The following is a 115343-nucleotide window of genomic DNA, read 5'->3' as shown; positions in this document are numbered from 1 at the left end:
CAGGTCAAATGCACGGACCACAATTGAACGAAACGATTGAATTATTGGGACGCGAAAAAACGAAAAAACATTTAGAAGAAGTGTTAAACACTCTAGTTTAAAGCAAGAGTTGTTCAGTACCATATGTTTAAAGACAATGATAAGAAAGAGTAGCTGAACAAACGCCTACAGAGAGTCTGTGATGCTGGAAGCAGATGACGTGAATTCAGTGAAGTGCCTCTTGGAGTCGTGCTGTTGAATAAAGTAGACCGCACCGGTTAACAACCGTTATACTGTCAAAGATCGCCTGCTTAAGCAGCCGATGAAAAAAAGTGGAACCACGCCCAAAGCGTCTTTTATTGTGAAAACAACAAAAGACGCTTATTTTTTTCAGGATGCTGAGAGAACTGTTCAGCAATGGAGCAAAAACAGGAAATTTCTTTTGGGATTCTTTTCATTCCAAAAAGAATTTTATCTTTTTTGCACAATTGCTAGTCCTCGAAGCGCTACTACCAGTAAGCGAAGAAATCCTGACTAATTTCCAGCAGCAATATAATAACTTAAACCAATGAAAAGAAAAGGTGGTTAAAATGCGTACTATTAAAGAGAGTATACAAACGATAAAACAAAATGATCCTTCAGTTCGCAGTACTTTAGAAGTTATCTTAACGTACCCTGGGTTTCATATACTCGGTTTTCATCGAATAGCTCACTTTTTTTATCAACATCAATGGTTTCTAATAGCAAAAATGATTTCTGCTGCTGGTCGCTTTTTTACTGGCATTGAAATTCATCCAGGTGCTGTCATTGGGAAAAGATTGTTTATTGATCATGGCATGGGATTGGTTATAGGAGAGACGACGAAAATTGGCGATGATGTCGTTCTTTTCCATGGAGTAACGCTAGGCGGTACAGGAAAAGATAGAGGGAAACGACACCCGACAATTGGGGATAATGTACTGATATCAGCTCATGCGCAAGTTTTAGGCCCTATTGCCATCGGGAACAACTCTAAAATCGGAGCTAGTGCAGTAGTGTTGAAGGATGTCCCTGATAATGCTACAGCTGTCGGAATACCAGCCGTAGTCGTCAAGCTGAACGGACAGCGAGTTTATCAAGAAAAAAACTAAGAAAAACAATATACCAGAAAGGGGTAAATCTATGCTGAAAATTTATAATACATTGACCCGACAGAAAGAAGAGTTTATTCCTTTAGAAGAAGGAAAGGTCAAAATGTATGTGTGCGGACCAACTGTATACAATTACATCCACATTGGAAATGCGCGCAGCACAGTTGCCTTCGATACTGTTCGTCGATACCTTGAATACAAAGGTTTTGACGTGAATTATGTATCTAACTTTACAGACGTTGACGATAAAATTATTCGTACAGCTAAAGAACTAAACATCACTGCTCCAGAAGTAGCGCAACGCTTTATTGATGCTTATTATGAAGATACAACCGCTTTAGGCGTTGCAAAAGCAACAAAAAACCCGCGAGTAATGGACAGTATGCCGGATATCGTTGAATTTATTCAAGCACTTATTGAAAAAGATTATGCTTATGAATCTATGGGAGATGTTTATTTCCGTACACGCAAATTCAAAGACTATGGAAAATTGAGTGATATGTCGATTGATGACTTAGAAGTTGGAGCGAGCAATCGATTAGAAGACGAAGAGAATAAAAAGAAAGAGGATCCATTAGATTTTGCGCTATGGAAAGCTGCTAAAGCAGATGAAATCAGTTGGGAATCGCCTTGGGGCAAAGGACGTCCAGGGTGGCATATCGAATGCTCGGTAATGGCGACTAAATACCTCGGAAATACAATAGATATCCATGCCGGAGGACAAGATTTAGCTTTCCCTCACCATGAAAATGAGATTGCTCAAAGTGAAGCCAAAACAGGGCATCCGTTTGCACATTACTGGATGCATAATGGATTTGTGACAATGGACAATGAAAAAATGAGCAAGTCTCTAGGGAACTTTGTTTTAGTGCACGATATTATCAAACAAGTAGACCCGCAGATTTTACGTTTCTTTATGGCAACGACTCAGTACCGTCGTCCGATAAGCTACAGCATGACAACGATCGAAGAAGCTAAGAATAATTTAGCTAAATTACGCAACGCTTACGAAAATGTTGGTCATCGTTTGAAAGATGCTGTAGAATCAATAGGAACAGATGCTGAGAAGCTTGCTCAGTTGGAGCAGTTCAAACAAGATTTCATTCTTGAAATGGACGATGACTTCAATGCAGCTAACGGAATCACAGTAGTTTACGAGTTGGCGAAAACGATGAATATCTATAGCGAACAAGAAGAAGTTTCTAAAGTCGTCCTCGAAGCTATGCGCGATTTGATGAGTGAATTGCTGCAAGTATTTGGGATCACATTTGAAGAAGAGACGTTACTAGATGAAAAAATCGAGCAATTGATCGTTGAGCGGAATGAAGCTCGTGCGGCTAAAAATTTCCAGCGCAGTGATGAAATACGAGACCTATTAAAGGCAGAAGGTATTATTTTAGACGATACACCGCAAGGAACCAGATGGAAAAGAGGATAATATGACTGAAAAGAATTGGGCATTGCTCAACGGGTTAGCTTTAGCTTACGTTGGAGATGCCATTTATGAAACGTATATACGAGATTACCTGGTAAACCAAGGACAAACGAGACCCAATCAATTGCACCGAATGGCAACGCATTTTGTTTCAGCAAAAGCACAAGCTTTTTTGATGCATGAAATGATCTCGGCAGAATTGTTGTCTGAGGAAGAAGAGACCATGTTTAAACGAGGCAGAAATGCGAAGAGCCATACATCAGCTAAGAATGCAGATATCACAACCTACCGTATTTCGACAGGATTTGAATCTTTGATGGGGTTCTTGCATTTATCAGGCAGAAAAGAACGCATGGAAGAACTAATCAACTGGTGTATCCAGAAAGTGGAGGAGACGAACGATGCCAAGAAATGATAAACGATCGCCTAAGAGAGAACAAAGAAAACCAAATAATCAACGCCCTCAACACAAACGTCCTCAACCAAGAGAAGAGGCAGAAGCGATAGAAAACGAAGAAGAACGCGATTTCGTCATGGGAAGAATCCCTGCAATCGAGGTATTGAAGTCTGAAAGAGACATCAATAAAGTCTTCTTGCAAGAAGGTCTGTCTGGTACTAAATTAGATGAGATCCAAGGTTTGGCGAAAAAACGCAAGTTGCAGATTTCTATCGTACCTAAATCAAAGCTGGATCAACTAGTTGAAGGCCAAAACCACCAAGGTGTAGTTATTGGAACTGCAGCTTATCCGTATGCATCAATGGATGATTTATTTGAAGCAGCTGCTAAGAAAAATGAAGATCCGTTCTTTATTTTACTGGATGGTGTGGAAGATCCGCATAATCTTGGGTCCATCATGCGTACGGCAGATGCAAGTGGAGCTCACGGAATCATTATTCCTAAACGTCGTGCTGTAGGTTTGACAGCTACCGTAGCCAAATCTTCTACAGGAGCAATCGAGCATGTACCTGTTGTTCGAGTTACTAACTTGGTCCAAACGATCAAAGACTTAAAAGAACGTGGTATCTGGTTTTACGGAACAGATATGGAAGGTCAAGATTACCGTCGTTGGGATGCAACGTTGCCTGTAGGGCTTGTGATCGGAAATGAAGGAAAAGGTGTTTCAAGACTAGTAAAAGAACAAATGGATGGAACTATTACGATTCCGATGACTGGACACGTTCAAAGTCTGAATGCCAGTGTGGCAGCCAGCTTATTGATGTATGAAGTTTATCGCGGTCGAAATCCACTATAATTGATTTGAATAGTATGGGATAACACAACCAGAAATGAAGGGAGGTCGAGACCATGAAAAAAGAAGTACTGCTTGTTGATGGATACAATATGATCGGCGCTTGGCCTATGTTGGAAAAACTAAAGAACCAAGATGAGATGGAAGAGGCAAGAGATCTTCTGCTTCATGAATTGTCGAATTATGCCAAATATGAAGACATTGAAGTACGTGTGGTCTTCGACGCCCAACTGGTTCCGGGTATCCAAAAAAGTTATAAAAAATTTCACTTGGATGTTATTTTCACTAAAGAAGGTGAAACGGCAGATAGTTATATCGAACGTGTTGTTGGGGAAGAAAACTTACTGATCACTCAAATTACCGTCGCTACAAGCGATTTGGCTGAACAATGGATCGTTTTTCAAAGAGGGGCTTTGCGCAAATCAGCTAATGAATTGTATAAAGATCTGCAACACTCAAAGAAATCTATTGAAAATGATGCAAAAGATTTACACGGTCAAAAGTATCGACGAAATTCTCCTTGGAATCATCGTCAATTAGATGCGTTGGAAAGATTTCGAGATGATTTAGCTAAAAAATGACTACACCACTATTTGAGAATTCAGAAAAAGAGCAGACTGAATGAAAGGCCAAAAGAATAAAACATAGGCTGGAGGAAAATAAGTGAGTGGTACCAAGGAATTCTTTGAGCAGTTAAAAGATGAAGATCTGATTACAGTAATAAAAAGCGGCGATTATTATCCTTTTGAGATTCTATTTCAACGTTATACTCCCTTGGTAAAGAGTGTCATCAAGGATTATTATATCTTGGGTTATGAAAGAGATGATTTTGTCCAAGAAGCAAGAATCGTCTTCAATAAAACCATTCTTTTTTATGATAAAACAAGAGGACATACTTTCGGAAACTATTTCAAATTAAACTTAAAGAATCATTTGTTTAGTCTGATACGAAAAGACATGGCTAAAAAGAGAAGGATAGAAAAAATCTCTGAGTCTTTAGAGAGCTTGTTAGAAAACGGCTTCTCTCCGCAGTACATACAAAATTACACAAGTAGTATGAGTTTTCAAGAAGCTTTGGAAGTCAAAGAGAGTATTCCGCAATATTTTAAATCATTATCTGATTTCGAACATCAAGTTTTCATTCGGTATCTTCGAAATGTATCGCGAGAAGACATCGCAAAAGAGTTTAATTGTGAAACCGTAAAAGTAATTAATGCGTTAGATAGATGCAAAAGGAAAATGAAGCTGTACTGCAACTAAAATTGAAAGCGTTTACTAAAAAGTCTGCTCTTTTTAGCATTTTTAAATACATGATACTATGAAAAAACTACCTCACTGTAACTTAGTGTGGTAGTTTTTTTGTTTGATTATTTATGTTCTTTTTAAACGATCGAGTCATCCCAATCTTCGTCTTCCCAGTCACTATCCCATTCCGTTTCAATATCCATAGGAGATCCTCCAATTAAATCATTGTAAAATACTGTTCTGGCAGCAGTCGTATATGGAGTAATCCATAAAAATCCGATACCTAAAGTAAGGAAACCAATCAAATACCAACCGATAAAGCTTACATCAAGAGCAAACAATCGCCCTTTATGGCCATCCATCAGTTCACGACTCTCCGTAATGCAGTTAATTGCTGAGATTCGTTCATTGTTGGGATTATCTCTATAATCTTTATATATCAAGTAAGATTGAGAATAAGAATATGATTTAACGATACCTGGAATAATAAATAACAGTGTCCATAAGAATATAAAAAAGCTGGAAACAAGATAAATAATAAATATCCCTAAGAAATATTTTTTTGAAAACACTTGAAATGCATCTTTTAACGGCCGAATCTTATAACTAGGATCACGAAAGGCTGTTATGAAGGCAAATGACATTCCTGTAGTAATAAGTGTAGTGAATAGATTTCCGATTATACTTTCGCCGTCGTTGTCAGTACCTCCATCATTGGTGGTATCTTCAAATGTATCATATGTATCAGAATAATCTTCTTCATATAGTTCTTCGGTTATATAAGAATTACTTGTGCTTGCAGAAAAAGTTGCTATACCAATTACCAAGAGAACCAGACTGGCTATTCCTAGCAGTGCTGGAATAAGGCTCATCAAAATAGCATCTTTCCAACGTCCTTCTAACATCGTACGAGCATCCTGCTTCAGTTCAGAACTTGTTTTAAACTCATTCATTTTTGTGTAACTCCTTTTTATTCTATGTCATTTCATGATTAATATAACATACAGAATCACATAAAAACAGCTAATTATAACAGCTTTTATATTAAGGGAATCAACTTTAACGTTTTGGTAAATTGCTTATTTGGCTTGTTTTCACTTGGTTTTCAAAATACTCGAATCCATTATTGGGTAGACATTTTGTAACGTGTTAAAGTAAAGGCACTCTAAGAGGTGACGGAGATAATATTCTGATATCTTTTTCGAAAGAAGTGGATGGCAGAAGAGAGCAAGTTGCTCAATAGCTTTTAAAGGGGATATAATAGATAATGTGGCTAGATTAAAGGTCGGTATAAAGGAAATGGCAAAAAATTAGGAGGTAATATTAAATGACAGAAATGTCAGTAAAAGAAGAATTGTTGAAACGACTAGAGGAAAAAAATAATCGTATGATTGAAATCCGTCGTTATTTGCATGCTTATCCGGAATTGTCTTTTAAAGAAGATAAAACGGCTAAATACATTCAAGATTTTTATGAAGGTAAAGATTGCGATGTCCGAGCAAACGTTGGCGGTAATGGGGTTGTCGTAACGATCGATAGCGGAAAACCAGGCAAAACGATCGGAATTCGTGCGGATTTTGATGCCCTTCCGATCGATGAAGAAACAGACTTGCCGTTTGCTTCTCAAAACCCAGGAGTCATGCATGCATGTGGCCATGATGGACATACAGCTTACATGCTGATCCTTGGAGAAACATTGATTGAAATGAAAGATAAGTTGGAAGGCAAAGTCGTTATCCTTCACCAACACGCAGAAGAAGTCCCACCAGGCGGAGCTATCAGCATGATTGCAGATGGAGCATTAGCCGGAGTGGACAATGTATTTGGTATCCATGTCATGTCTGAAATGGAATTCGGTAAGATTTTCTACCGTCCAGGTAATGTTCAAACAGGTCGCTCTTACTTCAAAGTTACCATTAATGGTGTGGGGGGACATGGCTCTTCTCCTCACAAGGCAAAAGATGCAATCGTTGCAGCGAGTCATTTTGTTGTAGCTTTGCAAAGTGTGGTCAGTCGTGCGTTGAGTCCATTTGATGTAGGTTCGATCACGATCGGAAACTTTGATGGAAAAGGTTCCTTCAATGTCATCAAAGACAAAGTAACTCTTGAAGGCGATGTGCGTTCGATGTCTGATGAAGCGCAAGAAACGATTGAAAGAGAAATTCGTGCAAAATTAGACGGAGTCAGTGCAATGTTCGGTGTCACTTATGATTTAGACTACAAAAATGATTACCCAGTTCTTTACAATGATCCGGAAACAACTGAATTTGGTGTCAACGTGTTGCAAAATACGGACATCCCAGAATTAACAGGTGTAGAAATGTGCGAACCGCAACCACCCTCAGAAGACTTTGCTTACTATGCAAAAGAACGTCCAAGCATGTTCTTCTATGTGGGAGCAACTCCTGAAAACAAAAAAGCTTATCCTCACCACAATCCGAAATTTGATGTCAATGAAAAATCACTAATGATCTCTGCTAAAGCTATGGGCGCAATAGTTGTTGATTATTTAAAAGGAAATAACCAGTAATGGTATGTTTTTAAGCATTATTGGTCCATTTCTTAGTTGTAGCAGCGACCATATCTTACGTAACGGCATTGGTGGAAAAGTAAGATATGTGTATTAAGTTGCTAGTCAATGAGTACAGTACATTCGACAATAACTAAATAAATAACAAAACAAGCGACAGGAATCGAAATCCCAGTCGCTTGTTTTGTTGTAAAAATAGATTTAAAAAGTCTTTCCTAATTCCTTAGCTTTTTCAATTCCAGCAGCCACGATGCTGTCTGCGTTTTCTGGATCATGGTCCATACCTTCTACAAATAATTCAGAACAATCTTCAATTCCTAAAAAGCCGAAAATCGTTTTGATATATTGGCTTGCAGGATCTTGTCCGTGAAAGACACCACCATTTGCTTGAATATGTAATATTTTTTTGTTTTTGATCAACCCTTCGGAACCTGTTTCAGTATAGCGGAATGTTTTTCCTGCAACCGTCACGGTATCGATCCAAGATTTCAGACGAGAAGGCACATGCAAATTCCATAAAGGATTTGCAATGACAAGTTTATCGATCTCAAGAAAACCGTCTGTATACTGATCAAATAAAGTGATTTTTTCTTGCTGGTTTTGCGTTAACTGGTCAAAGAAAGTACCTTTTCCTAATTCTGCCCAAGCGGTCAATAAGTCACGATCAATTTCTGGAAGAGCTACTTGGTATAAATTCAACTCTTCAATACTGTCATCAGGATTAGTCTTTTTGTATTCTTCTAAAAAAGCATCTAACACTTTCATTGATCGTGAAACTGAACTATCAAACGGGTGAGCGCGTACTACTAAAACTTTTGCCATTTCTTTCCCTACTTTCGTTTTTTGTAAATAAACTGTATCATGATTAAAGCGCTTTAACAATAAACCTTGGAAAAATTTACAAAGGAAAGCTAAACGCTTGCATAAAATATTTTAGTTGTGTACAATTGAATTGTGCACAACCAATTAGGAGGAAATGAAATGGAAGGAAATCATTTTTTATTAGAAGAACAGCTTTGTTTTTCAACGTACACTTTATCTAAACAGTTCACCAAATTTTATCGACCGATTTTGGAACCGTATTCGCTGACTTATCCTCAATACGTAACTTTATTGATCTTATGGGAAAGCAACAACCAAAGTGTACAAGAATTAGGTAGCCGATTAGGATTAGATAGTGGAACGTTGACGCCTATGCTCAAGCGGATGGAAACAGCTGGATACGTTACTCGAAATCGTCATCCGGAAGACGATAGAAAAGTAGTGATCGCTGTGACTGAAAAAGCGATGAGCATCAAGAGTGAAGTAATAGAAAAAGTTTCTGCCTGTTTACAGCTTCTCCAATTGGAAGAAAAAGATTATTTTGATTTGATCGAACGCATCAATGCTCTGACCAAAACTTTAGGAGGAATCAATCATGACTGAATCAAGAAAAATTTATACAACAAAAGCAATCAATACAGGCGGACGTAACGGAGAAAGCCGTTTACCAGATGGATCATTTTCAGTTAGAGTTTCTACACCTAAAAAACTAGGAGGTCCAGGACAAGGAAGCAACCCTGAACAATTATTTGCATTAGGATACAGTGCTTGTTTCAACTCTGCTTTAGAAGCAAAAATGAAAGAAGCAAAAGTAGAAGCTAAATCAGAAGTTACTGCAGAAGTCATTTTAAGTACAGACCCATCAGACGGCGGAGTAAAATTATCTGTAGTCCTAGAAGTAGCAATTGAAGGAAAAACGTTAGAAGAAACAACAGAACTAGCTCAAAAAGCTCATGCATTCTGTCCATATTCAAAAGCTGTTCAAAACAACATTGATGTTGAAGTGAAAGCTGTAGAATTTGTTGGTTAATTTGACAAAAAAACTCTCGCCAGATCTGGCGAGAGTTTTTTGTTTACAAAATGAAAATCAAAGCTCCAATCATGAGTATTAAAGATATCAGGATGCTCATTGAAGACAAGAAGCCTGAAAGAGAAGCTTTATTTCCATAAACCACCATATTGATGGTAGAAACGGTACCTATTGGAGCAAGAGCCAATAAGACCAACGATATTCGAACAAGTTGCGGCAAAGGCAATAAGAAGTAAAAAATCAACGCAAGCAAGATACCTAATAAGTAACGTGTAAACAATAATTTAGCCACTTTTGTCAAATCAACTCGTGGAATTTTAAAGTCTAAGTAAAGACCAATCATAAACATAGACAAAAAGGCATTCCCACTGGAAAAAAGTTTGACGACCGAAAGAACATTTTCTGGAATCACAAATTGGAAAAGAGCCAATATAATCATAACGATATAAGTAGAAAAAGAAGGAGAATGAAATAAACGAAAGACCACTTCTTTAGCCCCGCGAGAGCTTCGATTTTGTCCCATCATTTTATCAGCCAATAAAGGCGTCCCGCCAAATAACATCAACGCATTACCTGTATCGAAACTGCCGATAAAAGGAATAGCAGCTGGGAAAAAACCTTGAACGAAAGGAATTGTAAAGTTACCAATATTGTACCCAGCTTGACTGAACATCATTAAAGCTTGATCGGAAGTGTTTCTCTTTCGCCAGATCATTCCGCCGATTGACACCAACAAAATGTTTGACAATAAACCTAATGAAATCATGATAATCAATATACTGTCGATCTTAACGGCATTAAAGCCAACAATAATCGTGGCCGGCAAAGTTAAGTTTAGAATGATTTTTGAAATGGTATACCCATCTCTTTCTTCTAATAAACCGCCTGCTTTAAATAAATAACCTACTAGAATGACCAATAAAAAGCTGATTGCTTGTGTCAATACTGCCCCCAATAAAAAAACACTCCTTTTTCTAGGCTTAAATCCTATCTTTTCCTTATCTTACCTCACTTAATGATTAATTCCAATCTAAGAAAACATCATGAAATAAGCTTGGATTAAATAAACAATGTTGTACTTTTTTTTGACTGTTCAAAAAAGTACTTGAAAAAAATAATTATGCGCATAAAAGGGTTAATTATACGAAAGTGAATAAATAACACGGATTTTAAAAATTAAGGTTACTTTTGTTATATTTTGATTGAATTTTGATGATAAGCAGTTTGCGACATTTTTTCTGATTTACTGTCTCGAAACCGAGATAAAAGGATTATTATTCTTACTTTTATGTGAAAAAAATTCAATCTCTATAAAAAAATGAAAGCACTTTCTTTTGCCGAGGCAAATTCCTATAAAAAAAAATAAAGCGATGTTATGGTCCCTTCGAGGAGACCCCTCTATTTTTTAATATTAGTTGATATAGCTTATAGCTTAAGGTTTGGTATTAGTTTGCAGAATAAAAGAGGAGGAAGAATAGATGAGTAAAAGGTCAATTGATTATAAAAAGAAGATGGATAATAAGAAGAAGTTACATAGTAAACAGGTAAGGAAAATTTTAATGTCATCAGCGGTAGCATCGACATTAGTTTTCCAACCTTTCATTCCAGCCATTCAAAATGGACAATTGATATGGTTTACAGAAAATTCAGCATCAGCTGCTACTTTGGCAGAAGTTGGGCTATTGACAAATGAAGTTTTAACCGTTAATCAGGATACTGTTAATCCTTATAATTTTTCAGTGACTTTAACTGGAACAGGTGCGGCAGACGTGGAATTAGTTAATCCTCAAACAGTTGCTGTATTTAGTGCACCAGATTTAGCAGAAGATCTAACTGTGATTGATGGAACAGCCCAAGTTTCAGTTGAGCTACTACCTATTAATTTGAATGATTTACCTGGAGTGACTAATTTATTAGGAGGGCTAACAGGAACTGTTACTGGGCTCCTTGACGTTGTATTAGGGGATCTTGTTGGTGGTATTTTGGATGGTATAGGCGCTGTAGGCGGATTAGGTGATGTCACAGCTGCATTAGACGCGCTAAATAATTTAGACGCTGCTGTTGTTGATGTGTTAGAGTACAACACTACTGTTGCTGCTAGTGTTAACGAAGTGAACGGGACTATAACTGTTGATTTTTCAGAGGGTTTGGGGAACCACATTGAAACAGCAGTAAACGATGTAGTGTTGCAATTGTTAAATAATGTAGTCGATGCTGTAAATAATCTTACTTTACTAGGTATACCTATTGGCGCTGTTGCTTTAGCACCAGTATTAAATGTACTTACAGATGTAATCGACCCCATTTTGAATGGAACAAGTGATTTACTAAGCGGATTGGTTACGGCGCAAGTTCTTGGACAAACGACTATTTCTTTAAATGCTTCTGTAGATGAAAATACTACTGCTAGTGGAACAATACCAGTTTCTGGGGCTGTTGTTGGAACATCGGTAATTGATGCCCAGTTATTAGGATCAATTGCAGCTAATGGATCAACTGAAGGATCAATAGTTTTACCGGCTGTAGACACAAAAGCACCAGCAGCGCCAATAGTTACTCCAGTAGGAGAAGGTGCGAATGAAGTTACAGGTTCTGCGGAGCCGGATTCGACAGTTAATGTTACATTTCCAGGTGGAGTTTCAGGTACAACAACAGCAAATGGGGATGGGATCTTTACAATAGCGGTACCTGAAGGAATCGATTTAGTAGCAGGAAACCAAATCCGTGTGACTGCAACAGATGCAGCAGGCAATACTTCTGATGCAACCGTAGTCACGGTAGAAGACTTAATAGTCCCAACAACGCCAACAGTAAATCCTGTAGGTGATAGTGATACGGAGGTAACAGGAACAGCAGAAGCTGGCTCAACAGTCGAAGTGACATTTCCAGGCGGAACTACAGGTACAACAACAGCAGGTGCTGATGGAGCATTTGCAGTAGCCGTACCTGAAGAAATCGAATTAGCAGCAGGAAATCAAATAACTGTAACAGCAACGGACGCAGCGGAGAATGAGTCTGACCGCGCTACTGTAACTGTAACAGATGAGACAGCCCCAGATGCACCGGTAATCAGTTTATTAGACAATACAGCTACTGAGGTAACAGGGACTGCAGAGCCAGGTTCAACAGTAACTGTAATGTTTCCAAATGGAGAAACAGATGATACAACAGCTGACGGTGAAGGGAACTTTTCAGTAGCCATACCAGCAGAGGTAGAATTGGTAGTTGGAGATACAGTATCAGCTATAGCAACAGATACAGCTGGAAATAATTCTGATCTAGGAACTATAGCAGTAACGGAAGTAGACGAAACAGCCCCAGATGCACCAACTGTAAATGAGGTAGGTGAAAATGATACTGAAGTAATCGGAACAGCGGAAGCTGGATCAGAAATTACGGTCACTCTGCCAGGTGGCGAAACAGCAACAGGTACAACAAGTGAAGAAGGCAACTTTGTAGTGAGACTGCCGGAAGGAACAGAATTAGTAGCAGGAACTGATTTGGAGGTAACTGCGACAGATGCAACAGGTAATGAGTCTGATCCAACAATTGTTACTGTAGGGGACGAAACAGCGCCAGCAGCACCAACAGTAAATGAAGTAGGCGATAATGCTACTGAAGTAACCGGAGAAGCAGAAGCGGGTTCATCAATTACGATCACTTTGCCAGATGGTGAAGCAACAACAGGAACAACGGATGGAGAAGGCAACTTTTCAGTGACGTTGCCAGAAGGAATAGAACTATCTGCAGGAGATGAATTGGAAGTCATCGCAACAGATGCAGCAGGTAATCCTTCTGACGCAACAACAGTTACGGTAACAGATACAACAGCGCCAGAAGTCCCAACAGTTGTTGAAGTAGGCGATGATGCTACAGAAGTGACCGGAACAGCAGAACCAGGATCAGCTATCACTGTCACTTTTCCAGGTGGCGTGACAGCAACAGGAACAACAGATGAAGACGGCAACTTTTCAGTGACGTTGCCAGAAGGAACAGAAGTAACTGCGGGAGATGAATTGGAAGTCATTGCAAGAGATGAAGCAGGCAATACTTCTGAGTTAGTCACTGTAATTGTAGTCGACACAACAGCACCAGCTACCCCAACAGTTACACCAGTTGATAGTACTTCAACTGAAGTAACAGGAACAGCAGAACCAAGCTCTATTATCACGATCACTTTGCCGGATGGAAGAGAAGTAACTGGTATAGCCTCTGAAACGGGTGCATTTGCAGTGAATCTGCCTGAAGATTTAGTTTTAGAAGGTGGAGAAAGATTATTAGTCACAGCTACTGATGCAGCTGATAATGAATCAGCACCACGAGTAGTAACGGTAGCTGACGTTACAGCACCAGTTATTTCACCTATCGCTGATGCAACTGTGATTGAAGGTTTACCAATTGATGCAATTGAAGTTGAAGTGAGCGAAACAAGTACTATAGATCCAGCAGGATTGCCAGAAGGATTAACTTATGATGCTGAAACTGATTCTATTACAGGTACGCCTTTAGTAGATGATTGGGGTGAAACAGAAGAAGAACGTGAATTCATTGTTTCAGTTACAGCTACTGATGAAGCAGGAAATACAGCAGTCCCAGAAGATTTTGTGTTAACTGTTCAACGTGACACGGATGGAGACAGTATTCCTGACGTAGAAGATACAGATGACGACAATGACGGTGTCAGCGATGAGGACGAGATTGATGCAGGAACGGATCCGAAAGACGAAATAGATGTCCCAGAAGATATTGATCCAGATATCACAGCCCCTGTCATTACAGAAATCAACGATATCTTAGCTGTTGAGGGGGAAGAAATCGACGATATCGAAGTGGAAACCGATGATCCAGACAGTGTTATCACAGTTGATGGATTGCCGAATGGTTTAACTTTCGATGAAGATGCCAATACGATTTCTGGTGCTCCGACGATTGAAGACTGGGGAACTACAGAGGAAGAGCGAAAAGTTGAAGTCAGCGTAACGGCTATGGATCATTCTGGAAATGAGTCTGAAGCTGAAGTATTTACCATTACGATTCAACGTGACACGGATGGAGACGGTACTCCGGATGTAGAAGATGAAGATGATGACAACGATGGATTCACTGACGAAGAAGAAATTGAAGCAGGAACTGATCCAAAAGATGATACGGATAGACCAGATGTCGCAGCACCAGCTACTCCAATCATTGATGAAGTAACAAGCGAAGACACGACAGTCGACGGAACTGCAGAACCTGGTTCAGAAGTTACGGTTACTTTACCAAATGGTGAGACAGTGAGCGGAGTAACAGATGAGAACGGAAATTTCTCCGTGGCATTACCTGAAGATCTTGATTTAACAGGTGGAGAAGTGCTAGAAATCGTTGCAAGAGACGAAGCCGGTAATGTTTCTGATCCAGAGTTTATTAGAGTAATTGACAGAACTGCACCGATCATTTTAGAAATTGAGGACCAAAGAATTGTAGAAGGTACCGAAATTGAAAATGTGAATATTGTAGTAGAAAATCCAGGTGGAGAAAACCAAGAACCAGATTTAGCTGGTCAAGCTTTTGCGAATTTTGCGATTCAACCATTCGCTACTCCATTAGATGGCGTATTTGTTCAAAACTTGCCTGAAGGAACTACATTTGACGCAGAAGAAAATGTCATTAGCGGAATTCCAGTCATCAGCGACTGGGGCGCTACGGAAGAAGAACGTGATTTAGAAGTAACAGTCATTGCTCGAGACGAAGCTGGAAATGAAGCGACAGAAGTGTTCACGATCACTGTTTTACGTGATACTGATGGAGATGGAATTCCGGATATAGACGATGAAGATGATGACAACGATGGCGCAACAGATGAAGAAGAAAGCGATGCAGGTACAGATCCAAAAGATGATACAGATGTACCAGAAGATGAAGCTGATACAACAGCACCAGAAGCTCCAACTGTACAACCTGTGACAGATGAATCAGCAGAAGTGATTGGTGAAGCAGAACCAAATACTGACGTAACGATCACGTTGCCAAATGGAGAAACAGTAACGGGCAGAACGGATGAAGATGGAGACTTTGTGATCGCACTTCCTGAAGATCTGGAGTTGAATGTTGGGGATAAATTGACAGTCGTTGTAACGGATGAGGCAGGCAACTCGTCTGAACCGCTAGTCGTTGTGGTAACTGACGAAGCAACTTCTGAAACACCGACAGACCGAGAAAATCCAGATGAAGATGGCGAAGCACCTGGAGATGACAGCAATGTCGGAAACGTTCAAGGAAATGGCTCATCAACTGGCAGCGGTCAAAGTGATAACACTGCAGTCGGGAAAGAACAAGAGTCACTTCCGCAAACAGGTGAATCACAAAGTATGTTAGCTGTTATGAGTGGTTCGGTTATGGCAGCTATTAGTACAATGATGCTGGCATGGAACAAAAGAAAAAAAGGATTCACAAAAAGAAAATAAAGACGTGAAGTAAAACTAAGTGGTCACTATATGGGGCTCATCAAAAAGCGTACTTGAATAGTAGGCGGCAAACTTCTCGAAAACCTAAGTGTTTTAGCCTCCAGCTCATAAACTGGTGGCTTTTTTTATAAATGTACGTTTCGCAAATCTCAAAATCGTTACACAGTTAGTGAGGAGAAATTATGGAAAAAAAGATAAAAGACAAACATAGGCGTTGGCCAAACATACTATGGGGAAGTCTGTTGATTATCGGAGTATTGCTGATACTTAGTACACCGATTAAAAACTGGCTGGTTTCTATGGGTTCTGATCGATTGTTGAGTGAATCTGTAGATGCTAGTAGTATAAAAGAAAACCATCAAAAAGATGCATCCTTTGATTTTGAAGAAGTGGAAATGTTAAACATGGAAACTGTAGCTCTGGCACAATTCAACAGCGATCAAATAACAGTACTAGGCGGTATTAGTATACCCACCGTGGGATTGAATCTGGCGATCGGAAAAGGGACCTCTCCTTATACCTTGGCACTTACAGCAGGAACCATGAAAGAAGATCAAGAAATGGGCAAGGGAAATTATGCTTTAGCTGGCCACTACATGAAAGACCCTGATTTGTTGTTTAGACCATTGTATGAGGTAGAAATAGGCGATACTGTTTATCTGACTGATTTGAGCTACATTTATGAATACCAAGTCATTGAACAACGAGAAATTGAAGCTACAGAAGTCAGTGTGATAGACGATGTTCCAAACAAAACGTTATTGACGTTGATCACGTGTTATGATGATGGCGTTACTCGATTATGGACTAGTGCTGAATTTGTTCAAAAAGTTTCAGTAGATGATGCCTCTCCTGAAATGTTAGAAGCTTTTGATTCTGATTTGAGTATTCGGTCACGTGGATCGCTAAAGCAACAATAGAATAAAAAAGATAGTTTATATAACACCGTCTTTCAAAAGAACCTCAACTTTTTTTAGTTGAGGTTCTTTTGTGTCTAAAGGAATGTAAGGGCAAACATTGAAAGGACAGGCTTTTGTATTGAAAATAAAGCTTGCAAATAGAATACAAAAAGAGCATACTATTTGTTAGTTACCTAACAGTTCGGTGCCGAACTATTAGATGGAGGAATCATAAAGACAACCAAGAAATTTTAAGAGGAGGTAAAAAGTGAGGGAATTTCAGGATTACGTTTGTTTCTCACTGCAAGCAGCCAATCACCAAGTCAAAAAGTCTATCTCTGCCAAAATGACGGAAATCTCAGATGATCAAAACAATATGATGCAATCCAGAATCATTGGTTTCATTCACAGTAGACAAGACAAAGATGTCTTTCAAAAAGATATTGAAGAATTGCTGAAAATTCGTCGTTCAACAGCGACGGGTATGTTGAATACACTTGAAAAAAAGGGACTCCTAGAGCGCCAGCCAGTGAGTCACGATGCCCGTTTGAAAAAACTGGTCATTACTCCTAAAGGAATCGAATTTTCAAAAAAGGCAGTAGAATGCATTCAAAGTATAGAATGTAAGGTGCGTTCAGGACTGACTGAAGAGGAATTGGAAACTTTTTTTAATGTATTAAGCAAAATCAGAAAAAACATGGAAGATGTTGAATAGAATGTAAGGGAGTTTATATATGATACAGTTGTTAAAATATTTAAAAACGAAAGACTGGGGAATCGTTTTTATGGTTCTCCTATTTATTATTGCTCAAGTCTTTTTAGATTTGAAATTACCAGACTACATGTCTGAAATTACGGTTATGGTCCAAACACCTGGCAGCGAAACTAGTGAGATCATCCAAACCGGCGGATATATGATGCTGTGTGCCTTAGGAAGTTTAGTGGCAGCGATTATCGTCAGCTTCCTGTCTACAAGATTAGCAGCTTCTTTTGCTAAGGAATTGAGAGAAAAACAATTTGATAAAGTGGAGAGTTTCTCGATGCAAGAGATAAATGGTTTTTCCACTTCCAGTTTGATCACTCGTTCAACAAATGACATCACTCAAGTGCAAATGTTTATTGCGATGGGGATGCAAATATTATTCAAAGCTCCTATCATGGCGGTTTGGGCGTTAACAAAAATTTCCAATAAAAACTGGCAATGGACAGCAGCTACCGGAATCACTGTAGTTGCTTTATTAGCTGTGATTATTACGGTTATTTCTTTGGCATTGCCTAGATTCAAACGTATCCAATCATTGACCGATAATTTAACTTCTGTTACAAGAGAGAACTTAACAGGTATCCGTGTAGTTCGTGCATATAACGCTGAAGACCACGAAGAAAGTAAATTCGAGACAGCTAATACCGCTTTGAATCAAAATTACTTATTCACTACGCGTATGATGGCGTTTATGGCTCCTAGTATGGTAGCTGCAATGAATGGATTGAGTCTGGCGATTTATTGGATCGGAGCTTATTTGATCAATGAGTCTGTTGATATGATGCAACGTATCACCCTTTTCAGTGACATGGTCGTGTTCTCTTCGTATGCGATACAAGTCGTTATGTCATTCGTTATGCTGACATTCGTTTTCGTAATTTTACCGAGAGCGCAAGTTTCAGCAAATCGTATCAAAGAAGTCTTAAATACAGATTCTACTATTAATGATGGAACAGTAACAGAAGGTAAAGACCACTTGGAAGGTGAAGTTGAATTCCGTAATGTCGGTTTCAAATATCCGGATGCTGCTGATTATGTGATCAAAGACATCAGCTTCAAAGCGCGCAAAGGAGAAACAGTAGCATTTATCGGATCAACAGGAAGTGGTAAGAGTACGATCGTCAATCTTGTACCGCGGTTCTATGATCCAACAGAAGGTGAAATTCTTATAGATGGTGTGAATGTGAAAGACTATACCCAAGAGGCTTTGCGCAATAAAATCGGGTATGTTCCTCAAAAAGCTGTCTTGTTCAGTGGAACGATTGCTTCGAATATTGCATTTGGAGATAATGGAAAAGAAGCTATTTCTAAAGACGCTGTAAAACATGCGATCAGTGTAGCTAAAGGAACGGACTTCGTTGAGAAAACAGAAGATCAATATGAAGGACACGTGGCTCAAGGAGGGAACAATTTCTCCGGAGGTCAAAAACAACGTATGGCGATCGCCAGAGCGATTGCTCGCGATCCGGAAATTTTTGTCTTTGATGATTCTTTCTCTGCATTAGACTACAAAACAGACCGCGAATTGCGTTCGCAATTGAAAGAAGAAGCAAGCGGAGTAACCAACCTGATTGTTGGTCAACGAATCGGAACGATCAAAGATGCTGATACGATCATCGTACTGGACGAAGGACGGATCGTTGGAAAAGGCACACATGCAGAATTGTTAGAAACCTGTGAAGTGTACCGCGAAATTGCTTATTCTCAATTATCAGAGGAGGAATTAGCTAATGAGTAAACACGCTGGAGAAGTATCAGGTATGAAACCGAAGAACATGAAACAAACTTATAAAGACTTATTGGCTTACATCAATGTATATCTTCCTATTGTGATAGTAGCGCTTCTTTTAGCTATGGGGGCGGCGGTGATTTCTCTGATCGGTCCACGCAAATTAAGCGAAATCACTGATTTGATCACAGCAGGATTGACCGGTCAATTGGATATTGCAGCAATCGAAAAAATCGCTTTTCTATTAGTGACATTATACGTGATCAGTTACATTGCCAATTATATCCAAGGATTTATTATGGCGACAATCACGCAACGTGTCTCTAAAAAGCTTAGAAGAGACATTTCTGAAAAAATCAATCGTCTGCCGTTGCGTTATTTTGACTCCAACAGTGTCGGAGACGTACTGAGTCGAGTAACCAATGATGTCGATATGATCAGCCAAACCATGAACCAGAGTATCAGTACTCTAGTAACCGCAACAACTATGTTCTTGGGTTCATTATTTATGATGTTCATTACAAATGTTCCAATGACCTTTGCTGCAATAGCTTCAACATTGATTGGGTTTGGATTGATGATACTGATCGTCAGACATTCTCAACAATACTTCGGAGCACAGCAAAAAGCTTTAGGAGCAGTCAATGGGCATGTAGAAGAAATCTATTCTGGCCATAATGTCGTAAAAGCCTATAATGCTGAAAGAGCAGCCAAAGAAACATTTGATCAAATCAATGATGACTTGTACCAAAGTGCTTGGAAATCTCAATTTTTCTCTGGAATCATGATGCCGTTGATGAACTTTATCGGGAACTTCGGTTATGTAGTCGTCAGCATTTTAGGAGCTGTCTTGGCCTTAAACGGAGACATTACTTTTGGAGTAATCGTAGCGTTTATGATGTATATTCGCTTATTCACTCAACCGTTATCTCAATTTGCACAAGCAGCAACGAGTCTTCAATCAACAGCTGCAGCGAGTGAACGCGTATTCGATTTCTTGCATGAAGACGAATTGATGGACGAAAAAGGTAAAACAAGTAAACTGGAAAACATCCGTGGAGATGTTGAATTTGAACACGTTCATTTCGGATATACACCTGAAAAAACAATCATCAATGATTTCTCTGTTCATATCAAACCTGGACAAAAGGTCGCGATTGTTGGACCAACTGGTGCCGGAAAGACAACCATCGTCAATTTATTGATGCGTTTCTATGAAATCAATAGCGGTTCGATCAAAATCGATGGTGTCCCAACAACGAATCTGACGCGTGAAGATGTTCATGAGCAGTTTTGTATGGTGCTTCAAGACACGTGGATTTTCCAAGGAACAGTGCGCGAAAACATTGTTTATAACGTAAAAGGCGTAACAAACGAGCAAGTTGAAGCGGCATGTAAAGCAGTAGGGATCGATCACTTTATCCGTACTTTGCCTCATGGATACGATACAGTATTGGATGATCAAACAAGCTTGTCTGCTGGACAAAAACAATTGATCACGATCGCTCGTGCTTTAGTCAAAGATGCACCATTATTGATTTTGGATGAAGCAACGAGTTCAGTAGATACTCGTACAGAAGCCTTGATTCAACAAGCGATGGACCGTTTGATGGTTGGGCGTACGTCATTTGTGATCGCTCACCGTTTGTCTACGATCAAGAACTCTGATGTGATTTTGGTGATGGATAATGGAGACATCATCGAAAAAGGGAATCACGTAGAATTGTTGGCCGCTGGCGGTTTCTATGCGAACTTGTACAATAGCCAATTTGAAGAAGCTTAATATACACAAATGAAATAGCTTTTATATGTTAAAAAAAGTAAGCAATACTATCTATAGTTGTAGATAGTATTGCTTTTTTGTAGAATGAATGAAAATATAGAAAGTAAGAATCGAAGAAAATTGAGTAACAATACTCTCTTAATTTAGAAACTATATCTTTATCGAATACTAAGTGGTAATGTAAAAATATATCAAAAGGTGGTGGAAGCATGTTAGAAATTGATAAAATCAATGAGTTGACAAGCACAGAAATGATTATATATCAATATATACTCCAAAACATGGATAAAGTTTATTTTATGAGAGTAAGAGATTTAGCAGAAGCAGTTCATGTCTCGAATGCGTCTATTACTCGATTTATTCGTAAATGTGGTTATAATTCATTCGCAGAATTTCGATTTAAGTTAAAAGAAGAACAAAAAGTTCAAAAGAAAAGTGAATTAAATAATTTAACTAACAGTATTTATGAATTTTTAGATAACACTGAAAACCAATCTTTTCAACAAAAATTTGACTATTTTGTTGAGTTGTTTATGGAAGGACGTACATTAGTATTCATTGGTATTGGTTCGTCAGCTATCAATGCGGAATATGGAGCAAGGATCTTATCCAATGTTGGAGTTCCGGCTTTTTCTATAAAAGATCCCTACTATCCCTTTGATTCTTTAATGGGAACTGAGTCTAATTTAGCCTTTGTGATTATGTCAGTAACAGGGGAAGTCTCAATAATAAATGATATAGTAACAAAAATTCGCAAAAATGGGCAAAGTCTCATACTAAGCATTACTGGTTCAGACTCGAATAGTTTGGCTAAGCTGTCTAATATGAGTATTTCTTACGGATTTGAAAAAGAAGTTACTGGAGATAATTATATTGTTACATCATCTGTGCCAGCCATTTTTATTTTAGAAATGATAGCAAGAAGAATACACGAATTAAAACAAGAATAAAAACAACTCTGCAACGTTTTTATTGCAAGAGCGAAAAAAAATTCTTTTAAGCGAAAATCCGAACAGAGTTAAAGGAAACGCTTTCTTTTGGAGATATGTCTATTTATAATAGGCTTACGACAAAAGAAAGGGGTTTTACATATGGATAAATTATTAGACGGTCTACAAGAAAAATTAGGTCCTATAGCGTTAAAATTAAATGAAAATAAATACTTAGGGGCAGTACGTGATGGTTTTATGGGAGCAATGTCACTCTTGATTTTGGGTTCTTTATTCTTGCTCTTCGCGAACTTGCCTATCCCAGGATATGCTGATCTTATGGCAAATACTTTCGGGAATGATTGGGCAGTATTTTTTAATGTACCATATGATGTAACAATGAATATCATGACATTATTTGTAATCATTGGATTATCACGTTCACTAGCTAAAAGTAATGGAATTGATGATTTAGGAGCTGTTCTCTGGGCATTAATCGGGTTCTTGATTCTAACCCCAGTATCATCGTTTGAAGTAAATAGTGCCGTTTCGTCTTTTCTTCCAATGAATAATTTTAGTGCAAGTGGGTTATTCTTAGGGATGTTGTCTGCCATATTAGCTGTTGAGATTATGGCATTTGTATTGAAGAGAGGTTGGAGAATTAAATTACCTGAATCAGTACCAAGTAATGTGGCTAAATCATTTGATGCATTGATTCCGGGACTATTTATTATCTTGATTTTTATGGGAATCCGTATGATTTTTGAAGCTACATTATATGAAACTGCTCAAGCCTTTATTTTCCAAATTATCCAAACACCTTTAACCTCCTTTGGTACTAGTTTACCGGCAACAGTATTGGTTATCATTATTGAAACAGTGTTATTCTCTTTCGGTTTGCATGGACCTAATATCATCGGAGGAGTAATGCAGCCTTTATGGCTATCTACTATGGCAGAGAACTTAGCTGCTTTCCAAGCTGGACTAGACTTGCCGAATATTGTTACATACCAATTTTATGGTAATTTTATTAAAGTTGGGGGAGCAGGCGGAACAATTGGGTTAGCATTATTGTGCTTATTCGTAGCTAAATCACAACAATTTAAAACGTTAGGAAAATTAGCTATTGGACCTTCAATTTTTAATATCAATGAACCGTTGATTTTTGGACTACCAATTGTGTTAAATCCAGTTTTCATCATACCTTTTGTTATTACTCCAGTTGTATTAACTATTTTAACTTATATTGTGATGACAACTGGTCTTGTCCCACCTACCAATGGGGTTAATGTGCCTTGGACAACGCCACCTGTTTTTTCAGGATTTTTAGTTTCGGGATGGCGTGGAGCTTTGTGGCAAGTAATGGAAATAGGGATTTCAACAGCTATTTATTTCCCATTCTTTAGAATGGAAGATCAAAAAGCATTTGCTTTAGAAAAAGGACAATCAGAAGAAGTTTATTCAAGTTCGATCTAAACAAAAGAAGATTGTTTGTTTCTACAACAAAGGCCTCTAAGATACTATTCACTAATTGAATAGTATCTTAGAGGCCTTTTACTGATTATCTAGTTCTTGAAAAGAATGAATTTTTGCATCTGGCCTGTCAACTTGTTAAACTGTAGCTGAAAAAATCTATTAGAAGGAAGGCAGATTAAGATGCTGAAAGATGTGTATCCGTATTTGATTTTTGATCGTCAATCAGAAGAAGCAATGAATTTTTATGCGGAAGTATTACAAGCTACTGTCCTAGATCTTACGCGATACAAAGAGATGCCGAGTATGGAAGATCAGCAACCTGTCCCAGATGATGTAAAAGAATTAGTGCTGAATGGAACGATTCAATTGCCTAACGGAACTTATATCATGTTCTCAGATAATTACCCTGGATCCTCTTATATTATCGGGAACAATGTTACGGTGACTTTGGTGTATACAGACCCTAAAGACACACAGAAGGTTTTTGATGCGTTAAAAGAAAACGGTCAGATTGAAATGGAATTGCAGAAAACGTTTTGGAGTCCACTGTACGGTAATGTAACCGACAAATATGGAATTCAGTGGCAACTGTCAACTGAGGCTGAAGAAAGTTAAGCGCGGTTTTCTAGATAAAAACAAGCAAAGACACAGTGCATATCTAATGTCTCTGCTTGTTTTTAGGTTTGCAAATTATTTTTTGTGTTTTAACAACTTCAAAGCTATCAAAGCTGTACTGGCAACTGCAACAGTAGCCAACACAGGGTTTTTAGTAGCTTTGACATAATAACTCTTCTTCCGCAGCCATCCTTTGTTGGTGCCACGTTCATGTAGGCCGTATCCAGCGTGATATAGACTACTTTCTTCTTTTGGCTTAGACGGACGAGAATCGTATTGAGAAGGGTGCATCACTTTTTCAACAAATTTGTCCGTAAAACGAGGCAACATATGAGAAAGAACGGTCAGGAACTTCGATTGTCCGCCAACATAAACATCTCTGGTCGGTTTTTCAGCTGCAAATAAAATAGCTTCTGCAACAGCATCTGGAGGGTAGACCATACCGATATGAGTTGGTTGATGTTCCAGATAGCTATGTGCATGTTCATTGTATGGAGTATCAATTTTTCCAGGCTGAATCAAAGTAACAGAAATCGGAACATGATCTTTTTCAAATTCCATACGGATACTTTCTGTCCAACCATGTACAGCAAACTTAGATGAAGCATAAATCGATTGAATCAATGAAGCTTTGTTCCCAAAAATCGATCCGATATTGATGATCGCACTCGGTTGACCGGTTTCTTTGAAGTGTTTAGCTGCAGCTTTTGTTCCATAGACGACACCCCAAAAATTGGTTTCAAACATTTGTTTCATATCAGGAGTACTGATTTCTGTACCATGTCCGTAAATAGAAACACCGGCATTATTGACCCACGTATCAAAATGACCAAATTCTGCAATAGCCTTTTCAGCGATTCTATAGACGTCTTCTTCTTTGGAAACGTCAGCCACCACATACATAGCAGATTGACCTTTAGATTTCAGTTCATCAACCAATTTCTTCAAGGCTTCTTCGTTTCTTGCGGCTGCTACTACTTTTGCACCTTTAGCAGCTGCCATTCTAGCGGTAACTAATCCGATTCCGCTCGACGCTCCTGTGATAACAATGACTTGATCAGCTAATTTCTTCAAAGGCAACTTCATATTATTGACGGGCATTTTTTCTTTTGACATAAATGAATATCCTCCTTATTTTATAGTTTGTGGTCCACAAGCAGTAAAAAAGAATTTATCCCTAATGACAATTGCTACAACATTTCTTTCTTTACTATTCATTTTAAAGAAAGGAGAGTACGATATGCAAAAAAAAGGCTTGTTAAATACAAAAAACCACCCAAACTAGACTAGTTTGGGTGGTTGAGTTTTTAAGTTTAAATTATGCTTTAGTAATGTTTACTGCTTGAAGTCCGCGGTTACCTTCTTCAATATCAAAAGTAACTGTTTCGCCTTCTTCTAAAGTTTTGAAACCGTCAGTTTGGATAGCTGAGAAGTGTGCGAATAAATCTTCTTCGCCTTCGCGTTCGATAAAACCGAAACCTTTGTCTGCATTAAACCATTTAACTGTACCTTTATTCATAATAAAATTCCTCCATTGTTTTGTGCTTTGAGCACGTTGTATTTGCAATATTTCATTTAAAAAAGAAGAGGGAATTTAGTCATAAAATGAATAAAACTACCAATTAATTTTGTTAATAAAACTACTACAATTAATACTATACCCTTTATTTCAAGATAAGTAAAGCCTCATGCTAGATATCTTTTCAACTCTCTTAAAAATGAGTGAACAAAAAGACACATTTGTTATAGATTTTTATGCCAGGAATTGCTGTCTGTCGTTAAAGAAACTGCGGTAAGCCAAGAACGATGCAATGTAAGAAGACAAGCTGGTTGTTGCTACAACCATAAAAGTCACCATAATTTGGTACATGATAGCTGTGGTAGGGACAGTACCGGCAAAAATCAATCCTGACATCATGCCAGGAAGTGTTACGATCCCGATCGTTTTGGCAGAATCCAGAGAAGGCTGCATACCGGACTTGATTGTTTCGCGCAAAATGGAGCGCGAAGCTTGGTTCGGCGTAGCGCCAAGCGACAGCTTTTCTAATATTTGTTGGCGCTGATCTCTAAACAAGGTATTCAAATTGCGGTAGCACAAACCAATAGTCGTCATAGCTGTTCCGCAAATCATTCCTGAGATAGGAACGATTTGAGAAGGGGTAAATTTGATAGAACCTGATAAGACGAGTACCGTTAAAGTTAAAATAACAGTAGAGAAAATAGCGATGATGGAAATCTTTAAGGAATTCGGAATCTGATTGCTCCGTTTATGAGCGTTCCAGGCAGCATTGAAAGACATCACGAAGACTAAACTAATCGTCACCAAAGGGCTGTCTATTCCAAATAAGTAAGTTAAAATATACCCCACAGCCACTAGTTGAATAACTGCTCGAGTTATACTGTAAAAAATTTCTTTAGCGGTCCCCAAGCGTTCTTTATAAGAAATAAAGACTCCAACAAGCACCAATGCAAAACTAAAGGCGATAGTTGCTGGACTAATCTGCAAATTCATTCTACAATTCCTCCTTTTGAACGATTTTTCCACCAACGATACGAATACGCTTATTCGCCAAAGCAGCTTCTGCTTCATTATGGCTGATCATCAAAATTGTCATTTCCGTCGTTGAACGCATTTCTTGAAGCCATTGCCAGATGATTCGACGGTTTTCTTCATCTAAAGCACTGGTCACTTCATCCAACAATAAAATTTTCGGCTGAAACAAGACATTACGAATCAAAGCTACCCGTTGTTTTTCTCCGCCTGATAGAGCATTGATTGGTTTATCCAAGTAGTCTTCAGGTAATCCGACCATACTTAAATAATTCACTGCTTTTTGCTGATCAAATTCCAGCTGACGAATCTCATAAGGGAAACTCAAGTTGTCTCTCACCGTATCTCCAAATAAAACAGGGGATTGGAAACAGTAAGACACTTCTTTTCGGTATTCGACAGGATCATACTGTTCAATAGGGCGACCATTGTAAAGCAGTTCGCCGTTCGTTTTAGACTGGATCGTTGCAATGATTTTTAATAAAGTGCTTTTCCCGCTGCCTGATGGCCCGGTAATAGATAAAAAATCTCCATGTTCTACTGTAAAATGAATGTCTTCTAAAATTTTATTGCCTTCAGTCTCAAAAGACAGCTGTTTGATTTCTAATAAAGCCATGATTATCGGTCTCCTTTTAATGTACTGGCCCTCTTATCCTATCATGTTTTTTAAACAGATAGAAAGAAATCTAAGAGAAAGTAGGTTGGACGAAGAAAGAGTTTCATTGAATCCGGTTTCTTTTCTCGTTGACACTTTTTTATATAAGCGGTAGACTATTTAAGTATTTACGATAAAGCGTTTGCAATAAAAAAAGGGGACAATAAACATGAAGAAAATGGGCGTATCGATCTACCCGGAAAAAAGCACTTATGAACAAGACAAAGATTATTTAGACTTAGCACATAAATATGGATACAAACGTATTTTTACTAGTTTGCTGGAAATTACAGGTGATTCAAAAGAAGTTGTAGCTAAATTTAAAAAAATCATCGAGTACGGCAATTCATTGGGCATGGAGACTGTTGTAGATATCAACCCAGGTCTATTTGAACAATTAAATGTCAGTTATGATGATTTATCTTTCTTCCATGAACTAGGCGCAACAGCCGTTCGATTGGATTTAGGTTTTACGGGTGCTGAAGAAGCGCGCATGACCAAAAATCCTTATGGTCTTCAAATTGAAGTCAACATGAGCAGCGGAACGAAATATATCGACAATATCATGAGTTACCAACCTAACAAAGAAAATCTGACCGCTTCACAAAATTTCTACCCCCAAAGATACTCCGGCTTAGCTCAAGACCACTTTGAGCAAACAACTGCTCAATACACGCACTACAGATTGAATACAGCGGCTTTTGTTACTTCACAAGCAGGGAAATTGGGACCATGGCCTGTTCAAATGGGATTATGTACATTAGAACAGCACAGACACCTATCTATTCAGACTCAAGTCACGCATTACCGTTTAATGGATACGATGGATGATTTGTTGATTGGGAATGGATACGCTTCTGAAGCTGAATTAAAAGCTATGGCAAGTGCATTCTCAAATGCGCATCCTCAATTGGAAATCGTGTTTGAACCGCATGCAACGGAATTGGAACGGAAAGTGATTTTAGAAGAAGTACACCAATACCGTGGTGACCGGTCAGAATACATGATTCGTTCTTCTATGACTCGAGTGAAATATAAAGCAGAGGATTTCCCAGTGCATTCTACTGCAGAAACGAAAAAAGGAGACGTAGTGATCTGTAACAACAACTTTGGCCAATATAAAGGGGAAACCCAAATAGCGCTGAAAGCTATGGAAGATGATGAATCACGCAATATCGTCGCCAAATTAACTCCAGAGTCTATTTTCTTATTAGACTATCTAGCACCGTGGTCAAGCTTCCAATTTATTGAAGCAAAGTAAAAGAATATAAAAAATGAGTTTCTTAAACCAATTTGTGTTGGTTTAAGAAGCTCATTTTTTTTGGAAACAGTATTGAAACCCTGTTATAACAGAATTAGTCATAGCTATAGCTATTTTTAGTGTGTAGTGATTATATTTGTAGAGAAGAGTTTACTTCAATAATAGATATAGGAGCGGGAAAAGTGCAAATTAGCCAAACGTTAAAAGCAAAAAGAAAAGAACGATCACTGATTCAAATACAAGTTGCAGAAAAAATATACGTTTCTCAAAAATCGATTTTTAATTGAGAGACAGGAAAACGTAACCTGATATAGACAGTTTGATTCAATTGGCGCAACCTATATGTTATTTTCTTTAAGTTAAAATTTATAATAGTAACTTTAAAACAGAGACCAGTTCTCTGCTTTTTTTGTTTTTAAGAGGGTTCAGGCAGACATGCTTATTTCTCACATATAGTAAGTCTTTCTAGATAAGGATTTTTTATACCTCGAAAAAAATATCTCGAGTTCGTAAAGTTCTGCTTGCATTTAACTTACTTACATGACATAATGTAAGTAAGTTAACAAAAAGTAAGTGAATAATTGGTGGGTTTTCCACAATTCATTACATAAAATGGAGGAAACGCATTGGCAACAGAAAGCTTTTTTACACGAATAAAGAATACTTTATTCAGTAACCAACAACAAACGATAGAAGAGGAGAACAAAATTATGAAAATCGGTATTATATCAGGAAGTGTACGTGAGGGGAACAATGCAGCGGCAGTATCGCAATGGATCTTAGATTTTGCTAATAATAGAAACGACGAGGGTGTAGATTACGAATTAGTTTCTTTAGCAGATTATGATTTGCCGTTGTTAGGAGCTAAACTTCCTGCTGATCGTCAAGAAGCTGCAGGAGCTGCTATTCAAGCTTGGTCAGAAAAAATAGCTTCATTTGATGGATATGTATTTGTTACTCCAGAGTACAATCATGCAGTAGGCGGCGCATTAAAAAATGCGATTGACTTCTTGAAACCAGAAGTAGCTAATAAAGCAGCAGCATTAGTTGGATACGGTAGTTTAGGTGGAGCTCGTGCACACGAAAATCTACGCGTTATTTTAGGTGAATTGAGTGTAGCAACAGTTCGCACAACGACAAACTTCTCGTTGATGACAGACTTTGAAAACATGAGTGTCTTCAAACCAAATGATTACAACAAAATAAATGCTGAAGGCATGTTCAATGATTTACTGTTATGGACTAAAGGATTGCATACAATTAGATAAATCATTCTTAAAACAATTAAAGAACAAAAACTGAGCTGTGTGCAGATTCAATTCTGACATAGCTCAGTTTTTTAACAGTTATTTTGCTCAATTATGAACAAAACCTCATAAATGGGAAACTTGGAAATAGAAATTGGAATAATGTAAAAACAAAAAGAATTCTTATTATTTCGAGCATTCGCGACTGCATAAACATAATAAAGTACATATTGGTACAGTTGTAAAAGGTATAGTTGAAAGAGGGAACATTTTCATAATATAAATTATAAATGAGAAAACGATTCAAATATGGTATTAACCGATACTTTGTGATAAATTTAACTTGTAAGAAGTAGTGAAATACTGATCAAGAGAAATCTTTGTTGGGTATTAAAAGAAGAGAGGTTGGGTTTGATGGAAGAAAGAGTAAAATATACAGGTAAAGATTATTTGAATAAAGTTTTGGGAGGCACGGCATCAGGTATTGTTATTGGGTTAATTGCTAATGCAATATTAGGTTCAATTTTTACCGCACTTATTCCTTATGGTTCAATTTTTGCCTTATTAGCAAATGTAGTTAAAATTATGCAATTTATTACACCGGCAATTATCGGCGTTCTTGTAGCCATGCAATTTAAAATGAATGGAATGGAAAGTGTCATCATCGGAGCAGCAACCTTTTTAGGTTCTGGAGCTTACCAAGTGACGGAAACTGGTGTCCAATTAGTGGGGATCGGAGATTTGATCAACGTGATGCTCATCTCAGCAATTGCTGTCTTTGTGACTCGCTTGCTTCAAGGCAAGTTAGGATCGTTGACACTGATTTTAATGCCAATCATCGTAGGAGCCGGAGTAGGGACTTTAGGTCTGGTAATGCTGCCTTATGTAGGGATGATCACTTCTTCAATTGGTGATTTAATCAACAGCTTTACGACTCTTCAACCGTTATTGATGGCTGTATTGATATCAGTAGCTTTCGCTATCTTGATTATTTCTCCTATTTCAACAGTTGCGATTGGAATTGCGATTGGAGTAGCTGGATTAGGTGCAGGTGCAGCAGCAGTCGGAGTGACAGCTTGTACAGCGATTTTGATTATTGGTTCTTTAAGAATCAATCAATCTGGAACAACCTTAGCTATCTTACTGGGAGCTATGAAAATGATGATTCCCAACTTGATCAAATACCCTAAAATCATGATTCCGATCGTATTGAATGCTATCGTATCAGGTGTGGGAGTTTACTTCTTAACCATTCATGGGACTCCTCAAACTGCTGGATTCGGAATCGTCGGATTAGTTGGACCGATTCAAGCGTATAACATGGGAACAGGCTTGATGAGCGTATTAGCAGCTTACTTTATCATTCCATTTGTCGGAGGCTTTATTATCGACTTTATATGTGCTAAATTGCTGCATGTGTATGAAGATGAAATTTTCAAATTTATTCCAGCTTCAAATTAAAAACAATAAACTAATGAGTAAAAACGGAGGAAATTCAATATGAAAATTGCTATTGCAGGTTCAGGAGCTTTAGGATGCGGGTTCGGGTATATGATGCAAAAAGGCGGTAATGAAGTAACGCTGCTTGATTTTTGGGAAGACCACATTCAAGCGATTCAAGAAAATGGGCTTTCTATCACGGTCAATGGGAAAGAAGACAAGATTACTATTCCAGTAGGTAAACCGGATGAATTCAACGAAACATTTGATACAGTTTTTATCTTCACCAAATCTATGGGGCTAAGATATATGTTGGAAGCAATCAAACACTTATTAGATGAAGATACGAAAGTAGTTTGTTTATTGAATGGACTGGGACATGCCAACACGATCTCTGAATATGTTCCTAAAAAGAACATCATCATGGGGACAACGGTATGGACAGGAGGATTAGACGCTCCGGGAAAAACTCATTTTATGGGTGAAGGTCCTGTAGAAGTTCAAAACTCAGATGAGAATGAAGAAGCAGCCGCTCGCCAAGTCGTGAAAATGATGGCTGATTGCGGATTAAACGGAGTGTACAGTTCAAACGTCCACTTTACCACTTGGAGAAAAGCTTGTGTCAATGGAACAATGAACGCATTATGTTCTTTATTAGACTGCAATATCAAAGAATTGTTTGAAACCGCTGAAATCGATCAAATGAACCACAACATCGTGTCAGAATTTTCTCGAGTAGCTGAAACTGAAGGGGTCCAATTGAATGTCGAAGAAACGGTCAACTATTTAAAAACTGTTGCAGAAAAAGTAGGAGGGCACTACCCTTCAATGCATCAAGATCTTAAAAATAAACGCCCGACAGAAATCGATTTTTTAAATGGTGTTGTAGCAAAAGAGTCCGAAAGAAATGGTTTTGAAGCTCCTTACAGCAAGAAAATCACTCAATTGATCCATGCTAAAGAAGATATATTAGGCATCAAACGGTAAATGAAGAGATATCAGGTTGGTTAAGGATAAAACCTTTACCAACCTGAATTTTTTTGCTTCTCAGAAGAAAGTCAGTATAATGGGATGGAAACGTTTTATTTTTAGGAGGAAAAGAATGGATACATTAACATTTTACGACATGACATTGACTTGGATAGACGGAGGAATCACGTCTATGGATGGAGGAGCTATGTTTGGTGTAGTGCCAAAGCCTTTATGGTCAAAAAAATACCCGCACAACGAGAAAAACCAAATCGAATTACCCACCGATGCGATCTTAGTCCAATACCAAGACAAAAACTATTTGATAGACGCTGGAGTAGGACAAGGAAAATTAAGTGAAAAACAACGTCGAAACTTTGGTGTAACAGAAGAAACAAAAGTAGATGAAAGTTTGAAGGAATTAGATTTAACGGTAAATGATATCGATGTGGTGTTGATGACGCATATGCATTTTGATCATGCTGGCGGATTGACCCGCTTCGAGAATGGGGAACTAGTCTCTACTTTTCCAAATGCCGTTATTTATGTGAACGACATTGAATGGGATGAATTGCGCCATCCAAATATTCGTTCGAAAAGTACGTATTGGAAAGGAAACTGGGAACCGATTCAAGAGCAAGTTGTTACCTATCATGATCGGTTAGAAGTCGTACCAGGAATAGAAATGATCCATACAGGCGGTCACAGCGATGGACATGCGATTATAAAATTGACCCAACAAGATAAAACATTACTGCATATGGCTGATATCATGCCGACACATGCGCATCAAAATCCTTTGTGGGTATTGGCGTATGATGATTATCCGATGACATCTGTTTTCAGCAAAGAAAAATGGATGAAAGAAGCATACAAAAATCAGTACAAATTTATTTTTTACCATGATGCTTATTATCGGATGATGCAATGGGATGAAACTGGAAAAGAAATCATTGATTCTTTAAAGCGCAGCAAACCAGCGTATATTACATTCCCTGAATAATAAAAAGTGATTCAAGCTCTCCCTTCTAAGAGAACTTGAATCATTTTTTATATATCAATATAAAATATCATTGGCGACAGTTTGATAAAACAAGGCTTTGATTTTATCTGGATCGCTTTCTCTGCCGAGCGCCCACATCAATTTGCAGACTACTGATTCGGTTGTCATATCATAAGCTTCTAATACACTGACTTTATTTTTAAGTTTGTTGCCCACTTTGTAGATTTCCATGTCGCTTCCTTCATTAGGCACTTGTGTGGTCATCACAATGATCTTCCCGCGTTTCGTCCATTTCTTGATGACATCATAAAAACCATATTCTGGAAATGATGGAATACCTCCAACACCATAACTTTCAATGATAATAGCGTCTTTCTTAGATAACATAAAATCCAAAATTTCTGCCTCGGCACCAGGAGTTAATTTAAATAAGCCTACTTTGGGATTGATTATTGGGTAGAAGTCAGGCTGAGCAGCTGCAGGTTGTTGAATATATTGAATCAAATGACTGTCTTGGATAATAGCGATATAGGGGTAATTGATGCTGGAAAAAGCTTTGAAACTTTTGGAATGAGTCTTTCTAGCTCGTGTTCCCAAAATGACTTTCCCATTAAATACGATCTGCACCCCGCTGGCTTTATCGGATGATGCATATAAAAAACTGTCATACAAATTGGTTTTCGAATCGCTGATCTCCATATTGATTGGTTTTTGAGAGCCAGTGATCACAATGGGTTTAGGCGAGTTTTGAATCATATAAGATAACGCAGCAGCTGTGTAAGCCATTGTATCTGTTCCATGTGTAACAACGAAACCGTCGTACTGATCGTAATTGTCTCGGATAGTTTCTGTTAATAAAGTCCAAATGTCAGGAGACATATTGGTGCTGTCTATATTACAAACTTCTAAAGTGCTCACTTCGCAAAACTTGGAAATATTTGGTATATAATGCAAAATATCTGAGGAAGCCATTTGCGGTTCTAATCCATCTGCTGTCAATGCAGAAGCTATTGTTCCGCCGGTTCCAATCATCAAAATCCGTTTCATTTTTTAGACTCCTTACACTGATTTGCTCAAAGATACTTTATTATACCGCAAGTTTCGGCTTTGAAAAAGAAACGTAAAAAATAAAAGGATTTTTTTGTTGTAATCCAAGAGGAATATTGCTACAATCATTTACAGCAAAGTCCTTTAATTTGATCCTGTGAGATCGAGAAGGGTAACAAATCGAATATATTTGATACCAGAGGTCCTTTTGCGAATAAAAAATTCACATAGGGGCATTTTTTTGTGCCCTGGAGAGGAAGTATGGTCATGGCTGTAGAGCACAAGAAGTTATTATTGGATATTGAGGAAAAACCCCCAGTAGCCAAAGGTTTATTGTTAAGTCTTCAACATATTTTTGCGATGTTTGGAGCCACTATTTTAGTCCCATTGATTTTAGGAATGCCAGTATCTGTAGCTTTGTTAGCAAGCGGGGTCGGTACGTTGATTTATCAAGTAGCAACTAAATCAAAGGTGCCTGTCTATCTAGGTTCTTCATTTGCCTATATTACTGCAATGGCAGTTGCTATCCAGCAAATGGGCGGGGATATAAGCGCTGCTCAAACAGGAGTCGTGTTAGTCGGATTATTGTATGTTATTGTTGCAGCGTTTGTAAAATTATTAGGAACTAAGTGGATCGATAAAATCTTACCGCCAATCGTCATCGGACCAATGATCATGGTGATCGGTTTAGGCTTAGCAGGATCTGCAGTCACCAATGCCGGTTTCGTAGCAGGTGGAGACTTAAGACACATTATTGTAGCTATCAGTACGTTTTTGATCACAGCTTTCGTCAATACGAAAGGAAAAGGTTTGTTTAAAATCATTCCTTTCTTGATTGGGATCATTGGAGGATACATGATAGCATTAGCTTTAGGACTGGTTGACTTCACACCTGTTTTAGAAGCAAAGTGGGTTGAAATGCCTGGATTGATCTTACCATTTGCTACGCCTTGGTTTGGAAATTATAAATTCTATCTTGGACCAGAAACACTAGCGATCTTACCAGTAGCTTTAGTCACTATTTCTGAACACATTGGAGATCACACTGTTTTAGGTAAAATTACCCATAGAGAGTTTTTAAAAGATCCGGGATTGTCCAGAACGTTGATTGGGGATGGATTCGCAACAGCTGTTTCAGCTTTTATCGGTGGTCCGGCGAATACGACGTATGGAGAAAATACCGGTGTTATTGGGATGACCAGAATAGCTTCAGTCTCTGTTATCCGCAATGCTGCTTTGATAGCGATCGGTTTAAGTTTCTTTGGGAAATTCACAGCTTTGATCTCTACAATTCCAAATGCAGTACTTGGAGGCATGTCGATCTTATTGTACGGCGTTATTGCAAGTAACGGACTAAAAGTTCTTATTGAAGAGCAAGTAGATTTTGGGAAAGTACGCAACCTGATCATTGCCAGCAGTATGATGGTTTTAGGGCTTGGCGGAGCAGTGTTGGAAATCGGAACCGTGATTTCTTTTTCAGGAACAGCTCTAAGTGCTATAGCAGGAATCCTTCTGAATTTGATCTTACCTCAAGAAAGCGAATATGTTCCAGAAGAAAGCTTGGAAACTAAAGCGTCTGAAAATATCAGCAGTGTACAAAAGTTAAAGAACACAACCGTATAAAAAACGAAATAATCCCCGCTTAAGGAGTTGTCCTTTAAGCGGGGATTATTTTTTGAATCAAGTTTCTACTATATTAAGAGTTTATTTAGAAGAATCATCATTGTCTTCTGGTGACGGAGGTACAACTGTATCGTGTGTTCCAGGACGATTGCCTCTTGTTAAATGGTCTGATTCCGCATTCCCTGTTGCTTCATCGGACGCTGATGATCCCATTGAACCGATATCTGTAGCAGGATCTACTGTTTCATCTGGTAATAGATTTTCTTCTGTATCAGCCAAGTAATTAGTATCAATAGAAGTATCGACTTCATCTTGGTAATCATAATCTTGGGAACTGTCACCCGAAAAATCGCCTTCTGATAAAGAAGGGGTTCTAGCGTTGCCTGGATTTTCGTTTGGAACATAGTGATAGCTGCGGCGTCTAGTATCCATATCATCTTCATTGTCTAAAATGGGAGGATAGCTTGTAGGTTCCTCGTCAGTCGGTTCAGACACATAATGTTCTTCATCAGCCAAAGGAGGCGTACTGTTAGAAAAATCTGTCGCACCCGCTTCCTCAGAGAAATCATCTACTAAAAGGACGATTTTTCCTTCGTCAATATCATCTTTATATGGTTCTAATACTTCTTCGTCCGCTTCGTATCCAACATCATCGCTGGAAAAAACATCTTTGATTTTATCCCAAGTTGATTCGTCTTTTTCAGCATGATCCGTGTTGATCTGAGTTTCTGCAGCGGCAGAAAAACGATCATGTGCCTCTTGATTCGCAATCAACGTCAGCAAAGTCCGATCATAACCTTGACGCACTAATTTCTCTATAGCTTCGTTAGCTTCATCGATCGTTGAATAACTTCCTTGAACAAATTTTCCCATGATTCTTTCCTCCTTGAATTTTCTGTTGAATAACTTTCCTTTTTTACTGTGACTTCAGTGTAAAGAGATTTGGAAAAAACAGCAAAAGATATGCGTTGGAAAGAAAAATAAAATTAACAAAGACTATAAATTATACGCTGTTTGCTGTTTTCTGACAAAGAGTGTTCATAATGAGGAAGGTAAAAACGTACTAAGACTTGTAGGGGGTAAAGAGTCATGCTATTATAAGAAATAAATTGCAATTTTGGGGGGAATAACTATTACATGGACAGTGATAGTATAAGGTACATTATCTTTTTAGGGCTACTCATAGCAGCATCTGGATTCTTTTCTGCTTCTGAGACAGCTTACACGTCGTTGAACCGTATGCGTTTGAAAGAGCTAGCAGAAGATGGAGACAAGAAAGCTACGTTAGCATTGTCTTTAGCAGACAACTACGATACCCTTTTATCTACTATTTTAGTAGGGAATAATATCGTAAATATTTTAGCTTCGTCTTTAGCAACTGTATTATTCGTTAAGTATTTTCCAGTAACTGGTGTTACGATCTCAACGATCGTGATGACGATCTTGGTGTTGATTTTCGGTGAGATTTCGCCAAAAAGTATTGCTAAAGAAAGACCGGAAGCATTTGCTGTAAATGTTGCTCCTTTTTTAAGGATCGTGATGGTAGTTCTGACTCCAGTCAACTTTTTCTTTAAATCGTGGAAAAAACTGTTAAATAAACTTTTCACCTTTGAGGCCAGTGAAAGTATCAGTGAAAAAGAACTGCTTTTTTTGGTAGATGAGGCTCAAAACAGTGGTGGGATCGAAAATCATGAACATCAGTTGATTCGATCAGCCATTACATTCAATGAGTTGGAAGTGCAAGACATCTTAACACCTCGTGTAGATGTTGTTGGGACAGATGTGAACAGCAGCCTGGAAGAAATAGAAACTTTGTTTTTGACAGAAGGTTACTCCAGAATAGTGTTGTATGACGACTCTATTGATAAAGTCGTCGGTGTATTACATCAAAAGGATTTTTATGCTTTTGTCAAAAAAAATGCTGATACCGAAACAAACCAGTCGATTCAATCTATTGTAAAAGATGTCATTTGGACACCGGCAAATATGAAAATTTCTAAATTGTTGAAACAATTACAGTTGGAAAAAGCTCATTTGGCAATCATCAGTGATGAATATGGCGGAACGATCGGAATAGTGACATTGGAAGATATCTTAGAAGAGTTGGTAGGCGAAATTTGGGACGAGCATGATGAAGTTACCGAAGAAGTGGTGAAGATAGATGAGTCTACTTACCGCATTGCAGCTTCTGCCAATTTAGATAAAGTGTTAAGTTTATTTGGTATTGAAGAAGAGTTTATTTCAAATACCGTGAGCGGTTTTGTAATGGAGCAAATGGGCAAGTTGCCTGATGAAGGCGATTCTTTCGTCTATCATAACCTTAAAATAACGGTCACTAAAGTACGGTTCAGAAGGATCCTTGAAACATTTGTCGAATTGATTCCTGAAACAAATGAAGAAGACTTGCTTTCTATGCCGGAATTGAGTGACCCGACCCTTTAATATCGACAAAATTTTGAAGTGCGAATTAGAACCCTGTAAGCTTGCAAAATCATTGTTTTGCTGAGTTTACAGGGTATTTTAAACAAAACGTCAACGGGTGCTTAAACAGATACGTCTTTCTTGTAGAAAGTGCAACAGAGCTTGACATCAAAGGGAAGTAATGGTAAATTGTGAGCGATACCCTACGTTTTTAAGAAAGAATAGGTGAAAAGATTTGAGTCCAAAAAAAACAGCTTTGGCTTGCTCTATTTGTGGTTCTAGAAACTACTCAGCTCGTGCAAGCGAAACAACTCGTGAAGAACGTTTAGAAGTTAAAAAATTCTGTAAATACTGTAATAAGCATACATTGCATCGTGAAACGAAATAATCAAGTGATTTAAACATAGTTTGGAGGGAATAAGGTGGGGAAAGTAAAAAACTTTTTTGGCGGTGTTCGTCAAGAAGTTCGCCAAGTGACTTGGCCAACAGGAAAAGAATTGAGAAAATACACAGTTACTGTCTTTGGAGTAGTCGTCCTATTTGCTATTTTCTTCTTTGTAGTTGATTTTGCCATCACATCATTATTAGATTTATTTATTTAAATTAGATGGAGCGGTCAAGATATAGCTAGCCTTAATACTTGACTAATGGTATAATGAGCACAATAAAGCATCACGCAGAGCCTTCCTTATATGATGGAGAAGGTTTTTTTGTGTGTTTAAAAGAAATTAAACAGGTATAATGAACTTGCCCCTAAAACCCATACAAGGAGTGTTAATAATGGAAGAATTAGAAACTGAAAAACAGTGGTATGTACTGCATACGTATTCTGGCTATGAAAACAAAGTAAAACAAAACATTGAATCTCGTGCAAACAGCATGAATATGGAAGACTACATTTATCGTGTGGTAGTTCCTGAAGAAGAAGAGCATGAAGTAAAAAATGGTAAAGAAAAAGTAAAAATGAAAAAAGTTTTCCCTGGATATGTATTAGTAGAAATGATCATGTCAGACGACTCTTGGTATGTTGTTCGTAACACTCCTGGTGTGACTGGGTTTGTTGGTTCACACGGAGCAGGAAGCAAACCAGCTCCATTATTGCCTGAAGAAGTGAAATCTATCTTACGCAGCTTGGGAATGAGCACTCGTCACCAAGAATTGGACTTCGAAATCGGTGAAACAGTAACAATCATCGAAGGAGCTTTCAATGGTATGACAGGTAAAGTTACGGAAATCGAAGAAGAGAAAGGCAAACTGAAAGTAAACGTAGAAATGTTCGGACGCGAAACAAGCACGGAACTAGAATTCGACCAAGTAGACAAACTATAGAGAGTGAGCAAGGCGTTTTGCTTAACTTATAGGCGTATAAGCAGCCTTGTGCAGCTCGTTTAAAAGAAGAGAGTGGAGCGGAGCGTTAAGGATTCCGTAGAGTTCGTTTTTTACCTTTTCATTGGGCGTTTTTCCCAATAAAAAGGTAAAAACGAACTCATAGGAAGTCTGCTCTGAGCAGCTTGTTTCAGTAGCAAACCGCAAAGCACGTGATCAGTTATGTAAAAAATAACTGATCACGTGCTTTTTTGTACTAAATAATGTTTTTGAGTTTCTTTATATAGAGTGAGGTAGTATTTGCGTTCCCTTTTTGAAAGATTTTATTTGAAAAACGTCACGCAAACCAAATCATCTTCAGCCGATCAAATTACTATTTGCTTAAAGCAAACGAAAAAGAGTTTTCTTCCAGAATGCCGCTTTCGCTGAAGCTGCGTTCTGTAAACGTTACTTGGTTCTGTTGATCGACTAAAATCACTGTTGTTCCAACTGTTCCATAATCCTTCGTCCGAATAAACACTGCCGATGCGGCTTCTTCAAACTCAATAGGAAGACCTGTGTACGGCAGATTCTCTTTCTTAGCCGTTTCTGTATCAGCAAATAAATCAAATAGTTGTTCTGTGATGTCGTTCTGACTGCCTTGTAATTGATTTAGTCCGGTCGTAACTTTTTTGACTTTAGGCCATGGTGTATCTAAAGTAGCATTGCTCAAGCCGTGGATGCCAGAAGAAACAGGTGACAAGCTGCCATCAAAGTTATTGTAATGAAGAAAATGATCTTCAAGTATATTTCCGAAGATGAGGTTGTATCCATCATATTGATCTTTAGTTTCTACTAAATAGGCAGCGTACTCTTCAACTGTTTGGTTACCAGTTAAAAAGTCTCTCACAAGAGTCCCGCGAGATGTGGAAAATGTTTTTGTTGATTCAGTATCATTCGGAGGACCAAAGGACGCTTGTCGACAGTTCGTCAGCGCAGCGAATTTCCCTTGTTTGGTGATGCCGAGCCAAGTTCCTTTTTGCATCTCATCTTGACCGGCTAATAGATCAGGATAATTTGGCCAAAAGTGTGCAGATTTAGTGGGTCTAAGATAAGCTTCGTCTCTGTTGGCGGCAAATAGAAACTTATAGGTATCATTTTGTTGGAGTTGGAATCCGATATTGCACATAGTATCCCCCTTAGCAAAAATAGTTGGTATAAACAGTATACCTTAATAGAAAAAGAGTTGACTAAAAACAGGCTTACTTTTCGTAAGCAAATTTGCCATAAAACTTTATGCTATACTAGACAAAATAAATCCAAGGGGTGAAGCGGAATGAGAGACATCATATTGATTTTATCTGAGATCATGAATCAGATACACGATATTTTAATGGTCAGAGTAGGAATAAACATGACTGATAAACAACTGCATTTCTGGGTTATAGGGTTTATTGGTTTGGCCACTTTTTTAGTTGTATTTGTTTTAGTAAAATTGATTCAATTGTTGAAGTTTCATACAACGATCTTGTCGTTTATTTTTACATTTGTAATGATGACGGTATTTGTATTTGCCATTGAGATCCAGCAAGCTGTCTCGAACAGCGGAAACATGGAATTTGCGGATGCAATAGCGGGATTATGGGGATTTATAGTTTTTTTTGCTGTTTATGCTATGGTTGCTGGTATCTTATATGGTGTGTATCGAGTGAAAAAGCCTGAACGCAAAAAAGAAAAGCTGAAAAAAGACCGCTCAACCCCAATAGTTGAAAAGAATACAGCTTATTCGCAAACTGGAATGAGTCCAAAGCAAGAAGTTAATATAGTAGAAGTGAGAAATGAAAATCCTGTTCGCACTCGAACAGAAGCTAGAAAACAAAAAGAGTCTAACCGACAAAAGTAAAGAGCAGCGATGCTTGCTGCAGGGTTTTGACAAAAAGTCTGGAAAACCGGTTGACAAGCAGTTGTAAGTGTTCTATAATTCCATGGTACGTCTAGGCGTATGTACTAATGTGGGAGGGGAAATATTAACCCCATTCAACCACACCCGGACTAAATCAAGGAGGTATGTCTCGTGGCTAAAAAAGTTGTTAACGTAGTAAAATTACAAATTCCTGCAGGTAAAGCAAGTCCTGCTCCACCCGTAGGACCAGCTCTAGGTCAAGCACAAGTAAACATCATGGGATTCTGTAAAGAATTCAATGCACGCACAGCTGATCAAGCAGGTATGATTATCCCAGTTGTAATCTCTGTATATGAAGATCGTTCATTTACATTTGTTACAAAAACACCACCAGCTGCTATTTTATTGAAAAAAGCTGCAGGTGTTGAATCAGGTTCTGGTGAACCAAATACCAAAAAAGTTGCTACTGTTTCTCGTGACCAAGTTAGAGAAATCGCTGAAACAAAAATGGAAGACTTAAACGCTGCAAACGTTGAATCTGCAATGCGTATGGTCGAAGGTACTGCACGAAGCATGGGATTTGTCGTAAAAGACTAATCTGATTCAAAGCTTCTCAGTATCTCTTCGAGGAGCTTCGCTCCTCGAAGGATAAGTGGGAGGTTTAACCGTTATAACCACAATCAAGGAGGAAAATAAACATGGCTAAAAAGAGTAAAAAATTCTTAGCTGCTTTGGAAAAAGTAGACGCTACAAAAGCTTACTCAGTTGAAGAAGCTGTAGCTTTAGTAAAAGAACTTGACTACGCTAATTTCGATGCAACTATTGAAGTTGCTTACCGTCTTGGAGTTGACCCTAAAAAAGCTGACCAACAAATTCGTGGGGCAGTTGTTCTTCCAAACGGAACTGGTAAATCACAAAAAGTTTTAGTTTTTGCTAAAGGCGAAAAAGCTGCTGAAGCAGAAGCTGCAGGAGCAGATTACGTAGGTGAATCTGATCTTGTTCAAAAAATCAATGGTGGATGGATGGACTTCGACGTTGTCGTAGCAACTCCAGACATGATGGGTGAAGTTGGACGTCTTGGACGTGTCTTAGGACCTAAAGGATTAATGCCTAACCCTAAAACAGGAACTGTTACTATGGACGTAGCTAAAGCTATCAATGAAATCAAAGCTGGTAAAGTAACTTACCGTGTGGACAAACAAAGTAATTTGCATGCTCCAATCGGAAAAGTTTCATTTGACGCTGACAAATTGATCGAAAACTTTAGAACTATCCAAGATACAGTGTTGAAAGCTAAACCTGCAACTGCTAAAGGGGTTTACATCAAAAATGTTACAATCACTTCAACATTTGGTCCTGGGGTAAAAGTTAACCCTCAATCATTCTAACAAACAAAAAACTTCTTGACCTAGGCGATAAGAATTGGTAAAATCGTCTAGGTTAAGAATAAATTGAATTATTACCGAAGACAGTAGGTGGCTTTTGCCTTAATTTCCTACCGAGGATGATATGTCGTGAATACACACTACACAATCTCTATGTCTACGGTGACATGGGATTTTTTATTTGTATAGGGCTTTTTTTAAAAGCCTTAATGGAAAATTCCCGCCAATTGATCAGGAGGTGAAATGTTAATGAGTGAAGCAGCAATCGCTAAAAAACAAGAATTAGTAGATTTAGCTACAACAAAATTCAAGGATGCTGCCGCAGTAGTAGTAGTTGACTACCGTGGATTAACAGTTGAACAAGTTACTGAATTACGTAAACAATTACGTGACTCTGGAATCGAAATGCGTGTTATCAAAAACTCTATTTTATCTCGTGCAGCTAATGCGGCTGGACTTGAAGGAATGGACGACGTATTTAAGGGACCTACAGCTATCGCTTTCAGTAATGAAGATGTTGTTGCACCAGCAAAAATTATTGCTAATTTTGCTAAAGAAGCAGAAGCTTTAGAAATCAAAGGTGGAGTTATCAGTGGTAAAGTTTCTTCAGTAGAAGAAATCAACACACTTGCAACACTACCAGACCACAACGGTTTACTTTCTATGTTGCTATCTGTACTTCAAGCACCAATCCGCAATACTGCACTTGCAGTCAAAGCTGTTGCAGAACAAAAAGAAGAAGTTGCTTAAACCAAAGCGCTACTCTTTTAACGAACAAACATGCAAGCTGATAAAAAACTAAAACATTATAAATGGAGGAACTAACAATGGCATTAAACATTGAACAAATCGTTGCTGATTTGAAAGAATCAACAATTTTAGAATTAAACGACTTAGTAAAAGCAATTGAAGAAGAATTTGGCGTAACTGCTGCTGCTCCTGTAGCTGCTGCTGGTGGAGCTGGAGAAGCTGCTGCTGCAGAACAAACTGAATTTACAGTTGAATTAACATCTGCTGGATCTGCTAAAATCAAAGTTATCAAAGCTGTTCGTGAAGCTACTGGCTTAGGCTTGAAAGAAGCTAAAGCATTAGTTGACGAAGCTCCAAAAGCAATCAAAGAAGGCGTATCTAAAGAAGACGCTGAAGCATTGAAAGAAGCTATCGAAGCTGCTGGTGGATCTGTAGAAGTTAAATAATTATTTTTTAAAATAATTATTACCCTTTACAATCAATAAAAAGGCACGAGTCATTGCGACTCTTGCCTTTTTTATTTGCCCACTTTTGAGTATAATTAAATAAGAGAGTACAGCAAACCGCTTAGAAGACCGTGGAGTTCATCTATTCCCGTTTACTTGGGTGTTTTTCCCAAGAAAAAGGGAATAGTGAAATCATAGGGCTTCTGGTTTGCGGAACTCGTCTAAGAAGAGAGTGCAGCAAAGCGTTTAGAAGACCGTGGAGTTCATCTATTCCCGTTTACTTGGGTGTTTTTCCTAAGAAAAAGGGAATAGTGAAATCATAGGGCTTCTGGTTTGCGGAACTCGTCTAAATAAGAGAGTGTAGCATGGCGTTCAGCTTACTGGATATAAGAAGGATTTGACCAGTTAGCTGCTTTTCCTAACAGGTCGAATACGACTTATAGCTATGTAAGCTGCCATGTGCAGCTCGTTTAGGAAAAGAGCGGAGCAAACAGCCCAACTAACTTAATGAATAGGTTTTTTTATATTTCTACCGCTAATTAAAATAGATAGAACGTATAAGTAAGGAGTGAACAACCATGTCAGATCATTATTATACAAGCAATCCGCATGCGAAAAGCGAGGTCGTTTCTTGGGAGTATACACTAAGAGGAAATGAATTCCATTTTACAACAGACTCAGGAGTGTTTTCTAAAGCGACAGTTGATTTCGGGTCACGCTTGTTGATTGAAACAGTCGACTTTAATGAATTGCCAGAAGGAGATTTATTAGATGTAGGTTGCGGATATGGACCGATGGGGTTAGCTTTAGCGAAAGAAGATCCAAAGCGCATCGTTGAAATGGTAGACGTAAATGAAAGAGCAATTGGATTAGCGCAACAAAACGCTCAAAAAAACAATATTTCTAATGTTCTTATTCATACCTCTAATATTTACGAAGAAGTAAAAGGGACAGAATTGGCAGCTGTTTTTAGCAATCCGCCAATTCGCGCTGGAAAAAAAGTGGTGCACGAAATTCTGACCGGTTCATTTGAAAAGTTGAAAGTCGGTGGCATGTTAATGGTTGTCATCCAAAAAAAACAAGGTGCTCCGAGTGCGATGAACAAGATGGAAAAAACTTTTGGCAATGCTGAAGTGGTCACGAAAGATAAAGGGTATTGGATTATTAAAAGCGTGAAAGAATAAAAACATCTGTCCTTTGAGTGGAGATTTTATACTGCAAGAAGGATGGCTGTTTTTTTAGTGTGCAAACGGTGACGATTGTACACTAATTAGACAAAATATAGAATGAAAATAGGGTTGACTATTTAGGTAAATAAGAGTAAAATCAATAGATGCAGTAGTATCTAAAAAAATAGGCTGTTGATTTGAAATATTGTCCAAATCAATGGGTTATGTATGCAAAACAAAAGAAAAGGTGCTTTTTTGAAAAAAGTTACGGATCTTTTGGTTTTTTTTTGCCTAAAAACAGGGTGGGAATCGTCTTTTTTAGTAAATTTTGCATTTGTAACACAAATGTAATATAAGACGGCATATAAGAAGATACGAATAATCTTTTTTAAGGGGTGAACAGGTTGGCAGGCCACTTAGTAAATTACGGTAAACACCGTACACGTAGAAGTTATGCACGTATCAATGAAGTTTTAGAACTGCCGAATCTGATTGAAATTCAATCAGACTCATATCAATGGTTCTTAGATGAAGGATTACGTGAAATGTTTAAAGACATTTCACCGATCGAAGACTTCGCAGGAAACTTATCACTAGAGTTCTTGGATTACACATTACAAGAACCAAAATACACTGTTTCAGAAGCTCGTGCTCATGACGCAAATTATTCCGCACCTATATATGTAAAATTACGATTGATCAACAAAGAAACTGGGGAAGTAAAAGACCAAGAAGTATTCTTTGGTGATTTCCCATTAATGACTGAAATGGGTACGTTCATTATCAATGGAGCTGAACGTGTTATCGTTTCTCAATTGGTTCGCTCACCAGGTGTTTATTTCAACTTGAAAGTTGATAAAAACGGCCGTGAAAGTTTCGGTTCTACATTGATCCCTAACCGTGGGGCATGGTTGGAATTTGAAACTGATGCTAAAAACATTACGTATGTACGTATTGACCGTACGCGTAAGATTCCGTTGAGTGTACTTGTTCGTGCGTTAGGATTCGGTTCTGATGATCAAATCTTAGACATTTTTGGTTCAAACGAATCATTGAACTTAACGTTAGAAAAAGATATTCATAAAAATGCGAGCGACTCTCGTACTGAAGAAGCCCTTAAAGATGTTTATGAGCGACTACGTCCAGGTGAGCCGAAAACAGCTGACAGCTCAAGAAGCTTACTAACAGCTCGTTTCTTTGATCCAAAACGTTATGACTTGGCAGCAGTAGGTCGTTACAAAGTAAATAAAAAATTAAGTTTGAAAACTCGTTTGTTCAACCAAACAGTAGCAGAAACATTGATTGATTCTGAAACAGGAGAAATCATTGTAGAAGCAGGTACGTTATTAGACCGCGACCAAATGAACAAATTGGAAGAGCACTTAGATAATGGATTGAACAATGTTACTTTCTATCCAAGTGAAGATGGTGTAGTTCCAGAACCTATCACATTGCAAATCGTAAAAGTTTATTCTAAAGAAGATTCTGAACGTGTTGTAAACGTGATTGGTAACGGAAATGTTTCAGAGGACCACAAACATGTTACTCCTGCGGATATTCTTGCTGCAATGAGCTACTTCTTCAACTTGCAAGAAGGCATCGGCAACGTAGACGATATTGACCACTTAGGTAACCGTCGTATTCGTTCAGTAGGTGAATTGCTGCAAAATCAATACCGTATTGGTTTGTCTCGTATGGAACGTGTGGTTCGTGAACGTATGTCTATCCAAGATATGTCTACTGTTACACCACAACAATTAATCAATATTCGTCCAGTTGTAGCATCAATCAAAGAATTCTTTGGTTCTTCTCAATTGTCTCAATTCATGGACCAAACAAACCCATTAGGAGAATTGACGCACAAACGTCGTTTATCTGCCTTAGGGCCCGGCGGTTTGACAAGAGATCGTGCTGGATACGAAGTTCGTGACGTTCACTATTCTCATTATGGCCGTATGTGTCCTATCGAGACTCCTGAAGGTCCTAACATCGGATTGATCAACAGTTTATCTAGTTTTGCTAAGGTAAACAAATTCGGTTTCATCGAAACACCGTACCGTCGTGTTGATCGTGAAACTGGAAAAGTAACAGAGCACATTGATTATTTAACAGCTGACGAAGAAGATAATTACGTTATCGCCCAAGCCAATGCTTTGTTAAATGAAGATGGTACATTTACGAATGATATCGTTCTGGCTCGTTACAAAGACGAAAACTTGGAGATGTCTGTGTCTCGCGTAGACTATATGGACGTTTCTCCTAAACAAGTAGTTGCTGTTGCGACAGCTTGTATTCCTTTCTTGGAAAACGATGACTCCAACCGTGCCTTGATGGGTGCCAACATGCAGCGTCAAGCTGTACCGTTGATCAAACCAGATGCTCCTCTAGTAGGAACTGGTATGGAACACGTAACAGCAAGAGACTCTGGAGCAGCTATGATTTGTAAAAACGACGGGATCGTTGAGTATGTAGATGCTGATCAAATCCGCGTTCGTCGCGACAATGGCGCTTTAGACAAATATTCTATTATCAAATTCCAACGTTCTAACTCAGGTACTTCTTATAACCAAAATCCGATCGTTGCTAAAGGCGACCGTGTAGATAAAGGTGAAATTTTAGCAGATGGTCCATCAATGGATCAAGGCGAAATGGCACTTGGTCAAAACCCGGTAGTTGCTTTCATGACTTACGATGGATACAACTTTGAGGATGCTATCATTATGAGTGAGCGTTTAGTAAAAGACGACGTTTATACTTCGATCCATATTGAAGAATATGAATCAGAAGCTCGTGATACAAAACTTGGACCTGAAGAAATTACTCGTGAACTTCCAAACGTCGGTGATGACGCTTTGAGAAACTTGAACGAAATGGGTATTATCCGTATCGGTGCTGAAGTAAAAGATGGCGACTTATTAGTAGGTAAAGTGACTCCTAAAGGGGTAACTGAATTATCTGCTGAAGAACGCTTGCTGCATGCGATTTTTGGAGAAAAAGCCCGTGAAGTTAGAGATACTTCATTACGCGTACCTCATGGTGGCGGCGGAATCGTTCATGACGTTAAGATCTTTACTCGTGAAGCCGGCGATGAATTATCACCAGGTGTAAATATGTTAGTTCGTGTTTATATCGTTCAAAAACGTAAAATCAACGTTGGGGATAAAATGGCTGGGCGTCATGGTAACAAAGGGGTAGTTTCTCTGATCTTACCTGAAGAAGATATGCCGTTCTTACCAGATGGTACACCAGTTGATATCATGTTGAATCCACTAGGGGTTCCTTCTCGTATGAACATTGGACAAGTATTCGAAACACATATGGGTATGGCTGCTCGTCGTTTAGGTATTCGTATCGCAACTCCAGTATTTGATGGAGTTCGTGAAGAAGACTTGTGGGCTACTGTTAAAGAAGCCGGTATGGCAGCAGATGCTAAGACAGTATTGTATGATGGACGTACAGGTGAACCATTTGATAACCGCGTAACCGTTGGGGTTATGTACATGATCAAATTGGCTCACATGGTTGACGACAAATTACATGCTCGTTCTACTGGACCATACTCTCTTGTTACACAACAACCATTGGGTGGTAAAGCTCAATTCGGTGGACAACGTTTTGGTGAGATGGAAGTTTGGGCTCTTGAAGCTTATGGAGCTGCTTATACTTTACAAGAAATCTTAACGTACAAATCCGATGATGTTGTTGGACGTGTGAAAACTTATGAAGCAATCGTTAAAGGCGAACCGATTCCGACTCCTGGTGTTCCTGAATCTTTCCGTGTATTAGTTAAAGAGTTGCAATCTCTTGGATTAGACATGAAAGTATTGAACGCAAAAGATGAAGAAATTGAATTACGCGATATGGACGATGACGATGATATCGGTACTGTTGATGCATTGAGCAAATATGCTGAAGAACAAGAAAGAGTTAGACAAGAACAAGAAACTGAATAAATGCTGAAAAGAGTTGGTTTCAAAGCCGAGACCAACTCTGCATCTTATTCATTAAGTACGAAACAATCCGAGCAGTTAGGGCAGCTCAACAAATAAAGGGAGGTTGGCCCCTTGATAGACGTTAATAATTTTGAAAGTATGCAAATAGGTTTGGCTTCTTCTGATAAAATCCGCAGTTGGTCTTATGGTGAAGTTAAAAAACCGGAAACAATCAATTACCGGACGCTGAAACCTGAACGTGATGGTTTATTCTGCGAGCGCATCTTCGGCCCATCTAAAGACTGGGAATGTGCCTGTGGTAAATACAAACGTATCCGTTATAAAGGAATCGTTTGTGACCGTTGTGGTGTTGAAGTTACTCGTTCAAAAGTACGTCGTGAACGTATGGGACACATCGAATTAGCAGCACCAGTAACACATATTTGGTACTTTAAAGGTATCCCAAGCAGAATGGGTCTTGTTTTAGACATGAGTCCTCGTGCTCTAGAAGAAATCATTTATTTTGCTTCTTATGTTGTTATTGAAGCGGGTAATACACCGCTTGAAAAGAAACAATTGCTGACTGAAAGAGAATATCGTGAAAAACGTGCTCAATACGGTAATGAATTCAAAGCCGGTATGGGTGCTGAAGCAATCAAACAATTGTTAGATGATGTAAAGCTAGAAAAAGAAGTTGCTGAATTAAAAGAAGAATTAAATACTGCGACTGGACAAAAGAGAACTCGTGCTATCCGTCGTCTGGATATTATGGAAGCTTTCAGTTTATCTGGTAACGATCCTACGTGGATGGTAATGGACGTTGTTCCAGTTATTCCGCCAGAAATTCGCCCAATGGTTCAATTAGAAGGTGGACGCTTTGCAACAAGTGACTTGAATGACTTGTACCGCCGAGTAATCAACCGTAACAACCGTTTGAAACGTTTATTAGACTTAAACGCGCCAAACATCATTGTTCAAAATGAGAAACGTATGCTTCAAGAAGCAGTAGATGCGTTGATCGATAATGGTCGTCGTGGCCGTCCAGTAACTGGACCAGGTAACCGTCCATTGAAATCACTTTCTCACATGTTGAAAGGGAAACAAGGTCGTTTCCGTCAAAACTTGCTGGGTAAACGTGTTGACTATTCAGGTCGTTCAGTTATCGTTGTTGGTCCAACATTAAAAATGTACCAATGTGGATTGCCGAAAGAAATGGCTGTTGAATTATTCAAACCTTTCGTTATGAGAGAATTAGTTGAACGCGGAATCGCAAACAACATCAAAAATGCTAAACGTAAAATCGAACGTCAAGATGAAGACATTTGGGATGTATTGGAAGAAGTTATTCGTGAACATCCAGTTCTATTGAACCGCGCACCGACACTTCATAGATTAGGTATTCAAGCATTTGAACCAATCTTGGTCGAAGGTAAAGCGATTCGTCTGCATCCATTAGTATGTGAAGCTTATAACGCCGATTTTGATGGGGACCAAATGGCTGTCCATGTTCCATTAAGCGACGCTGCTCAAGCTGAAGCACGTATTTTGATGTTAGGTGCACAAAACATCTTGAACCCTAAAGATGGTAAGCCAGTTGTTACTCCTTCTCAAGATATGGTTTTAGGTAACTACTACTTGACGATGGAAGAAGAAGGTCGTGAAGGCGAAGGAATGGTGTTCAGCAGTATCGAAGAAGCTGAAATAGCATATCAACAAGGATATGTTCACTTGCACTCTAGAGTGGGTATCCAAGTTTCAGATATTAAAAACAAACCATTTACCGAATGGCAACGCGATAAAGTATTGATTACCACTGTTGGTAAATTGATTTTTAACCAAATCATGCCTGTAGAATTCCCTTACTTGAACGAACCAACACAAGTAAACTTAGAAGTGCAAACACCAGATAAATACTTCGTTGAATATGGAACAGACATTCCAGCATTTATCGCTGAACAAGAGTTAGTTAAACCGTTCAAGAAGAAAAATCTTGGAAACATCATTGCTGAAGTATTCAAACGATTCAAAGTCGCTGAAACTTCAAAAATGTTGGACAGAATGAAAAACTTGGGATACAAACATTCAACAAAATCTGGTATTACAGTAGGTATCGCCGATATCGCTGTATTAAAAGAAAAAGAAGAAATTTTAGATGACGCTCACAAACAAGTTGAGAAAGTTACTAAACAGTTCCGTCGTGGTTTGATCACTGACGAAGAACGCTACACTAAAGTTATTGATATCTGGAATGCTGCTAAAGACACTATCCAACAAAAATTAATGGAAGTGTTGGACGACAGAAACCCTATCTTTATGATGAGTGACTCTGGAGCCCGTGGTAACATCTCCAACTTTACTCAGTTAGCTGGTATGCGTGGATTGATGGCTGCTCCGAACGGACAAATCATGGAATTACCGATCACTTCAAACTTCCGTGAAGGTCTAAGCGTTATGGAAATGTTTATCTCTACCCATGGGGCTCGTAAAGGTATGACCGATACAGCCTTGAAGACAGCCGACTCTGGTTACTTGACTCGTCGTTTAGTTGACGTTGCTCAAGATGTTATTATTCGTGAAACTGATTGTCATACTGACCGTGGTTTAGTTGTTCGCGCTATTGTGAACGGCAACGAAGTTATCGAACCTCTTGAAGAACGTTTGATTGGTCGTTACACGAACAAATCTGTTATTCACCCTGAAACTGGTGAAGTGATTGTTGGTAGAAACGAATTGATCACAGAACCATTATCAAAAGTTATTTTAGATGCTGGTATCAAAGAAGTAACGATCCGTTCTGCATTTACGTGTAACACTCCTCACGGGGTATGTAAATTCTGTTATGGACGCAACTTGGCTACTGGTAGCGAAGTTGAAGTTGGAGAAGCAGTTGGAACAATCGCCGCTCAATCAATCGGTGAGCCGGGTACTCAGTTAACAATGCGTACTTTCCATACTGGTGGGGTTGCCGGAGACGATATTACTCAAGGTCTTCCTCGTATCCAAGAGATCTTCGAAGCTCGTCATCCAAAAGGACGTGCTACTATTACTGAAGTTACCGGTGAAGTTGTCTCTATTGAAGACAAACAAGCTGAGCGTATTAAAGAAGTAACGATCAAAGGTGCAACAGATACACGTACCTACACTGTTCCTTACACTTCTCGTATGCAAATAGCTGAAGGGGATATCGTTCAACGCGGACAAGCCTTGATTCAAGGTTCTATTGATCCGAAAGAATTGATCGACATTAGTGATGTGTTGACGGTCGAAAACTATATGTTAGCCGAAGTTCAAAAAGTATACCGTATGCAAGGGGTAGAAATTGGGGACAAACATATCGAAGTTATGGTTCGTCAAATGTTGCGTAAAGTTCGAGTTCTTGACCCAGGTGATACTGATTTATTGCCAGGTGCTAAGATCGATATCGCTGAATTTACTGAGAAAAACAAAGCAGTCTTAACGACTGGCGGTCTGCCAGCTACAAGTCGTCCTGTATTGCTTGGAATAACAAAAGCATCACTTGAAACAAATAGTTTCTTGTCTGCTGCATCATTCCAAGAAACAACTCGCGTCTTGACAGATGCTGCTATCCGCGGTAAACGTGACCCATTATTAGGATTGAAAGAAAATGTTATCATCGGTAAGATTATTCCAGCTGGTACAGGAATGCGCAAATACCGTAAGATGGATCCTAAAGGAATTGGCGTTGTAAGCGAAAATGTTTACAGTATCAATGATTTAGAAACAGAAACTCCTACAGAATTTTAATGGATCATAAAAAGCCAAGCGACTAGACTTTATGTCTAGCTGCTTGGCTTTTTTGCTTTATATCAAAAAGTTATAGGGACTTGAATCGATGTATTTTTGTAATAGTTTAAAAAAATGTACTATTCGCAGGAATTATATTTGTTAAAAAAGAGAAAGATCAAGTGATTGACTGGCTTCGATGGAAAGTCTCGCGGTAATACTCTTCAATCAGAACAGCGGTTTCTTCAATGGAGCGATTTTCAACATCAATCGTCAAAATTTCTAAGCGGTCGAATAAGTCAACAGCAGCAGCTAATTCTTGTTTGATTCGAGCTTCATCGGCATATAAACTATTTTTTTGCAGACCTAAAGAGGCTAAGCGAGCTTGTCGAACTTTTGATAAAGTGCTGGATGTTGTAGTCAGCCCGATGATTTTTTCGGATGGAACTTTAAACAGTTCTTCAGGGATTTGAGCTTCTGGAATAATCGGTATATTGACGACTTTATATCCAAGGTTTGCTAAGTATAGACTTAAAGGCGTTTTAGAAGTTCTGGAGACGCCTAATAAAATAATATCGGCTTTTAGAATACCCCGAGGTTCTTTACCATCGTCGTAACGAACAGCGAATTCCATAGCCGAAACTCTATTGAAGTAACTTGCATTTAATTTATGCAACGCACCTGGCTGTTGAATCGAACTGGTTTCGAAATGTTCCTCCATCGATTTCGTCAAAGGAGACATCAAATCAACATGATATAAAGCTGATTTTTCTGAGAAACGCTCAACATACTTGATCAGTTCTTTATTGACTAAGGTCGTAACAATCAATGCACGTTCTTTTTCAGCATCAATTAAAATGTCTTCTATTTGATCTATTTCAGTTATAAAGGGGAAGCGCTTTAATTCAGCAGTATCTAAATTAGGAAACTGAGCTAAAACTGCTGAAGTAAGAGTTTTAGCTGTTCCGCCAACGGAATCAGAAATAATGTAAATGGGTTTGGTAGAGTTTTCCATGATTTATATCTCCTTTAAATCTTTAGTAGCATCATTACCTGTGTGAATGAAATGATGCAGAATACGTGTTTTAGTCACTTTACCTACTACACGGTTAGAATCTGCTGACTCTAAAACTGGTAAAGAATCCACCTGATGTTGCATCAGTAAATTACCTGCTTCTAAAATGGTCCATTCAGGTGTGATCGTGAAAATATTCGGCATCCGAGTCATAATCATTGCCACAGGAGTTTTTTCTGCTTGGGCATTGCCAATCATAAAACGTAAAAAATCTTTTCTTGAAATCACACCTAATAATTCTTGATTCTCATTTTTAACATACAACGACCCTACATCATACATGAACAGATTGGTTGCTGCATCGTATATTGAAAGATCTGGGGTGACCATTATAGGTGGTAACATGACTTCTTTTACAGAAACTTCGTACATTTTTTCGAAAAGCAACGGTTTAAGACTTTGTCCACTGTAAAAATATCCAACTTTTGGACGGGCATCGAGTATTCCTGTCATCGTTAATACGGAAAAATCGCTTCTCAAAGTAGCTCTGCTCAAACCCAGGTGTTGTGCAATTTTATCTCCGCTGACTGGTTCGTTTTCTTTTACGATTTCAATGATTTTTAATTGTCTTTCAGTTAGTTTCATCAGTATGTCCCTCATTTATTAAGATGATTTTATTATATATAACACACTATTCAAAATCAATACTTGAAATAAAGTACTTGACTACGTAATGTGTTACACTATATAATCTTTTTAAGTTATATGTGATACACTAATAGGGGGTTATGAGGATGTACTTACAAACTGAAGCAACTAAATGGGTTTATTTATTTTCTGAAGGCAGCAAAGAAATGACCGGACTTCTTGGTGGAAAAGGAGCTAACTTAGCAGAGATGTCTCGTTTAGGGATGCCTGTACCTAATGGCTTCATTATCACAACAGAAGCATGCTTAGATTACTTAGAAAAAAAAGCGCTGAGTTTTTCGTTGAAAGAACAGATAGAACAACAAATAGACATGCTTGAGAGGGTTACGCAGAAAAAGCTGGACGATCCAAAACGACCGCTATTAGTTTCTATCCGGAGCGGTGCACGTTTTTCTATGCCTGGCATGATGGATACGATTTTAAATTTAGGTATGAATGATCAAGTTGTAGAAGTAGTAGCTGGTGTGACGAATAATGCGGGATTTGCTTACGACTGCTATAGAAGACTGATTCAAATGTATGGGGATGTAGTCAAAGGAGTCGATAAAAACTATTTTGAAACAGTCTTAACCCATTATAAGAACCAAAAAAATTATCTGATGGACACGGAATTGATGGATGAGGATTGGAAAGAAATTACTCGCCAGTTCAAAGAAGTTTACTATAGTCATTTAGGAGAGGGATTTCCACAAGATCCTAAGGAGCAATTATATGGAGCGGTAGAGGCTGTTTTTCATTCTTGGAATAATCCAAGAGCCAAAATATATCGCAAAATGAATGGAATCTCAGATGACTTGGGTACTGCAGTAACAGTACAAGAAATGGTTTTCGGAAATACAGGTATGAAAAGCGGTACAGGTGTAGCCTTTACTCGTAACCCTTCTACTGGCGAAGCTGGATTGTTTGGAGAATTTCTAATGAATGCTCAAGGAGAAGACGTGGTAGCTGGAATTAGAACTCCAAAAGAGATCTCTGAATTGAAACAGATCATGCCTGAGACATATGACCAATTCACAGAGATAGCAGAAAAGTTGGAAAAGCATTATGAAGATATGCAAGATATTGAATTTACGATTGAGAACGGCAAATTATTCATTCTGCAAACACGAAATGGCAAGCGCACCTCTAAAGCAGCTGTAGAAATCGTGTTAGATCTAGTGGAAGAAGGAGTTATCTCTAAAGAAGAAGGGCTGATGCGTTTAACGCCATCAATGATGGATCAGTTGTTACATCCCACATTTGTAGCGAGTGAGTTGGCGAAATATAGTCCGTTAGTCCAAGGATTGCCGGCTAGTCCAGGATCTGCTAGCGGGAAAGTATATTTTACCGCTGAAGCTGCAAAAGAGGCTAATGCTGCTGGGGATAAGACGATTTTGCTTCGAAATGAAACATCACCTGAAGACATTGAAGGAATGGCTATAAGTGAAGCAATCGTTACAGCTAGAGGCGGAATGACCTCTCATGCAGCTGTAGTGGCTCGAGGTATGGGAGCTTGTTGTGTAGTAGGATGCGACCAACTCGTGATCGATGAGCAGCAAAGAAAAGCTTATACCAATGGGCAAGAAATACTAGAAGGCACATTGATCTCTGTTAACGGATCGACTGGTAAGGTGTATTTAGGAGAAATTGCAAAAGAAAACCACGGAGGCGGCTCTAGCACATTGAGCAAAATTGTACAATGGTGTAAAGAATTAAGCGATGTTCGGGTTAAGGCCAACGCAGAAACAGGTAAAGAAATCGCAGCTTCTTTAGAATTAGGAGGTGAAGGGATGGGATTAGTCCGTACGGAGCACATGTTCTTCGGCGAAAAACGAATCTTAGAGATGAGGAAAATGATTTTAGAAGACGACAAACAGGCTAAAATCAAGGCTTTAACTAACCTGAAAGAATTTCAAAAGGAAGATTTTAAAACCATTTTTTCTCTAGCGAATGGTAAATCGGCTATCATTCGTTTATTGGATCCGCCTTTGCATGAATTTTTACCAAATGAAATAGAGATACCAACCGTGGCAGAAGTGTTAGGCATTTCAGTAGAAGATCTGCAATATAGAATAGAAGGATTAGCTGAGAATAATCCCATGCTTGGTCATCGAGGATGTCGTTTAGCAGTGACTGATCCAGAAATCTATGAGATGCAAGTAGAAGCCATTATGGAGGCAGCGATCGAAGTTGGAGAAGAAAAAGGAATTGAAGTAGTACCGGAGATCATGATTCCTTTGGTATCTATCGAAAAAGAACTGGCACTCATAAAAGAGGCTCTTGTTCGAAAAAGTGAAACAATATTTGAAAAAATGCGTAAAAGAGTTTCTTATCAAATCGGAACGATGATCGAAACACCACGAGCTTGCTTAATTGCAGATAAAATAGCGGAGCAAGTAGATTTTATCAGTTTTGGAACAAACGATCTGACTCAATTGACTTATGGATTTTCTAGAGATGATATTGGGAAGTTTGTTCAAGATTACGAACAAAAAAATATCATGCCAAGTGATCCATTCCAACATATTGATGTAGATGGTGTAGGAGTGCTCTTACATGAAGCTATTCAAAAAATCAAAGCAACAAGCAAAAAAGTTTCTATCGGTATTTGTGGTGAAGTAGGTGGGGATTCAGAATCGATCCAATTTTTATTGAAGGAAGGGGTCGATTATGTTTCTTGTTCGCCTTATAGAATCCCTGCAGCACTACTGACAATTGCTCAACAACGAATCAAAGGAATATAGTGATGATAGGTTAATCAATAAAGTCTGCAGAAGGATTTCACTGCAGACTTTATTGATGTTTAGGGCCGTGAATTTTATTAGTTTAAGAAGAGTAAATAAAATCAGTTGAGATTTTTATTAGATATAGTAATAATAGAGAAGAAAGCATATGTAACGAACGTTGTTTTCGTGTTACGGAACGTATAGAAAAACTTCAATCAGGAGGCGGATTTATTTGACAGAAAAACAAATATTACCAAATATTCAGACTAAATTATTTATTGACGGAAACTGGGTTGATGGATCGAGAGAGAAACGTGCAGTGATCAACCCTGCTACAGGAGAAGAATTAGTGCGAGTTTCTCAAGGCGGGAAAGAAGAAGTACACCAAGCTATAGAAGCAGCGAAAAAAGCTTTTCCGATCTGGTCAGGAAGGGAATTGAAGGAACGAGTAGCCATCATGCACAAAATGGCAGATTTGGTAGAAGAAAATACAGATCGTTTGGCGTTGATCATGACGTTGGAACAAGGAAAGCCGTTTAAAGAAGCAAAAGGCGAAATCAAAACCAATGTAGACAATCTGCATTGGAATGCTGAAGAAGCTCGACGCGTTTATGGGGAAACGATACCTGCGCCGAACAACCATAAATATGAAGTGAAAAAGCAACCTATTGGAGTAGTTGGAGCCATCACACCATGGAACTTCCCATCCAATATGATCGTGCGTAAAATTTCTCCAGCAATCGCTGCTGGATGTACCATCGTATTGAAGCCGGCTGGAAATACTCCATTATCGGCAATTGCTTTGTTTGAACTATTTGAAAAAGCTGGACTGCCAAAAGGTGTAGTCAATTTAGTGATGGGACGTGCAAGCGACATCGGAGAAGTTTTTGCAGAAAGTAAAGATGTACGTAAATTAACGTTTACCGGTTCTACTGAAGTCGGTCAAATGCTGTATGAACAGTCGGGCAAGACACTGAAAAAAATGTCTCTGGAATTAGGCGGACATGCTCCTTTTATCGTCTTCAAGGATGCTCCTATCCAGCAAACAGTTGATACACTTGTAGCCATGAAGTTCAGAAATAATGGGCAAGCTTGTACTGCACCTAATCGGATTTTTGTTGAAGAGGCAATAAAAAAAGAATTTACTGAAAAATTAGTAGAAGCTGTTGGCAAAATAACTGTCGGAAATGGATTGGAAGATGTCATGGTTGGACCTCTTATCAATGATGATGCCAGAGAAACCATTGATGCACAAATTGCAGATGCAAAAGAAAAGGGTGCTGAGGTGTTGATCGGTGGTGGACGATTAAATGAAGGAGAATACGAAAAAGGTTTCTTCTATCAACCAACTGTATTGGACAAAGTGACAACAGAAATGGATATATTCTATAATGAGACATTTGGTCCAGTGATTCCTTTAATTGGCTTTACGAACGAAGAAGAAGTCATTGAGCAGGCAAACGATTCAGTATTTGGATTAGCTTCTTATGTATTTACAAAAGATATGCGTATTGCTGAAAAAGTCAGCACAGCATTGGAATACGGGATGGTAGGTGTAAATAATACTGGGGTATCTCAGTCTGAAGCTCCTTTCGGCGGTGTGAAATACTCAGGATTAGGTCGCGAAAACGGCAGATATGGAGTAGAAGAGTTTATGGAAGTGAAATTCGTTCATACTACTTATTTTATGGAAGACTAAAGTTGGGCAGTGTATTTAAACAAAGAGAGGGATAACCTCTCTTTGTTTTTTGTCTATTGGATGAACAAAAACAAATGCAGCCACTCATAGAAAGCCGGACCTACTAAGTAAGCAAGAAAAGCACCAGTGAAAATAAAAGGAGCAAAAGGGATGGCTTGCTGCGGATTAGTTTTTTTAACAAGCAGTAACGGAACCTGCACTGCAAAAACCAGCAGACAAGCTAACAACAGGGCTAACACACAGGTCTGGTATCCTAAAAGAAAACCCAAAATGCCGTAACATTTCACGTCGCCTCCGCCAATACTGTTTGGAAGACGTTGATAGAAAAGATAGAACAAAAGAAAGAACATGATACCGGTTGCCGAATAGAATAAAATGTCTTCCATGCCATTAAGAAGATGTGCACCAAAAACGGCAACTGCAAACCATAGCATGATTCGGTCGGGCAGAATTTGATAAGTAAGATCAGAAACAGAAAAAACGATTCCGAACGTGAGCAAGATAACTAAAGTAGCTAAGTCAAATATATGATGGTCAGCATACAAATATATAAGACAAAATGAAGCGGCTGACACCAGTTCAATAGTAGGGTAAAGAAGAGAAATGTGCTGATGGCAGTGACGGCATTTACCCTTTTGATGCAAAATAGAGAAGACCGGGATCAATTCCTTACCAGCTAATACATGATGACAATTAGGGCAAGCTGAACGGTTAAAAAGCAATGGCTGGTTCAAAGGGACACGTAAGCCGACTACCGTTAAAAAAGAGCCCCATACAAATCCGTAAACGCATAAAATCAATAGATAGACTACTTGCATATGTATCTCCTGCCTTCGTTTTTTGTCACTATTACTATACGAATAAAGCGGACAAAACTGTTTTAAAATTTTAAGAAAAAAAAGAAGAAAAAACTTTTAGGGTTTGTTGACAAAAAAAAATAGACGTGGTATTATTCATAAGGTGCTTTTGTACGCAGATTCCTGTAAACCAGTCGTTCTGACTGTTGCAAAGGCGTATATCCATATTGTCCAGAAGTTGCGTCACGCAGCGTATATTTTTTTAGAAATAAAAGAAACGCCTGGATGTGTGGGATTAGATTTTAATAACCGGAAGGGAGGAAACAAAAAATGCCAACAATTAACCAATTGGTCCGCAAACCTCGTAAATCAAAAATTGAAAAGTCTGAGTCTCCTGCTTTAAACAAAGGGTATAACAGTAAACAGAAAAAACAAACTACTGTATTCTCTCCACAAAAACGTGGTGTATGTACTCGTGTAGGAACTATGACTCCTAAAAAACCTAACTCTGCTTTACGTAAATATGCTCGTGTTCGTTTATCTAACTTGATCGAAGTTACAGCATACATTCCAGGTGAAGGTCACAACTTACAAGAACATAGTGTGGTACTTCTTCGTGGAGGCCGTGTTAAAGACTTGCCAGGGGTACGTTACCACATCGTTCGTGGTGCTTTAGATACAGCTGGTGTTACTGATCGTAAACAAGGTCGTTCTAAATACGGTACTAAAAAACCTAAATAAATCTCGTGTTAAAAAACACAAAAAACTAAACATATTTGAAAGGAGGAATTTGAATGCCTCGTAAAGGTCCTATCGCAAAACGTGAAGTGTTGCCAGATCCAATTTACAATTCAAAATTGGTTACTCGTTTGATCAACCGTTTAATGGTTGATGGAAAACGTGGTAAAGCTGCAACTATTCTTTATAACGCATTTGATACAATCAAAGAATCTACTGGAAATGATCCAATGGAAGTCTTTGAAGAAGCAATGAAAAATATTATGCCAGTTCTTGAAGTTAAAGCTCGCCGTGTTGGGGGTTCTAACTACCAAGTGCCTATCGAAGTTCGTCCAGAACGTCGTTCAGCGCTTGCACTACGTTGGTTAGTAAGCTATTCTCGTCTACGTGGAGAAGATACTATGGATCTTCGTTTAGCACGTGAGATCATGGATGCTGCAAACAACACTGGTTCAGCAGTTAAGAAACGCGAAGATACACATAAAATGGCAGAAGCAAATAAAGCATTTGCTCATTACCGTTGGTAAGATTCTGCTTTCTGTTTTTCAAAGCTGCTCTATAGCGGCTTTGAGAAATAAACAGATTTAAAAATTAACAAAAAAAGAGGTGTATATTCAAGATGGCAAAAAGAGAATTTTCTCTAGAAAAAACTCGTAATATCGGAATCATGGCCCATATCGATGCTGGTAAAACAACAACGACTGAGCGTATCCTTTATTACACTGGCCGTATCCACAAAATTGGTGAAACCCATGAGGGAGCTTCACAAATGGACTGGATGGAACAGGAACAAGAACGCGGAATCACGATCACTTCTGCTGCAACAACTGCTGCTTGGGATGGTCACCGTGTTAACATCATTGATACACCAGGTCACGTGGACTTCACTGTTGAAGTTGAACGTTCATTACGTGTATTAGATGGTGCTGTTGCTTTACTTGATGCTCAATCAGGTGTTGAGCCTCAAACTGAAACAGTTTGGCGTCAAGCAACAACTTACGGTGTTCCACGTATTGTTTTTGTAAACAAAATGGATAAAACAGGTGCAGACTTCTTGTACTCTGTAAACACTATCCACGACCGTTTGCAAGCCAATGCACATCCTATTCAGTTACCAATCGGAGCTGAAGACGACTTCACTGGTATTATCGATTTAGTTGAAATGAAAGCCTTCAATTATACAAATGATTTGGGTACTGACGTTGAAGAAATCGAAATTCCTGAAGACAAAAAAGAACTTGCTGACGAGTGGCGCACTAACTTGTTAGAAGCGCTTGCTGAAACAGATGAAGAGTTCATGATGAAATATCTTGAAGGTGAAGAATTCTCTGTAGAAGAGATTAAATCAGCTATCCGTACTGCAACAGTTAAAGTAGAATTCTACCCTGTTCTTTGTGGTACTGCATTTAAAAACAAAGGGGTTCAATTATTATTGAACGCTGTTGTTGATTACTTGCCATCACCACTTGATGTTCCTCCAATTCAAGGGCATTCAGTGGATAACCCAGATGAAATCATTGAACATCATGCTGATGACAGCGAACCATTTGCTGCTCTTGCATTTAAAGTTGCAACTGACCCTTATGTTGGTCGTTTAACATTCTTCCGTGTGTACTCTGGTACTTTACAATCAGGTTCATATGTTATGAATGCAACTAAAGGAAAACGTGAACGTGTAGGTCGTATCTTGCAAATGCATGCGAACTCTCGTAGCGAGATTCCTGAAGTATTCTCAGGTGATATTGCTGCTGCAGTTGGATTGAAAGATACAACTACAGGTGATACTTTATCTGATGAAAAAGAACAAGTAATTTTAGAATCAATGGACTTCCCAGAACCAGTTATCCAAGTTGCTATTGAGCCAAACTCAAAAGCTGACCAAGATAAAATGGGTGTCGCTCTTCAAAAATTAGCTGAAGAAGATCCAACTTTCCGTGCTGAAACTGACCACGAAACTGGCGAAGTTATTATCGCTGGTATGGGTGAGTTGCACTTAGATATCATCGTTGACCGTATGAAACGTGAATTTAACGTTGCTGCAACTGTAGGAGCGCCTCAAGTTTCTTACCGTGAAACATTTACTAAAGCTACTGAAGCTGAAGGTAAATTCGTACGTCAATCAGGTGGTAAAGGTCAATACGGACACGTATGGATTGAATTTGGTCCTAACGAAGAAGGTAAAGGATTTGAATTCGAAGACGCTATTGTTGGTGGATCTGTTCCTCGTGAATATATCCCTGCAGTTAAAGCTGGTTTAGAGGCTTCTCTAGACAACGGTGTTCTTGCTGGATATCCTTTAGTAGACGTTAAAGCTAAATTATATGATGGATCTTACCATGATGTTGACTCGAATGAGACTGCATTTAAGGTAGCTGCTTCAATGGCATTGAAAAATGCTGCGAAGAAAGCTGGTCCTGTAATTTTAGAGCCTATGATGGAAGTGGATGTTACTATTCCTGAAGAATATCTAGGAGATATCATGGGACACATCAGCGCTCGTCGTGGACGTATTGAAGGTTCGGAAGTACGTGGAAACACTACTATCGTTAGAGGTATTGTTCCTCTTGCAGAAATGTTCGGATACGCAACAGCGTTACGTTCATCTACACAAGGTCGCGGTACTTTTACAATGCAATTTGACCACTACGAAGCTGTACCAAAATCAATTTCTGAAGAAATCATCAAGAAAAATGGTTCTGCAGCTGAATAATATATTATCTAGCTGAAAACTGTTAAGTATTGCTTTTCTCTACTAAAATCGTTATAATTTTTACTAAAGAATTGGGTTAGTTTGCCATTTGCTCATGTCTATGGCTTGGGCAAATGCAGGCAACTGAATTCGATTAAAATAGCAACTCAATATGAGGAGGAAATTAATAAAATGGCAAAAGAAAAATTCGAACGTACAAAACCCCATGTTAATATTGGTACAATTGGACACGTTGACCACGGTAAAACTACGTTAACTGCTGCAATTACAACTGTATTAGCTAAAAGAGGGTTTGCAAGTACTGCAACTGACTATGCTTCAATCGATGGAGCTCCAGAAGAACGCGAACGTGGAATCACTATTTCTACTTCTCACGTTGAATATGAAACAGACGCTCGTCACTACGCTCACGTTGACTGCCCAGGTCACGCGGACTACGTTAAAAACATGATCACTGGTGCTGCTCAAATGGACGGAGCTATCTTGGTAGTTTCTGCTGCTGACGGCCCAATGCCACAAACTCGTGAGCACATTCTATTGTCTCGCCAAGTTGGTGTTCCATACATCGTTGTTTTCTTAAACAAAGTTGACATGGTTGATGACGAAGAATTACTAGAATTAGTAGAAATGGAAGTTCGTGACTTATTATCAGAATACGAATTCCCTGGTGATGACACTCCTGTTATCGCTGGTTCAGCTCTTAAAGCTCTTGAAGGCGAAGCTGAATACGAAGACAAAATCATGGACTTAATGGCTGCTGTTGATTCTTACATTCCAAACCCAGAACGTGATACTGAAAAACCATTCATGATGCCAGTTGAGGATGTATTCTCAATTACTGGACGTGGTACTGTTGCTACAGGCCGTGTTGAAGCTGGTGTTGTTAAAGTTGGGGATGAAGTTGAAATCATCGGTCTTCATGACACAGTTAAATCAACTGTTACTGGAGTTGAAATGTTCCGTAAATTGTTAGACTACGCTGAAGCTGGAGACAACATCGGTGCTTTGCTACGTGGGGTTTCTCGTGAAGATATCCAACGTGGTCAAGTATTGGCTAAACCAGGTTCAATTACTCCACATACTAAATTTACAGGCGAAGTTTATATCTTATCTAAAGAAGAAGGTGGACGTCACACTCCATTCTTCGGTAACTACCGCCCACAATTTTACTTCCGTACAACTGACGTAACTGGTGTTATCGAGTTACCAGAAGGTACTGAAATGGTTATGCCTGGAGACAACGTTACAATCAGCGTTGAATTGATCGCACCTATCGCTTTAGACCAAGGTACTAAATTCACTATCCGTGAAGGTGGACGTACTGTTGGAGCTGGCGTTGTTGCTTCAATCGAAGCTTAATCAACTAAAGACAACTTTCTTACGCAAGTAAGATTCAAAAGAAGCTCTCCTTTAATTAGGAGAGCTTCTTTTTTTGTGTTTTTTAAGTGTGAATCGTTTTTTGGTCAAGGTTTTGGATCTGGAGTGTTGAAATGAGGGATGAATCAGCCGTGAAGTGAGAGGAGAAGGGACTGATGGCCGAAAAGTTAAGAAAGTTGGTCATCAGAACAGAAGTTACTCTGCTCATGGGCAAGACAGCTGTTCACTTCGGTCATGGTGAAGTAAAGTTGAACGCTCATGGCCAAAAACAGCAAGAAAAGAAAATTACCCAAGAGCATCCTCATAACTGAACAAATTGAGCGGGAATCTACTATATAAAGAAGGAGAAGGACTTTTTAAAATGTTAATTGCTTTATCAGTGTATAGGTAGTTGGTTCAGGTTTTGGATTTTTCGAGTGTCGCGTAGTGAATCGGCCATGAAGCGAAATCTGAGAACGCTGATGGCCGAAAATAAATTTGCCTCGGCCATTAGAATAAAAAGTGTTCAGCTCATGGCCGATGTAGCAGTTCGCTTCGACCATGGCGTAGAAATTTTGATCCTTCATGGCCGGAAATTTACGAAACTGCCTCCAATATTCTATGAAAAATAACTAAATCTAAAAGTAATCTCTTTTTTCTTTTATTTATTGTGTTACACTAAGTAACAAATTTATTAAGGGGGATTCAAATGGGGAAAGAAGTTTCGATCGACTGGGAAAATTTAGGATTCAATTACATCAAAACGGATTTACGCTACCTATCTCATTGGAAAGATGGCAACTGGGATAAAGGTTTATTGACTGAAGACAATCAATTACATATCAGTGAAGGATCAACAGCGCTGCATTATGGACAATCTTGTTTCGAAGGGTTAAAAGCTTATCGAACAAAAGATGGGGACATCAATTTGTTCAGACCGGAAGAAAATGCCAAACGTATGCAAAGAAGCTGTCGCCGTTTGCTGATGCCAGAAGTGCCGACTGATGTATTCGTAGATGCAGTCAAACAAGTAGTGAAAGCTAATGAGCATTATTTGCCGCCATACGGAACTGGGGGGACATTATACATTCGACCATTTTTGATAGGGGTTGGCGATAATATTGGTGTGAAACCTGCTTCAGAATATATTTTCTCTGTATTTTGTATGCCGGTTGGTCCATATTTCAAAGGTGGACTAACACCGACAAACTTTTTGGTTTCGGATTATGATCGAGCAGCCGGCAGAGGTACCGGAGCTGCAAAAGTCGGAGGCAATTATGCAGGAAGTCTTCTGCCAGGAGCAGAGGCGCATAAAAGAGCATTCAGTGACGCTATTTATTTAGACCCGATTACTCATACTAAAATAGAAGAAGTAGGGGCGGCGAATTTCTTTGGCATCACAAAAGACGATAAATTCATCACACCTGATTCGCCATCTATCTTGCCGAGTATCACTAAGTACTCTTTACTGTATCTGGCAGAACATCGTTTAGGACTTACTGTAGAGCAAGGAGATGTCTATATCGATCGGTTAGATCAATTTAAAGAAGCGGGTGCTTGCGGAACAGCTGCCGTCATCTCTCCAATCGGCGGTATTCAATATGGAGATACGTTCCATGTGTTCTATAGCGATACAGAAGTAGGGCCGGTGACGAAAAAATTATATGATGAATTGATCGGTATCCAGTTTGGTGATATCGAAGCTCCAGAGGGTTGGATCGTCAAAGTGTGACAACATATGTCCAAATCTATAAAGCTATTAGTAAATAAAAATTAGTATCGGTAGACAAACTTTTTTAAATAAGCTACTATCTTAACATTGCTGACAAATAAGATAGTAGTTTTTTATTAGGTGTAAGAAAAAACTTTTCAGAAAACTTAAAAAACCACTGGAATGTGCTTGATTAAGTATTGCATTTCGGTTATACTATTTAAGGTGCTGATTTAAAAGAGAGAAGCACAGACCCCGATTTCATTTCGGAATCGATGGCTAAGAAACGGGAGGTTGCGATACACCCGGCCGCTTTGCCACGGCGAGTGTGTCGGAAAATTTTCGTGGAGCAATGTCTACCTTATAAGAATAGGCGAAGGAGGGAAAATTATGGCAAAACAAAAAATCCGTATCCGTTTGAAAGCATACGAACACCGTATCTTGGATCAATCAGCGGACAAAATTGTAGAAACAGCAAAGAGAACTGGTGCTAGTGTGTCTGGTCCGATTCCATTACCAACTGAGAGAAGTCTATATACTGTGATTCGTGCGACTCACAAATACAAAGATTCTCGTGAACAATTTGAAATGCGTACACACAAACGTGTGATCGACATTGTTAACCCAACACCTAAAACTGTTGATGCATTAACAAAACTTGATCTACCATCAGGCGTAGATATCGAAATTAAATTATAATACAAACTAAAAATAATGGAGGTGTACTCATGACCAAAGGAATCTTAGGAAAAAAAGTAGGTATGACACAAGTGTTTACTGAAGCTGGGGAATTAATTCCTGTAACAGTAATCGAAGCTACTCCAAACGTTGTTTTACAACTTAAAACAATGGAAAACGATGGCTACGAAGCAGTTCAACTTGGTTACCAAGATAAACGCGAAGTATTGTCAAACAAACCTGCTAAAGGTCATGTAGCAAAAGCAAATGCTACTCCTAAGCGCTTCATACGTGAATTCGACGATGTTGAGCTAGGGGAATACGAAGTAGGAAAAGAAGTAACTGTAGAAGTATTTGAAGCCGGAGACATCGTTGATGTAACGGGGACAACAAAAGGTAAAGGATTCCAAGGTGTTATTAAACGCCATGGCCAATCTCGTGGACCAATGTCTCACGGATCTCGTTACCACCGTCGTCCTGGTTCTATGGGTCCCGTTGATCCTAACCGTGTATTCAAACGTAAATTATTACCAGGTCGTATGGGTGGAAACCGTGTAACAATTCAAAACCTTGAAATTGTACGTGTTGACGCTGAGAAAAATGTTATCTTAATTAAAGGTAATGTACCTGGAGCTAAAAAATCCTTAATCCAAATCAGAACTGCTCTTAAAGCAGTTAAATAAAGATCGAAGAAAGGAGGAGCAAAGGAATGGCAAAATTAGTCTTATTTAAACAAGACGGTTCTCAAAATGGCGAAGTTACATTAAACGATGCTATTTTCGGAATTGAACCAAATGAAAATGTTGTTTTTGATGCAATCATCATGCAACGTGCTTCATTAAGACAAGGAACACATAAAGTTAAAAACCGTAGTGCAGTAAGAGGCGGTGGCCGTAAACCATGGAGACAAAAAGGTACTGGACGTGCTCGTCAAGGATCTATCCGTTCACCACAATGGCGTGGCGGTGGTGTTGTCTTTGGACCTACACCTCGTTCTTACAGCTACAAACTTCCTAAAAAAGTTCGTCGTTTAGCAATCAAATCTGTTCTTTCTTCTAAAGTAGCAGACGAAAACGTAATCGTTGTAGATGCATTGAACTTCGATGCACCAAAAACGAAAGAATTTGCACAAGTGTTAAACAATTTAAACGTTGATACAAAAGTATTAGTAGTTGTAGAAGACGGAAATGATTTTACAGCATTATCAGCTCGTAACCTTACAGGAGTAACAGTAGTATCTCCAAGTAACGTTTCAGTTTTAGATGTTGTATCTCATGAAAAATTGATTTTTACACAAACTGCTCTAACTAAAGTAGAGGAGGCTCTTCAATAATGGAAGCACGCGAAGTAATCTTGCGTCCAATGATCACTGAAAAAGCTATGCTTGCTGAAGACAGCAAAAAATACACTTTTGAAGTTGACGTTCGCGCAAACAAAACTCACATCAAACAAGCAATTGAAGAAATCTTTGGCGTAAAAGTTAAAAACGTGAATGTTATGAACGTACGTGGAAAATTGAAACGTATGGGTAAATATTCTGGATACACTAAAAAACGTCGTAAAGCTGTAGTAACTTTAACTGCAGACTCAAAAGATATCGAATTTTTCGAAGCTGAATAATTCAACATACTATCAAATAGGAGGGAAATCACGTGGCGATTAAAAAGTACAAACCTACCACTAACGGCCGCCGTAATATGACAGGTTCTGACTTTTCAGAGATTACATCAACAACACCTGAAAAGACTTTATTAGAACCTAACAAAAAAAAGGCTGGTCGTAACAACGCTGGTAAAATCACTGTACGTCACCAAGGTGGCGGGCACAAACGCAGCTACCGTGTTATCGACTTCAAACGTAATAAAGACGATGTTGTCGGTATCGTAAAAACTGTTGAGTATGATCCAAACCGTTCTGCTAATATTGCATTAGTACACTATACAGATGGGATCAAAACTTACATTCTTGCACCAAAAGGAATTGAAGTAGGACAACATATTCTTTCAGGAGAAAATGCTGATATTAAAGTAGGTAATACTTTACCTCTATCAAGTATTCCAGTTGGTACTGTTATCCACAATATTGAGTTGAAACCAGGCAGAGGTGGACAATTAGTTCGTTCTGCAGGAACAAGCGCTCAAGTTTTGGGTAAAGAAGGTAAATACGTATTAGTTCGTTTAGGATCAGGCGAAGTTCGTCAAATCTTATCTACTTGCCGTGCTACAATCGGTGAAGTTGGTAACGAACAACACGAATTGATCAACATTGGTAAAGCTGGACGTTCACGTTGGATGGGTAAACGCCCAACTGTTCGTGGATCTGTAATGAACCCTAACGATCACCCACACGGTGGTGGTGAAGGTAAAGCTCCAATCGGACATGCTGGTCCATTAACTCCATGGGGTAAACCTGCATTAGGATTGAAAACACGTAACAAAAAAGCTAGATCTAACAAACGAATCGTACGTCGTCGTAAAACAAAATAATCTAGGCGAATTGGAAAACCAATTTGCTGCATAACTGGAAGGAGGTTCAACTATGGGTCGTAGTCTTAAAAAAGGACCTTTCGTCGATGAACACTTAATGAAAAAGGTAGAAGCAATGAGTGCTAGCGAGAAGAAATCAGTTATCAAAACTTGGTCTCGTCGTTCAACAATTTTCCCGAACTTTATTGGACACACAATTGCAGTATACGATGGACGGAAGCATGTTCCTGTTTATGTACAAGAAGACATGGTCGGACACAAATTAGGTGAATTTGCACCAACAAGAACTTACCGTGGTCATACTGCGGATGACAAGAAAACGAATCGTTAATATTTGAGGGGAGGATTACTCATGTCAGAACAAATTACAGCAGCTAAATCAACTGCTAAAAGTGTTCGCATTGCCGCTCGTAAGGTTCGTTTAGTTGTCGATCTTATTAGAGGTAAAAGTGTAGGAGAAGCAATTTCAATCTTGAAATTTACTCCGCGCGGCGCTTCACCAGTAGTTGAAAAAGTATTAAAATCTGCTATTGCTAATGCAGAACATAACTATGATTTAAACATTGAAAACTTGGTAGTAAGCGAAGCTTTTGTAGACGAAGGACCAACGATGAAACGTTTCCGTCCACGTGCTAAAGGATCAGCTTCACCAATCATGAAACGTACAAGCCACATTACTATTGTGGTATCAGAAAAAAAGGAGGGCTAATCTGTGGGTCAAAAAATTAATCCAAAAGGCTTGCGTGTAGGTATCATCCGCGACTGGGATTCTAAATGGTATGCAGAAAAAGAATTCGGAGCTTACTTGCATGAAGATATCGCTATCCGCGAATACATCTTCAAAAACCTTAGCGATGCATCAATTTCATTAGTAGAAATTGAACGTGCTGCTAATCGTGTAAATATCTCAATTCACACTGCTAAACCAGGAATGGTTATCGGTAAAGGTGGATCTGAAGTAGATGCTTTACGTAAGAAATTAAACGAATTATCAGGCAAACGTGTTCACATCAACATCGTGGAAATCAAAAAACCTGATTTAGATGCGAAATTAGTTGGAGAAGGAATCGCACGTCAACTAGAAAGTCGTGTAGCCTTCCGCCGTGCTCAAAAACAAGCTATCCAACGCACAATGCGTGCTGGAGCTAAAGGTATCAAAACTCAAGTTTCTGGTCGTTTGAACGGTGCAGATATGGCTCGTAGCGAGACACATTCTGAAGGAACTGTTCCATTGCACACATTGCGTGCAGACATCGATTACGCTTGGGAAGAAGCTGACACTACTTACGGTAAACTAGGCGTTAAAGTTTGGATCTACCGTGGAGAAGTATTACCAGCTAAAAAGAATGCAGAGAAAGGAGGGAAATAACATGTTAGTACCTAAACGTGTAAAATTCCGTCGTGAATTTAGAGGAAAAATGCGTGGAGAAGCTAAAGGCGGTAAAGAAATCGCTTATGGCCAATTCGGATTACAAGCTACAGAATCACACTGGATCACAAACCGTCAAATTGAAGCTGCTCGTATTGCTATGACTCGTTACATGAAACGTGGCGGGAAAGTATGGATTAAAATTTTCCCTCACAAATCATACACATCTAAAGCTATCGGAGTTCGTATGGGTTCTGGTAAAGGTGCTCCTGAAGGATGGGTTTCACCAGTTAAACGTGGAAAAATCATGTTTGAAGTTGGCGGCGTATCTGAAGAAGTAGCTCGTGAAGCTTTACGTTTAGCATCACACAAATTACCAGTCAAAACGAAATTCGTAAAACGTGAAGAAATTGGTGGTGAATCTAATGAAGGCTAATGAACTTAAAGAATTATCCACTTCAGAAATGATTGAAAAAGAAAAAGAATTCAAAGAAGAATTATTCAATCTAAGATTCCAATTGGCTACTGGCCAGTTAGAGAATACTTCAAGATTGAGCGAAGTTCGCAAATCTATCGCGCGCATTAAAACTGCGTTGCGTCAAGCTGAATTACAAAAATAGTTGATCGATAAAGGAGGTCGCTAACGAATGACTGAAGAACGTAATCAACGTAAAGTTTATCAAGGACGCGTAGTTTCTGACAAAATGGACAAAACTATCGTAGTTCAAATTGATACTCAAAAACGTCATCCAGTATACGGTAAACGTATGAAATACTCTAAAAAATATAAAGCACATGATGAAAACAACAGTGCAAAATTAGGCGATATCGTTAAAATCATGGAAACTCGTCCACTATCAGCAACTAAACATTTCCGTTTGGTTGAAATCGTAGAAGAGTCAATCATTATTTAATTAAAATCTCTAATTGAAAAAAATGAAGTTTCTAATTCCGAAAGGAGGATACGAAAGTGATCCAATCAGAAAGTCGTTTAAAAGTAGCTGACAACTCTGGAGCACGTGAAGTACTTACTATTAAAGTACTAGGTGGTTCTGGCCGTAAGACTGCTAACATTGGTGATGTAATTGTTTGTACTGTTAAACATGCAACACCAGGTGGCGTTGTCAAAAAAGGTGAAGTTGTAAAAGCTGTTATTGTACGTACAAAAACAGGAGCTCGTCGTGCAGACGGTTCTTATATCAAATTTGATGAAAATGCTTGTGTTATCATCCGTGATGACAAGAGCCCAAGAGGAACTCGTATCTTTGGACCTGTTGCTCGTGAATTACGCGACAGCAACTACATGAAGATCGTTTCATTGGCTCCAGAAGTTCTTTAATACCCAACCATCCACGAAGGAGGTGCGAGAAAAATATGTTTATTAAAACAGGAGATAAAGTTAAAGTTATCACTGGTAAAGATAAAGGAAAAGAAGGCGTAGTTACTGCTGTATTTCCTAAGAAAAATCGTGTTACCGTTGAAGGTGTAAACATTATGAAAAAACACCAAAAACCATCATCATTTGAACCAAATGGCGGGATCTTAGAAATCGAAGCTCCAGTTCATGTGTCAAATGTTATGTTGATCGATGCTTCAACAGGTGAACCAACTCGCGTTGGCTACAAAGTTGAAGATGGTAAAAAAGTACGTATTTCTAAAAAATCCGGTGAAGTTTTAAACTAATATATTAAGGAAGGAGGGACTAACTTCATGAACCGCCTTAAAGAAAAATATCAAAAAGAGATTACACCATCTATGATGGAAAAATTTAACTACACATCAATCATGCAAACTCCAAAAGTTGACAAGATCGTTATCAACATGGGTGTAGGTGATGCTGTATCTAACACTAAAAACTTAGACAAAGCTGTTAATGAATTGACAGTAATTTCTGGTCAAAAACCAGTAATCACAAAAGCAAAAAAATCAATCGCTGGCTTCCGTTTACGTGAAGGTATGCCGATTGGTACTAAAGTAACATTACGTGGAGACAGAATGTACGATTTCTTAGACAAATTGGTTTCTGTTTCACTTCCTCGTGTACGTGACTTCCGCGGTGTGAGCAATAAAGCTTTCGACGGACGTGGTAACTACACGCTAGGAGTTAAAGAACAACTTATCTTCCCTGAGGTTGAGTACGATATGGTTGATAAAGTTCGCGGAATGGATATTGTTATTGTAACTACTGCTAACACTGACGAAGAATCTCGTGAATTATTAACACAACTTGGAATGCCATTCCAAAAATAATATAGGAGGCGAAGATAGTGGCTAAAAAATCAATGATTGCTAAAAGTAAACGCCCTGCTAAATTCTCAACTCAAGCATACACTCGTTGTGAACGTTGTGGTCGTCCACATTCAGTTTACCGCAAATTCAAACTTTGCCGTATTTGCTTACGCGAACTAGCCTATAAAGGTGAAATTCCTGGTATGAAGAAAGCAAGCTGGTAAAACGAAACTCGCAAAAAGGAGGCTAAAAAATCATGGTCATGACTGATCCAATTGCAGATTTTCTAACTCGTGTTCGTAACGCTAACTCAGCTAGACACGAATCGTTAGAAGTACCTGCTTCAAAATCTAAAAAAGATATTGCTAACATTTTAAAACGTGAAGGTTTTGTAAAAAATGTTGAATTTGTTGAAGACGACAAACAAGGCGTTATCCGTGTTTTCTTAAAATATGGACAAAACAACGAACGTGTTATTACTGGATTGAAACGTATCTCTAAACCAGGTTTGCGTGTTTACGCTAAAGCTGGCGATGTACCTAAAGTTCTTAACGGACTTGGTATCGCGATCGTATCAACTTCAGAAGGCGTCGTTACAGACAAAGAAGCAAGAGCAAAAAATATCGGTGGCGAAATACTCGCTTACGTTTGGTAATAGTTAAGATTAAATAAGGAGGTGCCCTGCTATGAGCCGTATTGGAAATAAAGTTATTACTATTCCTGCTGGAGTAGAAGTTACTCAAAACGATGGTGTGGTAACTGTTAAAGGTCCTAAAGGAGAACTAAACTTCTCTAAAAGCCCAGTTATCACAATGACTGTCTCTGACAACGAAATTTCTTTCGACCGTCCAGATGACAGCAAATCTCACCGTACAATCCACGGAACTACACGTGCCATCGTTAACAACATGGTTGTTGGAGTTACTGAAGGATTTGAAAAAACTTTAGATTTGATTGGGGTTGGATACCGTGCTCAATTACAAGGTAATAAACTTGTATTGAACGTTGGTCTTTCTCATCCAGTTGAATTTGAAGCTAGAGAAGGCGTAACTGTTGAAGTTCCTTCAAACACTAAGATTATTGTTAAAGGAATCAACAAAGAACACGTTGGAGAACTAGCAGCTAACATTCGCGCAGTTCGTCCTCCTGAGCCTTACAAAGGTAAAGGTATTCGTTACACTGACGAAATCGTTCGTCGTAAAGAAGGTAAGACAGGTAAATAACCTGGCAGCCTAAATCGTTACAAATAAAATAAAGAGGTGACAATTGTGATTTCAAAACCAGACAAAAACAAAGTCCGTCTAAAAAGACATGGACGCGTACGTGCTAAAATTTCTGGTACTGCTGAGTGCCCACGTTTGAATGTTTTCCGTTCAAATAAGAATATCTACGCTCAAGTAATTGACGACGTAGCGGGTGTCACGCTCGCAAGTGCATCTACATTAGATAAAGAAGTTTCAGGCGAATCAAAAACAGAACAAGCATCAGCTGTCGGAGCATTAATTGCTAGCCGCGCTGTTGAAAAAGGTATTAAAGAAGTAGTCTTTGACCGTGGTGGATACCTATACCATGGCCGTGTTCAAGCTTTAGCTGAAGCTGCTCGCGAAAATGGACTAGACTTTTAAGAAAAGGAGGAAAACCACACATGGTATACATCGATCCAAATACAATGGAATTAGAAGATCGTGTTGTTACAATCAACCGTGTAACTAAAGTAGTTAAAGGTGGACGTCGTTTACGTTTTGCTGCATTAGTTGTTGTCGGAGACAAAAATGGACACGTAGGATTTGGTACTGGTAAAGCTCAAGAAGTACCTGAAGCTATCCGTAAAGCAATTGAAAGTGCTAAGAAAAACCTTATTGAAGTGCCAAGATCTGGTTCAACAGTACCTCATGAAGTTATTGGCCGTTACAGCGGTGGAAATGTTTTAATCAAACCTGCAATTGAAGGTTCTGGAGTTTCTGCTGGTGGTCCAGTTCGTGCCGTAATGGAATTAGCTGGTATTGCTGACGTAACAAGTAAATCATTAGGTTCAAGCACTCCAATCAATATGGTACGTGCAACAATCGAAGGATTGACTCAATTAAAACGCGTTGAAGAAGTTGCAAAACTTCGCGGTAAATCTGTAGAAGAAATTATCGGATAAAAGGAGGACAATAAGAAATGGCTAATTTAGAAATTACTTTAAAACGTAGCGTTATCGGACGTCCTCAAAACCAACGTGATACAGTTAAAGCTTTAGGTCTTAAAAGAACTAACAGCACTGTAGTTAAACCTGCTAATGAAGCAATCAAAGGTATGGTTAACACAATTTCACATTTAGTGGACGTTAAAGAAGTTTAATTAATGTAAACTTTCGTAAGATTCAAATTGAAGGAGGTGCCCAAATAATGAAACTTCATGAATTACAACCTGCAGAGGGTTCTCGTAAAGTACGCAACCGTGTAGGACGCGGAACTTCTTCTGGTAACGGTAAAACTTCAGGTCGTGGTCAAAAAGGACAAAAAGCACGTTCAGGTGGTGGCGTTCGTTTAGGATTTGAAGGTGGACAAACACCTTTATTCCGTACATTGCCAAAACGTGGATTCACGAATATCAACCGCAAAGAATATGCTGTTGTTAATCTTGATACACTAAACCGCTTTGAAGACGGAACTGAAGTATCACCAGCTTTACTAGTAGAAACAGGAGTCATCAAAGACGAAAAATCAGGAATTAAAGTGCTAGGTAACGGAACAATTGAACGCAAATTGACTGTTAAAGCAAATAAATTCTCCCAAGCAGCTAAAGAAGCAATCGAAGCTGCTGGCGGTTCAGTTGAGGTGATTTAATGTTAAAGGTCCTAAAAGATGCATTTAAAGATAAGGACATTAGAGGAAGAATCTTCTTCACTCTAGGAATCTTAATTCTCTTTCGTTTAGGAACCCATATTACGGTTCCTGGCGTGAATGCAAGCGCGTTGGGAGATTTATCTACATCTGGACTATTTAGCTTATTGAATACCTTTGGTGGTGGAGCACTTAGCAGCTATTCTATATTTGCGCTTGGTGTTTCTCCGTATATCACCGCCTCTATCGTTGTCCAATTGCTGCAAATGGATATCATTCCTAAATTTGCAGAATGGGCCGATCAAGGGGAAGTTGGACGACGCAAGCTGAACCAAGTAACTCGTTACTTGACGATCTTTTTAGCGTTTGTTCAAGCGGTTGGTATATCCTATGGATTCAATGCCCTAACAAACTTGGGGTTGGTTAATAATCCAAGTGTAACAACATATCTGTCAATTGCACTTATTCTTACTGCAGGAACAATGATGGTTTTATGGTTGGCTGAGCTCATTACTGTTAATGGTTTTGGGAACGGCACTTCAATGATCATCTTCTCAGGTATCATTGCCCGTGTTCCTTCAGACCTTTACAATTTTTACAACACTCAAATTCGAAATGCGGGTTCTGAAATGACAGAAGCAATCCTATTCTCTGTTTTAATTGCTGTTGGGTTTATCCTTTTAGTAATTGCAGTGATTTATATGGAAAATGCTAGACGTAAAATTTCAGTTCAGTACTCTAAACGTGTTTCGTCTAATGACCAAAGCGCCCATATACCATTAAAAGTAAATTCAGCTGGAGTTATTCCAGTTATCTTTGCGAGTTCCTTTATCATGACTCCTCAAACCATTTTAGGTTTCTTTAGTCAAAGTTCTGGAAATGAGACTTGGTATCAAGTGCTTAATCAAATTTTCAATTTGGAAGAACCAATAGGAGCTGTGATCTATACGGTCTTGATCGTTGTGTTCACATACTTCTACGCCTTCATCCAAGTTAATCCGGAGAAAGTTTCTGAAAACTTGCAAAAGCAGGGTGGTTATATCGCAAGCGTACGTCCCGGAAAAGCAACTCAAGATTATTTATCGAAAGTTCTTGTCCGTTTAAGTACATTAGGTGCACTGTATCTTGGCTTTATTGCTTTGGTACCGATCCTAGCATCTAACTTGTGGAATTTACCTTCTTCAGTAGCTCTTGGAGGAACCAGCTTACTTATCGTAGTAGGTGTGGCTCTTGAATCAATGAGACAACTGGAAGGACAAACTGCCAAAAGAAGTTATCGCGGCTTTATCCAATAAGAAGAACGTGTTGAGGATTTTCCTCAGCACTAATTCTTACATTTAAGGAGGAAAAATGATGAATCTCATTTTAATGGGGCTTCCTGGTGCAGGAAAAGGGACGCAAGCAGAACAAATTGTAGATGCTTATCAAATACCTCATATTTCAACAGGAGATATGTTCCGGGCTGCAGTTGAAAACCAAACCGAATTAGGATTAAAAGCAAAAACCTTTATGGATTCTGGAAACTTAGTCCCAGATGAAGTAACTAATGGAATCGTCAATGAACGTTTGGCTGAATCCGACACTGAAAGAGGATTTCTTTTAGATGGTTTCCCTCGTACATTGAATCAAGCGGAAGCGTTAGAAGAAATCACCAACAACTTAAACAAACCAATCGATGCTGTTTTTTACATTGAAGTGAACAAAGACATTTTAATGCAAAGACTTACTGGTCGTTTTATGTGCAGTAATTGTGGAGCAACATATCACAAACTGAATAAACCGACACAAGTTGAAGGTACGTGTGATCGTTGCGGAGGGCATGAGTTCTATCAAAGAGAAGATGACAAACCTGAAACAGTCGAGAATCGTATAAACGTAAACGTTGAATTAACAGAACCTCTTTTGAACTTCTACAAAGAGCGTGGGGTTTTGTACACCGTAAACGGCGAAGATGATGTGAAAGATGTTTTTGCTGCAATTAAAGCAGTCATTGATCAAAGCAAATAATCTTTACCATTTATTACAAAATCCATCCTTTCTTTTATTTGTTTTCTTAAGCAAATAAACTTCACATTTGTTCGAAAAGTCAATAAATGATTTTTCAGAAACTTGTAGAAGAATTTGGGTTATGCTATAATATTAAAGGTATTGACTTTAAAATGCTTTTTTGTTGTGTTATAATCTATAAGTTAAGATGAAAACAAGTGGGGGCAAGATCGCGCTCACTGTTTATCGCGTGTTAGAAGCGAAAAAACTAAAGGAGGTACTAGGCGTGGCGAAAGACGATGTCATAGAAATTGAAGGAACAGTCGTTGAAACTTTGCCAAATGCAAGTTTTAAAGTTGAACTTGAAAATGGCCATATTGTATTGGCGCATGTTTCCGGTAAGATTCGTATGAATTACATTCGTATATTACCAGGAGATAAAGTTACAGTTGAGTTATCTCCATATGATTTATCACGTGGACGTATAACTTACCGCTTTAAATAATTGCACTCCGTCACTAAAATAGGAGGGTTAGTTCATGAAAGTAAGACCATCAGTTAAAAAAATGTGTGATAAATGTAAAGTTATCCGCCGTAATGGTCGGGTAATGGTCATTTGTGAAAATCCAAAACATAAACAACGTCAAGGATAATATAAAACTATAGGAGGTGTAATTGTAATGGCTCGTATTGCAGGTGTAGATATTCCACGTGACAAACGTGTAGTAATTTCTCTAACTTATATATATGGAATCGGTAAAAAAACAGCTAGCGATATTTTAGAAGCAGCTGGTGTATCAGAAGATGTTCGCGTACGCGATCTAACCAATGATCAATTAGACGCTATCCGTGTGGAAGTGGACAAATTGAAATTAGAGGGAGATCTTCGTCGTGAAGTAAGCCAAAATATCAAACGTTTAATTGATATTGGTTCATACCGAGGCATGCGTCACCGTCGTGGATTACCAGTTCGTGGACAAAACACGAAAAATAATGCACGTACTCGTAAAGGCCCAGCTAAGGCAATTGCAGGTAAGAAAAAATAATTAAGAAGTAAGGAGGTAAACCTTAATGGCAAGAAAAGTTCAACGTAAGCGTCGTGTGAAAAAGAATATTGAAACTGGAGTAGCTCATATCCGTTCAACATTCAACAATACTATTGTAATGATTACTGATACTCATGGTAACGCAATTTCATGGTCATCAGCTGGATCACTAGGTTTCCGCGGATCAAAAAAATCAACTCCATTTGCAGCTCAATTAGCAGCTGAAGCAGCAGCTAAAGTAAGCATGGAAAATGGAATGAAAACAGTCGAAGTTGCAGTTAAAGGTCCTGGTTCAGGTCGTGAAGCAGCAATTCGTTCGTTGCAAGCAACAGGTTTAGAAGTTACAGCAATTCGTGACGTAACTCCTGTTCCTCATAATGGATGCCGCCCTCCAAAACGCCGTCGTGTTTAATTGAGAGCCGCTTCATTTTTTGTAGGTTTGCACTCGATAACATGAACTTAACGTTTTGAAAGGGGTAAATAGCAGAATGATCGAAATTGAAAAGCCAAGAATTGAAACGATTGAGATCAGCGATGATGCCAAGTTTGGTAAATTCGTTGTAGAACCACTTGAGCGCGGGTATGGAACTACGTTAGGAAATTCCTTGCGTCGTATATTATTGTCTTCTCTTCCGGGAGCAGCTGTAACAAATATTCAAATTGACAGTGTTTTACATGAATTTTCTACTATTGATGGTGTTGTTGAGGATGTTACAGCAATCATCTTAAATATTAAAAAGTTGGCACTCAAATTATACTCTGAAGAGGACAAGACGATTGAAATCGATGTGAAAGGCCCAGCAGTGGTAACGGCAGCAGACATCATTTTCGATAGTGATGTTGAAATCTTAAACCCTGACTTGTATATCTGTACTGTATCTGAAGGCGGACATTTCCATGTTCGTATGACAGCTAAAAAAGGTAGAGGTTATGCAAGAGCTGAACACAATAAAAAAGACGATATGCCAATTGGTGTTTTGCCAGTCGATTCAATTTACACCCCAGTTAGTCGTGTGAACTACCAAGTCGAAAATACTCGTGTTGGTCAAAAGGATACTTTTGATAAACTGACACTTGATGTATGGACAGACGGTTCAATTAGCCCTGAAGAAGCAGTTAGTTTAGCTGCACGTATTCTTACAGAGCATTTGAATATCTTCGTAAATCTAACGGATGAAACACGTAAAGTGGAAATCATGGTGGAAAAAGAAGAGACTCAAAAAGAGAAAAAACTTGAAATGACAATAGAAGAACTTGATTTGTCTGTACGTTCATACAACTGTTTGAAACGTGCTGGAATTAATACCGTACAGGAATTAACTGACAAATCAGAAGCTGAAATGATTAAGGTACGTAATCTTGGACGTAAATCACTTGAAGAAGTTAAATTCAAATTGAATGAACTAGATTTAAGCTTACGCCACGATGACTAGTCGTACTGTATCAAGGGAGGATAATATACAATGGGTTACCGTAAATTAGGACGTACAAGCTCTCAACGTAAAGCTATGTTACGTGACTTAACTTCTGACTTAATCATCAACGAACGTATTGTAACTACTGAAGCTCGCGCTAAAGAAGTTCGCAAAACTACTGAGAAAATGATTACTTTAGGAAAACGCGGAGATTTGCATGCTCGTCGTCAAGCAGCTGCTTTCGTTCGTAACGAAGTTGCTTCTGTTAAAGAAGAAGAAGATGCAATCGTCGTACAATCAGCTTTACAAAAATTATTCGGGGACATTGCACCACGTTATACTGAACGTCAAGGTGGATACACTCGTATTTTAAAAACTGAAAACCGTCGCGGTGATGGTGCTCCAATGGTTGTTATTGAATTAGTTTAATTCAACTATTGAGTACTTCAGATTTAGCCATTTGTCAAAAACGTTCGCGTTTAGACAGATGGTTAAATAATATGGTAATAAATGACGTTCACTTTTTAGATGTATGAAACGGAGTGTTATGATGATGGAAGATCCGTCTTTCTAGTCTAGCTCTAAACTTCTCTTAGAGAATCAGTTCTCTAAGAGGGGTACATTCATCAATAAAAGTGATTTTTTTTATTTTAAAGCAGCTGGAAAATAGGGTTAGCCTTATTTTTCAGTTACTTTAAAATAAAAAGACTAAATGAACGAATTTCTCAGATACTCTATAAAATGAATAGGTCTGTATAGTATAATGTAACGTAGAATAGCGTAATGGGCTATGAGAGATGACAGACTGCCGTTAAGCTGGGATAAAAGCGGGATAAAAGCACGACTAGTCTCTATAGATGCATCTTCACCACAAATGAGTTTTAGAACTGATTTGCAGCCTAAAAGAATACGCGGGGAGTTAGCCATGAATAAAATCATTACATTAAATAATCTAGTATATACTTATAACGAAACTGACCTAAGACCTGCTTTGAATGGGGTTTCTTTAGAGATCGAAGAAGGCGAATGGATAGCGATCATTGGTCCTAACGGTTCTGGAAAATCAACGTTGGCGAAAACGATCAACGGTCTGATTGCTCCTGACAGCGGAAAAGTCTTTATAGATCAGTTGCCGCTGACGGAAGAAAACATCTGGAGCATCCGTGAAAAAGTGGGAATGGTGTTCCAGAACCCTGACAACCAGTTTGTTGGATCTACCGTTCAAGACGATGTCGCTTTCGGGTTGGAAAACCAAGCGGTCCCAAGAGATGAAATGATCCAGCGAGTAGAATCCGCATTAGCCCAAGTGAAAATGCTGGATTTCAAAGAGAGAGAACCGGCTCGTCTTTCTGGCGGACAAAAGCAGCGTGTAGCCATTGCCGGAGTTGTAGCGATTGCTCCTAAGATCATCCTTTTAGATGAAGCAACAAGCATGCTGGATCCAAAAGGACGCCAAGAAGTTATTGAGACTGTCCAACGCATCAAAGAAAAAGAAAATTTGACCGTAATTTCGATCACTCATGACATCGATGAAGCAGCTAATGCTAGTCGGATCTTAGTGATGCAAGCTGGTAAATTAGTGAAAGAAGGAACTCCGCAAGAGATTTTCTCTAACGGGGACCAGCTGATCGATATGGGGTTGGACATTCCTTTTCCTGAAAAGCTGAAAGCGGCTTTAGAAGAAAGAGGCATTACAGTTCCCGAAACGTATTTAACTGAAGAAGGGATGGTGGAATGGTTATGGACATTACTTTCGAAAAAGTAGGGTACACATACCAAAAAGGCTCACCATTCGAAAGCCGTGCTTTATACGATATCGACTTTGATATCAAACAAGGCAGCTACACAGCACTCGTTGGGCATACAGGAAGCGGAAAGTCGACGATCCTTCGTCACTTGAACGCCTTGAACAAACCCACTGAGGGCAAAGTAATCATCGGCGATCGGGAAATCATTTCAACGACAAACAATAAAAATTTAAAAGGTATCCGTAAAAAAGTCGGAATCGTGTTCCAATTCCCTGAAGCTCAATTGTTCGAAGAAACGATCGCAAAAGACATTGCTTTCGGTCCGAAGAACTTTGGCGCTACAGAAGAAGAGGGAGTCGAAATCGCGAAGCGCATGTTGCCGTTAGTCGGTCTAGACGAAACCTACATGGAACGTTCTCCATTTGATCTGTCAGGCGGACAAATGCGCCGTGTGGCAATTGCTGGTGTATTGGCGATGGAACCGGAAGTACTGGTCTTAGACGAACCAACAGCTGGATTAGATCCTAAAGGACGTACCGAGATGATGGAGATGTTCTACAGCTTGTATAAAGAGCAGGGCATCACGATCGTTCTGGTAACTCATCAAATGGAAGACGTAGCGAATTATGCCAACCATATGATCATCCTTGAAAATGGGACTGTCGTTAAAGAAGGTGCTCCGCGTGAGATCTTCAAAGACGAAGCTTGGCTGGAAAGCAAACAATTGGATGTTCCGGCAACAGTATCATTTGCTAGTCGTTTAGAAGAACGGATGGGTCTTCAATTAGGCGAGATTCCGTTGACGACAGAAGAATTAGCAGACAAATTGGTCGCTGAGCTGAATAGACAAACTGCTGCTGGTTTAAATCCAGTTGAAGGCGGTGATGCCAAATGATGGAGAAATTAATCTTTGGACGTTACATTCCAGGTAATTCTTGGATTCACCGTTTAGACCCAAGAGCGAAACTATTGAGTACAATTTTCTTTATTTTTGTTATTTTCTTAGCAAATAACTGGCAAACCTATCTGACCTTATTCATATTTGTCTTAACAGCTGTATTATTGTCAGAAATCAAAATGAGTTTCTTCATTAATGGAATAAAACCAATGATTTGGCTGATCTTATTTACTGTTGTTCTCCAAGTTTTGTTTACTGGAGGAGGAGAAGTTTACTTCCAGTGGGGCATCTTGATGGTGACCTCTCAAGGGTTGATGAACGGGATATTCATTTTCTGCCGTTTCGTGTTGATCATCTTCATGTCGACACTCTTGACGCTGACGACAATGCCATTATCGCTGACAGATGCATTAGAGTATCTTATGCGTCCTTTGACAGCTTTGAAGGTTCCTGTTTATGAGATTGCATTGATGCTCTCTATTGCGCTTCGTTTCGTTCCTACATTGATGGATGAGACAGAGAAGATCATGAATGCGCAGCGAGCACGTGGAGTAGATTTCGGAGAAGGAAATGTCTTCCAACAAATGAAATCTATTGTACCATTGCTGATTCCGCTGTTTGTGAGTTCATTCAACCGGGCTGAAGAGCTGGCGACCGCTATGGAAGCTAGAGGATACAGCGGCGGAGAAGGACGTACCAAGTTCCGTAAATTGGACTGGAGTGGGTCTGATACGCTTGTAATGATTGTATTCGTATTGATGACTGGCGCATTGGTCTTATTAAGAACTTAAGTCGTTTGAATTTAAAGATGCCTCATCACAGTCACTTCCAACGAAGCGTTGTGTGAGGCGTCTTTTTCTTTTAAAGATCAGTAAAAAACAACAGATGACAGGCTGCGTTTTGAAGCAGAAATCAAAATATAAAATGAAACAAGGGCAAAGTAAGGAGACAACTAATGAAAAGCTATCGTTATAAAGTCACATTGCAGTACGATGGAAGCCAGTTCGTCGGCTTCCAGGTTCAACCTAATGGAAGAACAGTCCAAGGAGAGATCGAGGCAGCGCTCGAAATCATGACAAAAGGACAAAAAATCAGATTACGCAGTGCTGGCCGTACGGATTCAGGAGTCCATGCCAAAGCACAAGTCATCCATTTTGATTATCCATTCCATTTGCCGCCTGAAAACATGAAGCGCGCATTGAACAGTTTGACGACAGATGAAATCGCTGTTTACCATGTGGAAGTTGTAGACGAAAATTTTCATGCGCAATACTCTTCTGCTGGGAAAAAATACCAGTATCGAGTAGACATCAATGAAGTCATGACTCCGTTTAAACGGCTCTATGTGTTGCACCATCCTTATAGAATCGATATGGAGGCACTAGAAACGGCTTTGGCTGATATTGTAGGGGAAAAAGACTTTACGAGCTTTTGTTCCAGTAACAGCGGCAAAGATGACAAGGTCCGTACCGTTTATGAGGCAAAAGTTGAACACGATGCACTGAATGGCGAAATCATTTTTACTTTTAGAGGGAACGGTTTTTTATACAACATGGTCCGGATATTGGTAGGCACACTTTTGCAAATTGCTAACGGCTTGCGCCCTGCAACGGACATGAAACGAATCATAGAAGCTAAAGACCGCAATCAAGCTGGTCCAACTGCCGCTGCGCATGGATTGTATTTGATGCAGACATACTATGATAAACGAGAAGCGACTAAAGGAACTGTCTTTGAACAGACCGAAGAAACAACACAAAACTAAAAAATGTCGAGAAGGAGAATGAATATGAAATTATTAACATTATTTTTTTCATTATTTTTACTGGCGGGATGCAGCACAGAACAATCAGACACTAGCGAAATGGAGACTTCTACAGAAGTAGTCAGCAATGAAAGTACGGAGGCAGAAAGTACTGAAACAGAAAGCATACTAGAAGAAGAAAGCGAAACAGAAGAAAGTGCACTTGAAGAAGAAGCTGACGAGGCAGATGAAGAAAGTGTAGCAGAAGAAGAAATAGACCAAGCTGAAGTGATTGATAACAACACAATGGATTACCCTGAAATAGCAACGATCCAACAGGAAATTGAACTAACAGATTTGACTGGTCATGTGATTTCAGATAATCCCGGTACTCGAATCTTGATCTTTACTAAGGATGGCAAGCAAGTCTATAAAAGTATTTTTGTAAAGGAAAAAAGCTACTTGAAACTCATTGATCTGGAGCAAAACAACTTGCTGCTCAATGAAACAGTGCCGGCTTCTTAGAAGACAAGCTGCTGCTGATATAGGCAATCGTTAAATGTGAACTAAAAGTAGCGATGTGAAAAAAAAATGTTGATTCGCCGGATTTTATTTGGTGTTTTATTGACAAAGGATTGAAAAAAAGGTAAGATATTATATGGTATTGTTTGCCCCATGATGAGCCCCGGAAACTTATTATGCATTCAAACAAACAGAAGAATATGGAGGAAATTAACGTGCGTACAACTTATATGGCTAAACCAAGCGAAGTAGAACGTAACTGGTATGTAATAGATGCTACTGATATTCCATTAGGACGTCTATCTACCGTAGTTGCAACTTTCTTACGCGGAAAAAATAAACCAACTTTTACTCCTCATGTAGATACAGGGGACTTTGTAATTGTAATCAATGCTGATAAAGTCAAATTAACTGGTAAAAAAGCAACTGACAAAATCTATTCTCGTAACATCGATGGAAACCCAGGTGGATTGAAACAAATCTCTGCTGGTGACCTACGTGCTAAAGACTCTCGTAAATTAATTGAATTGTCTGTAAAAGGAATGCTTCCTAAAAATACTTTAGGCCGCAAACAAGGCATGAAATTACACGTTTATGGTGGTTCAGAACACACACACCAAGCACAACAACCAAAAACATTAGACATCACAAACTTAATTTAAGGAGGGAATTTCATTGGCACAAGTACAATATAGCGCAACAGGACGTCGTAAAAACTCAACTGCACGTGTACGCCTAGTACCAGGTACAGGTAAAATCACGTTCAATAACAAAGATATTGCAGAATATCTTCCATACGAAAGCTTACACGTTATCGTAAAACAACCTTTAGAAGTAACTGAAACTACAGGAAGCTACGATATCTTGATCAACGTTAATGGTGGTGGATACGCTGGACAAGCTGGAGCAGCTCGTCACGGTATCGCACGCGCGTTGTTAGAAGTTGACCCTTCTTTCCGTTCTCCATTAAAATCAGCAGGTCTATTAACACGTGACCCACGTATGAAAGAACGTAAAAAACCAGGTCTTAAGAAAGCTCGTAAAGCTAGCCAGTTTTCAAAACGTTAAGACTATTATATATGTTATCAAAAGAGAATTGCCTATATGGCAGTTCTCTTTTTTTGTACAGCAAACTGGCGCTCTCAATTTGCTGCAGCCGTAAGAGCGAAGCGATGTACGGATGTAGTACAAGACGAACGGAGAGAGTGTTGCTCAAAACGTTAATTTCCGTTATCTATACATCAAAAAGGAATTGCCTATATGGCAGTTCCTTTTTTTTGTGTGCGTACAAAAGTTGATGGTCTTAGTTTGCTGCAGTCGCAAGAACTGCTGAAGTTTTGGTGATATCCGCTCTACCTTAGTTCTGTTTTGGACAAACTCAAACACCTGTAATTTATCTACTTTATTAATATAGAAATGTAAAACAATGGTTTTTCCTGATTTTTAGTCTTTTACCACTGGATTGTTTTCGTAACTAACCCAGTCACTGTAGCCTCCTGGATATAACCTCGGCTTCAATCCAGCTTCTTCCATAAACAACATATTTACTGTTCCAGTTATCCCGGAACCGCAGTGAACGATAATATCTTCATATTTCTCCAGAGATTTGAACTTTTCGTTTATCTTTTGGTTGTCTGCTATAGTGCCTTCATCAACCAAATCCATCCAAGGATAGTTTAAAGCACTGGGAATGTGCCCAGGCAATTTATCTAATGGCTCGACTTGTCCAGAGTACCGTTCATATGCTCTGGAATCGATTATAGCTGTTTGTTCTAAGCCGACAGCAGCCTTTACTTCAGAAAATCCTGCAATCATGGATTCATTTAAATTCAAACTTAAAGCCCCAGAAGATTGCGGCTCCGCAATAACTGTAGTCATTTCTAACCCATTATCGACCCAATGTTTTATACCGCCTTCTAATAAGAATACCTTATCTTTACCAGCGTATTTTAACAACCACCACAATCTGCCTGCCATTGCTAGATCCCCATTATCATAAATGATTACTGTAGAAGAATCAGAAATACCCAGCTGCTTCATGTCATTAATAAACACTTCCATATCTGGTAAAGGATGCCGACCACCATGCTCGCTGACTTTTCCAGTCATGGTATCTTCTAAAGAGACGAATTGAGCTCTTTTGAGATGTCCTTTTTTATATTGGTTATATCCGGCTTTCGGATCATTTAATTCTGCGCGGGCATCAAGTATGATTAAGTTATTATTTGAATAATTCTCTAGTAACCATGTTTGTGTAACGAAATTTTTCATAAAATCCTCCTGAATGAACAATGTATTTAGAAAAATAAAAATAATAGATATGCTAAGATATTTTAATAATTAAAGCCATAGAGAAAAGACGTTTAGAGAGTGAAAAATGTTTTGTTGCTTCATGTTTTATTATGTATGATTCAATGAAGAATATAAAATTACATATTGAGATATTAAAAAAATAATTTAATTGGATATTTTGATGGGGTTTAGTTGATATCAAAAAGAGAATAGTTTCATCCTATTTTTTATGCCTAAAAATGATTGAGTATACTTTTAAAATAAGAATACTTAGGAAAAACAATTTCCCCAAATGTACTGGCGGATCTTTTAAGGTAATCAGTCATGAAAAATAATTGCATTATTATGTTAATTATCTTTGTTATTTCATTCGCTGAGAGTGTTTATTTTCACATCAATAGGGTGGTAGATAAAGTGGATTAAAAAAAAAGATGTTAAAGCTGATCAAAAGAAACAAGCAGCGACTGATATCAGTCGCTGCTTATTTTGAAATATTGTTACCTAAACTAGAACAGCCAAAAAATCAAAGCAATTGCTAAAATGATTTGGAAGCAGCCGATCAGTAAGCCATATAACATGGTACGAGGCCCTTCTTTCAAGATATCAGAGAACTTGACCTGAAGACCAATTGCAGCTAAAGCTGTAATCTCAAATTGATTACTGATAACTTCGGAACTGTGGATCATGAAAGAAGGTAAGGGTAGAAAACTTCTAAGCAAGAATAAAATGAAGAATCCTACAATAAACCAAGGAATAGTCAATAGGTTTGTATTTTTTTTCAAATAAGCAGATGTTGGTTCAACTGCTGATTTAGAAAATAGCGGTTCTTCCTCTTTAGTGTTTAGTTTACTGAAAGATAAGGCTACTCCGATGATAAGGAGTACTCTCATAAGTTTGAATACTATAGACAGATTAGTGACGTCCATACTCACCAATTTAGCTGAAGCAACGACTTGTCCTATGGATTGGATCGTACCTCCAATCAAAGCTGATGTTTGAACGACTTCGTTGTGGTACAGAACAGAAGCGAGAATAGGCAGTGAGACCATCAATATGGTTCCTGTTACATTAACTATAGTGATGGACATGGCTTTATCTTTCTTATCGGCACCAATTATCGGAGAGACAGTACCAATAGCAGAAGAGCCGCAGACTGCATTGCCGGCCCCCATCAACAAAGACATCTTTTTATTGAACTTCATAGTTCGACCGATCCAATAAGCAAATAAAATCGTCAAAACCATTTGAAGAATAACAAAAATAAATCCAGTAAAACCAACTTGCTTGATGATTTGAAAATCTAAGATTATTCCATTTAACACGATCGACCACTCTAAGAGGGATTTTTCAGAAAATTTAGTTCCTCTTTTAAAATAAGGCTTGTTTAAAAAAGTATTTCCTAACAAAATTCCTAAAAAAATTGCGATCAGTGCTGCTCCTAAATTTGGCAGAAGGGCAGATAGATACTGGCTGATTAATGATATCAAAACACTGATTAGTAGACCGGGCAAAATAGAATAGTTTTTTTTAAATTTTGCGAGCATATTAGACCTCCTCCAAATATTTATAGTATTATGATATACCGAATCTTGTATAAAATAAAATAATCATTTATTATATATTTATAAGAAATTATTATTAAGGAGTGGCGTTAGATGTTAGATTATCGTTATCAAACGTTCCTTACTTTGACAGAAGAAATGAATTACACGACCACAGCTAAAAGATTGCACATCACCCAGCCGGCTGTCACCCAACATATTCAGTCTTTGCAGCAGGAGTTAGGAGTTGAACTGATTCATTATGAAAAGAGACGATTATCATTAACGGCTAAGGGAAAGCAGCTGCAAAAAGACCTTTATTTGCTCCAAAGAGAGATCGCTAAGGTGCAGGAGCAGTTAACTTCTACTGCAGAACACACTACCCTTACATTTGGGGCTTCCTTGACGATTGGGGAATACATGATGCCTGGACTCATTGAGTCGTATTTAAATCAATATCCAGCACATGATATCTCGATGGTAACAGACAATACCCAGCGTTTAATCGAATTGATGGAGCATGGAAAAATTGATTTTGCGCTCGTAGAAGGAGAATTCAATCAGTCTGCATTTGAATTCCAGAAAATCGCTGAAGAACCGTTTATCGCTGTCTGTTCAGAAAAAAGTTCTTTGTGGAAACAAGAACAGAGCATTAATGACTTATTTTCTACACCTCTTCTAGTCCGTGAAGAAGGATCGGGATCACGCCTGATTTTCGAAACAGCTATAAAAAGTAAAGGAATCCACTTAGACAGCTTTTCGAAAGTTATGACGATTGGGAGCATTGGTGCTGCTAAAAAAATGGTCGAAAAAAATTTAGGAGTCAGTTTTATTTATCAGATGGCTGTTGAAGAGGAACTCAATAAAGGGATATTGAAAAAAATACCTTTAAGCGATTTTAATGTAATTCATTCTTTTCATTTGATTTATCTGAAAAGAATCCAAGTGAGAGGAATGGAAACGATAAATAATTTTTTGAAAACTGTGGAAACACATTAGACCGGATAGTTTAAAAGAATGGATATGCAATGTTCTTATCATGGCAATAAGTGCATGAATTTGTAATTTATATCAGCGCACTTGTTTTTAAAGTATAGTCAAAGTGGGAACAATTGAACTAGATCTTAAGAAAGCCGGTAAAGATTCTCAATGCTCAAAAAGCTAAATTTATGTTAGATACATCAAAAGGAACTGCCATTTAGACAGTTCCTTTTTTTGTGCGAAAAAATTGACGTTCTTAGATTGGTGTAGTCATATTGAACTAACCGGTACTTTATGAATAAAGGAATGTAAAACAATGTTTTTTCCTGATTTTTAGTCTTTTACCACTGGATTGTTTTCGTAACTGACCCAGTCACTGTAGCCACCTGGATACAACCTCGGCTTCAATCCAGCTTCTTCCATAAACAACATATTTACTGTCCCTGTTATCCCGGAACCGCAGTGTACGATAATATCCTCATATTTCTCCAGAGATTTGAACTTTTCGTTTATCTTTTGGTTGTCTGCTATAGTGCCTTCATCAACCAAATCCGTCCAAGGATAGTTTAAAGCACTGGGAATGTGTCCTGGCAATTTATCTAAGGGCTCCACTTGTCCAGAATACCGTTCGTACGCTCTGGAATCGATTATAGCTGTTTGTTCTAAGCCGACAGCAGCCTTTACTTCAGAGAATTCTGCGATCATGGATTCATTCAAATTCAAGCTTAAAGCCCCAGAAGATTGCGGCTTGGCAATAACGGTAGTAATTTCTAGCCCATTATCGACCCAATGTTTTATACCGCCTTCTAATAAGAATACCTTATCTTTACCAGCGTATTTTAACAACCACCACAATCGGCCTGCCATTGCAAGATCCCCATCATCATAAATGATTACTGTGGAAGAATCAGAAATACCCAACTGCTTTATGTCATTAATAAATACTTCCATATCTGGTAAAGGATGCCGACCACCATGCTCGCTGACTTCTCCAGTCATTGTATCTTCTAAAGAGACGAATTGAGCTCTTTTGAGATGTCCTTTTTTATATTGGTTATATCCGGCTTTCGGATCATTTAATTCTGCACGGGCATCAAGTAAGATTAAGTTATCATTTGAATGATTCTCTAATAACCATGTTTGTGTAACGAAGTTTTTCATAAAGTCCTCCTGAATGAACAATGTATTTAGAATAATGGATATGCTAAGATATTTTAACGGTTAAAACTATGGAGAAAAGACGCCTTGGGAATGTAAAATATTTTGTTAATTCATGTTTTATTATGTCTGATTCAATGAAGATTGTAAAATTACATATTAGATATTAAAAAAATAATTTAATAAATCAAGCAAACTAAAGTAACTACTGTAATTAAGCTTAAATATTTAAAGAATCTACCGTTTTTATTCCTTTCTTTGGTATAATAACTAAGATGATTTTTTATGAGAAGAGATGTGTACATAGAGTCAACTCGTAAAAGAAAAAGTATGTCGAAAAGAATACACAGGCTTACAGCAGAAAAGCCTGTGTTTCTTTTTGTGCATTGCAGTAGACAGTCACTCGGGGGGATATTTTGTAAGGAGTTAAGTGTAAATTATAGTTATTTGATTAATGATTCATTTGAAAAAAGAAAAGAGGACATAGAATTGAACGAGAAAATATACGATAAGAACAGCATCAAGAAAATCAAAGGGTTAATGATTGGTCTTTTAGTCATCATCCTATTGGTAGGCGGATTTTTAGTGTTTTTTGAGAAAATTGAAAATGGTTATGTAGGGGTTCGTTATTCCATGAACGGCGGAGTCAGAGACCAAACACTAAGCCAAGGGGTTAAATTTGTCGGATTGGATAAAGTAACTCAATACCCAATTCGATTACAGACGGTTAAAGCAGAAAAATTGAATTTGGCTACAGAAGATGGAAAAGCTACCCATGTATCAATTACATATGCGTATAAAGTAGATTCAAAAAAAGTTTCTGATGTGTTTAAAGAATTTGGGAGTATCAGCGTAGAAGATATTGAAGCGAACTGGTTGAAAGCACAATTGCTGAAATCATCGCGTAGTATTGTTGCCAGATACAGCTTATTGGATGTGACGGGATCGAAATCGACAGAAGTTCAGCAATCGATTTTAGAAGATTTCACTAAAGCTGTTGAGCCTAAAGGATTCTTAGTAGAAGATGTTGCCTTTGGAGTTCCGGATGTAGATGCAGAAACGCAAAAATCCATTGATGAGATTATCAAAGCCGGTCAAGAAAAAGAAAAAGCTCTCTTAGAAGCTGATACAGCAAAAACAAAAGCAGATAGTTTAGCGTATCAAAAAGTAAAAGCTGCAGAAGCTGAGGCAGAAGCCAATAAAAAATTATCTGAATCGATCACAGAAGAATTGATCAAATTAAAAGAAGTAGAAGCCCGCTTGGAACATGGTTGGGTTGAAGTACAAACGGGTCAAGCCATTGTAGATACGAACGAGTAGGTGATAAAATGATTTTCTTCTTAGCGAAGCTTATTTTTGCAGTGATAGTAGTCATTTTAATAGGAAATTTATTGTCTTTGCTGTTTAAAAAAGATCCTAAACAGGAAGATGATGATTTGGACTTTTAATTATGTATTGGAAAAATCGAAAAAGACCTCTCTTGATATGATGTCCAAGCAACACCATATCAAGAGGGTTCTTTTTATATGCAGAGTAGCAAAAGTCTTAAATAAAAGTAAACTGAATGAAAGTTATTTAGCCTACTATTAAAAGTAATGAATTAGATTTCAACAACGATGGACAGAGCTTTGTTCTCTTTTCCTTGCAGCTGATCCACCAACGATTTTGCTTGAGTCTCAAGCTGGCCGGCTGCTTCACCGACCGCTGAAAAATCGTGGACTGTGTGTTCAATGTGTGTTTGACTATCAAAAATCAGTTTTTCCGAGTGTACTGTACCTACACTGATATTTTGTACTTGTTCAGTAATGTTTTTGACATTAGCTTGCACTTCTAAAATGGATTCTTTAGATTGATTAGCTAGTTTACGAATTTCATCTGCTATAACATTAAAGGCGCGACCGTATTGTCCGGCATGGGCTGCTTGGATGGCAGCATTCAAAGCTAATAGATTTGTTTGTGTGGCAATGTCCTTAATCGTTTTGACTATGCCACGAATGTCTTCGGTCCGCTCGTTAAGCATCTTTAAAGTACTGACATTTTTACTAGTTTGTTCAATAATTTTATTCATCGCTGCTACAACTTCATCGCTGCGGTTGGATCCTTTATCAGCTCGCTCTTTTAAATTTTCTGCCATTTGCTGTAAATTATGGGTTACTTCAGCGCTGCCATTTTCTCGAGCCGTAATATCGGTAGCTACTTTTATAACGGCTTGAATCTTTCCGTTTTCATCAAAAACAGGAGTATAAGTTGCTTCAAGCCAAATTGGATCCCCTTGTTTCGTTATTCGTTGGACTTTCTGTTGAAACGATTGTCCATTCCTGAAACTCTTCCAAAAATTTTCGTATTCCAAACTTTGTACAAATTCAGGATTGCAGAATTGACGGTGATGCATGTCAGTTAATTCTGTTGTGTTGTATCCCATCGCCTGTGCAAAATTATTGTTCGCCCAGAGGACGTTTCCGTAAGGATCGAATTCAATGATTGCTAAGCTCATTTCTAAAGCAGAGAGGACGGAATTCTCATTTAATACTTGCGTGCTAACGGGTCGTTTAAGATAGTCAGTCATGTGGTTATCTCCTAATGTATGTTTATCTAAACATAACTAATTTATAGTAAGTTTTTTTGCTTTTTGATTATAACAAAATTTATTTTGAAGTCATAACATTTTACTTCGAAATAGAGATATTTTTATTTCGACTTCACTTGTTTCATATTCTTAGCAAAAATCCTCGTTATAAAAGGGACCGAAACAGCTAATGATTGATTCTATTCTTTAGCGTTATCTTTGTAACAGACAAGTACATAATTTAGACGATTTTTCTATTTAATAGTCAAATTTTATTTGTCACATCGCGGTTTATCCTGTATGATTTAGGGAAGAATGTAAACCGGATATTGTAAAGTTGGGCAAAGGATATGGGAAATCATATTGAATGTAGAATAGTACAATTTTTAGAATGAGTTAGTCATTTTCAAAAATCTCCATTCATGTAGTTGCCGCTCCTCTTATCTCACTGAGAGTATTTAGTGTTACACCAATGAGGTGGTGGAAAAATGAATTCAAAAGAAAAAATGTTAGAATTGATCAAAAAGAAACAAGCAGGCGGGAAATCTAAGCAAACGACCGAACCAAAGAATGATATGAAAAACATGCGTAAAGGTCCAAAGATCTTTAACAAATAATCTATGCGAAAAAGAATAGCTGCTGGCTATTCTTTTTTTGTGCGTAGAAATATTTTAAAAGAAGGATTGAAGGGAACACGAAGTAACTGAAAGTAGGAAATTAGTATTCAGCTGACTTTTTTGCTTTAATGATAAATATGATGAGTTTCAATAGAGGTCATAGGAGGGAACAAGATGATAGATGTTGTTGTGATTGGTGGAGGTCCAGCCGGAATGAGCGCTGCTTTAGTGGTAGGAAGAGGCAAAAAGCAAGTCCTGCTGATTGATGAAGAAAAGCCAAGGAATGCTGTAACGCACGCTTCTCATGCATTCTTGACACAAGATGGAATCAAACCTGAAGTTTTCAGAGATAAGGGCAGAAAAGATTTGCTCAAATACCCAACCATTTCTATTAAGACGGATAAAGTCCTTTCAGTTGAAAAAGCAGAGGAAGATTCTTTTGAAATAACTGTCGAGTCAGACGAAAACATCACTACTAAAAATGTCGTCTTAGCTACAGGATTGAAAGAAAAGCTTCCAGATGTTCAAGGGATTGAAGACTATTATGGAAGCAGCATTTTTTCTTGCCCTTTTTGTGATGGATGGGAAATGAAAGATAAACCATTGATATTGATCACAGAATCGAGTGTGGGGTTGCACTCTGCCAAGTTATTGAAAAATTGGACAGATGATTTGATTATAGCTGCTAACGGAAATGATGTATTTGACGCTGATCAGAAAAAACTGCTAGAAAAAAATCAGATTCGCTTAATAGAAGAACGAATTGTTGAATTGGATGGTACAGATGGAGAGCTTCAAGGTGTTGTATTTGAAAGTGGAGAGAAAATTGAAAGATCCGGTGGTTTCTGTACGACACTATTAGATAAACACTTTTCATTTATCGACTCATTAGATATTGAATTAACTGAAGCGGGATTCGTTGTTACAGATTCTTTAGGACGGACAAATGTAAAAGGCATTTACGCTGCAGGAGAAATCACAGGACCCTCTCAATTGATTGTTTCTGCTAGCCAAGGGCATATGGCAGGTTTGAGCATTATCAACGAATCTAGTGAAGCAGCCTTTGAAGGAATATAAAATAGCTACAATTGGATTCAGGGTAAAAAGAACAGTTTTTAAGCTGTTCTTTTTTGTGTCTAAAAATCGAATCAATTGTCAAGTCCATCAATGATAGCGCTTGAAATGGTATACTGACCTTAAACAAAAAAGTGGTAAGGGTGGAAGTTGAATGGAAATCGACATCAGACCGTTACAGAAAAAAGATTTTAACGCAGCGAGAAAGTTTGCTGTTCAAGGCATGCATCTTGAGTGGTATACCGGAAACGTTGTTGAACTGTATTTGTACAGTAAATACTTTTGGTATCTAGAGATTTCACGTGCAACGATTGCTCTTGGAGCATACCTTGGTGATGAGTTGATTGGCGTGCTGCTGGCAGATATGGATGACGCACCTAAAGTATTTGCTAATCGCTTTTATCGCTCATTTGTGAGAATCGCTGAGTTTGTCATCAAATTAGGATATAAAGATGCTTCGAATGCATATGAGAAAGCCAATAAAGATATGCTGGCTGCTTATAAGCAAACACACCATCCAGAAGGAAAACTGAATTTCTTCGCAGTGAATCCCGATATAAAGGGAAAAGGCATTGGAACAAAATTGTTAAATGAATTGGAGAGGCAAGAAGTGGGGAAAGAAATCTATCTGTATACTGATTCAGGTTCCACTTATCAGTTTTATGAGCATCGTGACTTTAAAGTGGTCGGTCAAAAAGACATCGAATTGAATATTGTAGTTCTTTTTTAGAAGGTTAGTTGATTCAATATCTACAGTTCTATTTATTGAATATTCAAAAGAGGGTTGTAATCGAACTAAGGAAAATGCGATTATTAATGGTATAATTTATTAGTAACGAAAAATTTAGGGAGTGTAAAATATCCTTTTTGTTGGAACCAATAGAAGGATACCTAATTATAAAAAAGGTAAATATGTAAACGAAAGAGGAATTAAATTATGGGAACAGAACTAAACAAACGCTTATTCAGCGCTGCTGACAATCTTCGCAGCAAAATGGATGCATCAGAATACAAGAATTATTTATTGGGATTGATTTTCTATAAATATCTTTCAGATAAGTTATTACAACAGGTAGTGGAATTAGCTGATGAACCTCTGGAAGAATACGGTACAGCGGATAAACAAACTGAACTGTATCAAGAACTATTATCAGATGAAGAAACGAAAAGTGATTTAATTGCGACACTAGTAGATACATTAGGATACGATGTAGAACCAGCATACTTATTTAACGTCTTGGCCAATCAAGCCAAACAAAATACATTCTATTTAACTGAGTTAAATAAAGGGTTTATTCAGTTATCAACGAAGTACGCTCAGTTTAATGGTTTATTTGACGATGTGGATTTGCAATCAAAGAAGTTAGGATCAGATGATCAACAACGTAATGTCACCATCACAGAAGTTTTAAAAAAATTAAATGATATTAATGTGATTGGACATGAAGGGGACGTTATTGGAGATGCCTACGAGTTTCTAATCAGTCAATTTGCTTCGGAAGCAGGGAAAAAAGCTGGGGAATTTTACACTCCACATATGGTTTCCGATATGATGGCGCAAATTGTAGCGATCAGCCAAGAAGATAAAAAACTGTTTAGCGTATTTGACCCTACTATGGGTTCAGGTTCATTGATGTTAAATGTACGAAACTACCTTAACTATCCAGATAATGTAAAATATCATGGTCAAGAATTGAACACGACTACCTATAATCTTGCAAAAATGAACTTGATTTTGCATGGGGTAGATGCAGAAGATATGCGTCTGCGAAATGGAGATACACTGAATAAAGATTGGCCTACAGATGAGCCGTATACCTTTGATTCTGTCGTCATGAATCCACCGTACTCTGCCAAATGGTCAGCAGATGACACATTCCTGGATGATTCTCGATTTAATCGCTATGGGAAACTAGCTCCTAAATCAAAAGCTGATTTCGCTTTTCTGTTGCATGGCTATTACCATTTGAAAGATACAGGGACAATGGCAATCGTCTTGCCGCATGGTGTATTATTCCGTGGAGCAGCTGAAGGTGTAATTCGTAAAAAGTTATTAGAGGATGGGAGTATCTATGCGGTCATTGGGATGCCTGTGAATCTATTCTTTGGAACGTCAATTCCTACAACAGTAATCATCTTGAAGAAAAATCGTACGAGTCGGGATGTGCTCTTTATTGATGCAAGCAATGATTTTATAAAAGGGAAAAATCAAAATAAACTGTCAAAAGAAAATATTGAAAAAGTTGTTTTAACGTATAAAGAAAGAAAAGATGTTGAGAAATACGCATACATCGCAAGTTTTGATGAAATTAAACAAAATGACTTTAATTTAAATATTCCGCGGTATGTTGATACCTTTGAAGAAGAAGAACCGATTGATATGGCAACTATTGGAATTGAAATCAAAGAAATTCGTCAAGAAAAGCAAGAATTAGAAGCCATTTTGTTCGACACAATTTCTTCCTTACAGTTTAATCCAGAAGATGCGGAATGGATTCAAGGTGCTTTAGAGGTGTTTAACTATGAAAAATAACAAACAACCAGAAATACGTTTTTCAGGCTTTACTGAGGATTGGGAACAGCATAAGTTGGGAGACATTACCCTAAGTTTTTCTGGTGGAACTCCACCTATAAATAATAGAGATTACTATAATGGTTCGATCCCTTTTATTCGCTCTGGTGAAATTAATTCTAATACCACAGAACTTTTTATAACTGAAGAAGCTATGAAAAATTCTTCTGCAAAACTCGTGAATAAAGGAGATATTTTATATGCTTTATACGGAGCAACTAGTGGAGAAGTTGGGATTTCTAAAATAGATGGTGCAATTAATCAAGCAATACTAGCTATGAAACCTGTTTTTAACGATAGTTCTTATTTTATATCACAATGGTTGAGAAAACAGAAACAGACGATTATAAGTACTTACTTACAAGGTGGACAAGGTAACTTATCAGGAGGGATAGTAAAAAAATTATTGATTAATATTCCGAGCAATAAAGAAGAACAAAGAAAAGTAAGTGTTTTTTTGAAGCAATTAGATGACACTATCGCTCTTCATCTGCAAGTGCTAGACGCTCTGACACAAACAAAAAAAAGCTTTTTAGGAAAGATGTTTCCGAAAGAAGGAGAAAAATTTCCTGAAATTCGCTTTCCTGGCTTTACTGAAGATTGGGAACAGCGTAAGTTGGGAAAAGAAAGTGACGTTCGTGATGGAACACATTCTTCTCCTAAATATTTTGATAGTGGCTACCCATTAATTACTTCTAAAAACTTAAAACATTATGGATTGGACATGACAGATGTTTCTTTTATCTCTCACAAAGATTTTGAAGCAATAAATCAAAGATCTAAAGTCGATAAAGGTGATATTTTATTTGGTATGATTGGAACAATTGGTAATCCTGTTTTAATAAACAGGGACAATTTTGCTATTAAGAATGTTGCTTTGATTAAGGAGCAAAAAAATGTATTAAATCGGTTTCTAATTCAACTACTGAAATCTCCTATTTTTGATAAATATATTGAAAATGAAATGGCAGGTGGAACACAGAAGTTTTTATCATTGAGTAAAATACGTTCATTTATCTTTAGAGTTCCATCTACTCAAGAGCAAGTATCAATATCTAATTTTTTAGGTCAGTTAGATGACACTATCGCTCTTCATCAGCGTGAGCTAGAACTTTTACAAAATACCAAAAAAGCATTCTTACAGAAAATGTTTGTTTAGGAGGTGCAGGAAGTGAATAAGATTGCCCATCGGGGAGAGGCTGAAGTTGAAAATCACTTAATTGAGGTTCTAGGAGAAGGTCATAATCAATGGACCTATCGACCGGATTTGAAATCAGAAGCAAATCTTTGGCAAAATCTTCGTGAGAAAATCACTCATAATAATTTATCGGAGATTGGGGAACATCCCTTAACCGATAAAGAATTTGACACCATTAAGACAGAACTTCTGTTACGGACACAGACGCCTTTTGATGCCGCTAAATGGTTAAAAGGAGAAAATGGGATTGCTCGTATTACGATAGAACGAGAGGATACTACCTTGGGGTCGGTATCTTTGATTCTTTATTCCAACCAAGATATCGGTGGCGGAATTTCTACCTATGAAGTGGTGAATCAAATTGCGAAGCAAAAAAGTAGTGCAGAAGGTAGAGACAGACGGTTTGATGTTACACTACTCATTAACGGACTGCCTATTGTTCAAATCGAGTTGAAACAAGTGACGGCCAAAGATGGTGTCTATCAAGCATTTAATCAAATCAAAAAGTATGCTGAAGAAGGAATGTTCCGTAATAATATCTTTTCAACCCTGCAGTTGTTCGTAGTCTCCAATGAACAAACGACCCGTTACTTTGCCAATGCCATGCCCAAAAATATGCATCGCAAGTTTTTGTTCAGCTGGCGGACAAAAGACAATAAGAAAGTCGAGAATCTGTATGAGTTCTGTAAACAAGTCATGAATATTCCAGATGCTCATCGACTTGTTGCTAATTACACAATTATGAGTGAAGATCAAGACAATAAAACATTGATGGTTTTGCATCCGTACCAAGTTCATGCCATTGAAGCACTATTTACCGCAGCCAACAAACACCAGTCAGGATATGTTTGGCATGCAACAGGATCAGGCAAGACATTAACTAGTTTTGTCTCCACGAAGCTTTTAGCAAGAAAATCCGGTATTGATCGAACCATCATGTTAGTAGACAGGAAAGATTTAGATAATCAAACTACCAGTGAATTCACTAAATTTGCTTCTGAGTTTAATACAGGGATTTCTTCAGGTGATGCCAAATCTAATAGTTTAATTGTGGGTACGGGAAGCGCTCAAGAACTAAGTAAGACACTACTTGCAGATGCTAATTCCAACGTAGTGATTGTCACTACTCGTCAAAAATTAGATGCAGCACTGAAATATGCCAAAAAGCAAGAAGAGCAAAAAGGGACTAATCGTTATCAAAAGTTAATGGGGCAGCACATGGTCTTTATTGTGGATGAATGTCACCGTGCCTTAAGTGCAGAGAATATGGAAGAAATTAAAATCTTTTTTCCCAACTCTACATGGTTTGGCTTTACCGGGACCCCCATTTTTGAGATGAATAAGAAACAAGCAAAAGGTCAGTTAGCAAGAACAACTCATGATCAATACGGAGAAGTCTTACATACGTACACAATCAAGAATGCATTGGAAGATGGATCTGTTTTGGGATTTCAAGTAGAACATGAGAATACTATTGAACCAACCTCATTAGACAATCAAATTCATCGTAAGCTCCAAGAAGTTGAAAAATATGCTAGTTACACAGCTGAACAAGTCAATCAAGTTATTGATCAGATGGAGCCGATAAAAAAAGAAGAATATATCGAAAATGGGACGTACCAAGATGATCAACATATACAAAAGGTCATCCACAAGATATTTCGTCCGGATAATGCGTATACAAAGTTTGATTTTACGAATGGTCGACCGACCAAGTCAGCGATTCTAACCACCAGTTCGATTGATATGGCAAAACGGTACTACAAAGCCATTAAAGAAATGACGAAGGATAAAGACTGGCTACAGCAAGAGTTTCCTAATCATCCGATCCGCGAGGGACGCACGATGGAGGATCCTGATTTTCCGAGAATCGCAATTACCTATTCTTTGGATGAAAATAAGAGCAATGCCAAAGAGCAACAGGAAGAGATGCAGGAAATCATTCGGGAGTACAATGAATACTACAATACGGCATGGACCTTAGCAGATATTGAACGCTATAACGGAGATATCAATAATCGCTTGGCTCGTAAAAAAGCGGAATTTAAACAATTTGGGCGCCAAGTAGATTTAGTGATTGTAGTGGACCGCTTGTTGACAGGTTTTGATGCCCCGACGATACAGACGTTATTTGTGGATCGAAATTTAGAATATGCTGGACTGATTCAAGCCTTTTCTCGTACCAACCGAACGTATCCAGAGAAAACAAAAGGATTGATTGTCACTTTCCGTAAGCCACATACGATGGAAAAAAATGTAGCTGAGGCTACCAAGTTATACTCCGAAGCAAAAGAAGAGTCAGAGTTAATTTACCCGACATATGAAGAATCAAAAAGACGATTTAAAAAAGCTCATCAGAAAATTCAGCAGTTTACCATTGTACCTGGAAAACTAGATGAGCATACGCCACTAGAAACCCGTGTGGAATACGTTAAAGCATTCCAGGAATTAAATAAAGCGTATGAAGCACTAATAACCTATGACACTTATAATGATGATATGGAGAAGTCAAAAACACTGCAAAATCAAGTGTTTCTCTTAGAGGAACAATCTGGAGTGTATGAGACGGTAAAAGGGTCACTTATAGAACAAGAGAAAGATGAAACAGATGAGGATGTTGATTTTTCTGGTATAGAATTTTATACAGATAACAATATGAAGTTGTATGACATTGACTCTACCTATATTGATCAATTGCTGGGCACTTATGCTGCGAATAATTTTGATGCACGAGAAGAAATCGAAAAAGCACTACAGAAATTAAACAAAGCAGAATACGTTAAAGAAGTTTATCGAGCCATTTTAAATGCTATGGATAATGGAGAAGTGGATGAAAATGAAGACATTTTTGTTATTAAGCGCCAATTTTTTACACAGGCCAGAGACCAAGTGATTGAGGACTTTGCAAGAGAGTGGTTTGTCTCTGAAGGACAGCTCCATTCCTCAGCCATTCAGTATAAGATTGGTGTGGATCCCATTCCAAATATCAAAGGTATTATTGAAAGTAAAGATTACGAAGAATATAAGAAACTACACCCAGAGGTAAAAGCCTTCAAGTACCCACAAGCCGTGAAAAGAGCTTGGCGTGAAGTTTTGGATGAACGTATTGTGCCGCTGGATGATGAGTTGAGGTAGGTGGAATTGAATTGAATGAATGGAACATACAAAAAGCTTCTACAGAAAATGATATATTAATCAAAGATGACAAAGTTGTTATTATTGGCAATGGTTTTGATATGAGTGTTGGAATCAAAAGCTCATATCAAGATTTTATTGAGTATATAAAAGTGAAACATCAGTTGTCAGAAGATTTAGAGTTGTACGAATATAACCGTCTTTTTTTAAGAAAATACGAAAATTTTTATTTGAACTGGTCAGATTTTGAGGGTTTATACGAACAGACTATAAAGAAAGTAAATAATCGCACTCAACATGCAGAGCTTCAAGATTCTTTTGAAATTACATCAATAAATGATGCTATAAAAAAGTTAGAAGTTGATTTTTATGATTATATATCTGAGGAATATAAACGTTGGATTCAACAAAATACTATTTCTCAGTACGATCTAGAATTTAAAAAATTTTCTCGAAATATTAACCCGTTCCTGAAGACACTTCTTGAGGATGAAAAAGCCTATTTTATTAACTTTAATTATACAAACACACTTGAAGATCTTTGCGAAGATCTTTTTAATAACGGAGCTGATGAAGAAAGAAAATTGGCAAAAGTACGAATTAAAAGAACGAAGGAAAGGATAGCACATATTCATGGAAGTATCGAAAAAGATAATATCCTTTTTGGCGGCGGTTTTACAGATAGAGAAGATACAAAAAAATTACGCTACTCCCAATCATTATTAAATGATAAGTTATTTAGGATAAAAGAAAATAATGACTTGAGTTCTACTCGGAGAAATATAATGAACGAATTAGATGATAAGTCGAAAAAATCTTTTGATGCTTATATCATCGGTCATTCATTACAAGGTAGTGATTTTACCTTCTTAAAAACAATATTAAATAAAGCAAATAAAGTATTTATTTTCTATTATGAACAAGATTATACTGAAAAGATTGAAGAAATCATTAGAGAAATGGATTCCTCAATAGTTGAAAAAATTGTGCTCATTCCATTTGTAGAAATATTATTTGAAAATGATGTAATTATTCATAATTTTGAAGAATATACAAGTATCGAATCTTGTATAAATAATAAATTCCCCCAAATGGATATTTTTAGGAACTTATCAATAACAGCACAACACTTTTTATTTAAAAATATCACCGAGCTAAGAATTACGGCTGAAAATATTAAAGTAATAATGAGTCTAATAAAAAAGCTTAATAAAAGCCACGTATTTATTAAAATCAAGAAACTTCATTTTTTGGATGTTTTAGAAGAAGATATTGAAGAGTTAAAGACTTCTAAGGTATTTATGGAAATTTTATCTAATGTTGAAAAAATTTCATTTGAAAAAAGTGAAATAGACATAGATTTTCTGGAAGCACTATTATATGAGGGGAAGAATTTAACTCATACAGATTTAAATTCTTGTACATTATTGAATAACGGAAAAACAGAGTTAGATATTTCTGTTTGCGAATCACTATTAAAACTAGAAATAAAAGACTGCGTTTTTAATCCTGAACATACAAGACGACCGTTTATGTTCCACACCAACAATAGAGACACTAACATTGTAAAATTTACTTTTGAAATGAATACAAATATTACTATCGATAATGAAGTGCTAGAAAAATCTGCAAGTTTAATTGAGCTTGTGTTAGTGTTATCAGATCCATTTCAAGTTAAGGCGCATTTAGAAAATTTAGAAATTCTTTACATAGATTGTTCTAAAACTGATTTCCCTAATATAACTGTAGGTAATAAAATTAAAGAAATAATGATCGTTGGCTATCCAAAGGAGTTTTTACAATTTTCATCTTTAATGAAAAATAACGAAAACTTATTAGGATTTCCAAACTTTAGATTACTTCAATTAAATAGCCCAGATAGTATTACCTCGTTTAATGATATAGACGTAGATGTTCTTCTAGATATTTTCTCAAAAAAAATAAAAATAACTATTGATGAAACAAGTGTTTCTATTCTTGATTACTATAGAGATTATAAAAAAGACCAAAATGAATCTTTTTTAGTGGCTACAAAGAGAATTATAGAAGACACTATTCCAAACTTTCTTGATCCTAAAGAGGAAATAGTTGAAGAGAAGTTTATAGAATTCAAAAACTGGTATATTGAGTTATCTAGTTTAGTTGGTAATTCAACAAATGAAGAGTCTTTTATATCGTTTGTTGAGAAGCAGCTATCTGTTTCGCACGAATTTGAAAATGAAGTTTTGAATAAAAACAATAATTCAAATATTTTACTGGATGATACTGAAAAGATACAACCTAATTATTCTGAAATTGATATTTTATTATTTGAATATATGAATAATAAAAAAAGTTATGAGGAAATAAAAAATGTTCTAACTACAGAAAATAAAAAAACTATTGTGATAGAAGCATACAATAGTCTGATAAACGTTTTGGAACAAAGACAAAATTTATCAATAGATGACATTAACAAAATTAGAATAGATCATTTTAAGAATATGGAAACTAATATAATAGAAGTGTTTTCTAACACGTGGTGTGTTTCTTCTAATGAATTAAAGTATTCTGCCATGCAGTATGAAAGCGGTATGGAGACCATCCCAAATATGGGAAGCATTATCAATAGTAAAAAGTTTGAAACTTATAGGGATCAGCATCCAAACGCTAAACCACTTAAATACTCCCAAGAAATCAAATCGGCATGGCAAAAAAAGCTAAATGAAGAAGTTGTTCCACTAAATAGCGAATTGAAATTATAAGAGTATATAAATATTTGGAAAAGTATACAATTACAGAAATTAAAAGATATATTGTTAAAGGTTAGATAATTATATTATTATACCCCCTGATAGTATGTAGTAAAAGTATCATTTACTACATACTATCAGGGGGTGTGAGTCTATTTTTATACCAATAGAATGAAAATTATAATTATCTTATATTTTAACTCAATACTATATACTCTTATAATTCTTACAATAATAAGCTTTGTGTTTGCTCATGTATACTTTACCCCTGAACAGCCTCCAAATACTGATAAAGATTCACATCAATCGGTTCTAAAAACTTCAAAAACATCTCTACAACCTTTTTCTTTTCGCCGTTTTGCAGTGGTTTTTCTAATTCGATGATAGAATCTTTTACAGGTTTTACTTCTCCTAAATAATAAAATTCGGTACCTTCGTTGTCTGACTTCTTCGCAAATACACGAATGTGCCATTTTTCAGCTTCCATTAACTTTTGTACTTCAGGGGAAGACATGGTTCTAGGAGACTTCGTGAACCACTTCATCGTGGAATAATCGATCAACTCATCTTCGTAAGCCATTTGAGCACCTGAGAAGGTTTCTCCTTTTTTCAGAGTGACGAAAATAACAAATTCGCCTTTACTTGATGTATATCCACCAACATTTTGATCCACCATTTGTTTTTCCCAATTCAACAAACGCAAAACATCTTTTCGTTTGTATTTTTGATAGCGCGTTAAAGGTTCGGTAGAGGAATATTCTGTAGATTTCAACAATCCTGTTTCAAGAATATCGGTCATTAAATGTGTAAAATAGTCGTTTTCCATCGCTTCTTTAAATGAAGGCGACAATGATACTTCAGTTTCTACTCGCTCGATAAAGGCTTGTTGCTTATACAGAGCAGCCACAGAACCAGTGTAAAAGCTTAAATCTAGAGTGTTGAGGACAGAATGGACTGTTTCTTCATCTGCTAGAATTCCATGCTCTGTAAATAACTCTTTGATCCCTATTAATGAGATACTTTGTGCTGGATATCTCATCAATCGTTCTAACAAAACCAACTCTTGTTTTCTCTTTCCTGGCAATAATTCTCTTGAAGCAATCAGCAAAAATCGATTTTCTACTTCAGAAATAGTCCCTTCGTTTTGTTTGATGTTGACTAGAAAATCGTAATAACTATTTTTCTTATTAGCAACTAGCAAAGGATCAATCGTATGTTGTTCTTCAAAATCTTTCAAGTATGGTACACGACCAAGGCGATTATAAAGCAATTGGAATGATTTTCTTAATTCATTCATGCTGTCCATAGAAGCTTGATTGATAGAAGAAAAGATCTGTTGTTTGGCAATTTTTTCAAAGTTGATAGAAGAAACCCCAGAAATAAAATTTGTATCAAAAGTGTCTTTACGCAAATTATTCTTGTCTCTAGACACATCACCAGACAAAGCCATTGGAATCATATAGTTATTTTTATAGTTACCAATAAAATCAATGACCGTGACAAATTCTTTCGAAGGATCTTTTCGTAACCCACGTCCCAATTGTTGGACAAAGATAATACTCGATTGAGTGTTCCGAAGCATGATCACTTGGTTGATTTTAGGAATATCAATTCCCTCATTAAACACATCTACAGTAAAAATATACTCAATCTCGCCATCTTCTAACCGTTCGACTTGTCTTTCTCGTTCTTCTAGCGAGTGTTCTCCAGTTAAATAAGAACTAGGATGTCCTTTTTGTTGGAACAAAGCAGACAACGTTTTTGCTTCTTCTTTGCGGCTACAAAAAACCAACCCTTTAGGAATATTGCCAGAACATCCATAATAATCAAGTTTTTCTAACAAATAAGTAACTCGTTCTTCTTCAATCAAATACTTCAGATCTGTCGACTCAGAAATCAGTTCTCCATCTTTTACATAATCGGTTACTCCGAAATAGTGGAAAGGAGAAAGCATATCTTCTTCTAATGCTTCTTGAAGACGAATTTCATAAGCAATATTGTAGTCGAATAATTCAAAAATATTGAATCCATCGGTTCGCTCAGGTGTTGCTGTCATGCCTAATAGAAAGTCTGGTTTAAAATAATCCATTACTCGATGATACGAAGGAGCGCCAGCTTTATGGACTTCATCAATTAAGATGTAATCAAAATGGTCCTTAGCAAATTGTTGCAAGACTAGATCTTTAGAAATGGTTTGGATTGTAGCAAATAAATAAGTGGCATTTATTTCTTTTTTGTTTCCAGAAAGAATACCGTAGTCTTCGTTTTTTCCGCCAAGGATCTTTTGGAAATCACTTTTAGCTTTATTTAGGATTTGCTCTCTATGGACAATAAATAAAACCCGTTTAGGCTTAGCTTGTAAGACATCAAAAGCGGATAAGTACGTTTTCCCCGTTCCTGTAGCCGAAATGACTAATCCTTTTTTAGCGCCTGTAGCTCGTAGTTCTTTAAGATTCAATAGGGCTGTTTGTTGCATACTATTTGGCACGATATAGGAATTTGGCTCGTCAATAAGAGTTGTATCTTGGATTGTGTTAATTTCTTTGTAGTAGGTTACTGGTTGGTAAGTCTGTTTATAGTTGTGAATCCAGTCATCATTGAGTATTAGAGCCGCTTGCCATTCTTGTTCCATATGTAATTGAATCTCTTGAATCATTTGACCGTGGTCATAAGAAGTTAAACGCACGTTCCACTCGTAATTGACCTTTAAAGCGCTCATAGTCAAATTAGAACTCCCGATAATGAAGGAATGATACCCTGATTGCTTAAATAAATAGCCTTTGGAGTGAAAACCTTTCTTTTGGGAAATGCGGACTTCTACATTAGGAATTTTCATTAAGTCTTCAAAGACAGCAGGCTGATTAAAAGCTAAGTAGATAGAAGTCAAAATTTTCCCTTTGATTCCACGAAGATGAAGGTCCGCTAATTGTGTTTTTAGTGCTGCTAGACCGCTTTGAGTTAAGAAAGCAACTGAGAAAAAGAATTCTTCACAGGTATCCAATTCATTTTGTAGTACATTCAGCATATATTGCTTTTTCTTCGTGTCATTGATGATGATTTGAGGATCATATAAAGATCCTTCAGTTTTTTGATCTATAAAGGCTTTTTTTAATGAACGCTCTAACGTATCTGTCATTCTACTATTCCCATTTCCATTAATTTCTCAACAGCTGGTATATCTGCTGGTGCCCATTCTAATTGGTTCAATTCTTTAGGTTCTAACCATTTCACAGCAATGTGTTCAGTCAACTGTGGCGTCCCTTTTTTCAAGAAGCAAATGAAAGTGGTTAAGTGGACTAAACCAAAGTCATATTCGTAACTGGTTTGTTCAAACACATCAGGTTGTACATCCACTTCAATAAGGAGTTCTTCCTGAAGTTCTCGTATCAAGGCTTCTTGAGGGGATTCTCCAGATTCTATTTTCCCACCTGGAAACTCCCAAAGATAAGCTAACGATTTACCTTCGCCTCTTTGTGCACATAGGATTTTCCCGTTTTCTATTAAAATAGCGCCTACAACAGTAATTTCCTTCAACATACTCACATCCTTCTTTTTATTCATATTTTTATTTTAACATAGCGTTCATACTATTATGTATTATGAGTGAAGTTATTGGTAACAATCGATTTAGGTAGTGCAATAACATTAACAAGAAATAGTAGATATCGGAAAAAATATTTTTAATATGGCCCACCAGATATGCTAACTTAATCATTAGTTGTTAAAAATAAAAAATGGGATCAACGAATAAAAGAAAATTGGGTATAGTATGGAAAACTTCAAAGGGCTAAATATAAAAGTGAAATTAAAAGTTGCAGCGGGATAGGGTAGACTTTAAAAATAGAGAAAATAGAACAACACTATATGTAGTATTTTATTATCAATTGTCAAAAAAAACAGAATATGTATTTCTTTTTCCGAAAAATAACAATAAAATTGCCTATTGTCAAAAAAACGGCGATTTAAGAGTCTTTGTTTGAAATTAGTGGTCAGGTGTTTAAAGGGGTTGAAATCCTTTAAAAGGGGTTTAAATGCGTTTTTAAGTTGAAAGGAACAAATGTTTGTGATACTATATATGGTGAAGAGAACGAAAAAAAACAATAGATCGGGAAATCTATTGTTGGTGTTATGCACCCTAAACTATGTTGGACGTAAATCCAAATTTATTGTAGGATCCAAATTTAATTTTTATACGCATAAAATATTAACACAAATTAACGCATGTGTGAAGTATTTATATAAATTAAGAGTAATACAATAATCTACGGAATACATAAAGGTATGTGCAGAATGCCACGTCGAGTCTCTATCAATAATTATGTAAAGGGGCGAATGAGTGGAAAAAGTAACAGAAAGATTCAATCTTAAATTAAAACAAGAAGAAGTTGATTTTCTTGATGTCAACCTAGAAAGTGATGCACTTCTTTTTTTAAATCCAACTTTACTCGGGGAATTAATGGATACTGCACTCTCGAACAAAGTCATTAATAATGTGTATAGCTTTTTTGAAACCGTTTTAGATTTATACGCAACAAATAAGAAAAAATATGCAATAAAGTTGTTTAATCAATCCGGAGAAACAAACTCTGTTCATTTAGGTTATTCTAGAGTAAACAAAGGGAAGGGTACGTCTGAAAGAGCTTTAACTAAGCTTTTTGATACAGTACTTGCTTCAAAAGTATTGGAAAATAAGGTTCTTTCTAATCCTATTAGTTTAGTTTTATTTGTATCAAATTTTGCAGAAGATAGAATGTCTGATTTAATTATTAGTATACTGAAGAAGGAGCTAGTTGAATATACATTAGAACAAGCTATTCTTTACAATATACCAATTGAGAACGATGAGATAAACTATGGTAAATATTGGGACGCTTCTACTAAAAGCTGGCAGACTTTAAAGAATAGATATATAAAGGACAAAAAGGGTAAACCTATTATATTAGTGCCGAAGCAAATAGTTTCAAAAAAGTTTGGTTTTTCTGCGAATAGTTACTTAAATAAAGTGATTTTTATATGGAGACAAGCTAAACATAGAGAAGCGATATCCAATCTTTGTGAAGTAAAAAGAGACAAGAATGGAAACATTATTAAAGTGAAGCCACCTTCTTATGAAACTTTAAGAAAGGCAGAAATTGATAAAGTATATGGTAAGAAGCGTGGTAAAACAAAAAAATATATCATGGATCAAACACTTGCTAATCCTGGCTTATTAGACCAATTCTTTGAACAACACACGGAAAACTCGATTAACAGAAATGGCAATATCCTTTCTGATCAAGAGCTGACATTAATTATTGAGGCAACAGAAAATAAAAAATAATGCTTATTAAGTATTAATAGGAGGATTTTATGGCAAAACATAGCGGCGGAAAATTAGGAGATGCTGGTAGAAAATTAGGTAGTAAGAGTAGTACTAAAAAACAGAAATCAAATGCTGGAAAAACTTTGAAAGATCATCAGGATAAAAAGCATTAAAAGTTTAGAATAAGAGGAACAGTCTAGTAGATGTCTAATAAGACAACTACTAGATTGTTCATTTTTACTTTGAGGAAGAATTTATTATCACATAAACTTAGTTATTTTTCAGTTTGAAATTGAGATCATGTATTACTCCTAGAGCCAATTCTTGGACTATAAGATAGGAGAAGTTGGTTTGTATGTGATATGTAAAATAAAACAAAAAAATTATTCCTAAACCGAGATAATTCCGTTGACTTACTTCTTTTTGTTTGTTAAACTTACTATTAATAAGTGCTAAACAAGCAAATAAACTTTTAAAGGAGATTTACACATGACACAATTTACAGATTTAATCAAAGAACGCCGTACAGCTTACGCTATCGGAACAAACACTGAATTATCAAACAAAGAGATTGCTGACCGCATTCGCGAAGTAGCGCAACAAATCCCAACGGCTTTCAACAGCCAAACAACTCGTTTAGTAGTTGTATTTGGAGAAGACAACGTTAAGTTATGGGACCACATTTTAGACGTTCAAAAAGACGTTATGGAAGGCGACATGTGGGAAATGATGTCAGGAGTAATGCAAGGCGCTAAAGCTGGCGTTGGTACTGTATTATTCTTCGAAGACCGCGATGCAGTTACAGGAGCACTAGGCGAAAACGAACGCGCAACTGTTTATAAACAACACCACAGTGCAAATGCTCAATACGGTATCTGGTTAGCATTGACTGAATTAGGTTTAGGCGGAAGCTTGCAACATATGAACATTGGCTTTGAACAAGGCTTTGACAAATCAGTGAAAGAAATGTTCAACTTACCAGCATCATACGAAATGATCGCTCAAATGCCATTTGGTTCAATCGAAGCAGAACCAAATCCAAAAGAATTCATCGACAGCAGCGAACAAGTTCGCGTAGTTGGAGAGTAATCAAACGATTCGCTCTTTGATACTTAAAGCATCTGGCTCCCTTAAAAAGGAGTTCAGGTGCTTTTTTTCGTAGTGCATTTGCGCAAAGCATCCAGAGTTATCCGTTGACAGCACATAAGAGCAGCGCCTACAATTCGTGTAAGAGTTGCTTACATACTAAGTATTCATGTGATTCATTGAGGAGGAAAGAGGATGGACTTCAACGATGTAAAAGGCGTGGTCAGACAAGGCGAGCTTCCGATTGAAAGTATTGAAAATCCTTATGGCGATTACTATGTCATAAAAATCAAAAATGATGCCGGTTTGACGTGGATCCCGGGGGAGCATGGTGTTTATACGCTGCCGAACAAATCGATCGAAGGCAGGAAGTACCGTTTGTTTTCCGTGGCTTCGATACCAGAAGAAGGATTTTTGTTGCTCGGGACACGAACGGGAAAAGAAACCAGCAGCTTCAAAAAGGCATTGCTGAGTATGCAGCCAGGGGAAAAAATCACGTTGCGAGGTCCATTTGGCTGGATGAAAGTGAAAGATGAAACGTCTCCCATCGTAATGTTCGCGAGCGGAGTTGGGATAACGCCATTTCGTGCCTTATTGAAGCAGCTGGAATTCGATACTCGCCGCCCGATTGAAGTCGTTTATTCCTCCTCAGGGTATTATCTCTTTGGTGAAGAGATCGGAAAAATTGTCCAAAATAACCCGATGATCCATTTGTACAAAATGACCTCGCGAGAAGAAACCACTGCAAAGTTGGATGAAATTGTCGATCAATACGGCAATACAGCTTATTACTTTAATTCTGGATCGCCTGCTGTATTGAAGTCCGTCAAAAAACATTATAAAGAAAAAGGTATACATGGAAAGAGAATCGTCTCGGATACATTCTTTGGAGCGAAGTAAATGGAAATAAAATAAGGTATACTGACAGAGTAAATACGAAAAGCAATTGAGTGATTGAGGAGATGGATGTAAGTGGGACTAGAAGACAAAGATTTTATTTTGCGCCAAGTGCAGGAATTAGCAGAAGGTATCGGCAAGTTTCTTGGAAAAGACTCCATTAAAGAATTGATCAACTACGATCAGTCGCAAGAAGGAGCTTTATCAGATGAGGATATTGAAACGATCTTGCTAATCACAACGATCAGAGATATCCAAGAAAGTGAAGGGTTGTCAGACGAAGACCTTTCAAGCGAATTAGGCATGATAGAAGATGATTTAGAGAAGCTGTACAACAATGAACGGTCAGTTACTCCGGTTGAGCTGGAAGCTTTGCGGAATTTCGTGGCAGAGAAGGAAACTTATTAATGGAACACCTCTTCAAGAGACTATTCGTGCTGTTTAAATCCTGAAAATCGTGTTATAATGAGTAGCTTAAGATCACTACGACAGTAATAAGAACGGATGCCGAAAAAGCCTCCGCTAGTGATACATATGGAGGTGTAAGAGAATGCAAAAACGATGGACGATCGGTGAAATCAAAAAGTTTGTGGAAACCAATTCAGACAGCAAGTTATTGACGACAGAATACCAAGGCTTTTCTCAAAAGTTAGAATTTGAATGTGCATGCGGCAATAAATTTGAAAAGACTTTTAAGAAATTTAAAAATAACCACCAACGCAAATGTGATGTGTGTCAACCACCAAAAGCTTCACGCTAAAGCATAAACAAAAAGCCGATTTCTCATAATGAGTAATCGGCTTTTTTGGTATCATTAACTAATTGTTTCGTTATTCTTTGCAAAAAAATTAGCAACAATGAAAGGGTTTCGGATGTGAATCAAACACACAAAGCTTTGCAAACGATTAAAATTTCGTGTGTTATACTTTATTCAAGTAATGAATTTTAGAAATACTAAACCTTTGACTCAGATAGTTTAAACTATTTAATAACTACAATTTATGAGAGGGAGGATTTTGTGTTGATTAGAAAAGCAACTTATGATGACATTAAAGGTATGGCTAAAGTAAATGTGGATTCATGGAGGGTAACCTACAAAAACATTGTCCCTGACACATATCTGGATAGTATGAGTTATGATTTAAGAGAAAAGTCTTTTCAAAAAGCTTTAGATGATGAACAAGTCATTGTGTATGCAGCAAAAGAAGACGAAGAAGTGGTCGGATATATTATAGGTGGAAAAAATCGGGAGATAGAAGAATTTCCAGCGTATGAAGGGGAGGTGTATGCGCTCTATATTTTAGAGGAGTTTCATGGAAGAGGCATAGGAAAAGAGTTGGTTTCTAAATTATTCGATGAACTGAAAGCACGTGGGATACAGCATGTGATGGTTAAAGTGCTAAAGGACAATTCTGCTAAACTCTTTTATCAACGGTTAGGGGCCAAGTATGTTGATGTGACTTGTTTTGAAATTAGTCATAGTAAATTGGCGGAAGAAGTTTATGGGTGGGACAATTTACTCTTTAACATCCAAAAATAACGTTTTGGGGGTATACAAAAGAATATCTTATTCCCTTTTACTAAATTATCTTTTTGCACGAACTTATTCATAGCCCTCTTTTTATTGTAATATATGTAATTACATATACGACTTTATGTAATTTCATATTTTTAAAAATAAAACGATATATTTATTATTAGTAAGTGATAAAACAAATCTATATTAATAGAAAATTAAAAGCCGATAAGCCAACTTTAAAGTTGGAGAAATAATTTATTCATAGATTGGTGCTTATTTTTCTAGCAATATTAGTATTAGCAAAGAATATCAAAGGAGAGATTGAATAGTGATAGAAGAAAAAATTACCCAAATCAAAGCCTATTTCAAAGAGTTACCTAAGAATCAAAAAGTTATTAAGGATTTAGATTACCTTACTTTTTTAGCTACATTCGTTCCTGTTCCTGGTTATCAACAAGCTGCTCAAATAGTTAATAAGCTCTTTTCTGATCATAATCTAAATATATTAATGACTGAATTAAGAGAGAGTATTTATGAAACTAATAAACGCATAGCTTTAAGCGAGAACGATATAGAAAAGATTCAGTCAATGGCTGCTACAGTTTCTGCTGTATCAGAATTGGAGGAAAAGCTTGATTTAATTATTGAACAAGCACACCGTGAATTTCCATCTGAATTCATGGTTGAGACAGAAAACTGGAGTACACAAACTATAATTAATCAAATCATAAATGCAGATTTTACATCAGTTTATGCAAATAATAACAGTCATAATCGCTTGAAAGATGTTGAAATTAACTCGCCACGTACCCATTTACGTGCTACAAACCATTCGTCCAATTATTTACAAGGTACAAATTTTAGAGATTCAGAAGGTACTATTAGCGTGAATGGAATTACACAACAGGGAGATAATGAGTTCACTGGTAATTCCATCGGCTTCGGTGAAGGAGGAACATTAATTTTTGGTCCCCCGGAAAATGAAGTTACGGGAGAATGTCCGAACTGTGGAAACATCATCGTAGCTGATAAAAATAAACTACGCGCTAATTCACCCATCCAATGTTCACAATGTGGCGGTAGATTTCTCGCTAAATTGCCATGATTTAGTCGTTATTAATTGAATTTACTAATAGTTGAATAACCCCCTTTCCAAAAGGGGTTATATTTTTCACAAAAAAGAGAGTCAGTCTTTTGACTGGACAAAAATATTGACACACGAATTTATAGAATTTCATGTGTTTATTTAAAAGTTATTCTTTGTTACAATAACTATATGCATACATCTAATTATTGGTGTAAAGAAATGAGGAATTTACGTGGTCACATTAAAATCAGAACGTGAAATAAATGCAATGGATGATTCAGGTACA

The 115343-nt window shown here is 37.8% G+C and carries 117 protein-coding genes and 2 other annotated features (1 of these 119 running past the window's edge); of the genes, 98 read left to right on the top strand and 19 right to left on the bottom strand.

Features of this window, described 5'->3' with window-relative positions; genetic code table 11:
* From gltX to ACE025_RS07430, 7 genes are all read left to right on the top strand, one after another.
* Positions 1-101, top strand: partial view of a glutamate--tRNA ligase gene (gltX, locus tag ACE025_RS07460; RefSeq protein ID WP_485938973.1) — the end only. It extends 1372 nt beyond the left edge of the window; the window shows 101 of its 1473 coding nt (coding positions 1373-1473); the start codon falls outside the window, past its left edge; its stop codon occupies positions 99-101.
* 26 nt (positions 102-127) lie between these two features.
* Positions 128-339 (top strand) — a binding site (T-box leader).
* Positions 340-569: 230 nt separating this feature from the next.
* Positions 570-1109 carry a serine O-acetyltransferase EpsC gene (epsC, locus tag ACE025_RS07455; protein WP_485938971.1) on the top strand — a complete coding sequence of 180 codons (540 nt, stop codon included), beginning with the start codon at positions 570-572 and terminating at the stop codon, positions 1107-1109.
* Positions 1110-1140: 31 nt separating this feature from the next.
* A complete protein-coding gene (cysS, locus tag ACE025_RS07450; RefSeq protein WP_485938969.1) occupies positions 1141-2547 on the top strand; it encodes a cysteine--tRNA ligase in 1407 nt (468 codons plus the stop codon).
* A gap of 1 nt (position 2548) precedes the next feature.
* Positions 2549-2959 carry a Mini-ribonuclease 3 gene (locus ACE025_RS07445; protein WP_485938967.1) on the top strand — a complete coding sequence of 137 codons (411 nt, stop codon included), beginning with the start codon at positions 2549-2551 and terminating at the stop codon, positions 2957-2959.
* Positions 2946-3797, top strand: coding sequence for a 23S rRNA (guanosine(2251)-2'-O)-methyltransferase RlmB (rlmB, locus tag ACE025_RS07440; RefSeq protein ID WP_485938966.1), 852 nt, complete (start codon positions 2946-2948; stop codon positions 3795-3797). Before ACE025_RS07445 ends, rlmB begins: the two co-directional genes overlap by 14 nt.
* A 53-nt stretch (positions 3798-3850) precedes the next feature.
* Positions 3851-4375: an NYN domain-containing protein gene (locus ACE025_RS07435; protein WP_485938964.1), complete on the top strand. Its 525-nt coding sequence runs from the start codon at positions 3851-3853 to the stop codon at positions 4373-4375.
* An 82-nt stretch (positions 4376-4457) separates the two neighbouring features.
* Positions 4458-5054 carry a sigma-70 family RNA polymerase sigma factor gene (locus ACE025_RS07430; RefSeq protein WP_485938962.1) on the top strand — a complete coding sequence of 199 codons (597 nt, stop codon included), beginning with the start codon at positions 4458-4460 and terminating at the stop codon, positions 5052-5054.
* A gap of 122 nt (positions 5055-5176) precedes the next feature.
* Here ACE025_RS07430 and ACE025_RS07425 read toward each other — a convergent pair whose 3' ends face one another.
* Positions 5177-5992, bottom strand: a complete 816-nt coding sequence (locus tag ACE025_RS07425) for a DUF975 family protein (RefSeq protein ID WP_485938960.1) — start codon at positions 5990-5992, stop codon at positions 5177-5179.
* A gap of 374 nt (positions 5993-6366) precedes the next feature.
* On the opposite strand from ACE025_RS07425, the gene ACE025_RS07420 reads away from it, so the two are divergent.
* Positions 6367-7569: a M20 family metallopeptidase gene (locus tag ACE025_RS07420; RefSeq protein ID WP_485938958.1), complete on the top strand. Its 1203-nt coding sequence runs from the start codon at positions 6367-6369 to the stop codon at positions 7567-7569.
* 201 nt (positions 7570-7770) lie between these two features.
* Here the strand turns inward: ACE025_RS07420 and ACE025_RS07415 are convergent, their stop codons facing one another.
* Positions 7771-8391 (bottom strand): FMN-dependent NADH-azoreductase, encoded by a 621-nt coding sequence (locus ACE025_RS07415; RefSeq protein ID WP_485938956.1) that lies wholly within the window; start codon positions 8389-8391, stop codon positions 7771-7773.
* A gap of 159 nt (positions 8392-8550) precedes the next feature.
* Between ACE025_RS07415 and ACE025_RS07410 the strand changes: the two genes are divergently transcribed.
* Complete coding sequence (locus ACE025_RS07410; RefSeq protein WP_485938954.1) at positions 8551-8994, top strand: MarR family winged helix-turn-helix transcriptional regulator; 444 nt, start codon at positions 8551-8553, stop codon at positions 8992-8994.
* Positions 8987-9421, top strand: coding sequence for an organic hydroperoxide resistance protein (locus ACE025_RS07405; protein ID WP_485938952.1), 435 nt, complete (start codon positions 8987-8989; stop codon positions 9419-9421). Before ACE025_RS07410 ends, ACE025_RS07405 begins: the two co-directional genes overlap by 8 nt.
* A gap of 43 nt (positions 9422-9464) precedes the next feature.
* Here the strand turns inward: ACE025_RS07405 and ACE025_RS07400 are convergent, their stop codons facing one another.
* Positions 9465-10376: an AEC family transporter gene (locus tag ACE025_RS07400; protein WP_485938950.1), complete on the bottom strand. Its 912-nt coding sequence runs from the start codon at positions 10374-10376 to the stop codon at positions 9465-9467.
* A 523-nt stretch (positions 10377-10899) separates the two neighbouring features.
* Between ACE025_RS07400 and ACE025_RS07395 the strand changes: the two genes are divergently transcribed.
* From ACE025_RS07395 to ACE025_RS07360, 8 genes are all read left to right on the top strand, one after another.
* Entirely contained in the window at positions 10900-15867 is a 4968-nt protein-coding gene (locus tag ACE025_RS07395; RefSeq protein WP_485938948.1) for an Ig-like domain-containing protein, read from the top strand.
* A gap of 182 nt (positions 15868-16049) precedes the next feature.
* A complete protein-coding gene (locus ACE025_RS07390) occupies positions 16050-16787 on the top strand; it encodes a class A sortase (RefSeq protein ID WP_485938946.1) in 738 nt (245 codons plus the stop codon).
* Between the two features lie 247 nt (positions 16788-17034).
* A complete protein-coding gene (locus ACE025_RS07385; protein WP_485938944.1) occupies positions 17035-17481 on the top strand; it encodes a MarR family winged helix-turn-helix transcriptional regulator in 447 nt (148 codons plus the stop codon).
* Between the two features lie 19 nt (positions 17482-17500).
* A complete protein-coding gene (locus ACE025_RS07380; RefSeq protein WP_485938942.1) occupies positions 17501-19267 on the top strand; it encodes an ABC transporter ATP-binding protein in 1767 nt (588 codons plus the stop codon).
* Positions 19268-19289: 22 nt separating this feature from the next.
* Complete coding sequence (locus ACE025_RS07375; RefSeq protein WP_485939013.1) at positions 19290-21041, top strand: ABC transporter ATP-binding protein; 1752 nt, start codon at positions 19290-19292, stop codon at positions 21039-21041.
* A gap of 209 nt (positions 21042-21250) precedes the next feature.
* Positions 21251-21991 (top strand): MurR/RpiR family transcriptional regulator, encoded by a 741-nt coding sequence (locus ACE025_RS07370; RefSeq protein WP_485938940.1) that lies wholly within the window; start codon positions 21251-21253, stop codon positions 21989-21991.
* A 141-nt stretch (positions 21992-22132) separates the two neighbouring features.
* Entirely contained in the window at positions 22133-23446 is a 1314-nt protein-coding gene (locus ACE025_RS07365) for a PTS sugar transporter subunit IIC (protein WP_485938938.1), read from the top strand.
* A 180-nt stretch (positions 23447-23626) separates the two neighbouring features.
* A complete protein-coding gene (locus ACE025_RS07360; protein WP_485938936.1) occupies positions 23627-24061 on the top strand; it encodes a VOC family protein in 435 nt (144 codons plus the stop codon).
* A 75-nt stretch (positions 24062-24136) separates the two neighbouring features.
* Here the strand turns inward: ACE025_RS07360 and ACE025_RS07355 are convergent, their stop codons facing one another.
* The 4 genes from ACE025_RS07355 to ACE025_RS07340 all read right to left on the bottom strand — a co-directional run bounded on the left by ACE025_RS07355 (position 24137) and on the right by ACE025_RS07340 (position 27228).
* Complete coding sequence (locus ACE025_RS07355) at positions 24137-25177, bottom strand: SDR family oxidoreductase (RefSeq protein ID WP_485938934.1); 1041 nt, start codon at positions 25175-25177, stop codon at positions 24137-24139.
* 202 nt (positions 25178-25379) lie between these two features.
* Positions 25380-25580 (bottom strand): cold-shock protein, encoded by a 201-nt coding sequence (locus tag ACE025_RS07350; RefSeq protein WP_092480867.1) that lies wholly within the window; start codon positions 25578-25580, stop codon positions 25380-25382.
* A gap of 234 nt (positions 25581-25814) precedes the next feature.
* A complete protein-coding gene (locus tag ACE025_RS07345; RefSeq protein ID WP_485938932.1) occupies positions 25815-26573 on the bottom strand; it encodes an ABC transporter permease in 759 nt (252 codons plus the stop codon).
* Between the two features lies 1 nt (position 26574).
* Positions 26575-27228: an ABC transporter ATP-binding protein gene (locus tag ACE025_RS07340; protein WP_485938930.1), complete on the bottom strand. Its 654-nt coding sequence runs from the start codon at positions 27226-27228 to the stop codon at positions 26575-26577.
* A 208-nt stretch (positions 27229-27436) separates the two neighbouring features.
* Here ACE025_RS07340 and ACE025_RS07335 point away from each other — a divergent pair, with 208 nt between their 5' ends.
* The 5 genes from ACE025_RS07335 to ACE025_RS07315 all read left to right on the top strand — a co-directional run bounded on the left by ACE025_RS07335 (position 27437) and on the right by ACE025_RS07315 (position 33187).
* On the top strand, positions 27437-28528 hold the full coding sequence (locus ACE025_RS07335) for a DUF871 domain-containing protein (protein WP_485938928.1): 1092 nt from the start codon (positions 27437-27439) through the stop codon (positions 28526-28528).
* Between the two features lie 710 nt (positions 28529-29238).
* Positions 29239-29796 (top strand): NADPH-dependent FMN reductase, encoded by a 558-nt coding sequence (locus tag ACE025_RS07330; protein ID WP_485938926.1) that lies wholly within the window; start codon positions 29239-29241, stop codon positions 29794-29796.
* A gap of 393 nt (positions 29797-30189) precedes the next feature.
* Positions 30190-31236 carry a PTS sugar transporter subunit IIC gene (locus tag ACE025_RS07325; RefSeq protein ID WP_485938924.1) on the top strand — a complete coding sequence of 349 codons (1047 nt, stop codon included), beginning with the start codon at positions 30190-30192 and terminating at the stop codon, positions 31234-31236.
* Between the two features lie 39 nt (positions 31237-31275).
* Positions 31276-32202: a 2-dehydropantoate 2-reductase gene (locus ACE025_RS07320; protein ID WP_485938923.1), complete on the top strand. Its 927-nt coding sequence runs from the start codon at positions 31276-31278 to the stop codon at positions 32200-32202.
* Positions 32203-32317: 115 nt separating this feature from the next.
* On the top strand, positions 32318-33187 hold the full coding sequence (locus ACE025_RS07315) for a YtnP family quorum-quenching lactonase (protein WP_485938921.1): 870 nt from the start codon (positions 32318-32320) through the stop codon (positions 33185-33187).
* Positions 33188-33241: 54 nt separating this feature from the next.
* Here ACE025_RS07315 and ACE025_RS07310 read toward each other — a convergent pair whose 3' ends face one another.
* The gene (locus ACE025_RS07310; RefSeq protein ID WP_485938919.1) at positions 33242-34234 is read right to left on the bottom strand and encodes an asparaginase; all 993 of its coding nucleotides are present in this window, start codon (positions 34232-34234) and stop codon (positions 33242-33244) included.
* A gap of 267 nt (positions 34235-34501) precedes the next feature.
* On the opposite strand from ACE025_RS07310, the gene ACE025_RS07305 reads away from it, so the two are divergent.
* The gene (locus ACE025_RS07305) at positions 34502-35857 is read left to right on the top strand and encodes a uracil-xanthine permease family protein (RefSeq protein ID WP_485939011.1); all 1356 of its coding nucleotides are present in this window, start codon (positions 34502-34504) and stop codon (positions 35855-35857) included.
* An 81-nt stretch (positions 35858-35938) separates the two neighbouring features.
* On the opposite strand, the gene ACE025_RS07300 is transcribed toward ACE025_RS07305, so the two are convergent.
* The gene (locus ACE025_RS07300) at positions 35939-36730 is read right to left on the bottom strand and encodes a hypothetical protein (RefSeq protein ID WP_485938917.1); all 792 of its coding nucleotides are present in this window, start codon (positions 36728-36730) and stop codon (positions 35939-35941) included.
* 264 nt (positions 36731-36994) lie between these two features.
* Here ACE025_RS07300 and ACE025_RS07295 point away from each other — a divergent pair, with 264 nt between their 5' ends.
* The 4 genes from ACE025_RS07295 (at position 36995) to nusG (ending at position 39607) form a co-directional block, all read left to right on the top strand.
* Complete coding sequence (locus ACE025_RS07295; protein ID WP_485938915.1) at positions 36995-38299, top strand: HlyC/CorC family transporter; 1305 nt, start codon at positions 36995-36997, stop codon at positions 38297-38299.
* A gap of 214 nt (positions 38300-38513) precedes the next feature.
* Complete coding sequence (rpmG, locus tag ACE025_RS07290; RefSeq protein WP_485938913.1) at positions 38514-38666, top strand: 50S ribosomal protein L33; 153 nt, start codon at positions 38514-38516, stop codon at positions 38664-38666.
* Positions 38667-38700: 34 nt separating this feature from the next.
* Positions 38701-38880 (top strand): preprotein translocase subunit SecE, encoded by a 180-nt coding sequence (secE, locus tag ACE025_RS07285; protein ID WP_485938911.1) that lies wholly within the window; start codon positions 38701-38703, stop codon positions 38878-38880.
* 178 nt (positions 38881-39058) lie between these two features.
* Positions 39059-39607, top strand: coding sequence for a transcription termination/antitermination protein NusG (gene nusG, locus ACE025_RS07280; RefSeq protein WP_485938909.1), 549 nt, complete (start codon positions 39059-39061; stop codon positions 39605-39607).
* Between the two features lie 370 nt (positions 39608-39977).
* Here nusG and ACE025_RS07275 read toward each other — a convergent pair whose 3' ends face one another.
* Positions 39978-40772: an NRDE family protein gene (locus tag ACE025_RS07275; protein ID WP_485938907.1), complete on the bottom strand. Its 795-nt coding sequence runs from the start codon at positions 40770-40772 to the stop codon at positions 39978-39980.
* A 147-nt stretch (positions 40773-40919) separates the two neighbouring features.
* Here ACE025_RS07275 and ACE025_RS07270 point away from each other — a divergent pair, with 147 nt between their 5' ends.
* From ACE025_RS07270 to rpoC, 8 genes are all read left to right on the top strand, one after another.
* On the top strand, positions 40920-41486 hold the full coding sequence (locus ACE025_RS07270) for a hypothetical protein (protein ID WP_485938905.1): 567 nt from the start codon (positions 40920-40922) through the stop codon (positions 41484-41486).
* Positions 41487-41657: 171 nt separating this feature from the next.
* Positions 41658-42083 (top strand): 50S ribosomal protein L11, encoded by a 426-nt coding sequence (rplK, locus tag ACE025_RS07265; protein ID WP_143084252.1) that lies wholly within the window; start codon positions 41658-41660, stop codon positions 42081-42083.
* A gap of 101 nt (positions 42084-42184) precedes the next feature.
* On the top strand, positions 42185-42874 hold the full coding sequence (gene rplA, locus ACE025_RS07260) for a 50S ribosomal protein L1 (protein ID WP_485938903.1): 690 nt from the start codon (positions 42185-42187) through the stop codon (positions 42872-42874).
* Positions 42875-42930: 56 nt separating this feature from the next.
* Positions 42931-43060, top strand: a sequence feature (ribosomal protein L10 leader region).
* Between the two features lie 60 nt (positions 43061-43120).
* Positions 43121-43621, top strand: coding sequence for a 50S ribosomal protein L10 (gene rplJ / locus ACE025_RS07255; protein WP_485938901.1), 501 nt, complete (start codon positions 43121-43123; stop codon positions 43619-43621).
* Between the two features lie 77 nt (positions 43622-43698).
* On the top strand, positions 43699-44067 hold the full coding sequence (gene rplL, locus ACE025_RS07250; RefSeq protein ID WP_485938899.1) for a 50S ribosomal protein L7/L12: 369 nt from the start codon (positions 43699-43701) through the stop codon (positions 44065-44067).
* Between the two features lie 578 nt (positions 44068-44645).
* Entirely contained in the window at positions 44646-45251 is a 606-nt protein-coding gene (locus ACE025_RS07245) for a class I SAM-dependent methyltransferase (RefSeq protein ID WP_485938897.1), read from the top strand.
* A 380-nt stretch (positions 45252-45631) separates the two neighbouring features.
* On the top strand, positions 45632-49189 hold the full coding sequence (rpoB, locus tag ACE025_RS07240; protein ID WP_485938895.1) for a DNA-directed RNA polymerase subunit beta: 3558 nt from the start codon (positions 45632-45634) through the stop codon (positions 49187-49189).
* A gap of 111 nt (positions 49190-49300) precedes the next feature.
* A complete protein-coding gene (gene rpoC, locus ACE025_RS07235; RefSeq protein WP_485938893.1) occupies positions 49301-52933 on the top strand; it encodes a DNA-directed RNA polymerase subunit beta' in 3633 nt (1210 codons plus the stop codon).
* A gap of 157 nt (positions 52934-53090) precedes the next feature.
* Here rpoC and ACE025_RS07230 read toward each other — a convergent pair whose 3' ends face one another.
* Positions 53091-53927, bottom strand: a complete 837-nt coding sequence (locus tag ACE025_RS07230; protein ID WP_485938891.1) for a pyruvate, water dikinase regulatory protein — start codon at positions 53925-53927, stop codon at positions 53091-53093.
* 3 nt (positions 53928-53930) lie between these two features.
* Complete coding sequence (ccpN, locus tag ACE025_RS07225; protein ID WP_485938889.1) at positions 53931-54572, bottom strand: transcriptional regulator CcpN; 642 nt, start codon at positions 54570-54572, stop codon at positions 53931-53933.
* A gap of 149 nt (positions 54573-54721) precedes the next feature.
* Between ccpN and ppdK the strand changes: the two genes are divergently transcribed.
* A complete protein-coding gene (gene ppdK / locus ACE025_RS07220; RefSeq protein WP_485938887.1) occupies positions 54722-57358 on the top strand; it encodes a pyruvate, phosphate dikinase in 2637 nt (878 codons plus the stop codon).
* A gap of 214 nt (positions 57359-57572) precedes the next feature.
* Positions 57573-59039 (top strand): NAD-dependent succinate-semialdehyde dehydrogenase, encoded by a 1467-nt coding sequence (locus ACE025_RS07215; protein ID WP_485938885.1) that lies wholly within the window; start codon positions 57573-57575, stop codon positions 59037-59039.
* Positions 59040-59092: 53 nt separating this feature from the next.
* Here ACE025_RS07215 and ACE025_RS07210 read toward each other — a convergent pair whose 3' ends face one another.
* Complete coding sequence (locus tag ACE025_RS07210; protein ID WP_485938883.1) at positions 59093-59857, bottom strand: prepilin peptidase; 765 nt, start codon at positions 59855-59857, stop codon at positions 59093-59095.
* Positions 59858-60166: 309 nt separating this feature from the next.
* Between ACE025_RS07210 and rpsL the strand changes: the two genes are divergently transcribed.
* From rpsL to rpsI, 43 genes are all read left to right on the top strand, one after another.
* On the top strand, positions 60167-60577 hold the full coding sequence (rpsL, locus tag ACE025_RS07205; RefSeq protein WP_092480894.1) for a 30S ribosomal protein S12: 411 nt from the start codon (positions 60167-60169) through the stop codon (positions 60575-60577).
* Between the two features lie 53 nt (positions 60578-60630).
* On the top strand, positions 60631-61101 hold the full coding sequence (rpsG, locus tag ACE025_RS07200) for a 30S ribosomal protein S7 (RefSeq protein WP_485938881.1): 471 nt from the start codon (positions 60631-60633) through the stop codon (positions 61099-61101).
* Between the two features lie 92 nt (positions 61102-61193).
* Positions 61194-63284 carry an elongation factor G gene (gene fusA, locus ACE025_RS07195; protein ID WP_485938879.1) on the top strand — a complete coding sequence of 697 codons (2091 nt, stop codon included), beginning with the start codon at positions 61194-61196 and terminating at the stop codon, positions 63282-63284.
* Positions 63285-63455: 171 nt separating this feature from the next.
* The gene (gene tuf / locus ACE025_RS07190) at positions 63456-64643 is read left to right on the top strand and encodes an elongation factor Tu (RefSeq protein WP_485938877.1); all 1188 of its coding nucleotides are present in this window, start codon (positions 63456-63458) and stop codon (positions 64641-64643) included.
* Positions 64644-64816: 173 nt separating this feature from the next.
* A complete protein-coding gene (locus ACE025_RS07185) occupies positions 64817-64972 on the top strand; it encodes a hypothetical protein (protein WP_485938875.1) in 156 nt (51 codons plus the stop codon).
* A gap of 150 nt (positions 64973-65122) precedes the next feature.
* A complete protein-coding gene (locus tag ACE025_RS07180; RefSeq protein ID WP_485938873.1) occupies positions 65123-65272 on the top strand; it encodes a hypothetical protein in 150 nt (49 codons plus the stop codon).
* 77 nt (positions 65273-65349) lie between these two features.
* Positions 65350-66372 (top strand): branched-chain amino acid aminotransferase, encoded by a 1023-nt coding sequence (locus tag ACE025_RS07175; RefSeq protein WP_485938871.1) that lies wholly within the window; start codon positions 65350-65352, stop codon positions 66370-66372.
* Positions 66373-66741: 369 nt separating this feature from the next.
* Positions 66742-67050, top strand: coding sequence for a 30S ribosomal protein S10 (rpsJ, locus tag ACE025_RS07170; RefSeq protein ID WP_485938869.1), 309 nt, complete (start codon positions 66742-66744; stop codon positions 67048-67050).
* Between the two features lie 29 nt (positions 67051-67079).
* Positions 67080-67712, top strand: a complete 633-nt coding sequence (gene rplC / locus ACE025_RS07165; protein ID WP_092480900.1) for a 50S ribosomal protein L3 — start codon at positions 67080-67082, stop codon at positions 67710-67712.
* Between the two features lie 26 nt (positions 67713-67738).
* Entirely contained in the window at positions 67739-68362 is a 624-nt protein-coding gene (gene rplD, locus ACE025_RS07160) for a 50S ribosomal protein L4 (protein WP_485938867.1), read from the top strand.
* Positions 68362-68649, top strand: a complete 288-nt coding sequence (gene rplW / locus ACE025_RS07155; protein WP_092480902.1) for a 50S ribosomal protein L23 — start codon at positions 68362-68364, stop codon at positions 68647-68649. The genes rplD and rplW overlap by 1 nt, the downstream gene beginning before the upstream one ends.
* Before the next feature lie 32 nt (positions 68650-68681).
* Positions 68682-69515: a 50S ribosomal protein L2 gene (gene rplB / locus ACE025_RS07150; protein WP_485938865.1), complete on the top strand. Its 834-nt coding sequence runs from the start codon at positions 68682-68684 to the stop codon at positions 69513-69515.
* Between the two features lie 52 nt (positions 69516-69567).
* The gene (gene rpsS, locus ACE025_RS07145) at positions 69568-69846 is read left to right on the top strand and encodes a 30S ribosomal protein S19 (protein ID WP_485938863.1); all 279 of its coding nucleotides are present in this window, start codon (positions 69568-69570) and stop codon (positions 69844-69846) included.
* Between the two features lie 21 nt (positions 69847-69867).
* Entirely contained in the window at positions 69868-70224 is a 357-nt protein-coding gene (rplV, locus tag ACE025_RS07140) for a 50S ribosomal protein L22 (protein ID WP_092480905.1), read from the top strand.
* A 3-nt stretch (positions 70225-70227) separates the two neighbouring features.
* Entirely contained in the window at positions 70228-70884 is a 657-nt protein-coding gene (gene rpsC / locus ACE025_RS07135; protein ID WP_485938861.1) for a 30S ribosomal protein S3, read from the top strand.
* A gap of 1 nt (position 70885) precedes the next feature.
* Positions 70886-71320 carry a 50S ribosomal protein L16 gene (gene rplP / locus ACE025_RS07130; protein WP_485938859.1) on the top strand — a complete coding sequence of 145 codons (435 nt, stop codon included), beginning with the start codon at positions 70886-70888 and terminating at the stop codon, positions 71318-71320.
* Positions 71310-71504: a 50S ribosomal protein L29 gene (rpmC, locus tag ACE025_RS07125; protein WP_092480908.1), complete on the top strand. Its 195-nt coding sequence runs from the start codon at positions 71310-71312 to the stop codon at positions 71502-71504. The genes rplP and rpmC overlap by 11 nt, the downstream gene beginning before the upstream one ends.
* Before the next feature lie 27 nt (positions 71505-71531).
* A complete protein-coding gene (gene rpsQ, locus ACE025_RS07120; protein ID WP_092480909.1) occupies positions 71532-71798 on the top strand; it encodes a 30S ribosomal protein S17 in 267 nt (88 codons plus the stop codon).
* A 56-nt stretch (positions 71799-71854) separates the two neighbouring features.
* Positions 71855-72223 (top strand): 50S ribosomal protein L14, encoded by a 369-nt coding sequence (rplN, locus tag ACE025_RS07115; protein ID WP_092480910.1) that lies wholly within the window; start codon positions 71855-71857, stop codon positions 72221-72223.
* Between the two features lie 35 nt (positions 72224-72258).
* On the top strand, positions 72259-72567 hold the full coding sequence (gene rplX / locus ACE025_RS07110) for a 50S ribosomal protein L24 (protein WP_092480911.1): 309 nt from the start codon (positions 72259-72261) through the stop codon (positions 72565-72567).
* 27 nt (positions 72568-72594) lie between these two features.
* Positions 72595-73134 carry a 50S ribosomal protein L5 gene (rplE, locus tag ACE025_RS07105; RefSeq protein ID WP_092480912.1) on the top strand — a complete coding sequence of 180 codons (540 nt, stop codon included), beginning with the start codon at positions 72595-72597 and terminating at the stop codon, positions 73132-73134.
* A 17-nt stretch (positions 73135-73151) separates the two neighbouring features.
* On the top strand, positions 73152-73337 hold the full coding sequence (locus ACE025_RS07100; protein ID WP_204212092.1) for a type Z 30S ribosomal protein S14: 186 nt from the start codon (positions 73152-73154) through the stop codon (positions 73335-73337).
* Between the two features lie 32 nt (positions 73338-73369).
* Complete coding sequence (rpsH, locus tag ACE025_RS07095; RefSeq protein ID WP_092480914.1) at positions 73370-73768, top strand: 30S ribosomal protein S8; 399 nt, start codon at positions 73370-73372, stop codon at positions 73766-73768.
* Between the two features lie 31 nt (positions 73769-73799).
* The gene (gene rplF / locus ACE025_RS07090) at positions 73800-74336 is read left to right on the top strand and encodes a 50S ribosomal protein L6 (RefSeq protein ID WP_485938855.1); all 537 of its coding nucleotides are present in this window, start codon (positions 73800-73802) and stop codon (positions 74334-74336) included.
* 36 nt (positions 74337-74372) lie between these two features.
* Positions 74373-74738: a 50S ribosomal protein L18 gene (gene rplR / locus ACE025_RS07085; RefSeq protein ID WP_280521798.1), complete on the top strand. Its 366-nt coding sequence runs from the start codon at positions 74373-74375 to the stop codon at positions 74736-74738.
* Positions 74739-74758: 20 nt separating this feature from the next.
* A complete protein-coding gene (gene rpsE, locus ACE025_RS07080) occupies positions 74759-75259 on the top strand; it encodes a 30S ribosomal protein S5 (protein WP_485938853.1) in 501 nt (166 codons plus the stop codon).
* Between the two features lie 17 nt (positions 75260-75276).
* Entirely contained in the window at positions 75277-75456 is a 180-nt protein-coding gene (rpmD, locus tag ACE025_RS07075; protein WP_485938851.1) for a 50S ribosomal protein L30, read from the top strand.
* 47 nt (positions 75457-75503) lie between these two features.
* Positions 75504-75944 (top strand): 50S ribosomal protein L15, encoded by a 441-nt coding sequence (gene rplO / locus ACE025_RS07070; RefSeq protein WP_092480919.1) that lies wholly within the window; start codon positions 75504-75506, stop codon positions 75942-75944.
* The gene (gene secY / locus ACE025_RS07065) at positions 75944-77236 is read left to right on the top strand and encodes a preprotein translocase subunit SecY (protein WP_485938849.1); all 1293 of its coding nucleotides are present in this window, start codon (positions 75944-75946) and stop codon (positions 77234-77236) included. The genes rplO and secY overlap by 1 nt, the downstream gene beginning before the upstream one ends.
* Positions 77237-77294: 58 nt before the next feature.
* Entirely contained in the window at positions 77295-77948 is a 654-nt protein-coding gene (locus ACE025_RS07060; RefSeq protein WP_485938847.1) for an adenylate kinase, read from the top strand.
* 265 nt (positions 77949-78213) lie between these two features.
* On the top strand, positions 78214-78432 hold the full coding sequence (gene infA / locus ACE025_RS07055; RefSeq protein WP_092480922.1) for a translation initiation factor IF-1: 219 nt from the start codon (positions 78214-78216) through the stop codon (positions 78430-78432).
* A gap of 34 nt (positions 78433-78466) precedes the next feature.
* Positions 78467-78580: a 50S ribosomal protein L36 gene (gene rpmJ, locus ACE025_RS07050; protein WP_034299928.1), complete on the top strand. Its 114-nt coding sequence runs from the start codon at positions 78467-78469 to the stop codon at positions 78578-78580.
* Positions 78581-78607: 27 nt separating this feature from the next.
* Positions 78608-78973, top strand: coding sequence for a 30S ribosomal protein S13 (rpsM, locus tag ACE025_RS07045; protein ID WP_485938844.1), 366 nt, complete (start codon positions 78608-78610; stop codon positions 78971-78973).
* 25 nt (positions 78974-78998) lie between these two features.
* Positions 78999-79385 carry a 30S ribosomal protein S11 gene (gene rpsK, locus ACE025_RS07040; protein WP_485938842.1) on the top strand — a complete coding sequence of 129 codons (387 nt, stop codon included), beginning with the start codon at positions 78999-79001 and terminating at the stop codon, positions 79383-79385.
* Positions 79386-79461: 76 nt separating this feature from the next.
* Complete coding sequence (locus ACE025_RS07035; RefSeq protein WP_092480925.1) at positions 79462-80406, top strand: DNA-directed RNA polymerase subunit alpha; 945 nt, start codon at positions 79462-79464, stop codon at positions 80404-80406.
* Positions 80407-80436: 30 nt separating this feature from the next.
* Positions 80437-80817, top strand: a complete 381-nt coding sequence (gene rplQ / locus ACE025_RS07030) for a 50S ribosomal protein L17 (protein WP_092480926.1) — start codon at positions 80437-80439, stop codon at positions 80815-80817.
* A 496-nt stretch (positions 80818-81313) separates the two neighbouring features.
* A complete protein-coding gene (locus ACE025_RS07025; RefSeq protein WP_485939009.1) occupies positions 81314-82153 on the top strand; it encodes an energy-coupling factor ABC transporter ATP-binding protein in 840 nt (279 codons plus the stop codon).
* Entirely contained in the window at positions 82129-83031 is a 903-nt protein-coding gene (locus ACE025_RS07020) for an energy-coupling factor ABC transporter ATP-binding protein (protein WP_485938839.1), read from the top strand. The genes ACE025_RS07025 and ACE025_RS07020 overlap by 25 nt, the downstream gene beginning before the upstream one ends.
* On the top strand, positions 83028-83825 hold the full coding sequence (locus tag ACE025_RS07015; protein ID WP_485938837.1) for an energy-coupling factor transporter transmembrane component T family protein: 798 nt from the start codon (positions 83028-83030) through the stop codon (positions 83823-83825). Before ACE025_RS07020 ends, ACE025_RS07015 begins: the two co-directional genes overlap by 4 nt.
* A 164-nt stretch (positions 83826-83989) precedes the next feature.
* Positions 83990-84799 (top strand): tRNA pseudouridine(38-40) synthase TruA, encoded by an 810-nt coding sequence (gene truA / locus ACE025_RS07010; protein WP_485938835.1) that lies wholly within the window; start codon positions 83990-83992, stop codon positions 84797-84799.
* A gap of 24 nt (positions 84800-84823) precedes the next feature.
* A complete protein-coding gene (locus ACE025_RS07005; protein ID WP_485938833.1) occupies positions 84824-85303 on the top strand; it encodes a hypothetical protein in 480 nt (159 codons plus the stop codon).
* A 212-nt stretch (positions 85304-85515) separates the two neighbouring features.
* The gene (rplM, locus tag ACE025_RS07000) at positions 85516-85962 is read left to right on the top strand and encodes a 50S ribosomal protein L13 (protein WP_485938831.1); all 447 of its coding nucleotides are present in this window, start codon (positions 85516-85518) and stop codon (positions 85960-85962) included.
* A gap of 13 nt (positions 85963-85975) precedes the next feature.
* On the top strand, positions 85976-86368 hold the full coding sequence (gene rpsI, locus ACE025_RS06995; protein WP_485938829.1) for a 30S ribosomal protein S9: 393 nt from the start codon (positions 85976-85978) through the stop codon (positions 86366-86368).
* A gap of 375 nt (positions 86369-86743) precedes the next feature.
* Here rpsI and ACE025_RS06990 read toward each other — a convergent pair whose 3' ends face one another.
* Together ACE025_RS06990 and ACE025_RS06985 are read right to left on the bottom strand one after the other, a co-directional pair.
* Complete coding sequence (locus tag ACE025_RS06990; RefSeq protein WP_485938827.1) at positions 86744-87571, bottom strand: sulfurtransferase; 828 nt, start codon at positions 87569-87571, stop codon at positions 86744-86746.
* Positions 87572-88098: 527 nt separating this feature from the next.
* Positions 88099-89136, bottom strand: coding sequence for a YeiH family protein (locus ACE025_RS06985; protein ID WP_485938825.1), 1038 nt, complete (start codon positions 89134-89136; stop codon positions 88099-88101).
* 111 nt (positions 89137-89247) lie between these two features.
* Between ACE025_RS06985 and ACE025_RS06980 the strand changes: the two genes are divergently transcribed.
* Positions 89248-90132, top strand: coding sequence for a LysR substrate-binding domain-containing protein (locus tag ACE025_RS06980; protein WP_485938823.1), 885 nt, complete (start codon positions 89248-89250; stop codon positions 90130-90132).
* Positions 90133-90447: 315 nt separating this feature from the next.
* On the opposite strand, the gene ACE025_RS06975 is transcribed toward ACE025_RS06980, so the two are convergent.
* A complete protein-coding gene (locus ACE025_RS06975; protein WP_485938821.1) occupies positions 90448-91275 on the bottom strand; it encodes a sulfurtransferase in 828 nt (275 codons plus the stop codon).
* Between the two features lie 537 nt (positions 91276-91812).
* On the opposite strand from ACE025_RS06975, the gene ACE025_RS06970 reads away from it, so the two are divergent.
* Positions 91813-92592, top strand: a complete 780-nt coding sequence (locus ACE025_RS06970; protein WP_485939007.1) for an SPFH domain-containing protein — start codon at positions 91813-91815, stop codon at positions 92590-92592.
* A gap of 280 nt (positions 92593-92872) precedes the next feature.
* Here ACE025_RS06970 and ACE025_RS06965 read toward each other — a convergent pair whose 3' ends face one another.
* Positions 92873-93838 (bottom strand): methyl-accepting chemotaxis protein, encoded by a 966-nt coding sequence (locus tag ACE025_RS06965; protein ID WP_485938819.1) that lies wholly within the window; start codon positions 93836-93838, stop codon positions 92873-92875.
* Positions 93839-94326: 488 nt separating this feature from the next.
* Between ACE025_RS06965 and ACE025_RS06960 the strand changes: the two genes are divergently transcribed.
* The 7 genes from ACE025_RS06960 (at position 94327) to ACE025_RS06930 (ending at position 105178) form a co-directional block, all read left to right on the top strand.
* Positions 94327-94455 (top strand): hypothetical protein, encoded by a 129-nt coding sequence (locus ACE025_RS06960; RefSeq protein ID WP_280521799.1) that lies wholly within the window; start codon positions 94327-94329, stop codon positions 94453-94455.
* A 174-nt stretch (positions 94456-94629) separates the two neighbouring features.
* The gene (locus tag ACE025_RS06955) at positions 94630-95532 is read left to right on the top strand and encodes an NAD(P)/FAD-dependent oxidoreductase (protein WP_485938817.1); all 903 of its coding nucleotides are present in this window, start codon (positions 94630-94632) and stop codon (positions 95530-95532) included.
* Between the two features lie 151 nt (positions 95533-95683).
* A complete protein-coding gene (locus tag ACE025_RS06950; RefSeq protein WP_485938815.1) occupies positions 95684-96259 on the top strand; it encodes a GNAT family N-acetyltransferase in 576 nt (191 codons plus the stop codon).
* Positions 96260-96466: 207 nt separating this feature from the next.
* On the top strand, positions 96467-98062 hold the full coding sequence (locus tag ACE025_RS06945) for a type I restriction-modification system subunit M (RefSeq protein WP_485938813.1): 1596 nt from the start codon (positions 96467-96469) through the stop codon (positions 98060-98062).
* Positions 98052-99260 (top strand): restriction endonuclease subunit S, encoded by a 1209-nt coding sequence (locus ACE025_RS06940; RefSeq protein WP_485938811.1) that lies wholly within the window; start codon positions 98052-98054, stop codon positions 99258-99260. Before ACE025_RS06945 ends, ACE025_RS06940 begins: the two co-directional genes overlap by 11 nt.
* A 12-nt stretch (positions 99261-99272) precedes the next feature.
* Positions 99273-102434, top strand: a complete 3162-nt coding sequence (locus ACE025_RS06935; RefSeq protein ID WP_485938809.1) for a type I restriction endonuclease subunit R — start codon at positions 99273-99275, stop codon at positions 102432-102434.
* An 11-nt stretch (positions 102435-102445) separates the two neighbouring features.
* Entirely contained in the window at positions 102446-105178 is a 2733-nt protein-coding gene (locus ACE025_RS06930; RefSeq protein ID WP_485938807.1) for an AbiH family protein, read from the top strand.
* A 250-nt stretch (positions 105179-105428) separates the two neighbouring features.
* Here the strand turns inward: ACE025_RS06930 and ACE025_RS06925 are convergent, their stop codons facing one another.
* Positions 105429-108302 carry a DEAD/DEAH box helicase gene (locus tag ACE025_RS06925; RefSeq protein WP_485938805.1) on the bottom strand — a complete coding sequence of 958 codons (2874 nt, stop codon included), beginning with the start codon at positions 108300-108302 and terminating at the stop codon, positions 105429-105431.
* On the bottom strand, positions 108299-108703 hold the full coding sequence (locus ACE025_RS06920; protein ID WP_485938803.1) for a (deoxy)nucleoside triphosphate pyrophosphohydrolase: 405 nt from the start codon (positions 108701-108703) through the stop codon (positions 108299-108301). Before ACE025_RS06920 ends, ACE025_RS06925 begins: the two co-directional genes overlap by 4 nt.
* A gap of 799 nt (positions 108704-109502) precedes the next feature.
* On the opposite strand from ACE025_RS06920, the gene ACE025_RS06915 reads away from it, so the two are divergent.
* The 8 genes from ACE025_RS06915 (at position 109503) to ACE025_RS06880 (ending at position 115075) form a co-directional block, all read left to right on the top strand.
* Positions 109503-110486, top strand: coding sequence for a hypothetical protein (locus ACE025_RS06915; protein ID WP_485938801.1), 984 nt, complete (start codon positions 109503-109505; stop codon positions 110484-110486).
* 29 nt (positions 110487-110515) lie between these two features.
* Positions 110516-110641 carry a hypothetical protein gene (locus ACE025_RS06910; RefSeq protein ID WP_485938799.1) on the top strand — a complete coding sequence of 42 codons (126 nt, stop codon included), beginning with the start codon at positions 110516-110518 and terminating at the stop codon, positions 110639-110641.
* Between the two features lie 316 nt (positions 110642-110957).
* Entirely contained in the window at positions 110958-111557 is a 600-nt protein-coding gene (locus ACE025_RS06905) for a nitroreductase family protein (RefSeq protein WP_485938797.1), read from the top strand.
* Between the two features lie 192 nt (positions 111558-111749).
* The gene (locus ACE025_RS06900) at positions 111750-112454 is read left to right on the top strand and encodes an FAD-dependent oxidoreductase (RefSeq protein WP_485938795.1); all 705 of its coding nucleotides are present in this window, start codon (positions 111750-111752) and stop codon (positions 112452-112454) included.
* A gap of 72 nt (positions 112455-112526) precedes the next feature.
* Entirely contained in the window at positions 112527-112859 is a 333-nt protein-coding gene (locus tag ACE025_RS06895) for a hypothetical protein (protein ID WP_485938793.1), read from the top strand.
* A 142-nt stretch (positions 112860-113001) separates the two neighbouring features.
* Positions 113002-113211: a hypothetical protein gene (locus tag ACE025_RS06890; RefSeq protein WP_092480962.1), complete on the top strand. Its 210-nt coding sequence runs from the start codon at positions 113002-113004 to the stop codon at positions 113209-113211.
* A gap of 261 nt (positions 113212-113472) precedes the next feature.
* The gene (locus ACE025_RS06885; protein WP_485938792.1) at positions 113473-113991 is read left to right on the top strand and encodes a GNAT family N-acetyltransferase; all 519 of its coding nucleotides are present in this window, start codon (positions 113473-113475) and stop codon (positions 113989-113991) included.
* A 307-nt stretch (positions 113992-114298) separates the two neighbouring features.
* Entirely contained in the window at positions 114299-115075 is a 777-nt protein-coding gene (locus ACE025_RS06880; protein ID WP_485938790.1) for a hypothetical protein, read from the top strand.
* The last annotated feature ends 268 nt before the right edge of the window (positions 115076-115343 follow it).

Source organism: Desemzia sp. AGC72, assembly GCF_057334175.1.
Note: the sequence above shows the minus strand (reverse complement) of the source record. Positions and strands in the feature narration are given on the sequence as shown.

What these genes read in the sequence shown, in the direction of transcription:
- ACE025_RS07320 (WP_485938923.1), top strand. Translation starts at nt 31,276, where the DNA reads ATGAAAATTGCTATTGCAGGTTCAGGAGCTTTAGGATGCGGGTTCGGG.
- ACE025_RS07425 (WP_485938960.1), bottom strand. Translation starts at nt 5,992, where the DNA reads ATGAATGAGTTTAAAACAAGTTCTGAACTGAAGCAGGATGCTCGTACG.
- ACE025_RS07275 (WP_485938907.1), bottom strand. Translation starts at nt 40,772, where the DNA reads ATGTGCAATATCGGATTCCAACTCCAACAAAATGATACCTATAAGTTT.
- ACE025_RS07360 (WP_485938936.1), top strand. Translation starts at nt 23,627, where the DNA reads ATGCTGAAAGATGTGTATCCGTATTTGATTTTTGATCGTCAATCAGAA.
- ACE025_RS07020 (WP_485938839.1), top strand. Translation starts at nt 82,129, where the DNA reads ATGGACATTACTTTCGAAAAAGTAGGGTACACATACCAAAAAGGCTCA.
- rpsJ (WP_485938869.1), top strand. Translation starts at nt 66,742, where the DNA reads ATGGCAAAACAAAAAATCCGTATCCGTTTGAAAGCATACGAACACCGT.
- ACE025_RS06985 (WP_485938825.1), bottom strand. Translation starts at nt 89,136, where the DNA reads ATGCTCGCAAAATTTAAAAAAAACTATTCTATTTTGCCCGGTCTACTA.
- rplF (WP_485938855.1), top strand. Translation starts at nt 73,800, where the DNA reads ATGAGCCGTATTGGAAATAAAGTTATTACTATTCCTGCTGGAGTAGAA.
- ACE025_RS07355 (WP_485938934.1), bottom strand. Translation starts at nt 25,177, where the DNA reads ATGTCAAAAGAAAAAATGCCCGTCAATAATATGAAGTTGCCTTTGAAG.
- ACE025_RS07415 (WP_485938956.1), bottom strand. Translation starts at nt 8,391, where the DNA reads ATGGCAAAAGTTTTAGTAGTACGCGCTCACCCGTTTGATAGTTCAGTT.
- ACE025_RS07185 (WP_485938875.1), top strand. Translation starts at nt 64,817, where the DNA reads ATGGCCGAAAAGTTAAGAAAGTTGGTCATCAGAACAGAAGTTACTCTG.
- rplW (WP_092480902.1), top strand. Translation starts at nt 68,362, where the DNA reads ATGGAAGCACGCGAAGTAATCTTGCGTCCAATGATCACTGAAAAAGCT.
- ACE025_RS07005 (WP_485938833.1), top strand. Translation starts at nt 84,824, where the DNA reads ATGAAATTATTAACATTATTTTTTTCATTATTTTTACTGGCGGGATGC.
- ACE025_RS07270 (WP_485938905.1), top strand. Translation starts at nt 40,920, where the DNA reads ATGAGAGACATCATATTGATTTTATCTGAGATCATGAATCAGATACAC.
- ACE025_RS06945 (WP_485938813.1), top strand. Translation starts at nt 96,467, where the DNA reads ATGGGAACAGAACTAAACAAACGCTTATTCAGCGCTGCTGACAATCTT.
- ACE025_RS07025 (WP_485939009.1), top strand. Translation starts at nt 81,314, where the DNA reads ATGAATAAAATCATTACATTAAATAATCTAGTATATACTTATAACGAA.
- truA (WP_485938835.1), top strand. Translation starts at nt 83,990, where the DNA reads ATGAAAAGCTATCGTTATAAAGTCACATTGCAGTACGATGGAAGCCAG.
- rplV (WP_092480905.1), top strand. Translation starts at nt 69,868, where the DNA reads ATGTCAGAACAAATTACAGCAGCTAAATCAACTGCTAAAAGTGTTCGC.
- ACE025_RS07370 (WP_485938940.1), top strand. Translation starts at nt 21,251, where the DNA reads ATGTTAGAAATTGATAAAATCAATGAGTTGACAAGCACAGAAATGATT.
- ACE025_RS07310 (WP_485938919.1), bottom strand. Translation starts at nt 34,234, where the DNA reads ATGAAACGGATTTTGATGATTGGAACCGGCGGAACAATAGCTTCTGCA.
- ACE025_RS06965 (WP_485938819.1), bottom strand. Translation starts at nt 93,838, where the DNA reads ATGACTGACTATCTTAAACGACCCGTTAGCACGCAAGTATTAAATGAG.
- rplQ (WP_092480926.1), top strand. Translation starts at nt 80,437, where the DNA reads ATGGGTTACCGTAAATTAGGACGTACAAGCTCTCAACGTAAAGCTATG.
- ACE025_RS07345 (WP_485938932.1), bottom strand. Translation starts at nt 26,573, where the DNA reads ATGAATTTGCAGATTAGTCCAGCAACTATCGCCTTTAGTTTTGCATTG.
- ACE025_RS06970 (WP_485939007.1), top strand. Translation starts at nt 91,813, where the DNA reads ATGATTGGTCTTTTAGTCATCATCCTATTGGTAGGCGGATTTTTAGTG.
- ACE025_RS07340 (WP_485938930.1), bottom strand. Translation starts at nt 27,228, where the DNA reads ATGGCTTTATTAGAAATCAAACAGCTGTCTTTTGAGACTGAAGGCAAT.
- ppdK (WP_485938887.1), top strand. Translation starts at nt 54,722, where the DNA reads ATGTACTTACAAACTGAAGCAACTAAATGGGTTTATTTATTTTCTGAA.
- ACE025_RS06920 (WP_485938803.1), bottom strand. Translation starts at nt 108,703, where the DNA reads ATGTTGAAGGAAATTACTGTTGTAGGCGCTATTTTAATAGAAAACGGG.
- rpsS (WP_485938863.1), top strand. Translation starts at nt 69,568, where the DNA reads ATGGGTCGTAGTCTTAAAAAAGGACCTTTCGTCGATGAACACTTAATG.
- ACE025_RS07405 (WP_485938952.1), top strand. Translation starts at nt 8,987, where the DNA reads ATGACTGAATCAAGAAAAATTTATACAACAAAAGCAATCAATACAGGC.
- ACE025_RS06960 (WP_280521799.1), top strand. Translation starts at nt 94,327, where the DNA reads ATGAATTCAAAAGAAAAAATGTTAGAATTGATCAAAAAGAAACAAGCA.
- ACE025_RS07245 (WP_485938897.1), top strand. Translation starts at nt 44,646, where the DNA reads ATGTCAGATCATTATTATACAAGCAATCCGCATGCGAAAAGCGAGGTC.
- ACE025_RS07180 (WP_485938873.1), top strand. Translation starts at nt 65,123, where the DNA reads ATGGCCGAAAATAAATTTGCCTCGGCCATTAGAATAAAAAGTGTTCAG.
- rplC (WP_092480900.1), top strand. Translation starts at nt 67,080, where the DNA reads ATGACCAAAGGAATCTTAGGAAAAAAAGTAGGTATGACACAAGTGTTT.
- rplE (WP_092480912.1), top strand. Translation starts at nt 72,595, where the DNA reads ATGAACCGCCTTAAAGAAAAATATCAAAAAGAGATTACACCATCTATG.
- ACE025_RS06950 (WP_485938815.1), top strand. Translation starts at nt 95,684, where the DNA reads ATGGAAATCGACATCAGACCGTTACAGAAAAAAGATTTTAACGCAGCG.
- ACE025_RS07330 (WP_485938926.1), top strand. Translation starts at nt 29,239, where the DNA reads ATGAAAATCGGTATTATATCAGGAAGTGTACGTGAGGGGAACAATGCA.
- ACE025_RS07300 (WP_485938917.1), bottom strand. Translation starts at nt 36,730, where the DNA reads ATGGGAAAATTTGTTCAAGGAAGTTATTCAACGATCGATGAAGCTAAC.
- rpmJ (WP_034299928.1), top strand. Translation starts at nt 78,467, where the DNA reads ATGAAAGTAAGACCATCAGTTAAAAAAATGTGTGATAAATGTAAAGTT.
- ACE025_RS07435 (WP_485938964.1), top strand. Translation starts at nt 3,851, where the DNA reads ATGAAAAAAGAAGTACTGCTTGTTGATGGATACAATATGATCGGCGCT.
- ACE025_RS07420 (WP_485938958.1), top strand. Translation starts at nt 6,367, where the DNA reads ATGACAGAAATGTCAGTAAAAGAAGAATTGTTGAAACGACTAGAGGAA.
- fusA (WP_485938879.1), top strand. Translation starts at nt 61,194, where the DNA reads ATGGCAAAAAGAGAATTTTCTCTAGAAAAAACTCGTAATATCGGAATC.
- tuf (WP_485938877.1), top strand. Translation starts at nt 63,456, where the DNA reads ATGGCAAAAGAAAAATTCGAACGTACAAAACCCCATGTTAATATTGGT.
- ACE025_RS06975 (WP_485938821.1), bottom strand. Translation starts at nt 91,275, where the DNA reads ATGAAAAACTTCGTTACACAAACATGGTTATTAGAGAATCATTCAAAT.
- ACE025_RS06990 (WP_485938827.1), bottom strand. Translation starts at nt 87,571, where the DNA reads ATGAAAAATTTCGTTACACAAACATGGTTACTAGAGAATTATTCAAAT.
- ACE025_RS06900 (WP_485938795.1), top strand. Translation starts at nt 111,750, where the DNA reads ATGGACTTCAACGATGTAAAAGGCGTGGTCAGACAAGGCGAGCTTCCG.
- ACE025_RS06910 (WP_485938799.1), top strand. Translation starts at nt 110,516, where the DNA reads ATGGCAAAACATAGCGGCGGAAAATTAGGAGATGCTGGTAGAAAATTA.
- ACE025_RS07015 (WP_485938837.1), top strand. Translation starts at nt 83,028, where the DNA reads ATGATGGAGAAATTAATCTTTGGACGTTACATTCCAGGTAATTCTTGG.
- cysS (WP_485938969.1), top strand. Translation starts at nt 1,141, where the DNA reads ATGCTGAAAATTTATAATACATTGACCCGACAGAAAGAAGAGTTTATT.
- secY (WP_485938849.1), top strand. Translation starts at nt 75,944, where the DNA reads ATGTTAAAGGTCCTAAAAGATGCATTTAAAGATAAGGACATTAGAGGA.
- ccpN (WP_485938889.1), bottom strand. Translation starts at nt 54,572, where the DNA reads ATGAAACTAACTGAAAGACAATTAAAAATCATTGAAATCGTAAAAGAA.
- ACE025_RS07380 (WP_485938942.1), top strand. Translation starts at nt 17,501, where the DNA reads ATGATACAGTTGTTAAAATATTTAAAAACGAAAGACTGGGGAATCGTT.
- rpmD (WP_485938851.1), top strand. Translation starts at nt 75,277, where the DNA reads ATGGCTAATTTAGAAATTACTTTAAAACGTAGCGTTATCGGACGTCCT.
- ACE025_RS07210 (WP_485938883.1), bottom strand. Translation starts at nt 59,857, where the DNA reads ATGCAAGTAGTCTATCTATTGATTTTATGCGTTTACGGATTTGTATGG.
- rpsK (WP_485938842.1), top strand. Translation starts at nt 78,999, where the DNA reads ATGGCAAGAAAAGTTCAACGTAAGCGTCGTGTGAAAAAGAATATTGAA.
- ACE025_RS07060 (WP_485938847.1), top strand. Translation starts at nt 77,295, where the DNA reads ATGAATCTCATTTTAATGGGGCTTCCTGGTGCAGGAAAAGGGACGCAA.
- ACE025_RS07365 (WP_485938938.1), top strand. Translation starts at nt 22,133, where the DNA reads ATGGATAAATTATTAGACGGTCTACAAGAAAAATTAGGTCCTATAGCG.
- rpmC (WP_092480908.1), top strand. Translation starts at nt 71,310, where the DNA reads ATGAAGGCTAATGAACTTAAAGAATTATCCACTTCAGAAATGATTGAA.
- rplP (WP_485938859.1), top strand. Translation starts at nt 70,886, where the DNA reads ATGTTAGTACCTAAACGTGTAAAATTCCGTCGTGAATTTAGAGGAAAA.
- rpsQ (WP_092480909.1), top strand. Translation starts at nt 71,532, where the DNA reads ATGACTGAAGAACGTAATCAACGTAAAGTTTATCAAGGACGCGTAGTT.
- rpsM (WP_485938844.1), top strand. Translation starts at nt 78,608, where the DNA reads ATGGCTCGTATTGCAGGTGTAGATATTCCACGTGACAAACGTGTAGTA.
- rpsG (WP_485938881.1), top strand. Translation starts at nt 60,631, where the DNA reads ATGCCTCGTAAAGGTCCTATCGCAAAACGTGAAGTGTTGCCAGATCCA.
- ACE025_RS07305 (WP_485939011.1), top strand. Translation starts at nt 34,502, where the DNA reads ATGGCTGTAGAGCACAAGAAGTTATTATTGGATATTGAGGAAAAACCC.
- rplL (WP_485938899.1), top strand. Translation starts at nt 43,699, where the DNA reads ATGGCATTAAACATTGAACAAATCGTTGCTGATTTGAAAGAATCAACA.
- ACE025_RS07390 (WP_485938946.1), top strand. Translation starts at nt 16,050, where the DNA reads ATGGAAAAAAAGATAAAAGACAAACATAGGCGTTGGCCAAACATACTA.
- ACE025_RS07325 (WP_485938924.1), top strand. Translation starts at nt 30,190, where the DNA reads ATGGAAGAAAGAGTAAAATATACAGGTAAAGATTATTTGAATAAAGTT.
- ACE025_RS07295 (WP_485938915.1), top strand. Translation starts at nt 36,995, where the DNA reads ATGGACAGTGATAGTATAAGGTACATTATCTTTTTAGGGCTACTCATA.
- rpsL (WP_092480894.1), top strand. Translation starts at nt 60,167, where the DNA reads ATGCCAACAATTAACCAATTGGTCCGCAAACCTCGTAAATCAAAAATT.
- ACE025_RS07375 (WP_485939013.1), top strand. Translation starts at nt 19,290, where the DNA reads ATGAAACCGAAGAACATGAAACAAACTTATAAAGACTTATTGGCTTAC.
- rplA (WP_485938903.1), top strand. Translation starts at nt 42,185, where the DNA reads ATGGCTAAAAAGAGTAAAAAATTCTTAGCTGCTTTGGAAAAAGTAGAC.
- epsC (WP_485938971.1), top strand. Translation starts at nt 570, where the DNA reads ATGCGTACTATTAAAGAGAGTATACAAACGATAAAACAAAATGATCCT.
- ACE025_RS06925 (WP_485938805.1), bottom strand. Translation starts at nt 108,302, where the DNA reads ATGACAGATACGTTAGAGCGTTCATTAAAAAAAGCCTTTATAGATCAA.
- rlmB (WP_485938966.1), top strand. Translation starts at nt 2,946, where the DNA reads ATGCCAAGAAATGATAAACGATCGCCTAAGAGAGAACAAAGAAAACCA.
- ACE025_RS06905 (WP_485938797.1), top strand. Translation starts at nt 110,958, where the DNA reads ATGACACAATTTACAGATTTAATCAAAGAACGCCGTACAGCTTACGCT.
- nusG (WP_485938909.1), top strand. Translation starts at nt 39,059, where the DNA reads ATGGAAGAATTAGAAACTGAAAAACAGTGGTATGTACTGCATACGTAT.
- ACE025_RS06955 (WP_485938817.1), top strand. Translation starts at nt 94,630, where the DNA reads ATGATAGATGTTGTTGTGATTGGTGGAGGTCCAGCCGGAATGAGCGCT.
- ACE025_RS07445 (WP_485938967.1), top strand. Translation starts at nt 2,549, where the DNA reads ATGACTGAAAAGAATTGGGCATTGCTCAACGGGTTAGCTTTAGCTTAC.
- ACE025_RS07315 (WP_485938921.1), top strand. Translation starts at nt 32,318, where the DNA reads ATGGATACATTAACATTTTACGACATGACATTGACTTGGATAGACGGA.
- rplX (WP_092480911.1), top strand. Translation starts at nt 72,259, where the DNA reads ATGTTTATTAAAACAGGAGATAAAGTTAAAGTTATCACTGGTAAAGAT.
- rplJ (WP_485938901.1), top strand. Translation starts at nt 43,121, where the DNA reads ATGAGTGAAGCAGCAATCGCTAAAAAACAAGAATTAGTAGATTTAGCT.
- ACE025_RS07395 (WP_485938948.1), top strand. Translation starts at nt 10,900, where the DNA reads ATGAGTAAAAGGTCAATTGATTATAAAAAGAAGATGGATAATAAGAAG.
- rpsH (WP_092480914.1), top strand. Translation starts at nt 73,370, where the DNA reads ATGGTCATGACTGATCCAATTGCAGATTTTCTAACTCGTGTTCGTAAC.
- rplO (WP_092480919.1), top strand. Translation starts at nt 75,504, where the DNA reads ATGAAACTTCATGAATTACAACCTGCAGAGGGTTCTCGTAAAGTACGC.
- rplD (WP_485938867.1), top strand. Translation starts at nt 67,739, where the DNA reads ATGGCAAAATTAGTCTTATTTAAACAAGACGGTTCTCAAAATGGCGAA.
- rpsE (WP_485938853.1), top strand. Translation starts at nt 74,759, where the DNA reads ATGGTATACATCGATCCAAATACAATGGAATTAGAAGATCGTGTTGTT.
- ACE025_RS06940 (WP_485938811.1), top strand. Translation starts at nt 98,052, where the DNA reads ATGAAAAATAACAAACAACCAGAAATACGTTTTTCAGGCTTTACTGAG.
- ACE025_RS07335 (WP_485938928.1), top strand. Translation starts at nt 27,437, where the DNA reads ATGAAGAAAATGGGCGTATCGATCTACCCGGAAAAAAGCACTTATGAA.
- ACE025_RS06980 (WP_485938823.1), top strand. Translation starts at nt 89,248, where the DNA reads ATGTTAGATTATCGTTATCAAACGTTCCTTACTTTGACAGAAGAAATG.
- ACE025_RS07350 (WP_092480867.1), bottom strand. Translation starts at nt 25,580, where the DNA reads ATGAATAAAGGTACAGTTAAATGGTTTAATGCAGACAAAGGTTTCGGT.
- ACE025_RS06890 (WP_092480962.1), top strand. Translation starts at nt 113,002, where the DNA reads ATGCAAAAACGATGGACGATCGGTGAAATCAAAAAGTTTGTGGAAACC.
- ACE025_RS07410 (WP_485938954.1), top strand. Translation starts at nt 8,551, where the DNA reads ATGGAAGGAAATCATTTTTTATTAGAAGAACAGCTTTGTTTTTCAACG.
- ACE025_RS07230 (WP_485938891.1), bottom strand. Translation starts at nt 53,927, where the DNA reads ATGGAAAACTCTACCAAACCCATTTACATTATTTCTGATTCCGTTGGC.
- ACE025_RS07175 (WP_485938871.1), top strand. Translation starts at nt 65,350, where the DNA reads ATGGGGAAAGAAGTTTCGATCGACTGGGAAAATTTAGGATTCAATTAC.
- ACE025_RS07035 (WP_092480925.1), top strand. Translation starts at nt 79,462, where the DNA reads ATGATCGAAATTGAAAAGCCAAGAATTGAAACGATTGAGATCAGCGAT.